At 43.6% G+C, this 115,343-nt stretch carries 84 protein-coding genes, 5 tRNA genes and 1 pseudogene (2 of these 90 running past the window's edge); 29 read left to right on the top strand and 61 right to left on the bottom strand.

What is annotated here, in order from left to right:
• On the top strand, positions 1–363 hold the 3' end of the coding sequence (locus METLIM_RS04975) for a methyl-accepting chemotaxis protein (RefSeq protein WP_245543588.1). 1,911 nt of this gene lie to the left of the window's left edge; the window shows 363 of its 2,274 coding nt (coding positions 1,912–2,274); its start codon lies beyond the left edge, outside the window; its stop codon occupies positions 361–363.
• Between the two features lie 216 nt (positions 364–579).
• A complete protein-coding gene (gene recQ / locus METLIM_RS04970) occupies positions 580–2,742 on the top strand; it encodes a DNA helicase RecQ (protein WP_004076831.1) in 2,163 nt (720 codons plus the stop codon).
• A 90-nt stretch (positions 2,743–2,832) separates the two neighbouring features.
• On the opposite strand, the gene cofH is transcribed toward recQ, so the two are convergent.
• From cofH to METLIM_RS04945, 5 genes are all read right to left on the bottom strand, one after another.
• Positions 2,833–3,924: a 5-amino-6-(D-ribitylamino)uracil--L-tyrosine 4-hydroxyphenyl transferase CofH gene (cofH, locus tag METLIM_RS04965; protein ID WP_004076830.1), complete on the bottom strand. Its 1,092-nt coding sequence runs from the start codon at positions 3,922–3,924 to the stop codon at positions 2,833–2,835.
• Entirely contained in the window at positions 3,921–4,622 is a 702-nt protein-coding gene (locus tag METLIM_RS04960) for a S24/S26 family peptidase (protein WP_004076829.1), read from the bottom strand. Before METLIM_RS04960 ends, cofH begins: the two co-directional genes overlap by 4 nt.
• Positions 4,623–4,845: 223 nt before the next feature.
• A tRNA-Gln gene (locus METLIM_RS04955) sits at positions 4,846–4,918 on the bottom strand.
• 184 nt (positions 4,919–5,102) lie between these two features.
• Entirely contained in the window at positions 5,103–5,648 is a 546-nt protein-coding gene (locus METLIM_RS04950; protein WP_157202229.1) for a DUF7504 family protein, read from the bottom strand.
• A 14-nt stretch (positions 5,649–5,662) separates the two neighbouring features.
• Entirely contained in the window at positions 5,663–6,718 is a 1,056-nt protein-coding gene (locus tag METLIM_RS04945; RefSeq protein ID WP_004076827.1) for a PAS domain-containing protein, read from the bottom strand.
• A 460-nt stretch (positions 6,719–7,178) separates the two neighbouring features.
• Here METLIM_RS04945 and METLIM_RS04940 point away from each other — a divergent pair, with 460 nt between their 5' ends.
• Complete coding sequence (locus METLIM_RS04940) at positions 7,179–8,582, top strand: HEAT repeat domain-containing protein (RefSeq protein WP_004076826.1); 1,404 nt, start codon at positions 7,179–7,181, stop codon at positions 8,580–8,582.
• Here the strand turns inward: METLIM_RS04940 and METLIM_RS04935 are convergent.
• From METLIM_RS04935 to ppsA, 6 genes and pseudogenes are all read right to left on the bottom strand, one after another.
• The gene (locus tag METLIM_RS04935) at positions 8,575–9,762 is read right to left on the bottom strand and encodes an MFS transporter (protein ID WP_004076825.1); all 1,188 of its coding nucleotides are present in this window, start codon (positions 9,760–9,762) and stop codon (positions 8,575–8,577) included. The genes METLIM_RS04940 and METLIM_RS04935 overlap by 8 nt on opposite strands.
• A 5-nt stretch (positions 9,763–9,767) precedes the next feature.
• Positions 9,768–10,373, bottom strand: coding sequence for an METTL5 family protein (locus METLIM_RS04930; RefSeq protein WP_004076824.1), 606 nt, complete (start codon positions 10,371–10,373; stop codon positions 9,768–9,770).
• 125 nt (positions 10,374–10,498) lie between these two features.
• Positions 10,499–11,455: a diphthamide biosynthesis enzyme Dph2 gene (gene dph2, locus METLIM_RS17130; protein WP_342633013.1), complete on the bottom strand. Its 957-nt coding sequence runs from the start codon at positions 11,453–11,455 to the stop codon at positions 10,499–10,501.
• Positions 11,456–11,464: 9 nt separating this feature from the next.
• A pseudogene (gene hpt, locus METLIM_RS17325) lies at positions 11,465–11,980 on the bottom strand (hypoxanthine/guanine phosphoribosyltransferase); the annotation flags it as partial.
• Complete coding sequence (gene mfnA, locus METLIM_RS04915) at positions 11,973–13,070, bottom strand: tyrosine decarboxylase MfnA (RefSeq protein ID WP_004076822.1); 1,098 nt, start codon at positions 13,068–13,070, stop codon at positions 11,973–11,975. The pseudogene hpt and the gene mfnA, both read right to left, overlap by 8 nt.
• Before the next feature lie 13 nt (positions 13,071–13,083).
• Positions 13,084–15,351 carry a phosphoenolpyruvate synthase gene (gene ppsA, locus METLIM_RS04910; protein ID WP_004076821.1) on the bottom strand — a complete coding sequence of 756 codons (2,268 nt, stop codon included), beginning with the start codon at positions 15,349–15,351 and terminating at the stop codon, positions 13,084–13,086.
• Between the two features lie 311 nt (positions 15,352–15,662).
• Here ppsA and serA point away from each other — a divergent pair, with 311 nt between their 5' ends.
• Both serA and METLIM_RS04900 read left to right on the top strand, forming a co-directional pair.
• Positions 15,663–17,249 carry a phosphoglycerate dehydrogenase gene (gene serA / locus METLIM_RS04905; RefSeq protein ID WP_004076820.1) on the top strand — a complete coding sequence of 529 codons (1,587 nt, stop codon included), beginning with the start codon at positions 15,663–15,665 and terminating at the stop codon, positions 17,247–17,249.
• A gap of 530 nt (positions 17,250–17,779) precedes the next feature.
• On the top strand, positions 17,780–18,400 hold the full coding sequence (locus tag METLIM_RS04900) for a hypothetical protein (RefSeq protein ID WP_004076819.1): 621 nt from the start codon (positions 17,780–17,782) through the stop codon (positions 18,398–18,400).
• A 93-nt stretch (positions 18,401–18,493) separates the two neighbouring features.
• Here the strand turns inward: METLIM_RS04900 and METLIM_RS04895 are convergent, their stop codons facing one another.
• The gene (locus METLIM_RS04895) at positions 18,494–19,444 is read right to left on the bottom strand and encodes a mechanosensitive ion channel family protein (RefSeq protein WP_004076818.1); all 951 of its coding nucleotides are present in this window, start codon (positions 19,442–19,444) and stop codon (positions 18,494–18,496) included.
• Between the two features lie 207 nt (positions 19,445–19,651).
• Between METLIM_RS04895 and METLIM_RS04890 the strand changes: the two genes are divergently transcribed.
• The 3 genes from METLIM_RS04890 to METLIM_RS04880 are packed head-to-tail and all read left to right on the top strand — an operon-like array spanning position 19,652 to position 22,869.
• Positions 19,652–20,935: a COG1361 S-layer family protein gene (locus METLIM_RS04890; RefSeq protein WP_004076817.1), complete on the top strand. Its 1,284-nt coding sequence runs from the start codon at positions 19,652–19,654 to the stop codon at positions 20,933–20,935.
• A gap of 19 nt (positions 20,936–20,954) precedes the next feature.
• Entirely contained in the window at positions 20,955–21,659 is a 705-nt protein-coding gene (locus METLIM_RS04885; RefSeq protein ID WP_004076816.1) for an ABC transporter ATP-binding protein, read from the top strand.
• Positions 21,649–22,869: an ABC transporter permease gene (locus METLIM_RS04880; RefSeq protein WP_004076815.1), complete on the top strand. Its 1,221-nt coding sequence runs from the start codon at positions 21,649–21,651 to the stop codon at positions 22,867–22,869. Before METLIM_RS04885 ends, METLIM_RS04880 begins: the two co-directional genes overlap by 11 nt.
• Before the next feature lie 44 nt (positions 22,870–22,913).
• Here the strand turns inward: METLIM_RS04880 and METLIM_RS04875 are convergent, their stop codons facing one another.
• Both METLIM_RS04875 and METLIM_RS04870 read right to left on the bottom strand, forming a co-directional pair.
• Positions 22,914–23,105, bottom strand: coding sequence for a helix-turn-helix transcriptional regulator (locus METLIM_RS04875; RefSeq protein WP_004076814.1), 192 nt, complete (start codon positions 23,103–23,105; stop codon positions 22,914–22,916).
• Positions 23,095–23,526, bottom strand: a complete 432-nt coding sequence (locus METLIM_RS04870) for a DUF2178 domain-containing protein (protein WP_004076813.1) — start codon at positions 23,524–23,526, stop codon at positions 23,095–23,097. Before METLIM_RS04870 ends, METLIM_RS04875 begins: the two co-directional genes overlap by 11 nt.
• Before the next feature lie 124 nt (positions 23,527–23,650).
• On the opposite strand from METLIM_RS04870, the gene METLIM_RS04865 reads away from it, so the two are divergent.
• Both METLIM_RS04865 and METLIM_RS04850 read left to right on the top strand, forming a co-directional pair.
• Positions 23,651–24,235, top strand: coding sequence for a DUF2179 domain-containing protein (locus METLIM_RS04865; protein ID WP_004076812.1), 585 nt, complete (start codon positions 23,651–23,653; stop codon positions 24,233–24,235).
• Positions 24,236–25,313: 1,078 nt separating this feature from the next.
• Positions 25,314–25,649, top strand: a complete 336-nt coding sequence (locus tag METLIM_RS04850; RefSeq protein WP_004076811.1) for a hypothetical protein — start codon at positions 25,314–25,316, stop codon at positions 25,647–25,649.
• A 192-nt stretch (positions 25,650–25,841) separates the two neighbouring features.
• Here METLIM_RS04850 and METLIM_RS04845 read toward each other — a convergent pair.
• The 3 genes from METLIM_RS04845 to METLIM_RS04835 form a co-directional block, all read right to left on the bottom strand.
• Positions 25,842–25,927 (bottom strand) — tRNA-Ser (locus METLIM_RS04845).
• A gap of 241 nt (positions 25,928–26,168) precedes the next feature.
• Complete coding sequence (locus tag METLIM_RS04840; RefSeq protein ID WP_004076810.1) at positions 26,169–27,110, bottom strand: RNA-guided pseudouridylation complex pseudouridine synthase subunit Cbf5; 942 nt, start codon at positions 27,108–27,110, stop codon at positions 26,169–26,171.
• A gap of 1 nt (position 27,111) precedes the next feature.
• Positions 27,112–27,801 (bottom strand): uroporphyrinogen-III synthase, encoded by a 690-nt coding sequence (locus METLIM_RS04835; RefSeq protein ID WP_004076809.1) that lies wholly within the window; start codon positions 27,799–27,801, stop codon positions 27,112–27,114.
• Positions 27,802–27,952: 151 nt separating this feature from the next.
• Between METLIM_RS04835 and METLIM_RS04830 the strand changes: the two genes are divergently transcribed.
• Complete coding sequence (locus METLIM_RS04830; RefSeq protein ID WP_004076808.1) at positions 27,953–29,158, top strand: tripartite tricarboxylate transporter permease; 1,206 nt, start codon at positions 27,953–27,955, stop codon at positions 29,156–29,158.
• A 121-nt stretch (positions 29,159–29,279) separates the two neighbouring features.
• Here METLIM_RS04830 and METLIM_RS04825 read toward each other — a convergent pair whose 3' ends face one another.
• Positions 29,280–30,197: a calcium/sodium antiporter gene (locus METLIM_RS04825; RefSeq protein WP_004076807.1), complete on the bottom strand. Its 918-nt coding sequence runs from the start codon at positions 30,195–30,197 to the stop codon at positions 29,280–29,282.
• Positions 30,198–30,474: 277 nt separating this feature from the next.
• Here METLIM_RS04825 and METLIM_RS04820 point away from each other — a divergent pair, with 277 nt between their 5' ends.
• The 3 genes from METLIM_RS04820 (at position 30,475) to METLIM_RS04810 (ending at position 32,860) form a co-directional block, all read left to right on the top strand.
• The gene (locus METLIM_RS04820; RefSeq protein WP_004076806.1) at positions 30,475–31,380 is read left to right on the top strand and encodes an NOP5/NOP56 family protein; all 906 of its coding nucleotides are present in this window, start codon (positions 30,475–30,477) and stop codon (positions 31,378–31,380) included.
• On the top strand, positions 31,377–31,991 hold the full coding sequence (locus METLIM_RS04815) for a fibrillarin-like rRNA/tRNA 2'-O-methyltransferase (RefSeq protein WP_004076805.1): 615 nt from the start codon (positions 31,377–31,379) through the stop codon (positions 31,989–31,991). The genes METLIM_RS04820 and METLIM_RS04815 overlap by 4 nt, the downstream gene beginning before the upstream one ends.
• Before the next feature lie 140 nt (positions 31,992–32,131).
• Positions 32,132–32,860, top strand: coding sequence for a DUF1614 domain-containing protein (locus tag METLIM_RS04810; RefSeq protein WP_245543586.1), 729 nt, complete (start codon positions 32,132–32,134; stop codon positions 32,858–32,860).
• Positions 32,861–32,947: 87 nt separating this feature from the next.
• On the opposite strand, the gene METLIM_RS04805 is transcribed toward METLIM_RS04810, so the two are convergent.
• The 3 genes from METLIM_RS04805 to METLIM_RS04795 all read right to left on the bottom strand — a co-directional run bounded on the left by METLIM_RS04805 (position 32,948) and on the right by METLIM_RS04795 (position 33,959).
• Entirely contained in the window at positions 32,948–33,235 is a 288-nt protein-coding gene (locus tag METLIM_RS04805; RefSeq protein WP_004076803.1) for a hypothetical protein, read from the bottom strand.
• Positions 33,236–33,237: 2 nt separating this feature from the next.
• Positions 33,238–33,669, bottom strand: a complete 432-nt coding sequence (locus METLIM_RS04800; protein ID WP_004076802.1) for a hypothetical protein — start codon at positions 33,667–33,669, stop codon at positions 33,238–33,240.
• Positions 33,670–33,886: 217 nt separating this feature from the next.
• Positions 33,887–33,959 (bottom strand) — tRNA-Gln (locus METLIM_RS04795).
• 782 nt (positions 33,960–34,741) lie between these two features.
• On the opposite strand from METLIM_RS04795, the gene METLIM_RS04785 reads away from it, so the two are divergent.
• Positions 34,742–37,273 carry an MEMAR_RS02690 family S-layer glycoprotein gene (locus METLIM_RS04785; protein WP_004076801.1) on the top strand — a complete coding sequence of 844 codons (2,532 nt, stop codon included), beginning with the start codon at positions 34,742–34,744 and terminating at the stop codon, positions 37,271–37,273.
• Positions 37,274–37,663: 390 nt separating this feature from the next.
• Here METLIM_RS04785 and METLIM_RS04780 read toward each other — a convergent pair whose 3' ends face one another.
• Both METLIM_RS04780 and METLIM_RS04775 read right to left on the bottom strand, forming a co-directional pair.
• Positions 37,664–38,038: a HepT-like ribonuclease domain-containing protein gene (locus METLIM_RS04780; protein WP_004076800.1), complete on the bottom strand. Its 375-nt coding sequence runs from the start codon at positions 38,036–38,038 to the stop codon at positions 37,664–37,666.
• Positions 38,032–38,346, bottom strand: coding sequence for a nucleotidyltransferase family protein (locus METLIM_RS04775; protein ID WP_245543585.1), 315 nt, complete (start codon positions 38,344–38,346; stop codon positions 38,032–38,034). Before METLIM_RS04775 ends, METLIM_RS04780 begins: the two co-directional genes overlap by 7 nt.
• A 145-nt stretch (positions 38,347–38,491) precedes the next feature.
• Between METLIM_RS04775 and METLIM_RS04770 the strand changes: the two genes are divergently transcribed.
• Both METLIM_RS04770 and METLIM_RS04765 read left to right on the top strand, forming a co-directional pair.
• Complete coding sequence (locus METLIM_RS04770; RefSeq protein ID WP_004076798.1) at positions 38,492–39,898, top strand: collagen binding domain-containing protein; 1,407 nt, start codon at positions 38,492–38,494, stop codon at positions 39,896–39,898.
• A 238-nt stretch (positions 39,899–40,136) separates the two neighbouring features.
• Complete coding sequence (locus tag METLIM_RS04765) at positions 40,137–43,184, top strand: VWA domain-containing protein (RefSeq protein WP_004076797.1); 3,048 nt, start codon at positions 40,137–40,139, stop codon at positions 43,182–43,184.
• Positions 43,185–43,204: 20 nt separating this feature from the next.
• Here the strand turns inward: METLIM_RS04765 and METLIM_RS04760 are convergent.
• The 4 genes from METLIM_RS04760 to METLIM_RS04745 form a co-directional block, all read right to left on the bottom strand.
• A tRNA-Arg gene (locus METLIM_RS04760) sits at positions 43,205–43,276 on the bottom strand.
• Between the two features lie 234 nt (positions 43,277–43,510).
• On the bottom strand, positions 43,511–43,945 hold the full coding sequence (locus METLIM_RS04755; RefSeq protein WP_004076796.1) for a hypothetical protein: 435 nt from the start codon (positions 43,943–43,945) through the stop codon (positions 43,511–43,513).
• Positions 43,945–45,246 (bottom strand): phenylacetate--CoA ligase family protein, encoded by a 1,302-nt coding sequence (locus METLIM_RS04750; protein WP_004076795.1) that lies wholly within the window; start codon positions 45,244–45,246, stop codon positions 43,945–43,947. Before METLIM_RS04750 ends, METLIM_RS04755 begins: the two co-directional genes overlap by 1 nt.
• On the bottom strand, positions 45,243–46,535 hold the full coding sequence (locus tag METLIM_RS04745; protein ID WP_004076794.1) for a phenylacetate--CoA ligase family protein: 1,293 nt from the start codon (positions 46,533–46,535) through the stop codon (positions 45,243–45,245). Before METLIM_RS04745 ends, METLIM_RS04750 begins: the two co-directional genes overlap by 4 nt.
• Before the next feature lie 185 nt (positions 46,536–46,720).
• On the opposite strand from METLIM_RS04745, the gene METLIM_RS04740 reads away from it, so the two are divergent.
• A complete protein-coding gene (locus METLIM_RS04740) occupies positions 46,721–47,521 on the top strand; it encodes an ABC transporter substrate-binding protein (RefSeq protein ID WP_004076793.1) in 801 nt (266 codons plus the stop codon).
• Positions 47,522–47,702: 181 nt separating this feature from the next.
• Here METLIM_RS04740 and METLIM_RS04735 read toward each other — a convergent pair whose 3' ends face one another.
• From METLIM_RS04735 to METLIM_RS04705, 6 genes are all read right to left on the bottom strand, one after another.
• The gene (locus tag METLIM_RS04735) at positions 47,703–48,065 is read right to left on the bottom strand and encodes a response regulator (RefSeq protein ID WP_004076792.1); all 363 of its coding nucleotides are present in this window, start codon (positions 48,063–48,065) and stop codon (positions 47,703–47,705) included.
• 51 nt (positions 48,066–48,116) lie between these two features.
• Positions 48,117–49,784 (bottom strand): CHASE4 domain-containing protein, encoded by a 1,668-nt coding sequence (locus METLIM_RS04730; RefSeq protein ID WP_004076791.1) that lies wholly within the window; start codon positions 49,782–49,784, stop codon positions 48,117–48,119.
• Positions 49,785–49,970: 186 nt separating this feature from the next.
• A complete protein-coding gene (locus METLIM_RS04720) occupies positions 49,971–50,639 on the bottom strand; it encodes an amino acid ABC transporter permease (protein WP_004076790.1) in 669 nt (222 codons plus the stop codon).
• An 11-nt stretch (positions 50,640–50,650) separates the two neighbouring features.
• On the bottom strand, positions 50,651–51,400 hold the full coding sequence (locus tag METLIM_RS04715) for an amino acid ABC transporter ATP-binding protein (RefSeq protein WP_004076789.1): 750 nt from the start codon (positions 51,398–51,400) through the stop codon (positions 50,651–50,653).
• Between the two features lie 3 nt (positions 51,401–51,403).
• Positions 51,404–52,087, bottom strand: coding sequence for an amino acid ABC transporter permease (locus METLIM_RS04710; protein WP_004076788.1), 684 nt, complete (start codon positions 52,085–52,087; stop codon positions 51,404–51,406).
• 148 nt (positions 52,088–52,235) lie between these two features.
• Positions 52,236–53,039, bottom strand: coding sequence for an ABC transporter substrate-binding protein (locus tag METLIM_RS04705; protein WP_004076787.1), 804 nt, complete (start codon positions 53,037–53,039; stop codon positions 52,236–52,238).
• Positions 53,040–53,299: 260 nt separating this feature from the next.
• Between METLIM_RS04705 and cas1 the strand changes: the two genes are divergently transcribed.
• Positions 53,300–54,235 carry a CRISPR-associated endonuclease Cas1 gene (gene cas1 / locus METLIM_RS04700; RefSeq protein WP_004076786.1) on the top strand — a complete coding sequence of 312 codons (936 nt, stop codon included), beginning with the start codon at positions 53,300–53,302 and terminating at the stop codon, positions 54,233–54,235.
• A 44-nt stretch (positions 54,236–54,279) separates the two neighbouring features.
• Here cas1 and METLIM_RS04695 read toward each other — a convergent pair whose 3' ends face one another.
• Complete coding sequence (locus METLIM_RS04695; protein WP_004076785.1) at positions 54,280–54,606, bottom strand: acylphosphatase; 327 nt, start codon at positions 54,604–54,606, stop codon at positions 54,280–54,282.
• Positions 54,607–54,790: 184 nt separating this feature from the next.
• Here METLIM_RS04695 and METLIM_RS15430 point away from each other — a divergent pair, with 184 nt between their 5' ends.
• On the top strand, positions 54,791–55,303 hold the full coding sequence (locus METLIM_RS15430) for a HEAT repeat domain-containing protein (protein ID WP_004076784.1): 513 nt from the start codon (positions 54,791–54,793) through the stop codon (positions 55,301–55,303).
• A gap of 53 nt (positions 55,304–55,356) precedes the next feature.
• Here METLIM_RS15430 and METLIM_RS04685 read toward each other — a convergent pair whose 3' ends face one another.
• Positions 55,357–56,061 carry a thymidylate synthase gene (locus METLIM_RS04685; RefSeq protein WP_004076783.1) on the bottom strand — a complete coding sequence of 235 codons (705 nt, stop codon included), beginning with the start codon at positions 56,059–56,061 and terminating at the stop codon, positions 55,357–55,359.
• A 155-nt stretch (positions 56,062–56,216) separates the two neighbouring features.
• Here METLIM_RS04685 and METLIM_RS04680 point away from each other — a divergent pair, with 155 nt between their 5' ends.
• Entirely contained in the window at positions 56,217–60,110 is a 3,894-nt protein-coding gene (locus METLIM_RS04680) for a DNA-directed DNA polymerase II large subunit (protein ID WP_048146215.1), read from the top strand.
• 40 nt (positions 60,111–60,150) lie between these two features.
• On the opposite strand, the gene METLIM_RS04675 is transcribed toward METLIM_RS04680, so the two are convergent.
• Complete coding sequence (locus tag METLIM_RS04675; protein ID WP_004076781.1) at positions 60,151–61,140, bottom strand: YbgA family protein; 990 nt, start codon at positions 61,138–61,140, stop codon at positions 60,151–60,153.
• Positions 61,141–61,542: 402 nt separating this feature from the next.
• Between METLIM_RS04675 and METLIM_RS04670 the strand changes: the two genes are divergently transcribed.
• Positions 61,543–70,320 carry a GH36-type glycosyl hydrolase domain-containing protein gene (locus METLIM_RS04670; RefSeq protein WP_004076780.1) on the top strand — a complete coding sequence of 2,926 codons (8,778 nt, stop codon included), beginning with the start codon at positions 61,543–61,545 and terminating at the stop codon, positions 70,318–70,320.
• Positions 70,321–70,540: 220 nt separating this feature from the next.
• Positions 70,541–70,623, top strand: a tRNA-Leu gene (locus tag METLIM_RS04665).
• A gap of 141 nt (positions 70,624–70,764) precedes the next feature.
• Here METLIM_RS04665 and METLIM_RS04660 read toward each other — a convergent pair.
• From METLIM_RS04660 to METLIM_RS04655, 3 genes are read right to left on the bottom strand one after another with little or no spacing between them, the layout of a single operon-like run.
• The gene (locus tag METLIM_RS04660; protein ID WP_004076779.1) at positions 70,765–71,931 is read right to left on the bottom strand and encodes an XRE family transcriptional regulator; all 1,167 of its coding nucleotides are present in this window, start codon (positions 71,929–71,931) and stop codon (positions 70,765–70,767) included.
• A gap of 41 nt (positions 71,932–71,972) precedes the next feature.
• The gene (locus tag METLIM_RS17520) at positions 71,973–72,098 is read right to left on the bottom strand and encodes a hypothetical protein (RefSeq protein WP_004076778.1); all 126 of its coding nucleotides are present in this window, start codon (positions 72,096–72,098) and stop codon (positions 71,973–71,975) included.
• Positions 72,095–72,640, bottom strand: a complete 546-nt coding sequence (locus METLIM_RS04655; protein ID WP_004076777.1) for a nucleotidyltransferase domain-containing protein — start codon at positions 72,638–72,640, stop codon at positions 72,095–72,097. Before METLIM_RS04655 ends, METLIM_RS17520 begins: the two co-directional genes overlap by 4 nt.
• A 638-nt stretch (positions 72,641–73,278) precedes the next feature.
• On the opposite strand from METLIM_RS04655, the gene METLIM_RS04650 reads away from it, so the two are divergent.
• The gene (locus tag METLIM_RS04650) at positions 73,279–84,264 is read left to right on the top strand and encodes a PEGA domain-containing protein (protein WP_048145600.1); all 10,986 of its coding nucleotides are present in this window, start codon (positions 73,279–73,281) and stop codon (positions 84,262–84,264) included.
• 336 nt (positions 84,265–84,600) lie between these two features.
• On the opposite strand, the gene METLIM_RS04645 is transcribed toward METLIM_RS04650, so the two are convergent.
• The 3 genes from METLIM_RS04645 to METLIM_RS04635 form a co-directional block, all read right to left on the bottom strand.
• Positions 84,601–87,342 (bottom strand): cation-translocating P-type ATPase, encoded by a 2,742-nt coding sequence (locus METLIM_RS04645; protein ID WP_004076775.1) that lies wholly within the window; start codon positions 87,340–87,342, stop codon positions 84,601–84,603.
• Positions 87,343–87,615: 273 nt separating this feature from the next.
• Entirely contained in the window at positions 87,616–88,203 is a 588-nt protein-coding gene (locus tag METLIM_RS04640; protein WP_083824930.1) for a VTT domain-containing protein, read from the bottom strand.
• Between the two features lie 35 nt (positions 88,204–88,238).
• Positions 88,239–88,736 carry a flavodoxin domain-containing protein gene (locus METLIM_RS04635; protein ID WP_004076773.1) on the bottom strand — a complete coding sequence of 166 codons (498 nt, stop codon included), beginning with the start codon at positions 88,734–88,736 and terminating at the stop codon, positions 88,239–88,241.
• A gap of 155 nt (positions 88,737–88,891) precedes the next feature.
• Between METLIM_RS04635 and METLIM_RS04630 the strand changes: the two genes are divergently transcribed.
• On the top strand, positions 88,892–89,785 hold the full coding sequence (locus METLIM_RS04630; RefSeq protein ID WP_004076772.1) for an HdeD family acid-resistance protein: 894 nt from the start codon (positions 88,892–88,894) through the stop codon (positions 89,783–89,785).
• Positions 89,786–89,822: 37 nt separating this feature from the next.
• Here the strand turns inward: METLIM_RS04630 and METLIM_RS04625 are convergent, their stop codons facing one another.
• From METLIM_RS04625 to METLIM_RS04610, 4 genes are all read right to left on the bottom strand, one after another.
• Positions 89,823–91,022 carry a P-loop NTPase family protein gene (locus METLIM_RS04625; protein ID WP_004076771.1) on the bottom strand — a complete coding sequence of 400 codons (1,200 nt, stop codon included), beginning with the start codon at positions 91,020–91,022 and terminating at the stop codon, positions 89,823–89,825.
• A 110-nt stretch (positions 91,023–91,132) separates the two neighbouring features.
• Positions 91,133–91,810 (bottom strand): ABC transporter ATP-binding protein, encoded by a 678-nt coding sequence (locus METLIM_RS04620; protein ID WP_048146213.1) that lies wholly within the window; start codon positions 91,808–91,810, stop codon positions 91,133–91,135.
• A gap of 7 nt (positions 91,811–91,817) precedes the next feature.
• Complete coding sequence (locus METLIM_RS04615; RefSeq protein WP_004076769.1) at positions 91,818–93,020, bottom strand: ABC transporter permease; 1,203 nt, start codon at positions 93,018–93,020, stop codon at positions 91,818–91,820.
• Positions 93,021–93,031: 11 nt separating this feature from the next.
• Entirely contained in the window at positions 93,032–94,264 is a 1,233-nt protein-coding gene (locus METLIM_RS04610; protein ID WP_004076768.1) for a COG1361 S-layer family protein, read from the bottom strand.
• 352 nt (positions 94,265–94,616) lie between these two features.
• Here METLIM_RS04610 and METLIM_RS04600 point away from each other — a divergent pair, with 352 nt between their 5' ends.
• Positions 94,617–95,273: a hypothetical protein gene (locus tag METLIM_RS04600; RefSeq protein WP_004076767.1), complete on the top strand. Its 657-nt coding sequence runs from the start codon at positions 94,617–94,619 to the stop codon at positions 95,271–95,273.
• On the opposite strand, the gene METLIM_RS15425 is transcribed toward METLIM_RS04600, so the two are convergent.
• Positions 95,264–95,845 (bottom strand): archaellin/type IV pilin N-terminal domain-containing protein, encoded by a 582-nt coding sequence (locus tag METLIM_RS15425; RefSeq protein WP_004076766.1) that lies wholly within the window; start codon positions 95,843–95,845, stop codon positions 95,264–95,266. The genes METLIM_RS04600 and METLIM_RS15425 overlap by 10 nt on opposite strands.
• A gap of 229 nt (positions 95,846–96,074) precedes the next feature.
• Here METLIM_RS15425 and METLIM_RS04590 point away from each other — a divergent pair, with 229 nt between their 5' ends.
• Positions 96,075–97,271: a cation:proton antiporter gene (locus METLIM_RS04590; protein ID WP_004076765.1), complete on the top strand. Its 1,197-nt coding sequence runs from the start codon at positions 96,075–96,077 to the stop codon at positions 97,269–97,271.
• 16 nt (positions 97,272–97,287) lie between these two features.
• Here METLIM_RS04590 and METLIM_RS15420 read toward each other — a convergent pair whose 3' ends face one another.
• Positions 97,288–98,793, bottom strand: a complete 1,506-nt coding sequence (locus METLIM_RS15420) for a GAF domain-containing sensor histidine kinase (RefSeq protein WP_217178002.1) — start codon at positions 98,791–98,793, stop codon at positions 97,288–97,290.
• Positions 98,794–98,889: 96 nt separating this feature from the next.
• Here METLIM_RS15420 and METLIM_RS04580 point away from each other — a divergent pair, with 96 nt between their 5' ends.
• Positions 98,890–99,375, top strand: a complete 486-nt coding sequence (locus METLIM_RS04580; protein WP_004076763.1) for a DUF2124 domain-containing protein — start codon at positions 98,890–98,892, stop codon at positions 99,373–99,375.
• A 25-nt stretch (positions 99,376–99,400) separates the two neighbouring features.
• On the opposite strand, the gene METLIM_RS15415 is transcribed toward METLIM_RS04580, so the two are convergent.
• The 11 genes from METLIM_RS15415 to METLIM_RS15410 all read right to left on the bottom strand — a co-directional run bounded on the left by METLIM_RS15415 (position 99,401) and on the right by METLIM_RS15410 (position 113,408).
• A complete protein-coding gene (locus tag METLIM_RS15415; protein ID WP_004076762.1) occupies positions 99,401–100,510 on the bottom strand; it encodes a PAS domain-containing sensor histidine kinase in 1,110 nt (369 codons plus the stop codon).
• 1 nt (position 100,511) lies between these two features.
• Positions 100,512–101,111 (bottom strand): chemotaxis protein CheC, encoded by a 600-nt coding sequence (locus METLIM_RS04570; protein ID WP_004076761.1) that lies wholly within the window; start codon positions 101,109–101,111, stop codon positions 100,512–100,514.
• 10 nt (positions 101,112–101,121) lie between these two features.
• Positions 101,122–101,478: a response regulator gene (locus METLIM_RS04565; protein WP_004076760.1), complete on the bottom strand. Its 357-nt coding sequence runs from the start codon at positions 101,476–101,478 to the stop codon at positions 101,122–101,124.
• 293 nt (positions 101,479–101,771) lie between these two features.
• A complete protein-coding gene (gene frhB / locus METLIM_RS04560; protein WP_004076759.1) occupies positions 101,772–102,635 on the bottom strand; it encodes a coenzyme F420 hydrogenase subunit beta in 864 nt (287 codons plus the stop codon).
• 1 nt (position 102,636) lies between these two features.
• Positions 102,637–103,635 (bottom strand): coenzyme F420 hydrogenase subunit gamma, encoded by a 999-nt coding sequence (gene frhG, locus METLIM_RS17515; RefSeq protein ID WP_083824929.1) that lies wholly within the window; start codon positions 103,633–103,635, stop codon positions 102,637–102,639.
• Entirely contained in the window at positions 103,568–104,134 is a 567-nt protein-coding gene (gene frhD, locus METLIM_RS04550) for a coenzyme F420-reducing hydrogenase, FrhD protein (RefSeq protein WP_245543623.1), read from the bottom strand. The genes frhG and frhD overlap by 68 nt, the downstream gene beginning before the upstream one ends.
• Before the next feature lie 5 nt (positions 104,135–104,139).
• The gene (gene frhA / locus METLIM_RS04545; protein WP_004076756.1) at positions 104,140–105,510 is read right to left on the bottom strand and encodes a coenzyme F420 hydrogenase subunit alpha; all 1,371 of its coding nucleotides are present in this window, start codon (positions 105,508–105,510) and stop codon (positions 104,140–104,142) included.
• A 263-nt stretch (positions 105,511–105,773) separates the two neighbouring features.
• Positions 105,774–106,715 carry a GTP cyclohydrolase MptA gene (gene mptA / locus METLIM_RS04540; protein ID WP_004076755.1) on the bottom strand — a complete coding sequence of 314 codons (942 nt, stop codon included), beginning with the start codon at positions 106,713–106,715 and terminating at the stop codon, positions 105,774–105,776.
• Between the two features lie 917 nt (positions 106,716–107,632).
• Positions 107,633–109,705 (bottom strand): phosphoribosylformylglycinamidine synthase subunit PurL, encoded by a 2,073-nt coding sequence (gene purL / locus METLIM_RS04535; protein ID WP_004076754.1) that lies wholly within the window; start codon positions 109,703–109,705, stop codon positions 107,633–107,635.
• A gap of 238 nt (positions 109,706–109,943) precedes the next feature.
• Complete coding sequence (locus METLIM_RS04530) at positions 109,944–110,315, bottom strand: response regulator (protein ID WP_004076753.1); 372 nt, start codon at positions 110,313–110,315, stop codon at positions 109,944–109,946.
• Between the two features lie 153 nt (positions 110,316–110,468).
• Positions 110,469–113,408 (bottom strand): PAS domain-containing sensor histidine kinase, encoded by a 2,940-nt coding sequence (locus METLIM_RS15410; RefSeq protein ID WP_004076752.1) that lies wholly within the window; start codon positions 113,406–113,408, stop codon positions 110,469–110,471.
• A gap of 196 nt (positions 113,409–113,604) precedes the next feature.
• Here METLIM_RS15410 and METLIM_RS04520 point away from each other — a divergent pair, with 196 nt between their 5' ends.
• Positions 113,605–114,216, top strand: coding sequence for a translation initiation factor IF-2 subunit beta (locus METLIM_RS04520; RefSeq protein WP_048146207.1), 612 nt, complete (start codon positions 113,605–113,607; stop codon positions 114,214–114,216).
• Between the two features lie 142 nt (positions 114,217–114,358).
• Here METLIM_RS04520 and METLIM_RS04515 read toward each other — a convergent pair whose 3' ends face one another.
• Together METLIM_RS04515 and METLIM_RS04510 are read right to left on the bottom strand one after the other, a co-directional pair.
• Positions 114,359–114,628 carry a DNA-directed RNA polymerase subunit L gene (locus METLIM_RS04515; RefSeq protein WP_004076750.1) on the bottom strand — a complete coding sequence of 90 codons (270 nt, stop codon included), beginning with the start codon at positions 114,626–114,628 and terminating at the stop codon, positions 114,359–114,361.
• Positions 114,629–114,692: 64 nt separating this feature from the next.
• Positions 114,693–115,343: the 3' portion of an MBL fold metallo-hydrolase gene (locus tag METLIM_RS04510; protein ID WP_004076749.1), read on the bottom strand. The gene runs 69 nt beyond the window's last position; only the last 651 of its 720 coding nucleotides appear in the window; its start codon lies beyond the right edge, outside the window; the stop codon is at positions 114,693–114,695.

The following is a 115,343-nucleotide window of genomic DNA, read 5'->3' as shown; positions in this document are numbered from 1 at the left end:
AAGACTGCTGAAGGCATAAAACAGGCAAATAATGAGGTGGTCTCAAGCGTTAAAAGTGTTGATGCCACAATTCAGGCCCTTAATCAGATTGTAACAGGGGCAAAAGAGGTTACTGAAGATATGGGTGATATTGCCCGTGCGATTGAGAACCAGGCAAATATTGCCAACAATGTTGTCCATGCAACTGATGTCGGTACTGAGAAGACCAGGGAAAATCTGCGTGAGGTTGAGGAACTTGCGGCACTTGCCGAGGAGGCCAGCGCCTCTGTCGAGGAGATTGGAAGCGCCATACATGAAGTAAATGAGATGTCCGGCATTCTGAAGAAAGATATGGATAAGTTCAGGATTTCCGGCAGGAGATGATCATCCGGAATAACATTTTGCCGGGGATATTCCGGCAGTATACTAATATTTATCAATATATTTTTTATTTGTCTGCTGTAAATGTCTTCTGATGAGTGACTTTTTTAAATATACTTAAGATATGAACCTTAATTTTTCCGGAGATTTAACTATATACAGGTAATAGAGTTTTATGTCTGAACACGGGAGTGTGGAAGTATAAACAGAAAATCCCGGATGGGTTATCTTCTGAAGAAGCATTTCGGCTATGATTTCCTCTATCCCTACCAGGAAGAGATAATTGATGCTGTACTGTCCGGCAGGGATGTACTTGGCGTAGTCGCAACCGGAGGGGGCAAGTCGATCTGCTATCAGCTTCCTGCACTGCTCTCAGACGGTATGGCGGTTGTCATCTCTCCTTTGATCTCACTTATGAAGGATCAGACCGATTCTCTTCGTGAGATGGGTATTTACGCCGAGTCATTCAACAGCAGCCTTGATATCCGGGATTATGGAAGGATTTCAGCAGATGCCGGGCGGGGTGATATTGACCTGCTGTATGTTTCGCCTGAGAAGATGGCCTCGCAGTCATTCAGAAAACTTCTTAAAAGCGCGAAGATCTCACTTTTTGCTGTAGATGAAGCGCACTGCATCTCCCAGTGGGGTCATGAGTTCAGACCGGAATACCGGCAGCTCGGTCTGATCAAAAGGGAATTTCCCGGTGTGCCGGTTATTGCACTCACAGCAACTGCAAATCCGGCTGTGAGAGATGATATACTCCGCCAGCTTAAGCTGAAAGATCCTTTTGTGCAGATAGGCAGTTTCAGGAGGAGCAACCTGAATTATGAGGTCAGGGAGAAGGAAGATACTCTGGGGCAGATTCTCTCGTATATCAGAGGGAAAAAAGGTGAGAGTGGAATTATATACTGCTCCAGCAGGAATTCTGTTGAGATACTGACAAAAAAGCTGAATTCATATGGTATCTATTCACTTCCGTATCATGCAGGTCTTTCAAAAGATGAGAGGGCGAAAACGCAGGAGAAGTTCATCAAAGGCGAGGTTTTTCTCGTTGTTGCCACTGTAGCCTTTGGGATGGGAATTAACAAACCTGATGTCAGATATGTACTACATTATGACCTTCCTCCAAACCTTGAGCGATATTACCAGGAGACCGGACGTGCCGGAAGGGACGGTAAATCTTCAGACTGCATACTCTTCTACAGCCGTGGGGACCGGATAAAGGCAGAGTATTTCATCGGCAGGATGCAGAGTGCAAAGCAGAAGAGGATTGCAAGGGAAAAACTCGATGAAATGACTGAGTTCTGTGAGTCCGACAGATGCCGTGTCTCATATATGCTGAAGTACTTCGGCGAGGCAGTGACGGAGAGGTGCGGGCGCTGTGACAACTGTATAAACCCTCCTGAATATATTGACGGGAGGGAGGTTGCAACCCTCATTCTTGACTGTGTCATGGAGGCAGGAACTCCATATGGTTCAGGCCATATCTCCGATATAATCCGTGGCTCAAAGTCGAAGAAAGTTAAGGAGAGAGGCCATGACAGCCTGAAGGCATTTGGGAGCGGAAAGAAGTTTTCGAGGCAGGAGATCTCCTCTTATATCAACCAGATGGTCAGCTCCGGAATTCTGTGCAGGACAGGGACAAAATATCCCGTAATCTCTTCCGGTGAGCGGGTGAATGATTTCCTCTCCGGGGATCTCTCTGTCAGGTTAAAAGTAACCGGCAGGAAAGGGCAGGGCAGAAAGAAATCTGCTGTTTCACCATCGGGGGATGAAGAGACCCCTGTTCTGTCCGGAGATGATAAGATCCTGCTGGATAAGCTGAAATCTCTCAGGAAGAAGATGTCGCAGGAGAGAGGAATAATGGCTTATCAAATATTTTCAAATTCTGCCCTTATGGAAATGGTACGGAATAAGCCTGCTGATTTCTCCGGTCTTAAAGAGATTAAGGGGATTGGCGATGTTAAAGCCCAAAATTACGGCGGCCAGTTTCTTGATCTGATCAGTTCATCTGTCTTTGGAGTTTTGGAGGACAAAGGCCGTGATGTTTCGTCTGTTCCCGGAAAAAGTAATTTCCCGTTAAAATCCGCTGAAGTGACACTTGAATATTTCAGGGGCGGCTATACCCTGTCAGAGATTGCAGATGATAGAGGTCTGACAGTAGATATCGTATCACTTCATATTGCAGAGATGATAGAGTCCGGAGAGGTGATTGATCTTGGGGACATTCTGCCTTATGATAAGGCAGAGAAAATTTCAGAAATAATTCTTCTCAGCCCGGAAAGCGACATCAGGAATATTGCGGGAAGTTATGATCTCTGTGCCACTGCCGGTGAGGTACGTATGGTCAGGGCAGAATTAAGAAGGCTTGGCAAAATCTGAATTCGGATGTCCATCTTTTTGTCCGGTGCACTTAAGGTCATCAGAGTTTTTTCTGGTGTGATAACCGGAAAAATGTTTTTTGTTATTATCTTAGACCAGGTTGTATTTTGTATCTCTCTGCCTGAGAATCCGGCCTGCATCCTCTGCAATTCTTTTCATCTCGGCAGGGTCAAGGTAATCGGAGTCTTCCCCTCCGGCTTCAACTGATACCGAGTCCATAAACATTGTGCCGCCGAAGTCGTTTCCGCCTGCCATCAGGGCAAGTTGTGTGAATTTATTGCCTAATTTGCCCCAGGCCACCTGTATATTGTCAAAGTTGTCAAGAAACAGCCTGGATACTGCAAACATCAGGATGTCCTCCCTTCCGGTTGCTCCGGCGGGTGCAAGGCCTCTCTCGTAGATTTTTGTATTTTTATAGAGGAACGGAAGGGTTACCAGTTCTGTAAATCCGGCAGTTTCATCCTGTATGTCCCGCAGTATTCCAAGGTGGGCCGCCCTGTCCGGTTCATTTTCAACTGTGCCGTACATTATGGTGGCTGTCGATTTCATTCCCATATTGTGGGCTTCCTTAATGATTCTGACCCATTCTGATGTGGAGAGTTTAAGCGGGCAGATTATCTTTCTGACATCATCCACAAGCATCTCTGCGGCAGTGCCCTGTAATGTGCCGATACCTGCATCCCGGAATATTTCAAGGACTTCTTCTGTCGATATATTACTTTTTTCTGCACAGTGGATTATCTCATCCGGACTCATGGCATGTATATCCACATCCGGAATGACATGGTGTATTGTCCTGATAATCTCTGCACATCTTTCAGCATCAAAATCCGGATGAACACCTGACAGGAGGCAGACCTCGGTGACTTCTCTCTCTTTTGCCAGCATTGAGCCTTTTATTATATCTTCTGTGTTGAAGATGAAGGCTTCTTCTGAGTTTTTGGGCTTTCCAAATCCACAGAACCCGCAGAGGTTTTTGCATATGTTTGTTATATGGATATTCTGGTTTCTGACATATGTTACAGTGTCCCCTACCTTTCTCTCACGCAGTATATCTGCTGCCGATACAATCTCCCATACATCCCTGCCCTTTGCCTTAAACAGAGACTCAGCCTCATCGACTGTCAGGCGGTGTCCCTGCAGTGTATCCTCAAGAAGTTCTTTTAAGTTATTCTGTCTCATTTTTTATCTCTCCCGTCTGACCTTATGTACAGTTCATGTACAACCATTATCAGGATTAATATTATGGCAAATTCTACGATATGCAGGGGGGCGTATCCTATAAGAGGTACTGAAAAGAGTGCTTTTCCAACAACCCATTCCTTCTTAACCGGCATAATCTGCCCTATCCCGGATATGCCGCTCAACTGGTCTGCAATCTGGTTATTGTCCCCTTTTGTGATGTACCCGCTGCTTGTGTTTCCCTCATACCATTCAACGGCCCTGTGAATTATCGGGTGTACTGAATCGTCGCCGTTTGGTTTGTAGATGATGACATCGCCATAGACATTTCTGCTCTGGAGATCGGGCATGCTGTTAAATTTCCCGTAGCCTGTTGCAAGTCCGTCTTCCCAGGTCTGAAGTTCACCAAACCTGTTCTCCTCGACAACGAAGATAAGATCCCCGACATTCATATTCGGAACCATGCTCTCAGACTCAACTGCAACCACTGCCGGCCATGTGCCTGAGAATATATAAAGCCCGGCTGCTATAACACCAACTACAACAATTACCCAGAGAATATCCTTTATTGTGCCTCTGACAGGATCTTCACTTTTAAAAAATGCTTCCAGACTTCTACGCAGATTATTGCCTTTTTCTTTTTGGATGTCTGTATTATTTTTCTGCTTATTCTTTCGGGTTTTTCCCATATTCTTCATGAAGTTTTTATTCCGGTGATTAATAGAGTTATGCCTCTGTTTTATTCCGGTTAAGAAAATCCGGTTTACATCGTTATTGTGATTGCAACCTGACCGGGTGACATCTGTCTCTCTTTTGGCAGGAAGCAGGATGTAAGTTACTGATATATCCGCCTGATTTAAGATTTGGGATTTCTGACTGTTGAATTTTGAATATTATAAATTTCCGGATGATAAAGAGATATACTCCCGGGCGGATTCGAACCGCCGTTACCGGCTCCAAAGGCCGGTATGATTGACCACTACACCACGGGAGTTCATAGTGTAAAAGTAAAGAAAATTTCCTGAAAATATTGGTTCTGTTAATATTTAAATGTGGTTTGGTCAGGAGATTCTTCAACGGATTTTTACTCCCTGTGAATTAGTGCCGTGTTTTCAGAGGTTAAATCCGGAAATTCCGGATTTAAATGTGAAATTCTGTAATTTCCCAATATCCCATAATCATCCGATATCAACGATCTCATCCACAAGGGAACCTACCTGTGAATACAGCATTGGATCAAGACCTCCTTTTACTGCAAGAATCGCTCCTGACTCTTCAAGTGTCCTCAGTTTCGTTGTAATGAAATGCATGAACTTTACCACTTTGTCAGACGGAAGATAGATGAGCATAGTGCTCAGTGAATCAAACAGAATGAAAATTTTATCTCCGCTGAATTTTTTCATTACATCAGAAAAAGCCATTGAGAGTCCTGTGAGGTCCTGCGGACTTCTGATCATTATATGATTTCCGTCAGACTTTACAGAACTTCCACCTCCAAAAGAGGTTACCTGGTCTATGAAAAATACCTCATCCGGATTTATACCATTTTTTACATAAAGTTTCTCTAAAACCTTTGAAGGAAAATTATTTGTGACAACTATCACTCTGTAACCTTTACCGATGCAGTTGTGAATTATATCAGTGTTGGTGGCCCGCCCTTTCTCCGGTTCGGAAAAATAAAGGACTATGCTCTCTTCATCAGTTACAATCTCTGTTGAATTCATGAGGTATTGCACCATTAATTCTTCTCTTCAAGGAAGAATACGCGGTATTCATCCGGAATTCCTGAATTATTCTCAACCATCTTTCTGTTCAGTTCATAGAGGTTTTTCAGGATCTGTTCTGCATTTCTGATCTGGATCTTTATCATCTCATTTGTATCATCGCCACTGATCTCACCGTTATCATAAAGAACTGATATCTCCCTTAGATTACTGTTGATAATCTCAACGGGTTTTTTCATCCGGATGAATGATTCGGTCATATATGCCAGAAGTTCTCTCTCGGCAAGCCTTTGAGGGCCGATATTATGCCCTATATATGATACCCCGTAAAATACATCTCTTTCATCATATATCGGGGAAAAGCTTAGTTCAATCTCGGTTTCTGAACCGTCTTTCTGGATCATCTTCCATTCCCTTCCTGAAATCCGTATTTTTTCAGCAAGTTCCGTTCTGATCTCATCAGGTTCATTTTTATGCTCTTCCTTCAGAAGTTTAACGAACGGTTCTCCCGTTATCTCATCTTCAGTAAATCCAAATATCCTCTCTGCCCCGTTGTTCCAGCTTTCTATTATGCCGTCTGGATCCGTTCCTATTACAGCCTCATCTGTATTCTCTATAATGGCTCCGAGCTGGGCGCGTTTTGCATGAGTCTTAATCAGGTCATCTATGTCGGTAATAATATGAACAGCACCTATAACATCGTCCCTGGAATTTTTTATTGGATCAACAGATACTCTGTACCAGCGTGTGCCAATCTGAAGTTTATAGCTCTCCCTCTCTCCTGATTTCATTGACTTCCTGAAAGGGCATCCTTCAATGAATGTCGCCGTTTTATGGACAATCTGATAACATCTGCTGCCCTTTATCTCCGGAAATTTAACCTCTAACAGTTCTTCTGAAGCTTTATTCATACTCAGTATGAGGCCGGTGCTGTCAAGGATAAAGATCGGGTCAGCTATTGCGTCATATATCTTCTCCCACATATGTCCGGTTTTTCTCTCCTCCTCTTCGGCCCACATTTTAAGCCCTTTTTCATCGGTTGTAAACTCACTCTTTTTATTTTTATTCATTGAAATTCCCCTTTTAATTTATTATTTGCAAATTTAAAGCATAAAATGGCGGGAAATATGAATATTTATATTCATAAATTCCCGGTCTTGTTATTTATCCTGTAATACTCTCTCCGGTAGTATTCTGCCTGATTCTAAATGTTTTATGCATCGCTTAAATAATTATCTTCTTCCTTTTTTATCTCCGAAAATTACAAAAGAAGGTTATAATAATATCAAATGACAATTTTAAAAAATAATATTTGAATTTCAGTCATATTTACATCATGCAGATTAAAAATTTCTGTTCTGATCTCTGACCTTAAATATCCCCGGAAGACCTGCGTATATTCAGTGTTCCGGCTGATTGATATAAATATGTCTGATTCAGATTATGTGGTAAAGTTCAGGTAAACTGATCAGAGTAATCTCTCTTCTCTGTGATTACTGTGGTTTTTCCGGGAAAAAATCGGAGAATAATATGAATAAAAAGAATTATTACAGGAAATTCACGGCAGGGAGGCATTCTGATTTCATTAAAGTATATGTGCTGGTTCTTTATTTTATTGTCATTGCAATCCTGGGGTTCTATTCATTTTCATCCTCCAGAATTGATGAGAGTGCCTACATAATTGCCAGAATGACACCGCACCTCATTTACATTCCTCTTGTTCTAACTGCATTATGGTACCCGCAAAACAGGATGATTCATGTTGTAATACTGCTGGTTGTTTTCATCTCAATTATCTTTTCATTCATATTCTACGGACTCAGCATTGATGCGATGTTTGTGGTATTCACTTCGGTGATATATCTCTGGGTCTTCTTTGCCATCCTTAAAATTCCGGGCTATACGGGTGATGCGGAGGTGAAAGACTCCATAGCAAAACTCCCGTCTTTATCGGTTCCCTCTCTGGAAGGAGGCATTATGGCATCAGGCTCAGCTGAGAGTAACGAATTGCTCAGAGAGGAAAAGTCTCTTTCCGCCGCAGGGCCTGGTGTAAAGAAAAGTTTTTCTGCATCTGCCGGTTCTGCGGGTTCCCCGGCAGGGATGGCTGAAGGGTTTAAATCACCCTGCACAGGTCCCAAAATACCTGCACAGACTATTCCCCCTGAACAGATTATGCCGCTTATTGAATCTTTCCGGATAAATGAACGTGATATACTGGTAAATACTGAATCTGCGATACTTGCAATAGGAAAATCTGCCGAGGAGTTTCTGGTAAAGGCGCTTGAGAGTAATGACTCTATTCCGGTAAGGGAGAACTCGGCAAAGATGCTTGGGATAATCGGTTCTCCAGACAATATCTGTGCCCTTATTGACTCCTTAAATGACAGATCACGGCGTGTGCATAACTCTGCCGTTCAGGCTCTCGCGAGGATTGGAGAACCGGCAGTAGCGCCTCTCATTGATTCTTTGGTTGACGGCCGCTGGAAGATAAGAGCCGGCTGTGTCACTTCGCTGCGTATTATAGGTGTCAGCGAATCACTGAAATATATAATCCCGCTTCTTGGGGATGAGAACCATTATGTCCGCCGGGAATCTGCCAAGACAGTCGGGCGGCTCGGAGACGGACGATATACAGAATGTCTTCTTCCTCTCTTAAATGATCCTGTAAGGGGAGTCAGGCTTGCAGCCGCAGGTGCTCTCGGTAAAACTTCCGGCAATGACATTGTAGAGGCGTTATCTGAGAGATTTTTTAAAGAGGATGACCCTCAGGTTAAGGAGAGGATTGTTGAGTCACTGGGGCTTATAGGGACAGAGGCTGCAATGGCTGAAATTCAGAAGGCAGTCGATAAATCCACTTATGAACTTAGGAAAAAGCTTATTGAGGCTGCCGGAGAGGAATATCTTCAGTATAAAAGAATATTTGATATTAATTAACTGTACTCTCAGTCAGTTTATCTTTTTTTAGCAGTTTCCAGGGATATGGCAGGAGAGCAAAGAGTATCAGTGCAATAATTATCGGGACTATCAGGAATGTAAATGCGGTCTGTGCGGATGTAAGATCTGCGATATATCCGGTGACTGCAACTCCTGCACCTCCTGCACCTACTGCAAAACCAAGCATCAGTCCCGATACAGTTCCTGTGCCTCCGGGTGCCAGTTCATGCGACATTGCAACAGTAACAGAGAATGTGGACCAGAGGAAATATCCGAACGCAAACATTGCAATGATTGATATTATACCCTCAGTTGCCAGGAAGAGGAAGAACGGCGGGATTGCAGTTATCATTCCAAACATAATATACTCTTTTCTGCCGTATTTATCTGACATCGTGGCACCGATAATCTGGCCCGCAACTCCGGCGATGAGCATGAGCGAGGTCAGCAGGTTTGCGGTTATCAGGTCAAAACCCCGTGTGGTAAGAAATGTCGGGATAAATGCCACTGACGAGAAGATGACCCATGACCTGAATGCAGATGCCGCCACCAGCATGGATATAGGGCCTGCAGGGATTTTTTTCTTCCCGGAATTATCATCAGTTTTTGCATAACTCTTCTCAAGCTCAGATACGGGCGGCAGGAGTTTTTTAAGTACAACGGCAATTGCAAGGGCAGGTATTATCAGAAATACCAGTGCATCCGTTCCCCCGAATGCCACCAGAATTCCGGCGAGCACAGGCCCTATTGCAAAGCCAAGATTTCCGTCGACAACAAAGAGTGATGTCAGCCGTCCCCGGTCAGGCCCGTCTGCAATCCTGCTCACAAGTCCAAGTGCGCTTGGGTGAAAGAAAGCATGGCCGAGCGCACCTCCGACTGCAAACAGGAGCATCATCTCATAGCTGTGCATCAGCCCTATAAAGGACATGAAAAATGCACAGAAGAGTACTGATATCGGAATCGGGACTCTGATGTTCTTTTTATCATACAGCCATCCGATAACTGGCTGGGTGAATGATGAAGAGAGGTTATAGACTGTAACCAGAATTCCGGCAAGGAAGTATGAATATCCCTCCTGAATGATCAGAAGCGGCAGTATTGCCGGGAGAACAGGAGAGTAAATATCGTTAATACAGTGTGCTGCGGAAAGTCCGAGCACTGTCCTGACTCTTTTCTCCATAATAATCAGCCGTTAATCCTCTTTATCCTGAGAATTTCAACGCGGATCTCAACGCAGTCTTTTTTGTGGTGGGCGAATGTCCTCTTCATCGGGAATTCGCATCTGATCTTCTCGTCCACAACAGCCTTTCCCTTAAGGTACGACTCAACAAATCCGGATGAACCTTCATTGAATATTCCGTAGGTTATCTCTGCACATTCAACCGCTTTATCGATAAAGGGACGGTCAGCATGCTTATTCTGTGCGCCAAAGGGGGGGTTCATAATCACGGTGTCGATATCTTCGCAATTGATCTCCTGTATGTCGGCCTCAATGAAGCTGACATCCAGTGAGAGCTTTTCAGCATTCTCTGCTGCAATGGCAAGTGCACTGCCGTCAGTATCAACTCCTGTAACTTCTGAAGCATCAAGAAGTGCCGCACCGCAGGAGAGAACACCTGTTCCGCACCCTAAGTCCAGAATATTCATATTCTCAATGTCTCCTTTCATATAGGCATGATAGAGCATTCTGGCAGCGACTTCTGCCGGCGTTGAGTACTGCTCAAGGGATACATCGGGATTTTCAAAATCCTTCAGTCCCTGAAGAATCATTTCAAGTTTTCTTAGTTTCAATTGCTGTACCTGCCTTTTTACGGTTATTGATAGCCTTATCTCAGTTTTTAGGAGGGAAATTTATATTCTCCGCTATTTGCGGGTATATATGATGTCCTTATTATCTCTTTTATTATCCGTAATTTCTACCGGACAATCTCATCTATCTCATAATCTTCCCATTCCCTTACACCCAGGAGAATCTCATACTCCTCAGGTGAGAGAAGCGGTGCCGGGAAGCGTACATTATCGTCATATGCAAGACGCGGGCATGCTGTATTGACATATGCACCGTAACCCAGATTGAGAAGTGCATCGGGCGTAATCTCTTTTATATATACAATATCTGCTCTTTTTGAGAGTGACCAGAGCCTCTCTGCAAGGTCTTCTCTTCTCTGTCCTGATTTTGTACTGACAATAATGGCAATATTATCTGCACTTCGTGCCTTCTCTATCTTTGCGAACCGGACTCTCAGCATCTTTGACTCGTCAATAACCTGAATCTCACCTGTTACAGGATCGAATGCCGTCACCTTAATCCCGGTTGCGAGTTTAACACCGATTGCATGAAACACCCCTGTGCCTATGTACAGTATCTCATCAGCACCTGTATTCTTTGCGGCACTGTATGTGCAGCCGAGGACCTGCCCTCTGTACGGCGTTCTCTCAGATGCCTCTCCTGTTGTGCATGAGTACCCTTCAGATCTGAAAAATTCTATGATCTCATCTATCTGAGGGGCGTGCTGAACTGTTGTTACAACAGAGATATTTCCGGATGAGATATGCGGCAGCACTTTATTCAGTGAACCGGTATCAATCTCCTGAAAATAGGGTTCATAAATCACCCTGTCATACTCCCCTACAGGTGCATGACCGAAATGAACCAGAATATCGGCCTGTCCGAGTATCTCAAGGTCAAGATCACAGGCCCCCCAGCACGGGTTTCCGGAGATAATAACTCTGTAACCCTCTTTCTTTAACTGCTCTGAAAAAAGAGATGCCTTTCTCTTAAGGCCTTCGGGGAACTGGAGTGCAACTGTCTCTGCACCTGATCTTTTAATCTTCTCCAGAAGATCAGAACTGAGTGTCAGTGACACACACACACCGTCTCCGGTCACTTCAATTTCGACGAGGTATTTGTACGGCCTTCCGATGTCGCATTCACCTCTTTTTATTACTACGAGAACATCGGCAACCTCAGCACCCTTCCTGGAAATGCCCTCAAGGATAGCCTTCATTGTCCCTCCGGTTGAGAAGACATCGTCTATTACAACTACCTTCTCGCCTTTCTCTATTCCGTTCAGGTAAAGTTCTCCCTTTGAATATCCGGTTGTCTGGTGAAGTGCAATTTCACCTTCAAGCTGATACTCTCTCTTCCTGATAATTGTCAGCGGAATATCGGTCATCAGGGAGAGTGCAACTCCTATATGAATGCCCATAGCTTCGGCGACCACAATCTTTGTAACTCCCTCCAGATTGAGTTTTTTTATCATCAGAACAGCAACTTCCCTTAAGAGTGCCGGTTCAACGATGGGCACTCCGTCGCTTACCGGATGTATAAAATAATTATATTCGCCCCTTTTAACAATCGGGCATTTTTCCAGTGATTCTGTCAGCTTATTAAACATTTATCTCACTAACATCCTTTAAAAATTCGTCAATAATATCTTCTGTAATATGGGGCATGCAGACTGTTCTCATATGTCCTTCTCTTGTCCTTGAGACTATCCAGCCTTTGGGACTGTTTTCGCATTTAAATGAGGCTACGTTCACGTCCGGCTGCACGGCCACTTCATAGCCGAGATCTGCCATCCCGTCTATCAGTCTTCTGTTGTTGTTCATGCACTTCCCGACTATCTCTTCAAAACCGCTTCTTCCAAGATATCTAAGTACAGCAAGTGCGCCTGCCACAGGTCCTCCGGGCCTTGTGCCAAGGAGGGTGCACTCCTTCTGCACAGTCAGGTAGGGTGTCTCAACCTCGGTGGATTTGAAATAAGACGGATCCCTTGCAATAAGGCATCCGCAGGGAATTGTTGACATTCCCATCTTATGCGGGTCCACCGATATGCTTGATACCCCGTCCAGTTCAAAGTCGAATTTTGGTGCATTTTTCAGGAAGGGCAGGACAAAACCGCCGAATGCGGCATCAATGTGGAGAAATATCTCCCGGTCAGAACATATATCCGAGAGGTGCTCTATCGGATCAACGACCCCGTATTCAGTTGAACCGGCGATGCCTGTGATACATACTGTGTTTTTGTCAATATAGTCCTCAAGCACTGACGTATCTATCTTCTGGTTACCATCGCATGGAACTGTTCTGAGTTCATATGAGAGGATATCGCACGCCTTCTCAAATGAGAAGTGGACAGATTCAGGAACAACGACATTCGGCATCTTCCTCCGGGCCTGCTTGCCCGCAATCCGCAGAGCCTGAATATTTGACTCAGTGCCGCCTGATGTTGCATAGCCGCAGGCATCCGGTATGTGCATAAGTTCACCGATCTCTCTGACCAGCAGGCTCTCCAGTTCGGCAGTGCCTGCAAAAAGACCTGGGTCTCCGAGATTTGATTCAATAAACATATTGTGTGCACGCACCGCAACCGGGTGCGGGATAGTGCACATTGAAGACAGAACTTTATCGTATTTTCTGTCTTTATCTCTTGCAAAAGATAGAAAAGAGAAGATTTCTTCTTCTGGGCAACCTTTTTTTTGCATGGCGAAAACAGATTTATTTTCTTGATGCATCAAGTATTATCTTTGCTTCCGTTCTTGCGGCAGTTTCGCGAATCTTCTGTACTGCATCAATATTTGCTGAAACGCTTGTAATTCCGGTTTCAACAAGCCATTTTACCATGTCAGGATCTGATCCTGCCTGTCCGCAGATTGAGCATTCAACCCCGCCTCTGCGGCAGCGGTCAATTGCGTATTTGATTATTTTAAGGACGGCCGGATGTTTTGGCATGTACATATCCGCAACATTCTGGTTGTTCCTGTCTATTGCAAGTGTGTACTGGATTAAGTCGTTTGTTCCGAATGATGCGAAGTCGATTCCGGCATCGATGAAGTCATCAATTAAGATGGCACTGCTTGGAATTTCCACCATAATTCCCAGTGTCTTATTATCAACATCGACGCCTAAGTCATACATCATATCCTTTGCCTGTAGGAATTCGTCAGGGTGACCGACAAGCGGGAACATTATTCCGAGGTTGTCATAACCTTCATCCCACAGCCTCTTAAATGCCTCAACCTGCAGGCGGAACTGGTCAAATGACTGGAGATCACGGCGAATTCCACGCCATCCAAGCATTGGGTTGTGCTCTTCAGGTTCGTCCTCGCCGCCCTTCATATTCCTGAACTCATCGGTCGGTGCATCAAGGGTCCTCACCCAGACAGGTTTGCCGTTGAACTCGTCCATTACAGTCTTTATTCCGGTGTAGAGTTCATCAACAAACTCATCCTCTTTATCATTCCTGATAAACCAGTTTGGCGTCTTGCCAAGGCCGAGGATTAAGTGTTCTATTCTGAGCAGTCCGACACCGTCAGCACCTGTTGCTGATGCACGCTTTGCGGCTTCAGGAAGGGAGACATTCACTTTTATGCTCGTTGCGGTGATTATAGGTGCTGCTGCAAATGCTGCCTGAATTGCCGGCTGGCCTGCATCACTGGCTTTGGCAACCGCACCTTCATAGACTATTCCTTTCTCACCGTCAACGGTGACAGTCTGCCCTGCGGCCAGTACCTTTGTTGCTTTCTTTGTGCCCACTGTTGCAGGTGTTCCAAGTTCCCTGCTGACAATTGCAGCGTGGCAGGTCATACCCCCCTCATCGGTGATGATTGCAGATGCCCTTCTCATTGCCGGGACCATGTCGGGATTGGTCATCTTTGCAACCATTATGTCCCCTTCATTTACCTTGCCGAGGTCCTTTATGGAGCTTACAATGACCACTTTTCCGGTTGCGATACCCGGTGACGCGCCCTGTCCTTCAAGGAGTATTTTGCCTTCGTTCTCCATTTTAGCTTCCTCTTTATCGGATCCTTTTTTGATTGTGGTGATTGGACGTGACTGGAGGATGTAAATCTCTTCTCCTACTATGCCCCATTCAATATCCTGTGGGTTTTCGTAGTGCTCTTCTGCAATCTTTGCAAATTTTGCCAGTTTTTTGATTTCATTATCGTTGAGTACAGGAATATCCTGGCGTTCCTTATCAACTTCTACCTCTTTTGTGCCTTTTTCACCGTCAGGAAGAATTTCAACTATCTTATTTGCGATATATCTGTCAACAACTCTTCCTGTACTCTGGTCAAATACGTAGTTGTCAGGTGATACTGTTCCTGAGACTACGGCCTCTCCAAGTCCCCATGACCCTTCAATTATTGTTGTAGTCTCTCCTGTAACCGGGTGGGATGAGAACATTACACCGGCTTTTTCTGAGAATACAAGTATCTGTACAACCACGGCAATGTCAACGCTCCGGTCGTCAAAACCCTGTTTGGCCCTGTAATATATTGCCCTTGCACCAAAGAGTGAGGCCCAGCATTTGTGTATGGACTCCAGAAGGTCATTGTCCCCCTTTATATTGAGGTACGTCTCCTGCTGTCCGGCAAAGCTCGCATCCGGAAGATCTTCTGCTGTTGCACTTGACCTTACTGCAACGATCTCATTGTTGCCCATCTTTTTGTATGCGGCAATGATCTCTCTGCCAAGTGCCTCTGGCATTTCGGTCTCCATTATGATGTTCATCACATCATTTGCGGTCTTTTCCAGGAGTTCAGCGTCATCTACGTCAAGCCCTTCAAGTCTTGAGTAGAGTTTCTCTTCAACTCCGGCTCCTACAAGATATCTTCTGAAGGCCTGAGCTGTGACAACAAACGCGGGTGGTACGGGCAGTCCCACGGCTGTCATCTCTCCAAGCGATGCTCCCTTGCCACCGACAGAGGGGATATCTTCTTTTTTTATCTCTGCTAGCCACAGAATGTCCGGCATTTTATTCATGTTATAACACCACCTAATCAGGTTGTATATTATATATTGTCAGAGCCTAAATTTACCTTTGCCAATCCTTTCCGGAAAATGGGTTTATGATATGCTGCATGAACTCCTGAAAATGTTGAAAAATGCTATATCTTTCATATGAAGATGAGTATTATCTGTGGTCCAGCTTCATGAATAAAGGCCTGCTCTGAAGTTTATGTCCGGCGGATCTGTAACAGATCATAATGTAAGTGACGTACTGACGGAATATTTATTGATTTTTCGGAAAATATGAAGATAAGATAGGCCAAATTAATAACGGGGACTTTGAAGTGAACTATAAAGTGCTTGTCAGCGATCCGCTGGCTGAGGAAGGAATAGAGATTCTTCGCGGTTTTTGCGAAGTTGATGTCAGAACAGGACTGAGCGAGGACCAGTTAATAAAAATAATAGGTGAATATGATGGCCTTCTCGTCAGAAGCGGTACACAGGTCACCGAATCTGTCATTAATGCTGCTGATAAACTCAGGTTTGTAGGGCGCGCCGGTGCCGGCGTTGACAATATCGATCTTGATGCGGCAACCAGGAAGGGAATTATTGTTGCAAATGCACCTGCGGGCAATACTCTCGCGGCATGTGAGCACACTCTTGCAATGATGGCATCACTTGCAAGAAACATTCCCCAGGCAACTGCATCGGTCAGGAAGGGCGAATGGAAGCGCTCTGCATTTATGGGCGTTGAGCTTAACGACAAGGTTCTTGGGATTGTAGGATTTGGAAGGATCGGCCAGGAACTTGCAAAGCGTGCCTTAGCTCTTGAGATGAAAGTTGTGGCATATGATCCTTATATCAACCGTGAGAGGGCAAAGGAACTCGGTGTTGAGGTAATGACACTTGATGAACTCTTTCCGGTTGCAGACTTTATCACAGTCCACACGCCGCTCATAAAGGAGACGAAGCACTTAATCAACAGCACAACCATTGCAACGATGAAAGACGGTGTCAGGATCATCAACTGTGCACGCGGTGGTATAATCAATGAGTCTGATCTTTATGATGCAATTGTTCAGGGAAAGGTTGCAGGTGCAGCACTTGATGTATATGAAGAGGAGCCTCCGGTAGCTTCAGGAATTATTTCTCTTGATCAGGTGATCTCCACTCCGCACCTCGGCGCATCTACAGTTGAGGCTCAGCTCAATGTTGCAGTTTCGGTTGCGAAGCAGTGTATTGAGGTATTAAAGGGCGGTTCAGCGAAATTTGTTGTCAATGCACCTATGATCCCTCCGGATCAGATTGAGAGAATTGAACCCTATGCAAATCTTGCCCGGAAGATGGGAAAGCTTCTGATTCAGCTTGTTGAAGGCAGAATTGAATCTGTTGAGGTTGAGTACGGTGGCAAAACGGCAGAATTCGGGCAGAATACTAAGTATATCACAAGGCTTGCCCTTAAGGGAATGCTTGATCCTATTCTCCAGACTCCTGTAAATATTGTCAATGCCGAGCTTGCAGCAAAAGAGAGGGGCATCCGTGTCTCTGAGACCATTACTGAAGAGTCATTCGGTTTTACCAATGTCATCACAATAAGGGTTAAGACTGATAAGATGGAAGAATCTGTATCCGGAAATGTCTCGTCCCCTGGAAAACCAAGAATTGTCAAGATTGGTGAGTACATGACAGATATGACTCCGACAGGCCATGTTGTCATCTCAAGGCATCATGATGTCCCCGGGGTTATCGGAAAGTTTGCAACGATTATCGGCCGGAAGAATGTGAATATTGCCGGTATGCAGGTAGGAAGGAACCGTCCTGGTGATGAGGCAATTATGGTCCTGAATGTGGACTCAGAAGTGCCACAGGATGCCATGGATGAGATAGTGCAGATTGACGGCGTATTTACTGCAAAATATGCTAAAATCTAAAATCTCCGGATTATATTCCGGATCTGATTAATTCCGAACGACAGTTAATCTTAAATTCAATCTAATTTTTTTCATAAAATTCTTTTTAAATGGGTTTTCTGAAGAATTTCAGTTTTTTCGGACAGGCCCTTCTCTGTATTGTAATACTTTATGTTTGTCTTTGGTGATTCCTGCTGATGTAATCTCTGTTATCTTTTATTTCCTATTTTTTTTGATTTTAATCTCTTTATGGTCTTTTATTTATCTTCTCCTGCTATTTCCTGCCGGATTTTTGGTGGCCATTGTGTGCCTTTAAATTTACTCATAAACTGTATATGAGTTTATGGTGGCCGCTGTTGTGGCTTTCAGTATGTAATTATCCCATATCGTGGGTCTGTGCGGAAGTGTATGCTCTGTCCGGTTTATCCAGTGTTCCGAATGTAACTCTCACATACCGGGAGCATGTCCGGACTGTATCTCGTACCTCTTTTCCTGTATCTGTCAGTTCTGATGGCAGAGGGTTTATTTTGCACCCGGATAAATGAGAATATATGAGAATATTCTCCTTTGTATCAGTTCTGGCTGCTCTGCCTGCATTTTTTCTGATGCTGTATGAGAAAATTTACAGCGCTGAGGATGCCGGAGAGGCACAGAAGAGTGTCAGAAATCCGCTGATTAAGGCCTGGGATTCATTTGAGAGATTTATGAACAGTTTTTATGTCGTTGTCGGTTCATCGGTTCTGGGTCTGATTATTGATCCTCCTGACGCTGAGAAGAAAGCAGATGTAATCTTTGATGAGTTCAGGAACAACTACTCTGAGTTTCTTAAGGATTTTAAAGCCCTTCTTGATGAGATTAACCGTCACCGCGAGGGCCTCAGACAGAGTCTTGACGGGGAATGGACAAATATTGACTACCTTAGAGGTGCTTTTGAAGAGAAAAGACCGGACTGGGACAGCATAGCCGCCAGAGGGACTTTTGTATATGAAAATCCGGTCACTTCAAATGAGAGAAGATACAGCAACAGGATGCTGTCGGGCATGAAAAGTTTCCTTGAAGATGAGGTTAAGATCTCCGATGCCGGAGTCTTTGACATGATATATCACTTTGGGAGGGCAAGAATTCCGGCTGAACTGAGTGACATTCTCTTCGGCGATGAATACGGGGAATGACAATCTAACCAAAAAAATTCTGTATTCCCTCATTTCGGATGAATATTATCAGAGATATTGTCGGTGATAATATCTCTGGAAAGTATAATTGATTTAATTCTCTGATATTATCTCAATTTTATGCTCTCCGGTGATCGAGAGGCTTTCGCCTGCTATTTTTACATTGGGATTCTCTCTGACTATCCTCAGAATATCTCTTGATATTAAGTTTCTCGTAAGTGTAAGTGATCTTACCCCGCAGATATATCTGATCTCAAATTCTATCCAGTTATCGGTGAGACTGATCATGACTGAAGTTTCTGTCGGTTTTTCCGGAAGGTAATACTTCCTGCCTATATTCCAGAATTCTTCATTTGCCTTCTTAGATATTGCCTCTGTTTCTTTGTTTGCAGCTTTTAGTAACAGTTTTTCTGCGAGTGAAATGTCACTGTCATATGTAATCGGTACGATTATGCTGTCCCATACATAGTTGTGGTCCCTGGTGAAGTTTAAAATTGTATTGGACAGAATTAATCCGTTTGGTACAGTCACAATTTTTCCTGATATTCTGTCGAATTTTCCAGGTCCGGAAATTTCCATCATTGTTGTATTCATTATTCCTATGTCTATAACATCGCCTGTAATTCCGTTTATCTCAATTCTGTCACCAACTCTGAAACTGCTGAGTATAATTATTGATATTCCTCCTACAAAGTCTTTGAATATGTCCTGAAGGGCGATTGCAATCCCTGCAACTATAATTCCATATGACAAAAGAAGAGATTCTGTATTTTCAACCCATATTCTGAAGATTATAGTGAGCAATAACAGGGCTGCAATGATGGATATGGCTTTTTTCAGGTTGTAATATGATCTGGTGTCTTTTATTCTCTTCTCAAGAATATATTCGTTGAGAATTTTCACAGCTGTAAGAACCGATGCCAGGGAAAATGCTGAGTAGAATGCATTCTGGATATTTTTGTCAGAATATACATATATTTCTGCAATCAGAAGAAGTATTGCAGAGATATAGATTATTATGATTACTAATGTGTTTTTCCTCATAATCTTTTACCACCCCTCTCTGAATTTATGTTATGGGTTCTTTGATTTTAATTGTATTTCCGGGCATGGACAAAACTTCTGAGTTTTTCTCTAATTCTCCTATAAATCTCTCTCAATATCTTCGTTTAACTTCTGGCATAGGTATCATTTTTATAACATAATGTTAAATCTTTTTTACATGTTTCCTGTAAGGAATTTGTGATAAATATGAATAGTCAAAGAATATTTTCAGGAATTTTAATATTCCTTATTGCAGTGTCTTTCTGCGGGATTGTGTCGGCAGATGATTCCGGAAGCAGTGCCTACACCTATGTTGCAGTAACTGACGTGGATATATCACCGGAAGTTTTTGTAAAAGGTGATACCGGAATAATTACAGTTACTGTAAAAAATACAGGCACAGAATCGGTCTCTATAAACCGTGCCGAACTATATTCCAGCGATATATCGGTGGTAAACGATGATGCCTATGACACCGTAACCCCTATTGGTGCAGGCAATGAGATGAAGTTCTCATTCACTGTGGATGCCGATGCTCCGGACGGGATTTACTACCCGAGATTTTATCTTGATTATACAGGTTCAAACAGTTTTTCCTATAATATCCCTGTAAAAATTGAGAGCACAGGACTGTCTATATCTGTAATTGATTCACCTGATTCATGGCAGAATGGTAATGAGGATCAGATAATCCTTCTCATTGGCAATCCAAGGGAGAATGCAGTAAAAGGAGTTGAGCTCTCTCCTTCAGGAGAGGGAGTCACATCTGGCCAGACAAGTTATTTTATCGGAAATCTTGATCCAGATGAGTCACGTGAGATAAAATTTGATATTACGCCGGCGGATGCTGAATATATTAAATTTGATGCTTTATGGAGAAACGGCATAAATAAGCATATCTCCTCAGTTTCTATTCCTGTATTCTATGGTGATGACAAAACAGGTGCAGAACCGATCTTAAACAATGTGAAGACCACAACATCGGGAAGCTACTCTACTGTCAGTGGTGACATCACCAATGCCGGACTTGAGGATGCAATGTCAATAGTTGTTACAGTTGGTTCTCCGGCAGTTCCTGTTGATCCGTATAAGATGTATGTGATAGGTTCCCTTGAACCTGATGACTTCTCAAGTTTTGATCTCACTTATACGCTGCAGAGTGGTAAAAATACAGGTGAAATGCCTGTAATAATCACATACAAAGACCTGAACGGGAATGGCTATGAGAAGGAGTATTCCGTTTCATCAGGTTCGGGGTCTGCTGTATCTTCAGATTCTTCATCACCGGATTCCTTTGAAGGTGGTTCAAACGCTCCACGAGGCGGAGGTGGCATGATGGGCGGTATGGGCGGAGGCTTTTCAAAGATTCCAATCCTTGAGATCGTTGTCATCATCATTGCCGGCCTTGGACTTGTAGTTGTGTGGAAGAAAGGGTACATAAAAAAAGGATCTGAAGCAGTGAAGGCAAAACTTGGTAAGGGGAAGAAGTGATTTTCGGAGGTGGCAGCAGATGACTCCGGAACCTGTAATCAGCCTTAAGAATGTGACAAAAGTGTATGTTCTTCCGTCTGATGAAGTGGTGGCTCTTGATGATGTTTCGCTTGATATCCAAAAAGGTGAGTTTGTTGCAATAATGGGGCCTTCGGGTTCAGGGAAGTCAACGCTTATGAACCAGATCGGGTGCCTTGATCTCCCTACATCAGGGGCTCTCTATATTGACGGCAGAAATGTCCGTGATCTGAATGATGATGAGCTGACTGAACTGAGAAGGGACAAGATCGGGTATATCTTCCAGAAGTTCAACTTAATTCCGCTCCTCGATCTCAGGGAGAATGTGGAGTATCCCCTCATCCTGAAGCATAAAAAAAAGGACGAGTCCGGGTATCCTGAGAAACTTCTTAAAATGGTAGGTCTTGAGGATAAGAGATTTAAGCATAAACCGGCTGAAATTTCCGGTGGTCAGCAGCAGAGGGTTGCGGTGGCAAGGGCACTTGTAAACGATCCGGCTATTCTTTTATGTGATGAGCCCACCGGAAATCTGGATTCAAAGACCAGTGCACAGATTATGGATATGCTGACAGTTCTCAACCGAGAGGGCAGAACCATCGTGATGGTCACTCATGAGGATGATATTGCCGAATATGCGCAAAGGAAAATTGTGATCTCGGACGGACGCATTCTGAGTGATAACGGGAGGTACCTGAATGATAATTAAGGATATATTCTTTGAGCTGTCCCTCAGGAATATCAGGCTTAATTTTCTCCGTTCACTACTTGCAGCAATTGGTATTGTGATCGGTGTCGTTGCAATCACGTCAATCGGAATAATGGGCGCCAATATGACTCTCTCTGTTACTGCACAGCTTTCTGAGAGCGGCAACATTATAATGATCTCTCCGGACAGTGGAGGGGGCAGCGGTGGTGATATGGGAAGACCCGGTGGAAACAGTGGCAGTTCTTTAGATGACGATGAATATATTGATGAAAAGCAACTCAGAACCATTGAGAAAATTACCGGGGCTGAAAATCTTGTTGTTGCTCTATATTCGGAGTCTGATACTATAAGTGCCGGCGGTAAGGATGGCCGGGCAACGATATACGGTCTTGATCCCTCAATAATTCCTGAACTTGTTGAGATTGCGGAAGGTACATATCCTGTAAGCATCAGCGGTGTTGTTGTAGGGCCTACACTCGCAGAGAGATATGATCTTAAAGTCGGAAGCAGGATTAAGGTCGGAGATGAGGATGAGGGGCAGAGCACGGTCAAAGTCAATGGTATTTTAGAAGAGAAAGGTATGTCCATGGATTTAAATTCAGATAATGCCATTCTTGCGGACGGGAAATGGTTCACCTCATTTTACGGCGGTGAAGGTGAGTATGACCAGGTGAACGTGATTGCCGCAGATATAGATGATATTGAAGAACTTGAAGAGGAGATTGACAGGCAGCTCAATTACCGTGAAGATGAGGTGAGGATTCAGGACTCCGGATCAATGCTTGAGAGAATAAGTGAGTCACTTGGGACAATTACCTCGTTTATGACTGCAATTGGTGCGATTTCCCTTCTTGTTGCAGCGGTTTCCATCTTCAATGTGATGATGATGTCAGTTACTGAAAGAATAAAGGAGATTGGTATTTTAAGGAGTATCGGTACAAAGAGAAGGGAGATAAGAAGGATGTTTCTCTATGAATCACTGCTTCTTGGAATCATCGGTTCAGTTATAGGTGCGGTATGCAGTTTTATTGGCGGATATGCTCTGACATTCGGGATGATTGGCACAACGGATTATTTCTTTATGCCTGAGAGTATGATTTATATCCCGGTCGGAGTTTTTATTGGTGTTATGGTCTGTGTCCTGTCGGGAATATATCCTGCATGGAGGGCATCTAATCTTGATCCCATTGAGGCATTAAGGGCGGAATGAAGAAATTTTTTGGGGTTAATTATGTTCCAACTGATGAAATAATTTTAATCATAGAAGAATACATCTTCTACATTTACATTAAATACTCTTGATATTTTGAAGGCAAGGCTTAATGAAGGGTCATATTTCCCTTTTTCTATTGCAAGTATTGTCTGTCTTGTAACTCCTACCTTTTCTGCAAGGTCTTGCTGTGTCATATCATTCATTGCACGGAAAACCTTGATATTATTCCTCATCGGAGTCGAATCCTCCGTATTTATCTGTGTAATATATTCTGAATGCTGCAAAGATCACAATTACGGAAAACAGTATCAGCATCTGGATGAACGGGAATCCAAGGAAATGTTTTATGAAGAAGTCTCCTCTGTTTACAATGAAAACAATTGATGATGCTGCGAAGGAGAAAAGCAGAACCCAGGTGATCTGGAGCGTTTTAATCGCGGACTTCTCATTAATTAAATGAAGCCTTTCATCTCCCGCCGGTAAATCCTCAGTTTTTCCTTTAAGCAGAAGTGCGATAATAATTCCGGCAGCGATTAATATTGCCAGAATTTCCCTTCCGGGCGGCTTTGGAGGATTGTTTATAGACCACCAGAGGAGACATAGCTCCAGGAATGCAATTCCTGCGACTATTATGAAATATGTGTTTCGTCTCATCTTTGTTACTATTAGATCTCAGTCAGATATTTTATAATTGTATGGCGTTTTTTTGTTTTTATGCTCTGTCCAAAAGTGATAAATGGTCATATGTTTTATCCTTAATATAGGAGGGAGTGTATTTTTGGTTACTATAGATCCGGAGATTTTAAGTTTTTTAATATTGCCGGCACTGATATTTTTTGCAAGGATTGCTGATGTTACATGCGGAACTCTCAGAATCATCTTCATATCCAGGGGTATGAAGTTACTCTCGGCTGTTCTTGGATTTTTTGAGATAAGTATATGGCTTCTTGCAATATCAGAAGTTTTCAGCCAGGGTCTCTCTCCTGCTGCATTTCTGGCTTATGCACTTGGTTTTGCAGCCGGAAATTATGTCGGAATTACTATAGAGGAGAAGATGGCCCTTGGAATATCTGTTGTCAGGGTTATTACGCAGTATAATGCAGAGGAGCTTATCTTCCAGTTAAAGGAGTCTGGATTCCGGACGACTTCTGTGGATGCAATGGGTCAGTTTGGGCCAGTCAGTATTATTTATTCGGTTGTTAAGAGGAAAGACATATCTGAGGCATTAAGGCAGGTGCATAAGTACAATCCAAATGCTTTTTACACAATTGAGGACATCAGGCATGCCGGGGGGGCAATGTTCTCCGCGGATGGGAGGATTCCTAAACGCGGACTTGCAAGGTACACAAGAAAGGCTAAGTGAATGACGGAATTATGGCTGATTTTTCAGGATATATTTCTGGTCTGCCATTTTTTTGGTTATCTCTCTGATTATGCCTGTGAATGACCTGATTATTCTGTTCCGGAACGGTGGCAGGACGGCGATATTCTGCATGGCATAACTGATAATTATTTATGAATGTTGCTTATGATACTTTTAAAGATGTACTGACTGTATTTTCACCCTTTATATTGTGAGTGCCCCGCATATGTTTTAATATATCTGTGGTGATAAAAATTCTGAGTTGTCCGGGGGGTGATAGCTGAAGAAGAGTGAATGGTTTTATTTGCAGTTAAACCCTGCGAATACGCAGAAATCAGCATTTAATCATTCAAATACTTACATATGTTGCAGGAGAAAGATTGTATGCTGGTTTTCATCTTTGAATCCGATGTTATTCAGAAGTCATTATTGATTTATTGGCTAAATAAAATGGCATATGGCTCATGCACCGGAAAAATGCCCTGAGGTTTGTAATCCTTTCGGCTCTGTTTCCGGAGTAAAATGATGTGAATACCAGATATGGGTTTAAGACCTAAGTGTCTTAATCTCTGAAATGAAGGTAAGATGTGTACCTTCATAAAAATGGTCCCAAATACAACCGAACAAACTAATTGATGTGCCAAAGATAATTCCCTTTCATCTGCCGGCAAAACAATGAAAGGGAGAAGCAGGCAAAATATATAATCTGGAAATTGAAATCCCCAATCCCAATCCCAGAGAACCATGTTTTCACCCGGAATCCTGTCAAACACCCAGGATTTCCGGGTGATAGCCCGGGATTGCACTCTCCTTTGCTGATCAAATTATTTATCCGGAAATATATCTGTTATTATGTATTTTGTTCTCTTTGTCAGTGGCTGAATGCAGTTTTTGCCGGCGCTTCTGATATTTTTAATCTGAGAGGATTTTTTTATTTTAATGAATTTTACAGGTTATTTTACTCTTTTGTCACCCTGTTTTTCTTACCATTAATTCAGACTGTAAAAACAGTTCTCCCGGCATAAATGTTTATTTATGAATGTAAATTATCAAATAATCCTTTTAGGGAGGTAAAAAAATGGCACCAAATATTGAGCAGAAAGATCAGCCAGGGCAGTACCGGGGCCAGTCAGCAGGTCATGACTGGGAGGAGAGATTTAAACAGCTGCAAAAGAATGAAGAGCAGCAGATAAGTCAGATCAAACAGCTTCAGCAGCTTGAGGAACAGAATCTGAACCAGATAAAAAATCTTGAACAGCAGGAGAAGCAACAGGTTCAGCAGATTCAGCAACTTCAAAAGCAGGTGGAAAAAGTTTCACAGCAGCAGCAGAACCATGAGAAAAACTGGAAACAGCAGGAGCAGGAGATAAAGAAACAGCAACAGATTCTGCAGAAGCTTCAGCAAAACCGGTGAATAAGCAGAAATGTGTGTTCCGGAAAATCTCTTACCATTTAATATAGTCTGATTAATTAATCTTTTTTTTCAGTGTGGTTTATTTGTCCACAGTTAATAATAATCACAGGTCCGGGTTTTCAATCAGAGATTTTAATTAATTAGGATATATTCATAAACATTATGTGCTTTAATTAAAGCGGGTTGTCTGAGCGCTGAGGGGGAGATTTGAACTCCCGAGGGGCGGATGCCCCACAGGCTTTCCAGGCCTGCGCCCTTCCAGACTAGACTACCTCAGCAGAAAAAGTGTAAAGAAATCATGCACACTTCCTGTGCCTTATTTTATAGGACTCCGGTTTTATTAATTCTATCCCTTTTGTCCGGAGAATTTTATATACTGCCGATCCGCAATAATAACTGTAAATACCTGCAATTATCAGTTTTCCGGATAAAAATGATTATTTTTCCTGAATTCCGCCTCCCTGATTTCAGTGGTGAAGGATTTCATATGATTTTTAGTTTGATGCAGTCAACATCCGTTTATGCCCTTTTATCAGCTTTTTTTTCTGCATCCTTTGGTTTCTTTGTCCACCCGCGTGGATATGTTCCGGGTTCCATGATTACGGCAACTGATCCTGCAACAATTCCCGTATCTCCGGGTTTATATTCCTCGGATGAAACTAAGGCTTTGGCAGTGCAGACAAGTTCCCCCTTATCTGTCATTACCGCAACTGTGCTTCCTCTTTTGTAGCTCTCTTTCTGAAGAACGCCTACCCCGGCAAGCGCGGCTCCTCTGCATATGGCGTCAACAGCGGAATCGCGGATGACAACCTTTGGCATTGTATCAACAAGTCTTTCTGCCGGCAGGATCATCTCAGAGAGCATAGCAGGTTCTCCCTCCTCTTCATAAACCGCGGCATCCTTTAAGTCATGAAGCCTTATGCAGTCCTTCTCTGTAAAAGGGCCTGATTTTGTTCTCCGGAGTTCCACCATCTGCCCACCTGTGCCAAGTGCGAACCCGATATGGATACATAATGACCTGATATATGTTCCTGCCTCACAGTCTACCCTCAGCAGAACAAGTCTGTCTTTTACATCAAGGACTTCAATGTCATACATCTCCCTGATTCTGAGCTGCCTTTTCACAGCGCTTTTTCTTGGCGGCCTCTGGTAGACCTTCCCCTTAAACTCCGATACAACTCTTTCGATTTCCTCTCTTTTTGCATCCCCGTGAAGCCTGAGCAGTGCGACATACTCTTTTCTGTGGTTTAACAGAACGGGGGCAAGTTTTACTGTCCGTCCGAGCATTATCACAAGCAAGCCTGAGACCATCGGGTCCAGAGTTCCTCCGTGGCCTGTCTTCTCACCGCCAAGTATCTCCTTTACCCACGCAGTAACCTGGTGGCTTGAAGGGCCCTGCGGTTTGTCTATGACAATAATCCCGCTCTTTATCTTTTTACTTATCTCTGCATCAGTAACCATTTCAGTCTCTCTTTAAATTATCAGTATATCTGTTCAGTTCCCTTAGTGTTCCTTTCAGTGACCCGTCGCCTGTAACATCCGGAATTATTCCTGCATCCTTCATTCTTTCTGCGGTAATATCGCCTATTGCAATTTTGATAATCTCTGTCTCTTTATCCCATACTGCAAGTGAGAATGAATTTGCGCTTGTGAAGAGTACTGCATCGGCATCTTCAAGTCTGAGTCTCTCGCCTGTGGCCTCTAGGGCATAGACCGGAATCTCATCGACAATTCCTCCGCCCTCCTCAACAGACCTGATGAGTTCCGGATTGGGTACATCTGCACGAGGTATTCCGATATTTTTACCTTTCAGCCACCCGCCAAGGTATGGTGCAAAATCCCTTGAATAAAAGGCGGGGAGTATCTCGGTTTTTATGCCGTATTTTTCAAGTGTTGCGGCAGTCTGCGGGCCTATTGCAACAACTCTTGCACTGATCCTGAGGCGTGGAGCGATTATAGCGGCCGGAAGTGCACTTGTAAAGAATATGCAGTCATAATTTCCGTTATTTGCCTTTTCAATAAATATATCCGCTGAATCATGGTATATTTCAGACTTCATCGGTGAGACTGTATTACAGGTGTGGCCGTATTCTTTGCAGGTTTCCCTGTCTCTCCCGGCTTTCTCCTTCAGTCTTGTGACTGCGATTCTCATTGTATCATGAATATATGATTGATACAGATAAAAACTATCTCAAAATCCGGATGCCGGGTTAATCTTTATTGCGGCAGGTTTTTGGGATAAAATCAGAATTCTTATTGCAGTGCCGGCAGAATATCAGGTTAGCGGATGTGACTGAAAGTTGTTGCCTGAATTATTCGCAGGTCTTTTTCTGGGCCTTATTATGGGAATCATCAGCGGACTGATTCCGGGAATTCATGCAAATACGATGGCAGGATTTCTTCTCTCTTTCCAGGCGGCAGTTCTTCTGATTTTAGGACCTGAGGCTATGGCGGTATCTCTCTTCTCTGCCCTGGTAACCCATACGTTTCTGGACATAATTCCCTCAACAGTATTTGGAATTCCTGACGCAGATACTGCAATAACTGTTCTTCCGGCGCACAATTTCGTACTTAAAGGAAGGGGCAGTGAGGCCGTGCGCCTCTCTGCGGTCGGCGGCCTTTATTCAGTCATATTCTCAATGCCGCTGATTATATTGTTCTTTACTCTTCTTCCGTTATTTCAGGATTATATAGACTGGTGGATTGGCATTTTACTGATCGCTGTTGCAGGTGTTCTGGCGCTCTCGTCCGAATCTCCGGAGTGGTTCACCGCCGTTTTTCTGACATCCGGAATTCTGGGTGTGTTTACATTTAATTATCCATATCCCGCAGCCGGAATTGCGGGGGCATCAGGGATACTTATGCCGCTTCTGACCGGTCTTTTTGGTATTTCTGTTCTGCTCTTCTCATCCGGAGGTGTGATGCCTGAGCAGGTTAATAATTCCGGGTTGGGCCGGGACAGTCCAATACTTAAATGCAGTCTTGCAGGTACTGTTGCCGGGGCTGTTGTCGGATGGCTTCCGGGCCTCTCGAATGCATCTGCCAATGCCGTTTTAGCCTCTTTTATAAATTATGATGAGGATGGCGGTGGTTTTATTGTGGCTACCGGTGCTGCAAATACAGCCAATGCTTTCTTAGGTCTTGCGGCTCTCTATGCCCTTTCAAGAACCAGAAACGGCATTATGGTTGCAATTTCCCTGATCGATCTCCCGCCCATGATGCTCCTTGCTGCATTCGGAGCACTTGCGGCTCTTGCAGCTTACCTGATTACATTCTTCCTTGCAGGACGTATGGGTATTTTTAAGGGTTTAAATGTCCGGAATGTTGGAATAACTGTAATTATATTCTGTGTTATTCTCAGTTTCATATTGACCGGTCCGTATGGCCTTTTCATCCTGGCACTTGCGACTGCTGTCGGAGTTGTACCTTCGATAATTAATGTCAGGAGGGTGTCATGTATGGGTGCAATTATGCTCCCCGTTATTTTGTGGTCGCTTGAACTGATGTGATTTTTTGCTGCGGAAGTATAGTCTGTCAAAGACAGAATGGGGTGAGATCCGGAAAACCTGATTTTTCAGGCATTTCCGTCTGGTTTAGGTGATGTGGAAAAATAATCTGTTATTTTGACAGTCACGCAAAGAGCATCCAGATATATCCGGAATATGAGATCAGCAGCAGTATTCCAAGCGCTCTGATAAACTTCTCAGATCTGATGAACAGAAGAAGTGCTGCAAACGAAAATCCTGCCATTATAAAAATGTCTGTCATTGAGGCGATCTCTATAGGCCGGATTAAAACACCTATTCCCATAACAAAGAGCAGATTGAATATGTTGCTGCCAAGTATGTTTCCGATTGATATGCCACCCTGGTTCTTCCATATCGCAACCGCAGATGTGGCAAATTCCGGCAGTGATGTGCCTATGGCGACCATTGATACACCAATGATATATGACGGTACTCCAAACATCTCTGCTATGGCTGTTGAACTGTTTACCACAAGTTGTGAACCGATTATGACACCCAGTACCCCGCCAATAAGATATACGAAATCCATTTTCCCGTGAGATTCTATCTTCTCGTCCTCGCCTGGTGAACTCTTCCAGAGGAATATCATTATAATTACAAATAATGCCAGGAATGCAATTCCGGCAGTAAATGTAAGGGTGCCTGTCGCAGCAAAGGCCAGGAAGAGCAGTGTTGCCGCAATCATCATTCCGGCTTCGTTTGAAAGGATCTGGCCCTTCTTTTTTTTGAGCAGAAATATTCCGGGTTTTATTGCTGCACAAAATGCAAGAATAAATCCTATATTTGCGATATTGCTCCCGACTATGTTGCCAAGTGCAATGCCCTGATTTTCACTCAGTATTGCATTTATGCTCACCACAAATTCCGGGAGTGATGTTCCGAATGCGATAACTGTAAGTCCTATTGTTGAAGGTGATACTCCATATCTTGATGCAAGTCCTCCTCCCCCTTCTACAAAATAATCTGCTCCTTTTACAAGGAAAATAAGTCCGGTGACAAATAGTGCTGCTTCTATGATCATTTTTTTGTGTTGTCCGTTAATTTTGGCAGGGTTGGTGCGTAAGAATTTCCTGATATTTCCCGGCGCACCAGTAATACTTTGAAATTTTGTTGCTTTGTGTTGTATGCCGGAATTTTATCCGGAATTGATCTTATTTTCTTCCTTTTTTGTTAAAAGGCCTGTCTTATTTTTTCTTTAATTAATGAGGATTATGTATATATATTCTGATTGCAGGAATGTTTACACTTGCGCATATTTACGCCATTTTTTATAAAATCCTGACTGATGATATTGCAGTATGCAGAGTTTCTGGTTTGGAGATAAGGATGAAGACGGGGTTTTTAGACCCTTTAAAGGTGATATTCAGGAATCCCTCGCCCGTATTAAGGAATTGTCCTCTTTAGGGTATGTTGTTTTGGCAGAACCCGACATTGCCATTGAAGCCGGGATGTTTAGTGATCGGCGGGAATATCTGTCTGCACTCAGAAAAATCTGTTTTGCCCATGCGGAAGAGAAGATAAAGGATTATTACAGTCAGGAAGATCTTGAACTTGTCCAGATGGTAAGGATGCTTGATGAGATGGACAATGTTATTAATCTGATGACTGAAAGGGCAACTGAATGGTACCTGGTCAGAAAACCTGGTTTTTCAAGGAAATACAAGAATATTCCGGCAAAGAAGATGCTTGGCCAGATGAAGAGGGAGAAGGGTACAGGTCTTGGTTATCTTGCCGGCCATATAGAAAAACTTGCAGATGAACGGACAAGGCTTATGAAGGCGATCTCTGCTATGGCAGGAAATCTTGCACCAAACTGCAGTGAACTTGTCGGTGGTCTTGTTGCTGCAAGACTTATATCCCGTGCCGGGAGTCTTAAGGAACTTTCAGCCCTGCCTTCATCTTCAATTCAGGTGATTGGTGCTGAGAGTGCCCTGTTTACACATATGCGGGCCAAAACCCCGCCGCCCAAGCATGGAATTATCTTTCAGCACAGGCGTGTCCATAATGCTCCGAGACCTGTCCGTGGGAAGGTTGCAAGGGTTTTAGCCGGGAAACTGGCTATAGCTGCTAAAATTGATTACTATACCGGCTCCTACAATGAAGAGTTTATATGTGGGGCGCAGGAGAGGATAGACCGGACACTTTACGGGGCCGATTACGAAAAAAAAGCAGGTGATAAAGATAAAAGAGGTGGTTCTGAATGATTCGCATTAATAATGTGCTTGTCTCCGAAGGCAAAGGTGGTGTTTACGGGGAGAAGATGATGGACGGTTACAGGGTGTGGGATCCTTATCGTAGTAAATTTGCTGCACTTGCTATGAAGAGGAAGGATATTGATCTTCCTCCTGAATCGGTAGTCCTCTATCTGGGTGCGGCGAACGGTACGACTGTTTCTCATGTTGCTGATTATGTGGATACGGTGTATGCTGTGGAATTTGCTCCACGGCCCATGCAGGATCTGATGGCTGTTTCGGAGCGGAGAAAGAATATTGTTCCGATCATGGGTGATGCCGGCCGGCCTTCTGAGTATGCTATGCTGACCGAACCTGCTGATATTCTCTATCAGGATGTAGCTCAGCCGGATCAGACAGGAATTGCAATAAAAAATCTGCCTTTATTAAAAGATGGCGGCATTCTGATCCTTATGCTGAAGACGAGAAGCGTTGATGTCACCAGATCTGCCAAAGAGGTCTTTGAGGCATCAATCCTTGAGCTGGAAGCTGGCGGTCTTGTTGTTGAGGACACGCTCTGGCTTGAACCTTATCATCATGACCACGCCTGTATTATCTGCCGGAAAAAGGAGATTTCCGGCTAATAATTGGCAGTAATTGTTTTATTTCTTTAATCAGAATCCGGCATTTATGTAGCTAAAGGTATATCCGGGTAACAAGAGGGTAATATTTCTGCAGGTGTTAATCCTTTTCAGGATGCCTGTCTTCATGAATGTTATATATCTTGAAATCCAATTTTTCATCAGGCATGCACAGGTATTTTTTCAATCCGTTTTCGATAATAATTCTGATATTTTTAATTCTTGCATTAATATTCCTGCTTCCTCTCATATTTCTCGGGATTATCGGCAGTGCCCTTTCAAGGCTTGGTTTTGGTCCTGCCGGAGTAATACTGATTCTTTTTGGTTCGATTATTGGAAGTTTCATCAATATTCCTGTTGCTAAAATAAAATCAAATCCAACGGCTTTTAAAGTTCCACATGGTCTTTTAATGAACAGATACTACAGGGTTTCGGATTTCTCAACCGAAACTGTGGTTGCCGTTAATTTTGGGGGTGCTGTAATTCCTGTATTAATCAGTATCATTCTGCTCTTCCGGATGATGAGCATGGGTTATGATTCCGGATTATATATTTCAGTTCTTGTTGCTGTTTTACTTGTAGCATTTGTCACAAACAGGTTTGCAGGTCCGGTTCAGGGTGTAGGGATTGTGACACCGTTTTTCGTACCTCCGCTATGTGCTCTTCTGTGCGGTATTGTCTTTGGATGGGGTGACTCCCTTGCCGCACCTGTCATTGCATATATCGGCGGCACTATGGGCACTCTTGCCGGCGCTGATCTGTTAAACCTGAAACGACTTGGGGAGATTGGTGCTCCGGTTGCGAGTATTGGTGGTGCCGGAACTTTTGACGGGGTTTTCCTTACCGGAATTATAGCAGCACTGCTGGCTTAGGGACAGTTGATTTAAAGTCTGACTGGATTTTAAAATAATTGATATTCAGAATAATGTTGAATTGATCTTTTAAAAATCGTTTTATTGTTATTGTATGAGGTCCATCTCTGCATATTTGTCAATTAGATCCTCTTTGGTAATATTACATTTTATAAATTCGATAAACTCTGATTTTGTGAGGGGCATCTGTTTTGCCATTTCTTTCTGGAGAAAATCGTTAATCTCCTGATTATTGTGACTCATATGCGTTGATATTGCCTGAAGTTCCCCTTTGTGACAGAATGTATATACTACATGTTTTTGTCTTCCGGAAATGGTGCAAACTCCTTTCTTTTTAAGCGAACTTTTTACTTTATCACATTTCAGAAGAGACATATTCACATCCAGACAGAATCTTTCAGTTTTTTACCAAATTTTTCTGCATCCTTACTCATTTTGGTTTCTGAATTATTATAGATGTCAAATAAATCTGAATATTCGTATTGTGCTTCTTTAATAGCTTCGTTTAAGTTATCACATAAGACCAGAAGTTTAAATTCAGTATTTGCAAGGTGTATTGTGCCATTATCTTCTATGTGCATACGCAGAGTGATGGGTTTTTTTAACTTTTTCAGGTCACCTTTTACTAAAACTGAATGAAGGAATATGATGCCGTGGCAATCTCCTTCCTCACCAATTTCTATGGTGTCAGGCATTGTTTTCAAAACATCATTATATGTGTCATTTCCTCTTTTAAGTGAACAAACACGATCCTTGATGTCCGGATGAATGGTTAATGTTACCCTTGAGTGTTGTTCTTCTGCCTGCATAATGCATTATATTGTAGGTTCGGGATTATAGTTTTTTGTTTGCTGTATGTATTGTGGGTGGCTGATAAAATATCCGTTAAAGATCATAAGATTTGTCACAAAATTATATTTTAAGAATATTGAGATGAATTGTAATTCAAGTTCCAAAAAAAAGTCATTCATGAACCTGTCAGTTCAAAGATAATGAATGAAACAGTGCAATGTTTCATAGGAGTTATAGTCCGGAGCAGATTCGAACTGCTGTCGCAAGATCCAGAGTCTCACATGATTGACCGCTACACTACCGGACTTCTAGTAGATTGTGCATTTACATATTGGTGCAGGTGATTTATTAATCTGACGAATCAGGCCGGATAATTTCCCTGATAATTGGAATTTTGATCCGGAATTATGATAAATGTGTAAATATTGGATGTATCTGCGCACAGTTTTCCGGTAAGGCGGGGCCGGTCGTGAATGTTGTAATAGGCTGGTGTAATTAAATGGTCAGAGTTTGTTTATCATTATTACTGTTGCTATTATTATTGTCGTCATCATCATTTTTTTTCTGATTTTTCAGCATTTTTTCATAGATTTAAAATTAATACTGCTCTTATTTTCTCTGTAATGTTTATCTTACTGCGGGTTTCCTGTAAATGACGAAAAAAGCGCATGCAAAAAATCGCTGAAATATGATTCTGATTGTTTATCCGGTTGATATTAAATTGATTTTATTTGTTTTTCAAGTTTCCGGGAGCTTTTTCCCCGTCTGATTTTACTGCCGTATTATCCGGCCGGATAACTATATTATCACAATGAGCGACCATAACAATGAATGCCCGTCGTTATGATTTCCTTTTCTTCTTCCTTTATAACCTTCAGTCCTTCAATCCGACCACAAAGGATATAATTAGTGTTCCACAAATATTGGTGTATATTCCGTCGTTCGGAGTATGGGGCAAGGTGAATCCTCATTCGGCAAAAGTCGAACTGATCAAGACAGCACCGCAAAGTGCCAATTGGTTTGTTTCGTTATGATTGCCGGACTGGGTTGACGGCCTGATCCTTACAAGTATGTTAAAGGAGGTTTAAATTGACAAGTAAAAAATTAGGAATAGCACTGGTTGCTCTGGTTGCTGTACTTCTCCTTGTTGCACCTGCAATGGCTGGTGATTATGGCAAGACCGTAATTAAAGGGAATACAACATTCATTGGAGAATCAGGGCTTAATATTAATAGTGTTTTTCTTGGAACTGAGAATACATTATCTTGGTATAGTTCAGGAAGCAAACCTGGAACAGATGCACCATCATCAGTTATAACTGTTTCTGATCCTACTAATTTCTATGTTTCCCCTGATGTTTTTACAGGAAAAACAGGGGCATGGTTTAATGGTACATCAACTGAAGCTGCATTCTACGTTCAGAAAGCATCATTGTCAGTTTCTTTATTCAGTATGAATTCGAGTAAAGAAATTACAAACAAGAAGGCAATTACCAATGATGATATTGCAATTCGTGTCAACAGCAATCTTGATGCCCTCTTTGCACGTGGTATCCGTACAGCAACAGGAATAGGTTCTGGAATTGATTTTTACGTTGAGACTCCGGATGGCGCGACACTTACAAAGCTTTTCGATAAATCTGGTGGTAGCTCCAATTTATCTGCAGTAAAACCAAACAATACTCTATACTGGCTTCCCGCAGGAACTCAGACTGGTGTTTGGCAACTCCTTCAGAAAGATTATAAGGCTGGTACATACAAGATTTATGCAGAGTGTAATGTTAATGGCATGAAGGACAACCTTGGAACAGTAACTGGTGTAACTAAGTCCGAGATTGGAACACTTACAATTGATAAAGATACTGTTACAATTACAGCAGACAAGGAAACCGTTGTCCGCAATAATGATTTCACAGTTACAGTTGAAGGTGCACCAAAAACAGATTATGTCATTTGGCTATCTGGAACTGACAGTTATACAAACATGTCTAAAAATAGTGGATATCCACCAATCTTTGTACCAAATCAGGATTCAGTTACACCTCTCTTAGAGGCACAGATTGAATTAATGGCCTATAAAACTGGTGCAAATGTAAGTGATGATGTTCCATATGCAACAGATTGTGTTACAAATGAATGGGCAGTAAAAGCTAAAACTGGTTCTGATGGAAAGATCACTGTAGGTCTCATGACCGATGGTGGTACCAAAGATGCAGTATATACTATTCGCACAGCAAAGGTAGTATCTCCTACTAAGCTCAGTGATCAGTTATATGATACTGTTAAGGTAAAAGTTGAAAAGGGAGCAGTAACTATTACAGCTTCTGGTGATGGTTCATATTATCTCGGAGAGGAAGTTACACTCTCAGGTACTAATACTGATACAAATGATGTCTATCTCTTTATTACTGGTCCAAATCTACCTAAAGATGGTGGTATTTTAACATCTCCACAGGACTATGTTAATTTCTCTAGAACAGATGGATATACTCATGAAACTGTAAAGACAGATGATACATGGGAATTTAAGTGGGATACTTCATCAGGTATGACTCTTGATGCTGGTACATATACAATTTATGTTACTTCATCAATGTATGATAAGTCAGGACTTTCAAATACAAAGTATGATACTGTTTCTGTTGTCATAAAGAAGCCATTTGTAACAGCAACAACATCTGCATCTACTGTAGCAAAAGGTGATAAACTCTATGTTCGTGGTACCGCAGAAGGTAATCCAACTCAGGGTGTTGCAATCTGGATCCTTGGAAAGAATTACTGGAATGGTATAACCAACAACAATCAGAAGGTTACAGAAACTGTAAATGATGATGGTTCATTTGAGTATGAACTTGGAAGTGGAGATACTGCAAATCTCGCAGCAGGTCAGTATTTCGTAGTAGTTCAGCACCCGATGTACAATGGTGTATTTGATGTGGATGCTTCTGCTACAGGATCTAATTCAGTTGAGGTAACTCAGCAGGCTAAGGGTACTACCTCTGCAACTAGCCAGTTTATAATCTGGGGAACAGGAAAGCTTCAGGGATCTGACGCCGCAGAGGCACTGATTAACTCTATTAACTCACCAGACATTGATGATACATACTACAAGCTGACCTTCCTCGTAGAAGAGCCATGGATCAGGATCAATTCAATCGGTGATCACTACGTTGGTGACCAGTTCACAATTTCTGGAACAACAAACCTCGCTGTTGGCGACGATCTTATTGTTGAAGTAACATCTTCATCATTCCAGCCAACACAGAAGACACAGAGCGGCGAGTTCTCCGGCGCATCTTCAACCGTTCAGGTTGCAGAGGGAACAACATACAATGAGTGGTCAATGGACGTTGACGCTTCAACCTTCAAGCCAGACGAGTACATCGTTAAAGCAGAAGCAATCGAAGCAGATTCAACCGCAACCACAACATTCAATGTTCTTAAGGGAACCACACCAACAACTGCACCAACAACTGCACCAACAACCGGTCCAACAACCGCACCATCAGTTGCACCTACAGAGCAGCCAACCCCGAAGCCAACAGCTTCACCAGGATTTGGCGCACTTATTGCACTGATTGGTCTTGGAGCAGTCGCAGCACTGGTTCTCAGAAAAGACTAAATTAAACAAATCATTTTTTTTATTTTTGCCATAGCTTCGCAGAATCGCTGTGGTCTTTTTACAAAACGCAGTTTTCCTTATCTGCAATATTCCATAGGGAGTATAGCTGTTTTTATCTGATAGGACTTACGCGAAACGATTAATTTGTTAGCCAGATATGGTGATCCATTGAATAAAATAATGATTTGAAGTTTCCAAACATTTAAGATAAGTTTTGTACTGCGTAACTCCTATCTGAATTTCAGAAAAGCTTTTGGATTATCGGGCATAAAACAGCTGAGAACTGTAAGGAAAGTTTCGTCATTGGCAGTGATAATTGAATCAGACTGTAAAATCTGCTACAAAGGTATTAAGTTCAGTTGGATACATGGTGATCCGTCTCCATGTTTTTCAACGATTATTTTCAGGTTTTGTGAAATTATGATTGTTGCAACTGTCAATTAACTGCCGTATTATTGGTATGAATGATGGTATTTCATCTGAGACAACATTCCAGACGATCTCCCAGTCAACACTGAAATAGGCATGTATCAGGCGGTTCCTCATTCCTGCCATATCTTTCCATGGTAATTTCGGATGTTTTTCTCTGTAATCCAAGGGAATATTCTTTGCTGCCTCACCAATTACTTCAATACTCCGGAGAAAAGATCTTTTCAGTACTTCGTCACCGACGAGATCGTCAAATGTTATTCCACTGCTGTATTCATGAAGAAAGAGCATTTCATCAAGAATATGACGTAAAAATATTTCCCTGGATTTCAGCACCAGACTACCTCATTTTCAATATATGGCCGGAGGTAAGGATCAATTCCTCCGGTTGTCACAAGATCGACCTTCCTTGCAAACAGGTTTTCAAGACAGGAGATGAGGTCCATAAAATTCCGGAAAGTTGCTTCTCCCTCTTTAAATTCAACTAAAATATCAATGTCGCTGGTTGCTTTCTCTTCCCCCCTTGCAACTGATCCAAATATACCTATATTTTTAACTCCAAAGCTTACTCTAAGGCTGTTTAATTTATTCTGCAACTGCCTGATTTCCATTATTTCATTCTTTTTCAGAATATTGGATGACAATTTTACCGTCTAAATTGTAGGATTCCGGCATATATATTAATTCGCATAATATGAAAATGAGTCTGCCAAAACGGATTAACAGGTTCTTCTTCTCCATCCGGAAACAACCCGCATATTTAAAAATATAGAGATAGAATAGTTTTTCATGAATCTCCGCCGGATAATTGCCCTGGCATTAATACTGACAACCCTCTGCTGCATAGTTCAGGCTACAACCCTGACAATAACTGCAAGGGATGAATTTGACCAGACGCCTGTTGAAGGTGCATCGGTTTACATAAACGGTGCATATATCGGAAGTACAAACAGTGACGGGCAGTACACATACTCTCATTCCTTTTCTGACTCACTCAGAGTTGGTGTTGAAAAAAGCGGGTATAAATATCTGAATGATCTCATCTCCGGCTCAAAGACATCCTTCTTTGCAGAGATGAAAAGAGAAAAGGGTATTCTCTCAATAAATGTCCTCGATGCTGACACCCTTGAAGCACTCTCAGGTGCGGTTGTGAAGATCTCCGGCACAGGAACGGATGACAGCGAGGCAACTGACTCATCCGGAGAAGCAGTGTTCGAAGTGCCTCTTCAGTCAGTTTATGTCATAGAGGTTCAGCTTCCACGATATGATACAATACAAAAGACCGTTGAGATGGATCAGAGCACAAAAAAGGTTGACTACCTCATTAAAAGAAATGACATCATTGTCTTTCAGGTAAAAGAAGCTGAAAACGGACTACCTCTTCCAGGCACATCTGTATATATTGAAGGGATACTCCAGGGAACAACCGGAAGTGACGGCAGGCTTACTGCATATATTGAACATGAGAGAACATATGACGTCAGAATACAGAAAGATGAATATCAGGTATTTGAAGAGAGCCACTTCTTTGGAAGTGCTGAAGTAATCTATCCTGTAACACTCTCAAAATCACTGTACCCTATAACCCTCTCAGTATATGACTCTGAGAAACGCCCCGTAGAATACGCTGAAATTTACATAGATGCAGATTACTTCGGCAAATCCGATACCTACGGAAGATCAGGCGTTACAAACCTTATCGCCGGAAAACACTCATTTGAGGTCAGAAAAACCGGCTATGAAAACTGGTATAACGAATACACAATAGACGGAACGGATGACAACATAATTGCAGTAATCGAATACGGCAAGTCGGATGTAACATTATTTGTTGAGGACAGAGATCATAAAGCAGTCCCGGGTGCGGTTGTGAAATCGGATAACAACACCATAGGTGTGACTGATTCATCCGGAAAGATAACCACACAGCTTCTGTCCGGTCAGGACTATACATTTGATGTAACCTGCAAAGGATATAAAGATGCAGCTGTTCTGAAGAACGTTCCCAAAGGCAGCACTGAGATGGAGATAGTCCTGACAATTGAAAAAGAGATGGATATAGTTTTCATAGGCGGAATAGCACTCCTGATAATAATTGTCTGTGCGGCGGTATTCTTTGGTCTGAAGAGATTTTCCGGGTTAAAAAAAGGCGGTTCAAAGGGAAGATCGGGTCGGAAGGGCGGCGGAACTCTCTGATCTCAATTTTCCGGCAAAAAAAAATACATTCCGGAATTCAGGGCTTATATATGCTCTGATTCCTCCGATAAATACGACTGGTCATTCTTCCTGTTATGATTTTGACAGAGTAGTGTGAAATATTATTTAATTATCTCCTTAATCTGTGTTGTTTTTTTCCCTCTGAATTATATCCAAAAGATATATAGTCTGAAATTACTTATTTTTATCAATCTTATAGCTCTGTGGCTGAAATGTTATGAAATTCATTCCGATATTAATTTTCCTGATCTCATTTTCTCTCCTGTGCGGTCTCTCAGCGGCACTTGAGGAATCTGAAGTAGATATTACATCTGACAGCCAGTGGATAACTGCCGGCGGAAACGGCGCTGAAATAACTGTTGAGATTACAAACCTGAGTGTTTCTGTATCTTCAGTAGAGTTTTACTGTACTCAGCCGGAAATTTATGGTGAGCCGGATATAACATCTGACACATCATCTCCCTACAAAACAACATTCAGCTCTGTCAGAAGCGGAGAACCAACTATTGTTGCGGAAGTCAACTATACCGTGGATGATTCTGAATATTTTCTGTCAAAAATAATAACTCTTTATGTCGATCATTCCGTTCCTGACAGAATATCATATTTAAATTATGATTATGAATCTGAAGTCGGAAGTGAAATCGATATTTCGGTGCGGATGACCGATGCCTATGAGAATATCATTGACAGCAGGAGGGAAGATGCTGAGGGAACTTTGGCGGAATATATAACATTTTCATCTTCCGGAGGTACCTCAGGATTCTGGAACGGTGTTGATTATTCAGAGGATACAATTACAGAAACGGTGAGTTCAGACGGCTTTGTAAATGTAATATTCCTTATCTCTACAACACCGGGGGAGAATCTCATCAATATTGAACCCCCTGAACCACTAAGTCAGAACCTTATAGTCATAAATGGAATTTCAACGGCTCCGCCTGCGGTAATTGAATCTGCTGTCAGCCCGCATGCGGCAGACCCTCCTTACGTCCCCGCAGACGGCGAGACTCCGTTTACAGTTACGTATTTTCTATATGATCTCCATGGCAATCCTTCCGGCAACAGAACTGTCACCATAAGCTCATCAGATCCAAACGAAGATGACTTTACTCTGAGATCCAATTCTGCCGGCAGGATTAGTGTGACATACGGCCCCAAGAGCCAGAAGGGGCTGTTTACACTGACCGCAACATCGACAGACAATTCAAGTGCATCAGTCAGCAATGATCTCCTGTTTGACAGCACAGAACCTGTAAATATGCTCCTGACTGCAAATCCGGAGACTATGCCGAGTGTGGATGTCCTTCCTGATTCAAATTCACTGATCCGTGCAAAGGTTATTGACGAGAGGGGAAATCCGGTGAAGAACGAAATAGTTTCATTCTCCCTTGAAGATAAGACATACCCTGCGTACCAGGCTGAGGGTCCTCAGCTGCTTCAGACAACTGCCGAATCTGATGAATACGGGCAGGCGATAGTTGAGTTTATACCCGGAGAATTTGAGACTGCCTGGTCATCTCCGGATTTTAACGAACTTGCGGAGGCGAACTGCACAGTCACAGCCCACTGGGGCAATGTAAGCCGGACAATAAAGGTCGAATGGAAGAATTATCCGTATATCAGTGTTACAACTCTTGCAGAACCTGAAACTGTGGCAGTGAATGGCACTGTCGATGTGAGCGTGAGCATATATGGTGACGGGTATGCACTGACTCCTGATCCAATAGATGTGATGGTATCTGTTGATCGTTCCGGCAGTATGTTAAAGGATTATCCGGACAGGATGGTCTCTGCTATGTCAGCTCTCAAAACATTCAGTTCAGAGATGTCTGAAGGGCGTGATCAGGTTGGAATTGCCTCATTTGGTGTTTCCGGTTCGTCCAATATCTATTACTATGGTTATGATTACTGGGCCGGCCGTGACGACAGAAGTTCAGATGACGGCTCATACATAAGTTTATATTATCCTGGCAATGGTAAATATTACAGCAGTTATGCAACTGTCGATCTCTCACTTACTACTGACCGCTCTTCTTTTGACTATGAAGTGGACAGAATTGTCCCTATGAGCGGCACTCCGATGAGGAAGGGTCTGTACCTTGCCATAAAAGAGCTTGTTGATAACGGGAGAGCAGATGCAGTAAAGGGTGTAATTCTTCTCTCTGATGGCGATTATAACTACTATGGTGATCCGCTTGCAAGGGGTTATGCCGGTTATTACTATTATTATGGGTATAAATACTATTATTCCGGTCCCACATATTACGGCACCCTGACTGAGAATTATTATCCGTTTTCAGATCTCACATCAGCAGAGCAGAACCTTACAGTCTATGCAAATAACAACAATATTACAATATATTCAATAGCTTTTGCCGATTCCATTTCAACAGATGGAAAAGAAGTTCTCGAAAAAATAGCGGAATGCACGGGAGGTAAATACTACTATGCACCCACAGGTAATGATCTGGGGGCAATATATACAAGCATTGCAGGTGAACTTAAGACCGAGGCCGGTGTCAACACAACAATGCAGCTTGTATTTGACAACATTGAACTCAATAATGTGACTGTACCTAATACAGCGGAAGATCCCGTTATTGACTATGTCTATCTGGACGGTGTCTCAACGACGATTGAATCATGGAATTCGACGGCAACAATAATTCCTCTCTATACTGAAGATCAGACCCTGGACTGGGCAGATGATCAGAATCTGGACTTCAATGTCGGAACAATAAAACTTGGTCAGCACTGGGAGACCAGTTTCAGGCTTAAAATAATGAAGAGCGGCAACCTGAATATATTCGGTTCCGGCTCAACGATAAGCTTCAATAACGGAACAGATTATCTCTCCCTCCCCGCTACATATGTTACAGCGGTGGCTGACCTCAATTCTACAGGAATCACCTCTACAGAACTTGACATAGAAGAACTTACGGTCACATCCGGTGATATTGTAACTGACAGATTTGATCTCGGATGGAAGGTAAATTATTCCGGAAGTGAACAGGTGAGTCATAAAATATATTACCTCCGTGAGGGTGACGGCATCTGGCTGCCGTATAAAACACTCAGTGGTTTATCCGGGCCGCTTGTTGATTACACCAGTAGTGAAACCATAAATGTGTATGGAATGCCATCCGGAAATTACCTCTTCAGGGTAATAGCGTCTGCAACTGACGCTGCTGATGACTCAGAAACTGTTTCAGTCGGAATAGGTGTGGCTTCCGGCAATGTTTCGTATATTAAAATAGAATAAAAAAATTATATTTTTTTTAGCGGACCCAGCGGGAATCGAACCCGCGTCTTTGGGTTCGAAGCCCAAAAGGATATCCTCTACCCTATGGATCCGGGAAAGTGCCATAAAGTTTCGTAAATAATCCGGATTACACCTGCAAACGGAATTACCTTAACTAATATGATCTGATATCTGTTATATTTTGGCTTTTTCCTCTTCTGAAACAATATTTTGGGAGTGAATTATCCGTAAATTTTTATCAATAAACCGATTGACGAAAAAAAAGTTGATTGCAGAATTTCCGGCCGCATAGTTTCAAAAAGCAGAAATATCATCCAAATCCCGGATCAGGTGAACATCTCTGATTTAAGAAGATTTGCACCGTTATCAAGAAGGCGCCGGACTGCCTCTTCAGCCTGATCGACACGAAGGATCAGAACTGCCGCTTCCTTTCCGGAATATGCGTATGAGTATTCAATATTGATCTCACTTTTTGCAAGGATGTCTGCAATCTCGTACAGCCCGCCGGGGACATCGTGCATACTTACCGCAATTACATCTGTAAATGAGACCATGAACCCGATATTTACAAGTTTCTCAAGTGCTGCTTTTGGCTTGTCAACCAAAACCCTCACAACACCAAAACCCTTTGCCTCGGCAATTGAGAAAGCAAAGATATTGATCTTCTCTTCCTCCATAGCCTTTGCAATCGCTGCAAGTCTTCCCGGTTTGTTCTCTGAAAATACGGAAATCTGTTTGATTATATAATCCTCAGTATTCATTACATTACCCTCCTGTCAGTTACTCTCTTTGCCTTTCCTTCAAATCTTGGCAGTGCCCCCGGTGCAACGAGTTCTACACCGGCGGCGACATTGAGCTGATTTTTCAGCAGATGCGATACCTTGTTTCGTATATCCATTATATCCGATACTTTATCCGAAAAAGAGTCCGGATTTAACTCAACCTGCACAAGCATAGTATCAAGGGCACCTTTCCGGTCAACAATAATCTGGAAATGTCCTGATACTTCCGGAATTCCGAGCAGTGCATGCTCTACCTGTGACGGGAAGACATTAATTCCCCGGATGATAAGCATATCGTCCACACGCCCCTGAATGCGTTCTATTCTTGGATGAGTCCTGCCGCACGGGCATACAGATTCATCAAGGGAAGTGATGTCACCAATCCTGAACCTTATCATCGGCAGTGCCTCCTTCTGAAGGATTGTCATAACAAGTTCCCCTTTCTCGCCCGGAGGAAGCTGCTCTCCGGTTTCAGGATCGATAATTTCAGTATAGGCAATATCTCCCCAGATATGAATCCCGTTCTGCTCTGCACATTCGGTGAACATCGGACCTGAAAGTTCAGATGTGCCGTAGATGTTGTATGCCGAAATTCCCATCTGCTCCTGAATTCTCTGCCTCATCGTCTCTGACCAGGGTTCTGCCCCGAGAACTGCGGTTTTAAGGTTGGTATCGTTCTTAATTGATATGCCCATTTTTTCGGCTGTTTCTCCAAGGTGAACCATATATGATGGCGTGCAGGCGATGGCTGTAACTGATAAATCCTGCATAAGTTCAATCTGTCTCTCTGTATTGCCGACACTTGTAGGGACAACCGTTGCACCGATCTTCTCCGCACCGTAATGCAGACCAAGACCACCTGTGAAGAGGCCATAACCGTACGATACCTGCATGATGTCGCCCCGGCCAAGACCTGCTGCGGTGAGCGCCCTTGCAAGTGAGGTTGTCCAGATGTCAAGGTCTTTTTGCGTATAACCGACAACCGTCGGCTTGCCGGTTGTACCTGAAGATACGTGGTACCGTACCAGCTCTTCCTGGGGTGCGGTAAAGATCCTGTTTGGGTAATTGTCTCTTAAGTCACTCTTGTACATAAACGGCAGTTTTGTAATGTCTGCAAGTGACCTTATGTCATCCGGATGGACCTTCTGCTCATCCATTCTCCGGTGATAGAACTCTGAAAAGCTGTAAAGCCGGTAAACAAGTGTCTTTAAATGTCTGTACTGAAGTTTCTTCAGATCTGCTGCCGGCATCTCCTCAATTCTTGGGTCCCATATTTTCATATCTTATCCCCTCTCTTATCAATGACTCTCTTTGCCTTTCCTTCAAAACGGGGCAGTGATTCCGGTTCGACAAGGTTCACGCTTGTCCTTATATTCAGTGTCTCCCTTAACTGATGAATTATTTTCTTCTGAATTTTTTCAAGGTCAGATAGTTCACCGCTGAAATATTCTCTCTTTATCTCGGTGTCAATGGTCATCTCATCAAGGTGATTAACCCTGTCAACATACACCATAAACTGATCCCCTACTTCCGGAAGTGACTTCAGTACATGCTCAATCTGTGACGGAAATATGTTAATTCCGCGTATTACAAGCATATCATCGCTTCTCCCGGTAATCCTTGCAATCCTGTCTCCTCTTTTGCAGGGGCATTCGTCATCAATGATATATGTGATGTCGCCCGTTCTGTATCTTATAAGCGGCATCGCCTCTTTTACAAGCGGAGTTACGACCAGTTCACCCTTCTCTCCGGGAGAGAGGCTCTCTCCGGTCTCAGGATCAATTATCTCAATTAAGTAAGAGTCATGCCAGAAATGAAGCCCGTCCTTTTCGGGACACTCAAATGCAGCGCCCGGGCCGTACATCTCACTCATGCCGTATGAATCATAGGCGGTGACGGCAAGCTTCTCCTCAAGGGTCTTTCTCATATTCTCAGACCACGGTTCAGCACCAAACATTCCGGTTTTAAAGCTCTCAAGCTTTGTCCCCATCTGTTCTGCAACCTCGGCGAGATGGAGCGCATAACCGGGAGTGCAGTGCATTGCGGTGACGCCAAAGTCATCGATCATCTCGATCTGGCGTTTTGTATTTCCCGTGCCGCTTGGAATTACTGTCATGCCGACTTTCTCTGCACCGTAGTGAAATCCAAGTCCGCCTGTAAAAAGACCATAATTCACTGCGTTCTGAAATGTATCCTCGTCAGTAAGGCCGACCATTGTCATATTTCTGGCAATAAGTTCAGACCAGTTTTCAAGGTCTTTTCTGGTATATCCGACTACAGTTGGTTTTCCGGTAGTGCCGGATGTGGTATGTATCCGGACAATCTCCTTTTTAGGGACAGCAAAAAATCCAAACGGATATCCGGACTGCAAATCCTTTTTTGTGGTAAAAGGAAGTTTTACAATATCTTCCTTCCTTCGAATGTCGTCTGCATAAATTCCTGCGTCATTAAGGAGTTTTTTGTAAAATGGAACTTTTTGTGCCTGTTTTACCGTCCACCTGAGGTGCCTTGCCTGGAGTCTGTCAAGGTCATCTCCGGTGAGCGTCTCCATCTCTTTGTTCCAGTACATATCTATAGTATGTTATGCTTTAGCATGGCATGAATATTTTGTTATTCCGTTAAAGGCGTTATCACAAACTCTTAACGTACAGGATTTTACACCTTTTTTAATCTGATGCAGCTGATCTATCTGCCGCGCCCGTTACTGCGAACAAATTCATAACCGATATATTCTTCTCTACCCTAAATTACATTATGGACAGAAAGTTTACTACTGTTTTTATGCTCGCGCTTGCTGTAATGGCAGTTGCCATTGCAGGTTGCACCGGTGCGGATGAGACAGTTCCTGTTGTAGAGAAAGTGACAATTATTGATGTCAAGTACATTGTCGGAATTGACGGCGAATATCCTCCGTACTCATACATTGACAAAGACGGAAACCCCACAGGTTTTGATGTTGAGTCAATTAAATGGATTGCTGATAAGAAAGGTTTCGATGTTGAGATTCAGCCAATGGCATGGGACGGTATTATTCCGGCACTTCAGGCAGGAAAGATTGACATGGTCTATTCAGGAATGACAATCACAGACGAGAGACTTGAGAAAGTAAACTTCTCAAAGCCATACTGGGTTGCAAATCAGGCAGTTGCTGTAAGGGCAGACTCTGAAATAACACTTGATGACTATAAAGCCGGAAAGGTTGTCTGCGGTGCACAGAGAGGTTCAACAGCAGCAGAGTGGATTGAAACAAACCTCATTAAGACAGAACTTATGCCTGAGGATAACCTCAAACTCTATGACAATTTCCCACTTGCAGTTTCAGATCTTGAAAACAAGAGAATTGATGCAGCAATGTACGATACTCCGGTAGTAAAGGACATTATCGCTGAAAAGGATGATGTTGTCATGCTCGGTACAATTCAGACAGATGAAGAGTACGGAATTGCTGTCCGGAAGGACGATGTAAGACTTCTTAACGCACTCAATGACGGTCTTGATATGCTTATGGCAGACCCATACTGGAAAGAACTTATTGAGAAGTATAAACTTGCCTGAGATATTCAGGTTTAATCATCTTTTTTTGTAAATTTCCGGTTTGAACAGTCAGTTTCTGTTTTTATAGCCGGAATTTCCTATGAAACAGTGCACTGTTTCATTCATCATCTGTTAACCAGCTGGTTCATGAGTGACTTTTTTGATACAGATTTACTCAGATTGCTTATATCCCGCACTATTACTAAATATATCCGGATATATGCCGGATCAGATCTTTGATCTCGAAGGGTTTTTTAAGAAATTCTGAGTTGCTGATCTCTTCAGTTCTCTTCACTGTAGCCGCTTCAGTGCTTGCCGAAGTGAATATTATCGGGATATCTATTCCGCTTTTCCTGATTTTCTCAGCAGCCTCAATGCCGTCACCTTCACCGGCAAGGCGTATGTCCATCAGGATTAAATCCGGTTTAAGAGCTATGGCTGTTTCATACGCCTCTTTAGATGAAATTACAGGGCCTATACCCTCATGACCCATAATTTCGGTTACGACCGTCCTTATAAATTCCCCAATCAGATCTTCGTCTTCAACAATCAGAATTCGTCTCATTTGAATCAGAGTTATGTGAACTATTCTTTATTCCCTTGGATTTTTATGTGATTATTGCTTCGGGTTATGGGAGTGTTCTTCATCCGTTCCGATCTTTTTAAGTGATATCAACCAGCATGTCCCTGTTTCGGACCGGATATTTTCCATCGTTCCGGATAACTGTTTTGTAATGATATTTTTGGCAAAATTGATCCCAAAACTGAACTCTTTGCCCTCTGGATTTCCGATTCCTGTTCCGTCATCCTTTACTTTTATTATAATCCCGGAATTGCTCTTTTTGATATCTATATCAATCCTGCCTCCTTTTTGATCAAAGGCATGTTCGGTTGAGTTCTTAATCAGTTCATACAGAGCAGTGCTTAGAGGAATTGCATATGAGAGATCGGTCTCGAATTCATCGCCGGTTATCTGAACGGATATCTTCTCTCGCTTCTCTTCGGACATGCCTTCCATGATAAGGTTTGCCAGATCGAAGAGATGACTCTTAAAGAGCAGAGTTTTTCTCTCCTCTTTTCTGTAGAGATCATCGTGGATCATTCCGAGATATTTGATCCTTCCGGTTGCATCATTAATTACTTCAAGTGCCTCAGGATCTTTTATTTTAAGTGACTTTATTCCGAGGAGGCTTATTATGTACTGAAGGTTGTTTTTAACTCTGTGGTGGAGTTCTGCAATAAGTTCTGATTTCTTCAGGAGTGTCCTGTTCAGTTCACGGTTCTTCTCCTCAAGATGCTGCACATTTCTCTGTATTGTTTCAAGCAGGATGTTTCCGGAGTCTGAGATTAATGATATTTCATCGTCATGCTCATCTTTAAGACGTGACTCATAATCTTTTGTGCTTGCTATTCTTTTCAGTTCATAAGAGACTGATTCAAGTCTTCTGGTAAATAATGATTCAAAAGTTATATTCAGGATTATAACGACTGCTGCACAGAGAATAAGTACATATCCTGAGAAGAATGTCACTGTACTAAGACCTAAAGCGAATAAATCCCTGCTGTCAGTAACTGTAAGCACTGCAACCGGCCTGTCGCTGATGTCAGATATCATTGATTTGACATAGATCTCCTCCTCATCTGGTCCATATGAAATGAGGCGTGAATTCATGCCGTTAATTTCAGGGTATTCCCTGTTCAGACCCGTAATTCCGGTTAATTCCAGTTCAATATTGATCTCATCTGAGATTTCACTGAGATATTCTCCGGATACCTCCTTTGTCATAACAAGTATTCCCTTTGGAGTTCCGTCCATATTGCTTGTCAGAACCGGATTTATAGATACAATGTGGAGGTTACCATCTGCCTCCATGAATCCGGCGATGCCCTCTGACGGATCAGGACCTTTTACTGAAATATGCTCTTTGATTGAATCTAAAAGCCCTTTTGGAATATTGGTGAATTCATCATCATCCAGATTATAATATTCTCCATAAAATAGTGTGCTGTTTAGGTCAAAATAGAGGATTGAATTGATTTTGAGGTTATAATATGTGGAGTCAACAAAATTCTCTCCGATGAATTCTGTGTTTTTATCATCCATAAAATAGTATGATGAATCCCAGAATGCCCAGTCTTTATTTATTCTGTCAACATCAGATATTTTGTAATAGATATAGTTCTCTGCTCTCTCTGAATTATCTATGGCCTCATGTTCTTCGATATTGAAGAGGCCGTTAAGCACTATTATGTAAGTTCCGGCAATAAGGCCCAGAATAAGCACAAGGGCTACAATAAGAGTGATCAGATTTATCTTGTTCTTAATTTTTATTACAATCCCTCTGTTCAGATATTTATCGGAATGGATTTAATATGCAGCCATTCAGCATCAATCTGTAGCTAATAATATGAATAATCTGTCCGTATATAGAGATTTATTTAATCACTGAAAAAATTAATGATTAATTTTTCAGCGCCCGCTGGTTCCGGGTATTGCATACTTCTTTTCAAGCATATTTGCACCGAATGTTGTTATAGTCACAAGCAGAAGATAGACTGCACCGACCATTATAAATGCCTCATTGTATGCGAAATATTTTGTAGCCACAAGTTTTCCTGCACCTGTAAGCTCTATTACTGTGAGCATATATGCAAGTGACGAATATTTTATCAGGTAGATGAATTCATTGGATAGTCCGGGAATTGCTCTTCTGAGTGCCTGTGGGAGTACAATATTTACAATTACCTGCCTTTCTGTCATGCCGAGCGCTCTTGCGGCAATCAACTGACCTTCCCGTATCGATTTCATCGAACCGCGGATATACTCTGAACTGTAAGCTGAATTGCACAGTATAAATCCGGTTATTGATGCCACAAAGGCAGTGAGTGTGATGCCGACTGAAGGCAGGCCGAAGTACAGAATAAACAGCAGAAGTAAAAGCGGGCACCCTTTGATGAATGTGACATAGGCCTTGCAGAAGATTACTGTATAACGCCCCCCGTATGTCCTCCCTACAGCAACTCCTATTCCTCCAAGGAGTCCGAAAGGTGCGGACAGCGCAATGAGCTGAAGCGTAATTACAAGTCCGCCGATCAGTGCCGGCATCAGAATTTCTGCAATAAATGTCATCTGGTCCATTTATACCTCCCTTAGTATCCGCTATTAAACTGCCCGATAAAACTCTTTGTCCTCTCGGATTTAGGATTGTTCATGATCTCTTCAGGTGTGCCCTCCTCAAGGATCTTTCCTTCTTCCATAAATATAATCCTGTTCGCAACCGATTGTGCAAATCCCATCTCGTGGGTTACGACAAGCATTGTCATCCCGTCTTTTGCCAGCTTCTTCATGACCTCCAAAACCTCCCTTGTGAGTTCAGGATCAAGTGCCGATGTCGGTTCATCAAAGAGTATTACATCAGGATCCATTGCAAGTGCACGTGCGATTGAGACCCGCTGCGCCTGACCTCCGGAAAGTTCCGCAGGATAATGATCTGCCCAGTCTTCCATTCCGACCTGGCGGAGTTCATTCATGGCTTTCTCTCTTGCCTCATCGGGTTTCATCCCGCGTACTTTGATTAAGGCGATCTCAACATTTCTGATTGCCGTTAAGTGGTCAAAGAGGTAAAAATTCTGAAAGACCATACCGATCTTCTGCCTGAAATTATTTATTCTCTTCCCGGAATTTGTGACCTCTTCACCATTAAGAAATACTCTCCCTTTTTCTGGTGGTGTAAGCTGGTTTATGCACCTTAATAAAGTACTCTTGCCTGTACCCGAAGATCCTATGAAGACGATCGTCTCACCTTTTTTTACATCGAGTGAGACGCCTTTTAATACTTCATTATTTCCGTATTTTTTATGAATATCTTCTATTCTAAGGATATAATCATTGTCTGACATAATTTATACTTCCCCGCTGTTTCCGCCAAAACCAGGTATCGCCAGCCTGTTCTCAAGTATGTAGAGTCCTTTCATACCTGCATAATTTAATAGGATGAATACTCCGGCGCAGGCAATGTAGATTGGCATTGTAAGGTATGTCTGTGAGACTATCTGTGAGGTTCTTGTGATTAATTCCATTACACCGATGGCATAGCAGACTGCTGAATCTGTGAGAATATTCGGATATTCATTTGACCATCCCGGAAGTGCAATTCGTACTGACTGAGGCAGAATTATTGATTTTATAGCTGTAAATCTGCTCATTCCAAGTGATCTTGCGGCTGTCATCTGCCCGTCGCTTATCGACTGAATAGCTCCTCTGAATATCTGCGACTGATATGCGGCCCCTCTGAGCCCAAGCACTGTTGCTCCGACGAAAAACGCCGGCATATCTCCAAGTCCAATTGCAGGGAAGAGACCGAAGTAAAACAGAAAGAGAAGAACAAGAACAGGAAGGCCCCTGAAGAACCATACATAAACGCCTATTGCGGCCCTGACCGGCCATTTTGAATATACCTGTCCGAGTGCCATCGGCAGACCAAGAAGAACACCTATTCCAAGTCCTGCGGCGACAAGGCCCATTGTGACAATTATTCCGGATAGGAGATACGGCAGCCAGTCTATTAGTATAGATATTGCATCCATGCCCGATTATTCCCGGTACCAAAACTGATAGCTATAATTCCGGTACAACATTATCTCTGTTTTTTACCTAATACTTATTTATTCTGCCGATTTCGGACAGATTTTTATTTAGTTATATTTTTAAAAAAGTTAAGTTTGATTTTTACGGTTAAAGGCCGTATTTTTCCTTAAGCTCAGTCCACTTCTGATCCTTGTGAAGTTTTGCAAGGCCGTTGTTGATTGTTTCGAGAAGTGCTACGTCGTCCTTTCTGATTGCGACTCCATACTCCTCTCCTGTGTCAATCTCGCCTGTTATGTGGATTGGCTTCTCTTCGATTGCTGCAATCATTGAAGGTCTGTCATAGATTGCTGCGTCAATTCTCTTGTTTTTAAGGTCCTCGATGACAAGCGGGAAGTTGTCATATGTCTTGAGATTTTCTGCCGGAATCAGGCCTTTATTTACGAGGTTCTCCTCAGCCCAGATCTGTCCTGTTGTTCCTCTCTGTGCACCTACAATAAGCTCTCCTGCCTTAAACTGATCAAGTGTGAATTCATTGTCATCATGCACTGCAACGGACTGGTTGATCTTCAGGTACGGAATCGAGAAGTTCACTTTCTCAAGTCTCTCGTCTGTGATTGTCATTCCTGAATAGACCATGTCAATCTTTCCTGCCTGAAGTGCCGGAATAATACCGTCCCATGCGATCGGCTTTATCTCTACTTCAAAGCCCATGTCATCAGCGATCCACTGAACTGATTCGACATCAAATCCGGTTGCGCCGCCGTCTTTATCAATTAATGAGTAAGGAGGATATTCTCCGTCAATACCAACTACATAGACCGTTTTTTCCTCTGCTGTCCCGGACTGTCCGGAATCTCCGGTTTCGGCAGGTGCATTACCGGTACATCCGGAGAATGCAACTGCTGACACAGCTAACAGAATAAGAAGTATTCCATAAACCTTTCTGTTCATAAGAAGATGATTGGTTAAATATTAATATATCTTTTATGACTTGAGTTTCTGACAGTTGATCCGGGATATGACAACTTTAAATGTTCTAATCTGAGTAAGGTGTCCGGCATGAGAGATTCACCCGTCTGCTCTAATCCTGCCTCTCATATACAGCCGGCAGTTTCTCTCTCCTCCTCAATTCTCCGGGCATAAACGATTAATTAATCTGTCTGCCGGAATAGACATAAGTAGATACGATTATTGTGTGGAATCTGTGAATTATGGAGAAAGTTACAATACCCTGGCACTCGGTTTTTGGATTTGGGGCACATATTAAAGCTTCGTCCACAACCCTTTCTATCCGGCAGAAGAGTGATCTCAGGGAAATCCCTCTTGAAAAGGTTGGTCATCTCCTCCTGGTGGGCGGGCATAATCTGCATACTTCCGCAGTATCCAATCTTCTGAAACAGAAATCCTCAATATCATTTTTTGATGCAGATGCATCTCCACTGGGTATTCTCAGCCCTTATGGTGATGAAAGCCGCGAAAATATGGAGAATTTTCAGAGGAAAACGCCTGTTTATCACGCAGCTTCTGAGATTGTCCGCTCTTCACTCAAATCAAGGATGAATCTCATTGATGAGGTTATGAGGGAAGCCGGGCGGGTTTTATTTTATGAAGGAGAACACGAACTATTCCTGAAATCACTTGAAGATGTTGACTATCTTGTAAAGATAGAAGAACTCCGCAGGCTTCACAGGCTTGTCTCAGATATGTATTATGAGGTCGTATCAAGGGGAATTAACCCGGTTCATGGCTTTAAGAGACGCACAAAAAGGCCCCATAATGATCCTGTGAATGCTATGCTCTCTATAGGTTATGCTATGCTTTTTGGTAATGTCAGTCTCTCTGTTGCAGGCTCTTATCTAAGCCCGGACCATGGTGTTCTCTCAGAGGGCACAGGTTCGCTCGTGAATGATATAATGGCTCCTTTAAAGTCAGGTATGGTGGATTCTGCTGTTTTCAGGGTTTCAAGGGAATATCTGAACCCGGATCATTATGAGCTCAGCACAAAAAGATGTCATTTAAAGGACGACCTGCTGGCAGTTCTCTCAGACTGCCTTCATAAATCAATAGACCAGAAGAGAATTGATTTTACAGTCTCTTCATATGTGGATCATCTGGTGAAAAAAACCCCTTTCAGAGTTTATTACTGAATTTCGGCAGTGAATTTATTTTTTTTATTTTGTTCAGAAAAGATTCATTTTTTCCGGATTATTGAAAAATCACAAAATGTTCTCAGTCCGGTTTCCCTGGATTCTATCTCACGTACATGCGCTCTTGGGCATTCATAGAGTGTAGATAATAATTTTTCTATGATTACACCCTCCCCTGTCACAATCAGGTATACTCTTCCGTCTTCGATATTCATAACTTCCCCGGTAAGTGACAGATGGGCTGCAATTTTTTTGACACATGCCCTGAAACCAACACCCTGTACTTTCCCGGAGATATATGCTTCAACTGTTAATGTTCTTTCATTTCTGGTTTCTGGCTCCTGAAAACCATACAATTCGGAGACCATCATATAGGGTATTCTCAGCAAAGAGTAATTAATTCTCCCATAATTTTCTGCACATCCTGGAGGTTAAGGTTTCGTTGAACCCGCTGGAAGCGCGATAACTAAAACGTGGTGTAGCTGACCTCATGCAGAATCTCATGCAGTGCATAAACTGTATATTTATTCTTGTTATATGACTAAATTCTCTGATATGGCTGATAAAAAAAATGTGGATGAGCTGATTAGGAGACTTCAATGCGGTACACTTGATGAGAAGAGAAGTGCAGTCTCTCTTCTGGCAGATATGGGTGAAGAATGCCTTCCTTTGGTTATTGATGCATTTCTGGAGACCGATAATAATGATTTCAGGTGGTATGCGGCAAATGTTTTAGCATCAGTTGGTGAACCTGCAATTCCTTTACTTGTAAAAATTCTGAACGATTATGAGGACGATAGTGTCCGGAAATATGCAGTATCTGCCCTTGGAACCATTGGCGAACCTGCTATAGAGGCACTGCTCTCATTTTTTGTTACAGGTGATGCGAAAATGAGGGGCTATGCTTCACTTGCCCTGATTAAAATCGGAGAGCCTGCTATCGAACCCCTCAGTGAGTTTATCGAATATTCAGATGATGTTGCTCACAGGTGCGCTCTTCTGACACTGCAGAGAATTGGCATAGACAGGCCCGAAGAAGTTGAATCTGTAATTGATACTTACAGATGATATTCTGATTGTACGTGTTGTTTTCCGGAATTTTTCCGGGAAGAAAGCATTTTTTATTTCATCTTTTCAGGGATGTCTTTCAAACCAAGACCTCTTATATATCTGCTGAGTTCTTCATAGTCGCGCTCATGGTATATGTGTGCAGAGACTGACGTATGGGAGTACCATCCCGTACCTGCGTCAAGCCTCTCTGCGATCATCTTCTGGAGGTTTACAAGGGCATACATATTTGCGCCGAGTGCTGAGAGCATGTCGTTTGAGCGGAACTCCACATGCATATTCAGATTATTGTCACGCAGAAGGCACTGTATTCTCTGGAGGCATGGCGGATTACCGGATTTGGTATCTTTCGGAGGGAACCATGTTATGCCGAGTGCACGGCGGGAATTTGGCTCTTCCTTCAGTTTTTGTACAATATATTCTATCTGGTCAATTCCCTTTTTATCTCCGTCTCCCAGGTAATTTTCCCCGTCTTTTACAGGGTGGTCGAAGAGGCGGTCATGGTATGTATAAGCAAATTCGCTCTCTGTTCCGTGCAGGAGATCATGGACATACTGCTTCATCGCGCCCTCTCCAAACATATTGTACGGGCTTATCATGTATTCCTCAAACGGATCTCTGACGTGAATATTGAGCGGTTCTGGCAGTTCTATCGTCTTTTCCCCGTCTTCGGTCAGAAGGCAGCAACCGTGTTTCAGTATTGTCTTTATCGCCTCTTCATGCCCTTTGCCTATAGAAAACGCCCTGATATTAAACATATTGATAAAATCTCCCTGTTGTGAACTGCATCATTTTGGTACAGTTCCGGATATCTATTTGATCTTTTTTCTGAAGATAATTATCTTCTCCGTCTTCCGGTGTTGTTGTGCCGGATGCACTAACATTAATGAAATGATCTGCCAATATTATGGTTATGCAGGCATCACCGGAGATGGAGAGTTATTTCAAATCACTTGAGGATGACCTCTATAAGGCCATCGAAATAGCAAAACAGGCAAGGAAGGTCGGAATTGATCCCGCGCTTGATGTTGAAATTCCGGTGGCGAGCGACCTTGCCGACAGGGTGGAGGCACTTTTGGGGTATCCGGGCGTTGCCAAAAGACTTAGGGAACTTGGGGAGGAGATGTCCAGGGAAGAGGTCTCCTTAAAGATAGGTGATGATTTTATTGCCAGAAGGTTTGGTGAGGAGACAAAGGAGGAGATCCTCGACCATGCCATACGTACATCAATGGCCCTTCTTACCGAAGGTGTTGTGGCCGCACCTACGGAAGGTATCGGTAAGATTGCCGTCGGGAAAAATGATGACGGGACCGAATATTTAAAGATCTATTATGCTGGGCCTATCCGTAGTGCGGGTGGAACAGCGCAGGCCCTCTCTGTTCTTGTCGGGGATTATGTCAGAAAAGGTCTTGGCATCGGCCGATATATCCCAAGGAATGAGGAGGTTGAGAGATATGTCGAGGAGATTAAGAAGTACAACTCTATCTCAAGCCTTCAGTATATGCCTTCAGATGATGAACTCAGGCATATCATCAGGAACTGCCCTGTCTGTATTGAGGGCGAACCTACCGAACGTGTTGAGGTCTCCGGATACAGGAATCTTGAGAGAATTGAGACCAATACTGTAAGGGGCGGTATGGGTCTTGTTGTGGCTGAAGGTCTTGCGCTGAAGGCCCCTAAAATCCAGAAAACTGTGCGCAAGGTAAAAATGGAGGGCTGGGAATGGCTTGATGATATCATATCCGGGTCATTCTCGTCAGCGCCCTCAGGCGGTGAGGAGGAGAAGGATGAAGAAGAAGAGGCTGACTCCTCAAAGAAGTGCAAAATCAAGCCGAAGGACAAGTACATCCGTGACCTTGTCGGCGGCAGGCCTGTATTTTCCTACCCACTAAGGCCAGGCGGCTTCAGGCTGAGATATGGCCGTTCAAGAAATACCGGGTTTGCTGCCGCAGGGTTTAACCCGTCAGGCCTGCATCTGCTCGGCAACTTTTTGGCGGTGGGCACACAGATGAAGGTTGAGCGTCCCGGCAAAGCCTGTGGTGTTGTTCCGGTTGATTCCATAGAAGGTCCGACTGTCAGGCTTTATTCCGGAGAGGTTCTGAGGGTTGATGACATACCAACAGCAATTAAACTTGAGAAAAGTGTTGAGAGAATTCTTGATGTCGGGGAAATTCTGGTCTCTTATGGCGAGTTTCTTGAGAATAACCATACTCTTATTCCGTCTGCATACTGTCATGAATGGTGGGTGCTTGAAGGTGGTAAAGAGCGCCCTGTTTCCGGCAGGCAGGCCATTGATATGGTACTTGAAGGGGCGTATCTTCACCCTGACTTTATGTATATATGGGATGATCTGACTGCGGCTGACATTCTTGAGCTTTCAGATATTGTATCCGGTTTTGGTAATATGTCCGGTGATACTCTCACCCTGCCCAACAATGCACGGACAAAGGAGCTGCTGGAGCTTTTGCTCCTGCCCCATAAAGTTCTCTCCGGAAATCTGGTCATTTCGGATGCAGCAGTTCTTACTGCATGCCTCGGGCTTGACGACAGCCTGAACAGAAAGGAATTTCCGGGTGGGGAATATCCTGAAGATCCTCTTGAGCTTGTCTCATATCTCTCCGGATTTAAGGTGAGGTCAAAAGCCGGGACACGGATAGGCGGCAGGATGGGAAGACCTGGCAAGTCAAAGGAGAGGAAGATGAATCCTGCGCCCAATGTGCTGTACCCTGTCGGAAATGAGGGCGGTTCGAGGAGATCTTTTCAGCAGGTTGCAAAATCAAAAGATAACCGTGACGGTGGTTTTATCACCGCCGAAGTAGGCCTGAGGAGATGCCCCTCCTGTGGTTTTCGGACGTATATTAATATCTGTGAGTGTGGCACACATACTGAGCCGGTTTATGTCTGCCCAAGATGCCGCCATGATGTCGTAAAGGGCGTATGTCCGGTATGCGGGGTTGAAGGTGTCTGTGCACAGACTATTACCATTAATGTAAAGAATGAGTATGACCGTGCATTAAAGGCGCTCGGTATGCGTGATTCCGAACTTAAACTTGTAAAGGGCGTAAAGGGCCTGATGTCAAAGGAGAGATGTGTTGAGGCACTGGAGAAGGGAATTTTAAGAGCCAGACAGGACCTTTATGTCTTTAAGGACGGCACACTTCGGTATGATATGATTGACCTTCCCCTCACCCAGATAATCCCGCGTGAGATCGGGGTCAGTTACCAGAGGCTTTTAGAACTTGGATATACCCATGATGTCTATGGTAAGCCCCTTGAATCTGACGAACAGATTCTTGAGCTTAAATGCCAGGATATTTTAGTATCTGAGCATTGTGGAGAGTGGCTCATCAAGGTCTCAAAGTTTGTTGATGAAATGCTCGAGAAAGTCTACGGTATGGAGCCGTATTATAATGCCTCCAGGAGAGATGATCTTGTAGGATCCCTGCTGATGGGCCTTGCACCTCATACCAGTGCAGGTGTGCTGGTGAGGCTTATTGGCTTTACAAAGGCACTTGTTGGCTATGGACATCCGTTCTTTCATGCTGCAAAGAGGAGGAACTGTTTTCAGGGTGATACTAAACTTACGGTCTATGATGGTCAGAGATGGGATACTCTTCCGATAAAGAAATTTGTCCTTGAAAATTTTGATGTAAGCTGCAAATCCGTTGACTGTGTGGGGACATATTATTCAGACCCTGTAAAGCCATACTGGGTTCGGGCTGTCGATGTGAACGGGAATGTCAGGATGAGGCAGGTCACCTCGGTTTCCGTTCATAAATCCCCGGACACTCTTCTTTATTTTGAGACTCAGCGCGGCAAAAATATTATGGTGACACCTGAGCATTCGATGCTTGTCTCTGATCTTAATTACCAGAGGAAGATTAAGGCGCTTGAGTTAAAGGAGGGCGATTATATTCCCGGTTTTGAAGGCGGGGCCATGATTCCGGATATGATTGTCAAAAGAGAGCCGGTTGTCAGTGCTGATGATTATGTTTACTGCCTGACAGTCTCTGAGGACCACACTGTCGAGGTGAACGGGATCTTTACCGGACAGTGTGACGGTGATGAGGACTGCGTGATGCTCCTTCTGGACGGGCTTATCAACTTTTCACGGTCTTTTCTGCCGGAAACAAGGGGCGGATCGATGGATGCCCCTCTTGTTCTGACCCGGAGAATAGACCCGGCTGAGGTTGACAAGGAGAGTCATAACGTAGATGCCTGTCCTTCTTATCCGCTTGAGCTGTATCTCGCCGGCCTTGATTATGTGCACCCTAAGGATCTTGAGAAGATTGTTGACCATGTTGAGCTTCGTATTGGTAAACCTGAACAGTACGAGGGGATTATGTTTACACATAACACAACTGATATCTCAGCCGGTCCTCTGATCTCTTCATATAATACACTTCATTCTATGGTTGATAAACTTGAGGCTGAACTTGAACTGGGCAGAATTATCCGTGCTGTGGATGAGGATGATGTTGCCGAGAGGGTTTTGAATACTCATTTTATCAGGGATATAATGGGAAATCTGAATTCATATTCCAGGCAGAAGGTCAGATGCACGAAATGCAATTCAAGTTACAGGAGGATGCCTCTTGCAGGGAAATGCACGAAGTGCGGCAATAAGCTCATCGCCACCGTTCATGAGGGTTCGGTTAAGAAATACCTCCATATGTCGCTTAAGATGTGTGAAGATTACAAAGTTTCTGCTTATACCCGGCAGAGAGTTGAGGTGCTGAATATGGCGGTTATCTCAACGTTTGGTGAGCCGCCTGAGAAGCAGCTTGGTCTTGCTGATTTTATGTGACTGCCGGGGGTTTGGTATATTTCCGGATGGCTACAGTCGGTTAGTCTGTTGAAAAATCCTTTCCCCTCTGCATGCTTTCCGGTCTGTAGAAGGTTAAATCGTCAGGATAAGGCCTGAAGAATGTCTGATCCATTAAATCTGATTTTTCATCCGCTAATGCCCATCCAAAAAGTATTTTTTTAATCGCCACTGCGGGCAGGAGATTTTTTCGGTAGGATTCAAGACTTTCCAGGAAGTATTCTCTCTCATTTTTATTCAGCCTGTCAGATGTCTGCCCGAACGCATGCATGAAAGCGTTTATCTCAGATTTGTAAGTTACAGGCCGTTTTGTTGCCAAAAGGAGATTTCTCCTGTAAAAACTGAATAGTTCTTCATCCGGTCTGTTACCTTCTGCGGCTATATTCCCGAGAATTTTTAGGTATTTCTGGCTGTATGAGAGAAGAAGTGTCTTGTTTTTGTGGTGGTAATTTCTCAGCTCTTTTATACTACCTTCTGATTCAGTTTTTCTGAGTTCTGCGAGGAGGAATATTCTCGTGAGGAAATGTTCCCTTATTCTCTCATTTTTAAGCCGGCCTTCGTCTTCAACCGGGTAATCTGGAAATCTGTCGATTATTGCACCGCCAAAAAATCCTGCCCTCCTGTCTATTTTGTTTGATTTATCCGGTCCGGGGTAGACATTTACATTTGAGATGCCGGATGACGGTGATCTGTTTTTCATTATGAATCCGTCTGTTTTGTCTGTTTTTGATAGGAATGATTCAGAAAATTCATTCATCTGTTCAGTAATGTCTCTTCCGGTTGAGGGCTGAATGAGCCGGTCTTCATTATTTATCCTGACTATCCTTATTACTGCTCTTGGAATTCCAAGGCCGATCTCAACTTCGGGACAGACCGGAATGAAATTTACATATTTCTTTAGTGCCTCAACCTCATCACTTTTGATCATGCTGCCGTCATATCTGACGTGGCCAAAACCAAGGCAGCGGCTCACAACGATCTCCGGTTTTTCAAATTCTGTCTTCATAGTCATTTTTAATCCCCTTTTATTCTTATTCTGAATTTTATTTGCCGGTAATATTTACAATGAGAAGTTTATTTCCTTTAATTTATCTCACTGTTTCATCCACTGTCTGTGGGGCCCTGATCATGAGTGACTTTATTATCAGAACAGCAGAGTATTGGTATGATCTGTATTAATTATTCTTTCAGTATGCGGCCCTGCAAAATATAATATATCTGCTGCACATAAAAGAAGGATAATTAATCTGTGAAAATTGTCAGATGTTTTCCAGGGGATAACAGATTCTGTATTTTGAATATGCGGATAATTGTTCTGATAAATTCTGATTTGGTATATTTATGGCGAGATATATGCTTTTATCAGGGAATCCGGTCTTTGTATTGGCCGGGTGAATATTATTGAGGTGTTTATTTGTGGGATAAATTTGCATTCCTGGGGAAGAATAAAGAGATGTCTGTCAGTCATTCTGATGCAGCTCCATTTCGTGAGGAACTGTACAGCCGGGACCATATGGTCAGGCATGCAGAGAGGATTGCCGGTATGTACAGGACAGGTGCCGGAAATGGTTTTGACTCTCTTCTTCCAAGGCTTGCCGATAACGAGAAGGTTCTCCTAAAGACTTACAATCTGCTGAATGCTGCCAATGAGGCCGGCCGCCGGATTGCTCCTGCCGGTGAGTGGCTTCTGGATAACTTCTACCTTATTGAAGAACAGATAAGAACTGCCCGCTGTCATCTCTCTGAGGAGTACAGCCGGGAATTCCCACGTCTTGAAAACGGACCTTTTGAAGGCTTTCCCCGTATTTATCACGTAGCTATAGAATTAATTGCCCACAGCGACGGCAGGGTTGATAACCAGACTCTCTCTCTTTTTATTGAATCATATCAGAGTATCAGCATTCTGCAGATTGGAGAACTCTGGGCTGTACCAATTATGCTCAGGCTTTCCCTGATTGAGAATCTGCGCAGAATTGCCGAGAGAATTTCAGCAGACAGGCTTGATTGTGACGCTGCTGATCAGTGGGTAGACCGGATGACTGAGGTTGCAAGGGATGATCCAAAGGGTCTGATACCGTTTATTGCAGATATGGCCCGTGCAGATCTTCCAATGACCAGTGCTTTTGTTGCGGAGATGGCGAGGCAGCTTCAGGGGCAGTCAGGCTCATTTGCATTCCCGCTCACCTGGATTGAACAGAGGCTTTCTGAGAAGAATCTGACAGTTGAGCAGATGGTCAATGCAGAGACTCAGTCCCAGGCTGTTGATCAGGTCTCCTTTGGCAACAGTATTAACAGCCTCCGTCTTCTGGATATGACAGACTGGCGTGAGTTCGTAGAAAAGGTCAGTCATGTTGAGCATGTACTCCGGAGTGATCCTGAGGACAGCTATGCAGAGATGGACTTTGAGACCCGTGACAGGTACAGGCATGTGGTTGAGGAGATAGCAAAAAAGGGGGGACTTATTGAGGTTGATGTTGCAGCAAAGGCCGTGGAACTTGCCGGCGATAACCGGAAAAATCAGAACGATGGAAAGGTAAGGGCATACCATGTCGGTTATTATCTGACAGATGAAGGCAGGGAGGCGCTTGAAGAGGCTCTCTCCTTTGTTCCTCCTATTTATGATCGTTTCAGAAGAAGGGTCTATTCATGTTCTCTGCCGCTTTATTTCTCCGGAATTTTTGTCATAACTCTGATTGCAGCTCTTTTTGGTTATGGCTATCTTCCTCCTTACGCATGGTACATCACTCTGCCGGTCCTTTTAATCCTTATCTTCCCTGTAAGTCAGGGCGCAGTGGCGCTGATAAACTGGTTATTTACTCTTTTCCTCACACCCGTCTTACTTCCGAAGATGGACTATTCATCCGGGGTTCCTGATGACCAGAGGACTATTGTTGTAATTCCGACTCTTCTTTCAAAACCCGGGGATGTTACATCGCTCCTTGATTCACTTGAGGTCCGGTATCTTGCAAACCGGGATGATAATCTGTACTTTGCCCTGCTTACTGATCTCAAAAATGCATCGGTTCAGGAACTGCCCGAAGACAAAGAACTTGTCAGTCTTCTTGCTGCCGGTATTGAAGACCTGAACTCTAAATACCATGATGATAAACCTTCAACCTTCTTTCTCATGCACAGGTCCAGGACCTGGAATGAATCTGAAGGGGTCTGGATGGGTTATGAGAGGAAGAGAGGCATCCTCTCTGCGTTCAATAATCTGATCTCCGGCAGAGGGACTAAAGACTTCTCATCTATTATTGGTGATCAGGAGATCCTGGGCAGTGTAAGGTATGTCCTTACCCTTGATACTGACACAGAACTTCCACGTGGCAGTGCAAAAAAACTTATCGGTACTATGGCACACCCGCTCAACCGTCCGGTAATAGATCCGGTTAACATGGTTACCCGGCAGGGATATGGTATTCTGCAGCCACGTGTTGCTCTCTCTCTGACAGAAGCTGGCATTTCCCGCTTTGCTTCACTATTCGGCGGTGAACCGGGAATTGATCCATATACCCGTGCAGTATCTGATGTGTACCAGGATGCCTTTAAGGAAGGGTCATTCATTGGAAAGGGAATATACGACCTGGAAGTATTCTCAAGAATATTTGAAGGGTGTTTTCCTGAAAATCTGATATTAAGTCATGATCTCCTGGAAGGATGCTATGCAAGAACCGGTTTTGTCAGTGATGTTCAGGTCTTTGAAGATTATCCAAACAGCTATCTGGCAGATATCAAACGCAGGCACAGATGGATCAGGGGCGACTGGCAGATAATGCCATGGCTTTTTCCCTATGTCCTTGACACTTCATGCAAAGTCCGGAAAAATCCTCTCTCTCTTCTCTCCCGCTGGAAGATATTCGATAACCTGAGGAGGAGCCTCGTAGCTCCGGCAGCATTATTATTTCTTATAATGTCATGGTTCAGCTTTGGTGATCCACTCTTCTGGACTGTCTTTATTGTGTCACTGTACCTGATTCCTTCGGTGCTTATATCCTGCTGGAGAGTTGTAAATAAGCCTGAGGATCTAACCTGGATGCTCCATCTCCATGCTATCCCGTCCATCATTCGCGGTCAGATAATTCCGCCTCTGATCAATCTGATATTCCTCCCTTATGAGGCTTATATCTCATTTGATGCCATGTTCAGGTCATGTTTCCGGATGGCCGGTTCACACCGCCATCTGCTGGAGTGGACAACCCACCAGGAGGCTGCACAGGCGAAAGCTTCAGGACTTGGAGGAATGTACAGAATTATGTGGGGCGGGCCTTTTATCGGGATCGGGCTGCTTACTCTTCAGATACAGAAGTACCTGGTCTCTTCTGTAGCTATTGCCTCTTTTGCCTGTGCGTGGATCCTCTCCCCGATTATTGCATCCTGGCTCAGCCAGCCACAGAGGATCCGCATTCCGGATCTTACGCCTGATCAGAACTTCTTTTTAAGGTCTGTTGCGCGGAAAACCTGGCGTTTCTTTGAGACATTTGTCACTGCCGAAGATCACTATCTCCCCCCTGATAATTACCAGGAGCAGCCTGTTTCAGCTGTTGCACACCGCACTTCTCCGACAGATATAGGCCTATTACTGCTTTCAAATCTCACTGCGTATGACTTTGGATATATCTCACTCAGAGGTCTCATTGAGCGTACCGGAAATACCATGAATACTATGGAACAGCTAAGCAGATTCCGCGGTCATTTTTACAACTGGTATGACACTATCACATTAAAGCCGCTCCTTCCAAGGTATATCTCCACTGTTGACAGCGGAAACCTTGTCAGCCATCTGATTGTACTGCGGCAGGGTCTGTGTGAACTTCCGGATTGCAGGATTCTTTCGGATAGATTTGGAGACGGTTTGTCTGATACACTATCTCTTCTCTCTGATGCCCTTGATACTGCCGGAAAAGAGGATGACAGTGGATCTTTAACATATGTCCGGTCAAAGATTGCAGAACTGAGGGATGGCGCAGCCCGGAAGCCTGGTATGACTGGTGAAATCCTGAAGCATCTCTCCTCTCTTGACGGGATTGCTTCTGAAATTGAGGATGCTCTGGGTAAGCATCCGGATGATGATGTCAGGTGGTGGGCCGGTGCAGTTAAAAGACAGACAGAGTGCCACAGAAAGGATTTAAATTATTTTGTATCCTGGCAGTCCACCGGCATTCCTCCTGACTCTGTATGGTCTGAAACTCCTGAGTATCTGGTTCCGTATGTCTCCCTGGTCTGCACCACTCTTGAAGGACTGGATAATCAGGTTCCTGCTCTCAAAGATATCGCTGATATCAGGCATTCCCTTTATGACAATATAGGGCCACTTCGTAAATGGCTCAATAATCCATCAGATTCAGATTCAGATTCGTTCTTTGGTCCGGGGCGTATGTGGCTGATTCTGACTCTTGAAGAGATGGAGAAGTCATGTGGGAGGGCAGAAAAATTACTTATGTCGATATCACACCTTTCAGACCTCTGTAAGGAATTTTCTGAGATTGAGTATGAATTCCTCTATGACAGTACCAGCAGTCTTCTTGCAATTGGATATAATGCGACTGATCTCAGGCGGGATGCCAGTTTCTATGATCTGCTTGCATCCGAGGCACGAATCACCAGTTTTATCGGTATTGCTTACGGGAAACTTCCACAGGAACACTGGTTCGCCTTAGGCCGCCTGCTCACAAATGTCGATGGCGGAAAGCCGACTCTCATCTCGTGGAGTGGTTCGATGTTTGAATATCTGATGCCGCTTCTTGTGATGCCTACGTATGAAAATACTCTTCTTGACCAGACATATCATGCAGTTGTTTCCAGGCAGATTGACTATTCAGTAAAACGTGGTGTACCCTGGGGGATTTCGGAATCCGGTTATAATATTACAGATACAAGTCTGAATTACCAGTACAGGGCGTTTGGCATTCCAGGGCTTGGGTTTAAACGCGGTCTTGCAGATGATCTTGTTATTGCTCCTTATGCTGCTGTGATGGGGCTTATGGTAAATCCTTTTCTGGCATGCAGGAATCTTGAGAGGATGAAGTCCTTAGGGTACTGCGGCGACTATGGTTTTTATGAAGCTGTAGATTTCACCCGGTCCCGTACGCCTCCGGGTCAGAAGTATTCAGTAATTCAGTCATTTATGTCACATCATCAGGGTATGGCTCTGCTCTCTCTTGCATATGTGATACTAAACCGCCCTATGCAGAGGAGGTTTATGTCAGATCTAACTCTTCAGTCGGCTGTTATGCTGCTCCAGGAGAAGATGCCGCGTAATACTCCGTTCTATCCGCATACCGGCGAGGTTGAGGGGGTTCATAAGGCAACTGAGCTGTCGGAGTCTGTGATGCGCACATTTCATACTTCTAATACTCCAAGACCTGAAGTGCATCTCCTCTCAAACGGAAGATATCATGTTATGGTAAACAACAGCGGGTCAGGTTACAGCAGGTGGAATGACCTTGCTGTGACCAGATGGCGGGAGGATCCTACTGCTGACTGTAGCGGGATATTCTGCTATATCAGGGACCTCGCGAGCGGTGAGTTCTGGTCGAACGGGTATCAGCCGACAAGAAAGAAACCTGATTCTTTCCAGACAACTTTTCAGCAGGCGCAGGCGGAGTTCCTGCGTAAAGAGTGGGACTTTTATACCCGGACTGAGGTAATCGTCTCTCCTGAAGATGATGTAGAACTCCGGAGAATATGGGTGACAAACAGGTCGTGGAAAACCCGTATTCTGGAGTTTACCAGTTATGCTGAGGTGGTTTTGGCACCTCAGGCCTCAGATGAAAGTCACCCGGCCTTTACAAACCTCTTTGTCCGGACTGAGCTTGTACGGGAGAGAAATGCAATCCTTGCAACCAGAAGGCCACGTTCTGATGGTGAGCGTCCACCCTGGATGTTCCATCTGATGACTGTCAATGGGAAGCAGGTAAGAAAGATCTCTTTTGAAACGGATCGCTTTAAATTCATCGGGCGTGGCAATTCACTTGCACAGCCGGTTGCGATGATCGATTCTTCAACTCTTTCCGATACTTCCGGGCCGGTTCTTGATCCGATTGTGGCTATAAGGTGCACAATTTCCATTGAACCTCAGGAGACTGCCTGTGTCAATATATTTACCGGGGTCAGTGAGAGCCGTGAGGGTGCTGCTGCTCTGATTGAGAAATATTATGACCAGAATATCACTGACAGGGTTCTTGAAATGGCCTGGACGCATGCACAGGTTATGCTCAGGCAGCTGGATGCGACTGAGCGCGATGCCCAGGTATATGGTTCTCTTGCTTCGTCGGTCATTTATTCAAATCCTGTCAGAAGGGCTTCCGGTAAGATACTTGTGAAGAATGAACTGGGTCAGTCCGGTCTGTGGAGATATGGGATATCGGGAGATGTCCCTGTTGTGCTGGTGAGGATAAAAAACAGGAAAAGAATCACTCTTATCCGGGATATGGTACAGGCGCATTCGTACTGGCGTATGAAAGGGCTGACGGTCGATCTGGTTATCTGTAATGAAGAGAAGTCGGGATATCGCCAGGAGCTTCAGGACGAGATTATAAACAGTATTCCACAGGGTCCGGACTCACAGTTGTTAAATAAGAAAGGCGGGATTTTTATCCTTAATCTTGAACTGATGTCAGATGAGGATTTTACGCTTGTGCGGACTGTTGCCCGCGCGGTTATTTCAGACAGAGCAGGTTCACTTGCAGAGCAGATGGAGCGTGCCGGCTGGTGTGAGGTTGAGGTTCCCCATCTGCTTACGACCAGGTTATTCTCTCATGAATTGTCTCTCCCCGCTAATACGGGGGAGGGACTTCTTTATTTCAACGGTCTTGGAGGCTTTTCTCCGGATGGCAGGGAGTACGTAATCATTACGGATAAATGGGATGTTACTCCTGCGCCATGGGTAAATATACTTGCGAATGAGAACTTTGGAACTGTTATCTCTGAGAATGGCAGTGCCTATACCTGGTGTGAGAATTCCCATGAGTTCAGGCTGACTCCATGGATGAATGATCCCGTTCAGGACCTCTCCGGTGAGGCTCTGTATATCAGGGATGAGGAGACCGGTAAATTCTGGTCCCCCGGAGCATGGCCTGTGCGGGGTGTAAACAGCTATGTGACCAGGCACGGGTTCGGATATTCGGTCTTTGAGTATTCTGAGCAGGGAATTAGCTCAGAACTTACTGTATATGTCTCAATTGATTCGCCTGTGAAGTATTTCTCTCTTAAGCTCAGGAACAGGTCCGGGCGCAGAAGATATCTTTCTGTCACCGGATATGCGGAATGGGTTCTCGGTGAGCTTAGGTCTAAATCACTGCCTTATGTTGTAACTGAAATTGATCAGATCTCAGGAGCGGTTTTTGCCAGGAATCCATATAACTGTGAATTTCCGGGCCGGGTGGCATTTCTTGACTCAAATATAATTCAAAGGACTCTGACCGGCGACCGGCATGAGTTTATCGGGCGGAATGGTTCGGCTGACAGACCGGCAGCGATGGAAAGGGTCAGACTCTCAAATAAGGTGGGTGCCGGCCTTGATCCCTGTGCTGCAATCCAGGTTCACTGTGAACTGACTGACGGTGAAGAGCGTGAGATTATATTCACTCTTGGTGTGGGGCAGGACCGCGATGATGCAAGAGCTCTTCTCCTGAAGAACCGCGGGGTGGAGCCTGCACATGCGGCACTCAGGGCAGTGAAAGATTACTGGAGCCGGACACTTGGTGCAGTTCAGGTTAAAACTCCTGATATGTCTGCGGATCTGCTTGCCAACGGATGGCTGGTGTATCAGATTATTGCTTCGCGTTTATGGGCACGTTCCGGATTTTATCAGTCCGGCGGGGCTTTTGGATTCAGGGATCAGCTTCAGGATGTGATGGCGCTTATCCATACGAGGCCTGACCTTATGAGGAGGCAGCTGCTGCTCTGTGCGGGGCATCAGTTTGTTGAAGGTGATGTTTTGCACTGGTGGCACCCTCCGTTAGACCGGGGTGTCAGAACGCACTGTTCTGATGATTATCTCTGGCTTCCTTTTGCAGCATGCCGGTATGTGCTGAGCACCCGTGATTTTGCAGTTCTGGATGAGAAGATTGGGTTTATCAAAGGAAGGGAGCTGCCTCCCGGGGAGGAATCCTACTATGATCTCCCGGAGAAATCGGAAATTACCGGGAGCCTTTATGAACACTGTGTCCGGGCTATCCGGCGTGGCATGAGGCTTGGGGAGCACGGTCTTCCTCTTATGGGAACGGGGGACTGGAATGACGGGATGAATCTTGTCGGTGCCGAAGGTAAAGGGGAGAGTGTCTGGCTTGGATTTTTCATATTTGATCTCCTGATGAGATTTAGTGAGGTCGCAGGTATCAGGGGTGACTTCTCTTTTGCAGAGTTCTGCCGCGTGAATGCTGAGAAGCTCAGGGTGAATATTGAGGGAGAGGGGTGGGACGGGGAATGGTACCGCCGTGCCTATTTTGATTCAGGTGAGCCGCTTGGTTCTGCTGTAAATAAGGAGTGTATGATAGATTCTATTGCCCAGAGCTGGGCGGTTCTTTCCGGAGCTGCTTCAGAAGAGCGGGCAGTCACTGCTATGCAGGCAGTTAAGGATCATCTCATCCTGCGTGAGGACCGCCTTCTGCCGCTTTTAGTTCCGCCTTTTGATAAGACTCTGAAAAATCCCGGATATATTAAAGGCTATGTTCCGGGTGTAAGGGAGAATGGCGGGCAGTATTCCCATGCTGCCATCTGGGTTGTGGCGGCCTTTGCGGTTCTGAAGGATAATGAGCAGGCCTGGGATCTGCTGCCGTTTATAAATCCGATCCGGCATAGCGAAACGGCTGAAGATGTCAGGAAGTACCGTGTTGAGCCGTATGCACTTTCTTCTGATATCTATGCTGCCGCTCCCCATACAGGACGGGGCGGCTGGACGTGGTATTCAGGTTCGGCGGGATATATGTACACGCTTATCCTCGAGTCTCTGCTTGGTGTCAGGCTTTCCGGTGACTGCCTGACGTTTGACCCCTGTGTTCCGGAGGAATGGGATTCATATCAGGTTGATTACCGGTATCTGTCTACGGTTTATCATATTGTTGTTAAGAATTCCGGGAAGGGAACTGGTGTCAGGTCTGTTGTTGCTGACGGGGCTGAGCAGCCGGATATGGTCATTCATATGGTGGATGACCAGAAAGAGCATCAGGTTGTGGTGGAGCTTGGAGACTGAGGGATGGAAACTGCGGGATGGAAACCGTGGGTGTATTGGGGTGTCAATGCCGGTTTAGTGTTGCTCAAATGTGGGGGAGGATATCACATTACATCTCTATTTTAACAATTTTTAACAATTTTTACAGTTGCCTGATTTTGGCTTTGGTGAACGGTTTACAGCAGGTGTCATCTAATTCATTATGAAATTATATTAGCTAATAATGCGTATGTATAATGGCGCGAGAGTTTCCGAGTGGCCAAAGGAGCCGGACTCAAGATCCGATCTCGCAGGAGTTCGCAGGTTCAAATCCTGCCTCTCGCATCAGGTTTTATTTTTTACGAATTATTAATCTCCATTGTGTTTCTATTATGTTCTCATCAGGATATTTTTAGCAGCTTTCAAAAGAATAATAGAAATTTTTGGACTGGATGAATACATTTGCATCTATTAAGTACATATGTCTCACCCGATATTCCTCTCTTCAGCAAGCCTGCTGATTTTAGAAGGGTTTATATTTAGCAGTCTCCCTGCATCACGGAGCAGAAGACTTTGTTCAAAAGTACTGCGTATTACTGCATCAGTAAATTTTCTTCCGTTCCGGACAGGAATTGTCCTGTAATAATTCCCTCCTCTTTTAGTTTCTGTTTTCTTTTCCTGCCACAGCTGTTTCTGATTGTTGTAATATTTAGAATACTCAAATCTTTCAATCAGGCCAAGATCAAATGCCCGGCGGGCAATAACAACAGTACTGACGCGGAAATATTCTGCAAGACGGAATGCATTATCCTCAAGAGAATCCGTGACTTTCCATTTTTCACTAAACTTATTTTCCGGGACAAGAACTTCAGCGGCTACTGTATTACACAATTTTTCAGTATTCTGCTTTTTATTGTTGATTTGGTTTTCAAGCGATATGTCCGAAATTCCGCTTTGGCCAATCCACAGGTGGGCCAGTTCATGTATTAATGTAAATGTCTGGGCAGCCTTTGCATCATTCCCATTTATGAAGATAACCGGAGCAATATCGTCACATATTGCAAAACCACGGAATTCATATACTTCAAGCGGGCGGTGGGTATTGTTGCAAACGATACCACTTCGCATGACAACAATCCCTGCATCTTCTGCTTTTTCTGTTAAATAGTTCAGAAACTGGTCCTCTCTTTTTGGTGTTTTTATTTCGGAAATTTCTGGTCCCAGTGTTTTGGTTATGTCAGAAGCAATTTGTTTTGGATCACTGTTTGTATCATATTTTCCGATGTATGGGAGAGGTTCAGCTCCCCTTTCAAGAAGATAATCTCTGTACCAGTCCTTTTTACGCTGAACATCCATTATAAGGTCATAAATATCTGCACCGAATTCTGTGGAAATATCACTTCCTACAGTGCGCAGATCAGGGATCGGCAGTTTTTGTTCAGGAGGTTGAGGCAAAAATAAATATCCGAACGGAATATACAATTTTTTGGCGATTTGTTGTGCCTGCCTGAAAGTAGGTCTTTCTTTTCCTTCTTCCCAGAGCAGGATTTTTTCCGGCTTAACTTTGGCACTTTTCGCCAGACTCTCGTAATCCAGATGTGCACGCTCACGTGCCCATCGCAGAACAACCGGACTTATTATTGCAACTGCCAAAAATATTCCTCCTGATATAATTATTATCTGTCAGTGTCGTTTTAGATATAAATTGTTCCTGCAGAATTTAAAAACCTTTCAGACCTCTCCAGGGATGAATCTACTCTTTCCATGGCCTTTGGATCTGTTTTAATGCTGCCTGATTCCAGGCATTTTTTCCAGTTCATAAATCTGCTCCTGTTAATAGTATATGATTATTCAGGACACTTGTTGCAAAATCATGGTTTTTAGCCTTCATGGTTTCCCATTTGTAGTAAGGAATTATTGTTGCCTGTAATTCCCGGTTAAAATTATTTTCAATTTGTAATATAATATTTGAATTTAGTTCTTTATTTTCTGAAAGAATCAGTATGTCAATATCACTTTTATCATCAAATGTTCCGGATGCAAAACTCCCGTATAATGCAATTGAAATAACATTCTCAGCTATATATGTAATTCCTGATTCAAATAACAGGAGTAATGAATATGTTTTCCTCATCTCCTTAACAAGTGCATGTTCATATTTCAGCTGAGGCTGATGAATGTTTCCGATCTTTTTTATTTCAGCCAGTTCATCTTCAACCAGCAGGTCGGTATATCGTTTGACACTTCCCGGAGAAAGGTTCAGTTCCCTTGCAATTTCGTTAATTCCCATCTTATTTTCGGGATTTTTCAGTAAAAATGCTATTATTTTGTTCCCGGCAAATTTACTGAATTCTTCAATCATATGATCACATGGTTAATCAGTTATTTATTCACTGAACATACTTTCCGGCTATATGGTATTTTCATGTTATATGGGCATTCATTGTATTGAATGATTGTTTAATATATTGAATGATCATGCAATGTATTGATTGTTTCTCTCAGATTTGAAATTGTGGTTCTTTATCACATTCAATTGATATTATTAATGTTAATATCTGGTTTTGAGAGTTCATCCTTGTCACTGTCTAATGAGAAAGTTTGTAAGATTAAGGAAATCAGAACAGTAAACAGAGTTGTTCACCGTGTTCTTATGTAAGAGAATATAACAAAAACAGATCCCTCAAAGAGTCTTAATTATTATGAGATATGAGGCACTGATGATTTAGAATCTCCTATGAAACAGTGCACTCTGTCATTCATTATCTGTCAGCTGGCATACTTTCATTGTTCCGGATACTGTTCTTGTTTCATTAATTACTTCATATATTACTTCATATGCCGGATACTGATACAAAAAATCATAAATATTTGCTATAATTGTGTGCGATAATTATTAAATATTTTAAGGTGGAAGTTCATTTCATGTTCCCTGGTGGGGGTGGGAATGGGGTAGATATTATGAAACCGGGTAAACTCTTCTTGATTTTGGGTATTTTAATGATTTTACTCTGCACTGCGAATGCGGCGGCAGAACCGATTCAAATTGGAAAGGCGTATATACAGACCGAACTTCCCGACAGCGGAGGGAGATGGCAGGGTGTTGACGGTCCGGTTACCTGGCAGATGGACCCGACACCGCTCTTTATGGATGAATCGTCTGTAGGAGACAGCATGCGGAACGGAAGCCTTGTGGAGAGGCTCCATTCATGGGCCGGTTTTATGATCTGGCCGAACAGCACTCTTACCTATTATATGCAGGAACCAAAGTCCGGGGTATTTGCACCATGGGAGAATTCATTTATTCAGGATAACATCTATGCTGATCCGCTAAGTCTGACCTTCACTGCAAGTGAATTTTCAAATAAAAATAATGACGGGAGGGTTACAGGTCCTGTATTCTCCATGTCGATTCCGGTAGCGGGCGTGGGAAAAAATACTACTTTTCCAGTTGAGAACTCGTCATACCATGTAGTACAGAACGGCTGGTGGTACTCAGGTCTGAGGGTATTCCCGGCAGATAATGTAGGAGCGACAGATCCTTCATGGGGCAATGATTTCCCCGACAATCTCATTGCAACACGGATGGGCGACTGGGATATCGATTTCCTGCTTCAGAATAAAAGCAGCAGTGATAACCTGGAATTTACGATGGCACAGGGATCGCCATTTTCATGGTTCACCTGGAATAATCCGGGAAGCGGGGAGATGATGGCATGCAAGTTCTACACAGGTGCCCCTTTTAACGCTGCACTTCATGGAACTGAAATGTCAGGCCGTGCATATGTCAATATAAGCGTGGTTGATACAGGTATTCCAGATCTCGGGTGTGTACTTGTCGGAACAAACCAGGATATACTCTCCCAGGATACGACACCTACATCCACAGTTACGAACTGGAACTATTTTGCCGTATTCTATAATAAAAGTGAAATGGATTTTGTCAATGATACCCAGGGGATATCCCTTATTCCGAAAACAGCCGGCTGCGAGAAATGCCACTTCGTTATTGCCGGACTTCCGGTTGTTTCATATCCTAAGGGAATAGTCAACCGGGATGAATTTACTCCCACAAAGGAAGAGGCACTCTCCGAGTCAGAGGACTGGGCGAAGGTAATTGCCCCTTATGCCTTCAACTATATCACAGATACAGAGATCTCTTATACGGTCGATCATGACGAAGGCCTGTTGCATACGACCTATCAACCTACTACTGAAAAGATGGGACCCACGGGTTCCGGTGTAGGAGATGAGACGGTTCTGTGCCTCCAGAGGCATCAGTATGAAAGCTTTGCTGACGGAAGGGATGAAGATGTTTTCGACGGCGATTTGGATTCCTTAACCCTCAGACCGTCATCGCCCGGAAATTGGGTGGACAAGATGCCTTCTGTGAATAACGGCCATTATCAGTACTGGTCAGCCAAAGGCAAACTCCTTCCAATTGCAGCGGACGGTTTCTCGACGACCTATGTATTCAACAACTTTATTCCTTTCATGCCGTTAGTTGATGAATACGCCTCCAACGGCGATCAGTTACTCTGGAATATAATCAACTGTGACGAGGACAGTTATACGAACAAGAATACCGGGGACTATCCTCCATATGGAACGGAACTTGACGGCGGCGAATCCAATGCAAATTATAATTATGGATTGATTTTACGCTATATGGCCGGTAAACTGGCCGTGGAAAAGCAGTTAAGCACGCTGGCAGAGGACGAATCGGCAGTCTTGGGGCAAAGCGTTTCGGATCTGGAACCTTATGGGATGCCTGCATGGTGGGAAGGAACAGAGTGGTATAACCAGACAAATACAACCCATCGGACGTATTACGCAAACCAGTCCTTTACTCATAATATAGAAGGTATTGAGAATTTCTTCGAGATGTTTACCCGGGAAACACCTTTCCGGACAAGTAAAGACACTTCTGGAGAAAAAGATCAGTATTCTCCATATTTCTTCTTATATAATGAAACTGCCGGCGCCGTGTTTATGTACCCGGCCCAGGGCCCCTATAAAGAGGGGCAAATTAACAACTTCCCGACGACCTATAAGGCCGAATCGCCATCTGATACGCCTATGGACGGTTTCGGAAACGCCATCAACTGGAATGACGATCAATATCTTTACGGGTATTTTATTACTTCAGCCGCAATGACAGCCTTCTTCGATCAGGATTGGGCGGGCGAGGATGAGTACGGAGCATTCATCGACCAGCTGGTCATGTCGATAGCATACGACGCGGACTGCGGTCAGTTCTATACAAATGCTGACATGAAGTATTCAAAGATGAACTTCTTTGACCAGTGGAACGGACAGTCATGGACAGAGGGTTTCCCACTGAACAGCAATAATGCCCCATTGTCGGAAGGGAAAGATGACAATTCTCTGGGAGAAACTATGCAGGCATGGTCCGGGATCATCATGTGGGGTACGGCTACAAACCGCCAGGACATCACAGATCTTGGAATCTATCTCTATACAACGAACCTTTACAACAAGGAATCCTACTGGGCCGATACAACAGGTTCTTTTGTCCCTGACGCCAGTACCGTCGGTACTAAAACAGCAGCCAAATGGTCGATAAACGGTGACTATCTCCCGCAGGTCACCGGTAACTCCACCCGCCCCGTAGATTATAATGTCGGGGATACGATGTGGGACACCGCTGTTAACTGGGGTAATCCGTATATTGACTGGCCTTCCGTTCCCGAGGGCTACCCGAATGCCACCTCTCAGGTTACAAAACTGTTTATGGCCCAGGCACAGTACGGATCGGAGTTCGGACTATCACCTGTTTCCGACATGTACAACTTCTGGTTCCCGATGGGAGGATACACGCTCAATTTTGCGAGAGATCTTGAATATACCAACCTGTGGTGCAGGGCCATGGACTACAACAATAATGGTGGTTATGATTATTCTGTGGATAATGCTTCCGGCGCCAGGAGGGCGACTGTTAACGAACAGCGTGCTATTGGAGGAGTCGCTACAGCGATTAAGGACTCGGAAATTTCATACTCTCCTTACAACTGGTTCATGAACGCCATTGAGGAATCCAGGAATGAAAGCGGCCCGATAGAATACAATCTTAACTGGTTCAATACTCTCAAAGACGACTATGTGGGAGACTCGCAGACTACGTCCGAGGCCCTGACATGGTTCTGGGCGATCGATAAATACGGCACACCGGATCCATCTGTATTCGGCTATTCCGCTGCGGCTGAAGCAGGTAGTTATTCCCAGCCGTTTACTGCGGCATTCGTAGATTCTTCGGGCCGCAGGACGTATGTAGCCTGGAATCCGCATGATGTCAGCCTGGATATAAACTGGTGGAAGGTCGGAGACACAGCTACAGGCTCAGGTCTTATTTCCGGAGGTCTTACCGTTCCGGCCCAGTGGTATGCGGTTGCCCGTGACCCCATTGCTGCAGGACTCTCCGTTAGTTCTTCGTCTGACAGGAACAATCTTTCCGAAATAGGAGAGACTGTCAACTTCACGATAGATCTCACAAACACAGGTACTGTTCCACTTTCCGGTGTCAATGTAACCTACTGCCTCAGAGATTTTGATTATAAATCATCCGATCCTGCTGCTTCGGTAAGCGGCAACTGTCTTATCTGGGATGTAGGGGATCTTGAAACAGGGGGAATCAGGACATTCAATGTCTCTGCCAGTGTAGTGTCTACAGGTGGCAATGTAGCGGTAAACACGCTTCTTGCACAGGGAACCGGAGACGGGCATTTGGTAAAAGAGTCCAATATAACTACAGTGGAACTTAATCTCCCGCATATCGGTTTGACAACCGACATATCATCCCTGAGAGTTTTTCCCGGCAGGAATGTTACAATCAATATGACTTTAGAGAATCTGTATCCGAATTCATCAGGTCAGGAGCTTGGACCTGGCCTCATGATAAATTACGCATTAAATTATAAGGATCTGAGTTGTGAATACGTAAACCCTTACACAAATATTACAGCTAATGGAACAATCCAATGGGTTTATACCGGACCTGCCGAGGATATTGGTCCTGGGGTATCAAAAAACTATAGTGTTGTTCTTCAGGTATCGGAGAGTTGTGAGAGGGGAACTGAGATTCCAATTACCATCACGGCCACAGGAATTGTAGTAGGGGGCCTGGGAGAAATTGAAAAGTCTGAAACAACATTTATCCTTACTGTCGGACTCCCCAAATACAGCGGCGGAAGCGGAACTGCAGATGATCCATACCAGATAAGCACAAGTTCCGATATTAACGAATTATCCGGAAGTCCGGATGATTGGGGTAAGAATTTCACTGTCATTAATAACATCTCCATTTTTGACGATACTCTGGTTAACCCGATCGGAAACATTACACATTTATTCACCGGAAATTTCAGCGGTCAGGGCTATACCATAAGCAACCTCACGCTGAATCTGGCCGGTTCCGATAATGTCGGTCTCTTCGGCGTCCTGGGCATTAATAGTAGTATAAATAACCTGAATGTGGCGGCAGGTGCCGGAGGGGTCCATGGAAGTACTTACGTTGGTATCCTCGCCGGACATAACATGGGCTATATTATTAACTGCTCCTCTTCCGGAAACGTCACTGCGGACGGTAATTTTGCCGGCGGTCTTGTGGGGATACAGGATGCCTTCGGTTCGATAATTAACAGCTCCTCTTCCGGGACTGTCACTGCTGACGGTAATTTTGCTGGCGGTCTCTTGGGACAGGATGCCGGTGCTCCGATAATTAACTGTTATTCCACTGGAGATGCCATTGCAGGGAACGGTGGTTTTGCCGGCGGCCTTGTGGGCCAGAGTACCAACAGTCCGATAAATAACAGTTATTCCACTGGAAGTGCCACTGCCGGTGCCGGTGGTTCTGCCGGTGGTCTAATGGGAGGGGATACCGATGGTTCGATAAATAACTGTTATTCCACCGGAGACGCCATTGCAGGGAGCGGTGGTTTTGCCGGTGGTCTTTTGGGCCAGGATACCGGCGGTTCGATAAATAACTGTTATTCCACCGGAGATTCCACTGCAGAGGGCGGTTTTGCCGGCGGTTTTGCAGGGCTGGAGAACCCTGGTGGTTCTATAAATAACTGTTATTCCACCGGAGACGCCACTGCCGAGGGCGGTAATTTTGCCGGTGGTCTTGTGGGACAGAATTTATGTTCGATTACAAACAGTTTTGCAGTTGGTAATGCCTCTTCCACCACTTACGGTGGTCTTGTCGGTAGTACCGGCAGCGGCAGCGTGATTACGAATTGCTATCGTAACTATAACAGTGGTGCTAATACAGAAGGAACCCTGATCTCCAATCTGACCAAATTTATGGACTATGGCTTCCTTACCGGAACAACTCCCGACAACGGTCTAAAATGGTCGCCGGATATAATCAGCGTCAGTGCGGATACCTCAAAGATCTGGAGAGTATTTGAAGCCAAAAACAGTTATCCGGTCTTCCAGGGAGATGTTGTTGAGTATGGTATCCTTAGTGTGAATTCCACTCCGGGTGGAGCAAAAATTTACCTGAACGGGGTGGATTCAGGTTATCTAACCAATAAGACCCTGGATAAGCTTCAGGTCGGTAGCTACAATGTTACTGTCACACTCTCCGGATATGAAAGCTCAAGCCAGGAGGAGGTGAAAGTAACCCAGAACAATATTACTGCCGTCGACTTCCTGCTTTCAAGAAATGCGGGTACTCTTCAGGTCAACTCCACTCCTGTGGGAGCTTCTATCTGGCTTGACGGTGTTGATACGGGTAATGTAACCAACAGCACCTTCGTAGATCTTCCTGTTGGCAGTCATATTGTTAACCTGACTTTGTCCGGTTATGAAAATTCAAGTCAGGTTGTTGATGTAACCGTTGACAATACCACTCTGGCTGACTTTACTCTTGTAAGAAATGCGGGCACGCTTCAGGTCAATTCTACTCCTTCTGGAGCCTCAATCTGGCTTGACGGTGTTGATACCGGTAATGTAACGAACAGCACATTCCCTGACCTCTCCGTTGGCAGTCATACTGTTAACCTGACTTTGTCCGGTTATGAGAATTCCAGTAAGGTTGTTGATGTAACCGTTGACAATACCACTCTGGCTGACTTTACTCTTGTAAGAAATGCGGGCACGCTTCAGGTCAACTCCACTCCTGTTGGAGCCTCAATCTGGCTTGACGGTGTCAATACGGGTAATGTAACGAACAGCACGTTCACTGATCTCTCCGTTGGCAGTCATACTGTTAACCTGACTTTGTCCGGTTATGAAAATTCAAGTCAGGTTGTTGATGTAACCGTTGACAATACAACTCTGGCTGACTTTACGCTTGTAAGAAAAGCCGGCACTCTCCAGGTTAATTCAACTCCTTCGGGAGCTTCGATTTCACTCAATGGTATTGATACTGGTAAAACTACAAATTGGACATTCGCTGATCAATCCGTTGGAAGCTATACAGTTAATGTTACTTTGTCCGGTTATGAAAATTCCAGTAAGGTTGTTGATGTAACCTTTGACAATACAACTCTGGCCGACTTTACTCTTGTAAGAAATGCGGGCACGCTTCAGGTCAACTCCACTCCTGTTGGAGCCTCAATCTGGCTTGACGGTGTTGATACCGGTAATGTAACGAACAGCACATTCTCTGACCTCTCCGTTGGCAGTCATATTGTTAACCTGACTTTGTCCGGTTACGAGAATTCCAGTAAGGTTGTTGATGTAACCTTTGACAATACAACTCTGGCCGACTTTACTCTTGTAAGAAATGCGGGCACGCTTCAGGTCAACTCCACTCCTGTTGGAGCCTCAATCTGGCTTGACGGTGTTGATACCGGTAATGTAACGAACAGCACATTCCCTGACCTCTCCGTTGGCAGTTATACTGTGAACCTGACTTTGTCCGGTTATGAGAATTCCAGTAAGGTTGTTGATGTAACCGTTGACAATACCACTCTGGCCGACTTTACGCTTGTAAGAAATGCGGGCACGCTTCAGGTCAATTCTACTCCTTCTGGAGCCTCAATCTGGCTTGACGGTGTTGATACGGGTAATGTAACCAACAGCACGTTCACTGACCTCTCCGTAGGTCTGCACACTGTGAACCTTACCTTGTCCGGTTACGAGAATTCAAGTCAGGTTGTTGATGTCACGCTTGACAATACTACTCTGGCTGACTTTACGCTTGTAAGAAATGCGGGCACGCTTCAGGTCAATTCTACTCCTTCTGGAGCCTCAATCTGGCTTGACGGTGTCGATACGGGTAATGTAACCAACAGCACGTTCACTGACCTCTCCGTTGGCAGTCATACTGTGAACCTGACTTTGTCCGGTTATGAGAATTCCAGTAAGGTTGTTGATGTAACCGTTGACAATACCACTCTGGCTGACTTTACTCTTGTAAGAAAAGCCGGCACTCTCCAGGTCAATTCAACTCCTTCCGGAGCTTCGATTTCACTCAATGGTATTGATACTGGTAAAACTACAAATTGGACATTCGCTGATCAATCCGTTGGAAGCTATACAGTTAATGTTACTTTGTCCGGTTATGTAAATTCCAGTAAGGTTGTTGATGTCACGCCTGACAATACCACTCTGGCCGACTTTACTCTTGTAAGAAATGCGGGCACGCTTCAGGTCAACTCCACTCCTGTTGGAGCTTCGATTTCACTCAATGGTATTGATACTGGTAAAACTACAAATTGGACATTCGCTGATCAATCCGTTGGAAGCTATACAGTTAATGTTACTTTGTCCGGTTATGAAAATTCAAGTCAGGTTGTTGATGTCACGCCTGACAATACCACTCTGGCTGACTTTACTCTTGTAAGAAATGCGGGCACGCTTCAGGTTAATTCCACTCCTTCCGGAGCTTCGATTTCACTCAATGGTATTGATACTGGTAAAACTACAAATTGGACATTCGCTGATCAATCCGTTGGAAGCTATACAGTTAATGTTACTTTGTCCGGTTATGAAAATTCCAGTAAGGTTGTTGATGTCACGCCTGACAATACCACTCTGGCCGACTTTACTCTTGTAAGAAATGCGGGCACGCTTCAGGTTAATTCCACTCCTGTGGGAGCTTCTATCTGGCTTGACGGTGTAAACACTCATAAACTTACAAACGACAGTTTGAGCTTAATCCCCGGTGAATATGAACTCATGCTAACCAAGTCGGGCTACCTTAATGTAACGGCAGATGTCACCGTCACACTTGGTAATGTGACTGAGGTTTCATTTGAGATGAAGCCTGTCCCTGCAACTGTTACGCTGACTGCACCCGACGGCAGGATCGCCGAAGGCAAAGTTGCAGAATTACCCGTCAGGGCCTCTGACCTTGTCGGTGTAACTGCTATAGATTTCGCATTATCATACGACCCAACAACGGTTACAGTTGAAAATGCGAGTGCTTCGGCGTTTATAAGCGGTTCGGTCTTCAGCAGCGATATAGACAACCTTAACGGTCTGCTTACAATAAATATCTCCGATACCAACGGTCTTTCGTACTCCGGAAGTGTGGAAATTGCCGAGGTTAATTTCAGAGCTGTCGACAATGTCTTCAATCCCAGGAATACTTCAGCCCTGAACTTCACATCGGCCGACGCAGATTCTCTGACCGGGAAATGCAGTATGGTACTGCATGACGGTGAAATCCATGTCGAGAAGGTTACCGAAATCGCTGCACCTGACGGAGTACTGCCTGTAGAGTCCGAAGGTACTTTTACAATAGCCGCTTCGGATCTATATGAAGTCAGAAATGTCTCATTTGTCCTTGAATTCAACAAATCTATAATGTTTGTCGCAGATGCCACTGTCAACAGCTCAGTACCGGGCTTAACCATAGTCAGCAAGACTATCAGGAATGAAAACGGCTGGCTCCGGATAGAAGCAGTCTCAAATGACGACCTTACCGGAATTGAATCACTCATCGATCTTGAAGTCTACTCCAGGGGGATACCCGGGTATGATGACATAGAATTTGTAAATGCCTTCTGGACAAGAGACAACAGAACATATCCATTTGAAATGATGGATGACGGCTCAGTCAACATAACCCCCGTAGAGGCGGCCCTTAACAGGGATCAGTCTCTAATCGTTGAAAACATGACCTATAATGACACTACAAACGAGGTCAGTATAAATGTTGCAGATAATCACAATGCCACAGTATCTGCCGACAACACAACAATTGTCGTTACTAATCCGGGAATAGTTATCTCTATCAGGACCACCGGTCTGGTGAACAGTTCCAACACATGGAACGGTACTGCCACAGGTGCCAGCATCGGCAACATCTCGAACTCCGTCGATCTTCAGGGTGATGTGGGTTCGGTCAGTACGGGTATCAGTGCCAATATCTCCGGCAGCCTTTCCGGCCTGACCAGTCCGTCAACTCAGCTCAATATCACCATAACACGTGGAGCTGTGAATGAAAGCCAGGGGCGTGCATTCCAGCTTGCAGTATTGAACCAGCTTGATGGCGAACTTGGAGAGGTCACTTACACGATGAGGATTGATAAATCCTCGTTCGGCGGAATAAACGTCAGCAATGCGTATATAACAATGACAGCCTCCGAGGCGTATGTCACCGATCTCTGCGGCGGCCCTGATTACTTCAGAATGCTTAGTTTATCGGAGGACGGCACTGTCATTGTCCTTGATACAACATACAGTCTGGAAGGCGGGATCTATACCTTCGTCGGATTTTCACCGGATGGTTTCTCCTCCAAGGTGCTGGTGAGCTTCTCACCGCTGGCTGCGCCGGTTGCGGAGTTCTCTGCGAATCCTGTTGCAGGAAAGGTTCCGCTTACCGTTCAGTTCACTGACCTGTCAATAAACAGTCCGGTTACATGGAACTGGTCATTCGGCGACGGTGTGACATCGACTTTGAAGAACCCCGCACACATATATGCATCGACAGGGATCTATGATGTCACTCTTACGGTCAACAACTCCAAAGGCTTAGATACAATAGTCAAAAACGATTATATCACGGTTTCAAACCCGATGACTGCCGATTTCGCAGCCAATGTTACGAGCGGAAATGTTCCTCTCCCGGTATCATTCACAAGTAAATGCTCCGGCAGTCCTGCTCCGACTGCGTGGAACTGGTCATTCGGTGACGGATCGACATCGACCGTTCAGAACCCTGTGCATACGTACAGTACGGCCGGAACATATTCTGTCTCGCTGACTGCGACAAACAGGTATGGTGATGCAGCTAAGACAAAAGCAAATTATATAGCAGCCACAAGTTCCGGCGGTGGGGGTTCCGGTGGCGGAGATAGTTCCAGCGGTGATGATAATGAGATCTGGCCGGTTTCAACTGCTGTGTCTACTCCCATACCCACAACAACTCCTACTGAAAGACCTTATACAGTTCCTGAAAATTTCATAAACCTTGGAGTTCTGGCCTTCGGAGATGAGGGTCTGACTGAAGAGCCCGTTAATATATGGGCAGGCAATATGTCGGCATATCTCAGTGTGGATGCAGGTTTCTCTGTCCGCAGTTCGGACGGCAATGTTCAGAGCGAGATCGGCATGTCTGCAATACCTGAAGAGGCTGCACCTTCTGTAACAGTAATTTCCGGTCTTGAAGATCCCGTGATGCTCTATGCATATGAACTCCTTCCGGACGGAACTACTTTTACACCCGCAGCAACCCTTACTTTCATCCTCTCTGAAGAGGAGTGGAGCATGTATGGCCAGAGTGTTGAAGTCGGCTGGTTTAATGAAGATACCGGAGAATGGGAGATTCTTAAGGGACAGAAAAACACCGATGATCGGACGATCACCATTCAGGTTACACACTTCAGTACATACGCACTGTTTGCAGAGGAAGAAACCGGAGCAGCAGTCGAGCCGACTACAGCCTCAGGAACAGGCGGTGCAGCAACTAAAGAACCGGTTTCATCGTCTGCCTGGCTTATAATTTTGATTATATGCATAATTATTGCAGTTATTGGAGTGTACATCTGGGAAAAGAGAAAGAATGATTGATATGTAGCTAATATTATTAATATATTATTTTTTGTTTTTTAGTATCTTCCTTACAGTCAGATTTATACGTAAGAATTTTTGTTTTAGTTCTCTCTTTCCTCTTACCGCTGTATTAATAATATCCAGGTATTCCGTTTTATCATTTTGAGTCTCTTTTAATCAGCCCAAATGTTAATTTAGTATGATTGTATAATTGACAATGTAAATTTATAGTCGTGAATGGGACTGATTCAAACTCAGAACTAAAATGTGTTTTTTCCGGATAATTACTCATCATACCTGCCTTTCCTGAACAAAAAAAACCATTCTTTTCTTTCAGACTGCCGGCATGGTTACTCAGCAGACATTTGGAATATCCTCCCCGCATCCTGCTTCATCTTCTCCCGGCTTTTTAGGGGTATTTTTTTCTCTTTTTGTCCGTATCCTCCATTTATAGAGCTCATGCAGGACAAAGAGCAGAATCGGGAAGGGTATGAGCAGTATCAGGAATGGCAGCGGGACGTATGCCGTGTTGAAGATGTACTGTACCGGCGGAACCGTGAGGATCATGACAATCCAGATGATCTCAATGATTATAGCAACAATCAGCAGTTTATTGGTGAAAAGCCCCCTGCTGAATGCTGAATTCTCCCATGATCTAAGCGTCCAGACATTCATAAGCTGGCAGGTGATTGCTCCAAGCAGTGTCATGGTCATCGCCTGATAATGCAGCGTACTGTTTGTGATGGAGAGATCTCCGTACTGCCACCCGGAAAGGAAGAGAAATCCGAGAAATGCCACCATTGCGGCAGTCCCTTCTATCGCTCCGAGGAAGAAATATCCCCGTTTGAAGACTTCGGCATCAAGTATCCGTTCATCTTTGCCAACCGGAGGCCTGTTCATGATGTCGTCCTCCGGTTTTTCACTGCCAAGCGCAAGTCCGGGGAGCATATCTGATCCGAGATCAATGGTGAGGATCTGGATAACAGATAGCGGCAGGGGAATTCTCAGGAAGAACTGGAGAATATAGGGAACGATCTCCGGAATGTTTGACGATAATATGTAGGTCACAAATTTCTTGATGTTGAAGTAAACCGTCCTTCCCTCTTCAATAGCTGCAACTATGGAGGCGAAGTTGTCATCCAGCAGGATCATATCTGATGCCTCCCTTGCTACTTCAGTACCCTTAATTCCCATTGATATTCCGATATCAGCTTTTCTAAGGGCAGGTGCGTCATTGACGCCGTCTCCGGTCATTGCAACCACCTCCCCGTTCGTCTGAAGGAGGGTTGCAATTCTTAGCTTCTGCTCTGATCGCATCCTGGCACAGAGGACGCAGTGCGATGTCAGTGTTTCCCGGAGTTCATCATCCGGCATCCGTCTGAGTTCATCACCTGTGAGCGTGATGTCCACATGCATACCTATCTTCTCTGCGATGGCCCTTGCTGTGTTCGGGTTGTCTCCGGTAAGCATCATAACCCTGATACCGGCTCTTCTGCATTTCTTTATCGCCTCATAAACCTCTTCCCTTGGAAGATCCATTATGGCGACAAGTCCGAGCATGGTAAGCTTTTCTTCCTTCTCACCCTCCCTGAATGCAACTGCCAGGACACGGTATGCCCTCTTCTCAAAACTTTCGGCTTTCTCTAAAAATTCCCTCTTTGAAGCTTCATCATATGGAACAGCTCTGCCCTCACTGTTCATGTAATGAGTGGAGAGTGGCAGAAGAATCTCAAAGGCCCCTTTGGAAAAGAGGTAATTTCTCCCTTCATGCACATATACGGACGACATCATCTTCCGGTCACTGGTGAAGGGGAATTCGCCGGTCTTTTCATAGTCATCAGTGGCCGGCATTTTTTTGTTCGCCGCAGCAACAATTGCGAGTTCAGTCGGATCTCCGAAGTTCTCCTCTCCGGAAAAACGGGCACGGCAGTTCAGCCGGCCGGCATTCAGGAATTGCTCCAGCCGTTCTTCTGATGTATCGTTTCCGCCTGAGTATTCAAAGTCTCCCTCCTGGGAATAGCCTTCACCGGTGACAGTTATCTCCTCTCCGCCGGTAAGGTAGATCTCCCTGACCGTCATCTCATTTCTGGTCAGTGTGCCGGTCTTGTCCGTGCAGATGACTGTAGCGCTCCCAAGCGTCTGTGCAGAGTCAAGATTTTTTATGAGGGCGTTTCTCTTTGCCATATTCTGGCTTGCAAGTGAGAGGGAGAGGGTTATTGTCGGAAGCATTCCTTCCGGCACATTTGCCACAACAAGGGCCAGGGCAAATATGGCAGCCATAAGGAGACCTTTTCCTGAGAGATATCCGAGAACCAGAAAAACTGCCCCCATAAAGAGAGCTGCATAGGTGAGAATTCTTGTAATCCGGATGATCTCCTTCTGCATCGGGGTCAGTCTCTTCCGGACATTGCCTGCAAGGGAGGCGATCTTTCCAAATTCTGTATTCTCTCCGGTTGTGGTCACCAATGCAATGGCATTTCCGCTTGTGACTGTTGTTCCGGCAAAAACGGCATTTTTTGCATCAAGGGGTGATTCAGCTTCAGTTGGTTCTGTATTTCTTCGTGCCGGGCGTGATTCCCCGTTTAGGGTTGCATTATTTACATAGAGTGAATTTTCACTGATGACAACCGCATCGGCGCCGATCCTGTCGCCTTCCTCCAGTATCAGGATGTCGCCCGGAACAAGTGATACTGCCTTAATCTTCTGGTTCTCTCCGTTTCGCCTGACCGTGATCGATGACGGTATCAGTTTTCTGAGGGCTTCTACTGTTTTGTCTGCCCTGTATTCCTGCCAGAAGGCGAAGGTTGCATTGACAACCACCGCCCCGAATATGGCAAACCCTAAAATATCATATCCCTCTCCGGGGGCATACCGGTTGGCAATAAGGGAGAGAACTGCTGCAACTTCCAGGAGTATTGCAAAGAACTGGACATACTGGACAAGGTATTCTCTGACGTAGTTTTTGCCCCGCCGTTTCTCTATTGCATTATACCCGTATTTTTTCTGACGTTTTATGACTTCAGCATCGCTCAGGCCGTCAGCTGATGACTCCATTGCAGCGAGTTGTTCGTCAGGAGAGAGGGCATAGATATTCATACTCGGTATAATATGGGGTTATATTATTTGGATAAATAACTTACTGGCAGATGAGTATAATGCCTATAATTCCGGTTTAAACCTGCGGAATTCCTGAAAATAGAAAAGTGCTCCCTTATTCTCCGGTATAGAGGTCTCTATTTACATTTCAGCCTTCAATTCCGTCTGTTTCAGATTAACTGTACTTATTTTCAGGTGTATTTCCCGTGAAAACAGAGTATTTTCACAAAATCAGATCATGACATATTATTTAAGAGGCGTTAATTCTGTCATTTAAAGCCCGAGAATATTCGTAACTGAAATTATGTAAAAGGCGTTGATGAAAGACTCACCGATTAAAACTCCGGCAAGGCACTTCTTAAGCCGGATATTTAGCGATGCACTGACATAAATTATCACATCGGTATGAGTAAACGGGCAGACACTCCATCCTGCAATGACCGGAATCTCCCTTTCCCTGAAGAGGTTTCTGACCCATAAAATCTCTGCCGGAAATTTGCTCTCAAAATAATCCCCAAGCTGAAGATACCCGGAATAACGGTAAACAAGTATTGCAGATAACAAAGTTCCGGAGATATTTACAAAAAATACATGATATGGGTTGAATACCAGAATCCCTGCGATTAAAACCGGAGTTGACGGCAGAAGTGTAAGGCCCCGGAGTGATAATACAATAAAGTAAACCAGAAGGGCCGTGAAGTAATATTTCTCTGCAAATGGTCCAAATTTTAAAAAGTTAAAATATTCCGGGTTTAGACAGTAAACCGAGAGTATAATAATGACAGCAGTTACCCATATAGCAAGAACTATTTTTTGTTCAGTTCTGAAGTCCACATTCATCAGAGACTCCTGATTTATCATCTCCTGCAGGATATTTATCTGATTTCAGGAACTTTTCACAGATATTCTGCAAGGGAAAGTGTCCAATCTCTGATCTTTCTCCAGTTCCTGAAGTCGCCTTCCGGTGCTTTTACTGCTTTAACTATAATTTTATGCGGTAAAGACAGTTCCCTGTAAGTCATCTTTCCGGCAAAAAATCCTTCTAAAACTGGTTTTATCTCTCTTAAGGCCTCTTCTGAGGCCTCTTTTAGTTTATCCCTGTTCTCAGGCGTATCGTCCTTCACTGAAATTCCGGCTGAGAATACTGCAACTTTCTTCTCCTTAAGCACAGCAAGATTTCTCTTTACCATATTGGTGACCTCCGGGAGCCATTTTCCGGCATAGACCGGACTTCCAATGACTATTATGTTATAGCCTGATACGTCATTTACGTCCTTTGCCGCATATACATCTGCTGACAATCCCGTTTTTTTAAGTTCATCACCCATAAACTCAGCTATCTCGTATGTAGAGCCGTATTTTGTAGCACAGGCAATGAGTATTCTGCCACTCATAAAATCTTCTATCTGATTTATATATGGATAAATGTTGGGTTGGAAATATTCTCCGGATGAAAAATTATTTGCCCGATAACCGGCAGGTTATCTGAAAATTTTATCGACTCTGTTATTAATGTAAAGACCGATAAAATATCAGGGAGTGTGAATACTTGACAAAGCTGGATGATTTTCTTCAGCCTCTCAGCCAGGGCGTCTGGGAAGTTGAAGTTCCAAAGGAAGAGGTCACCGAACCACTTGGAGATGAGTGGCTGAAATCGGACATTAATGTGCCTTCACCTGATACAGTTGCAAGTTACCGGAAGGGAAGGTATCACGTCCATGAGACGGAAAATGAATGGCGGGTACATCTTGACAGGTATGACCCTAAAAAAAATCCCCTTCTGCATTTAATCGACGATGCACCCCTTCTTCTGATGATAAGCGACACTTTTATTACATTAATCTCGGACATCAGACGTAAGGAGTTTAAGGATACTAAAAAGGTTCTTGAGGAGCAGAAGAGGGAATGGCACCTGTTAGTCCTTGGCGGAATTTTTCTGGTTATGTTTGGTTTTCATATCATCTTTCATCCGTTTGATACATTTCTTGGAATTTTCAGCTTCATAATTCCGGCTTTAATATCAGTTCTTGGACTGGTTATGATCTTTGAACCTTTCAGAAACAGGAAACCGGAAATATTCACCTGGACAGATGTCTTCAGGGGTTTTGGTGTCTTCTTTGCCGGAATTGTGGCATTTGATCTCCCTCTTCAGTTGTGGGTTACATTTCTGATGGCAGTTTTGGGTTTATGGATGCTTGCAAGCGCTCTTATGCTTCTTATGCGTGTGAAAAAAGGCAGGAGTGCCGTTCCTGAAGGTTTCATAAGCCGGATGATAATTGCTCTGATCTCGCTCCCTCTTTCGGTTTATATGTTCATTGAACCGGTTACAATAATAGGAATTTTGCTTATTACTCTCGGCTTTATAACGTCCCTTATCGGCCTTCTGCTCTTCGTAAACGGAATCAGGCTCTGGAGGGTTATGAAGAGACAGATAAATTTATAATTTTTTTTGCTTTTGCTTTGATATTCAAAAAGGGAGCTTAAAGTCCCTTCCTCCGGTTCAGAATCAGAACTGACAGTAACGCCCCGGTTATTCCTGCGATTACTGTAAATCCCGGAGCGGCTGTTGATTCAGTCCTCTCCTCTTTTTCCCTGGCATAGATCAGTGCCTGATCAAAGGACGGGAATATCGATCTGCCCCATATCATCCGGCTGCCGTCAATCTTAATGCCACTTACTGAATCGTCAGCCCGGATTACTGATGAGTTCCCTGCAACAGGATCGATAAGAATTATTGCAGATTCTGACTCACTTTTAATAAGACCGAATCCCACTCTCTTTCCGTCTGTGAAAGGTGAAGTTATTGTAGCCTTTTTCTCGTCTTTTGTAAGTGAATCTGTGAATTCTCCGGTTAATGGACTTATCAGACTTGACTTTCCGGTGGAAATTTCATAGATCCAGGGTTCATCATAACTCCCCTTATCAGTACCTTCGAAGACTATTTTAGATTTAATATATATCACATAATCTCCTGCCATGTCAAAGTACTGAACACCCGAATTTGAAATATTGCTGTGCTCAGTAACAAATACGGTTATGTTCTCCTTTGACTCAGGGTTATATATGCATAAATCTCCCTTAAGATCCTGATATGCAATATTTCCGCTCTCAAATATAACTCCTGCAGAGTCTATTGATTTTATCTCCGGAATTGGGGTGCTTTCCTCCGTCCGGATGTCATAGATATTTGCAATGTCATAGTATGAATTTTCGTCATCTTCAGACCAGAATATTCTGTCACCGCTTATTTTTGGCCATTTTGCGGTTGGTGAGAGATTAAGGGCTTTTGTTGTGTTATTTTCAAGATTTGCAAGAAAGACTGTATTTGGTTTTGTCAGTGATTCATTCGTATCAAAAATAGATCCATCTTCCTCAAACCATACTGCGTAGTTTCCTGAGATGCCGTATCCTGTAACTGTCATATTCAGGGAAGGAGTTCCGATAATTCTTACTTTCTCTTCCTCTGTGCTGTAAAGGCAGATCCTGTTTAATTTGAGATTCATACCTTCCGATTTCAGAAATATTATATTGTTTCCGGAGATGTCCCCTCCTGTAAAACTTCCGTTTTCAACAGGAATTACAGTGTTTTCCCATACCATCTCCGCCGATGCAGGAATTATTATAATCAGAACTGCAATCAGTATTGCAGCATATCTGAATCCGGTCAGTACTTTATTCATTGGAAATTAATTGTTTTTACCGTTAAAATAGTATATGGGTGATGATTACCGCTACTTCCCCGATCGCAGATATCCGTTCTTCTGTACGGGACTGAACTGGCATTCAGAATTCATAGGTACTTATCCTCGGCAATCTCTCCGTCATGCAGTCTGATTATACGCTCAAAATATTCTGCATGCCACTCCTCATGTGAGACCATCAGGATAGTCTGCCCTGATTCTTCACTCACCTTTCTGAATAGATCAAGGACGTTTCTGGAATTGACACTGTCAAGGTTTGCGCACGGTTCATCGGCAAACATAATCTCCGGACTGTTTATGAGTGCCCTCGCGATTGCCACCCTCTGCTGCTCACCGCCTGAAAGTTCAGACGGGAGATGATCTGCCCTTCCTGATATACCGACTATTTCAAGCATCTCAATGGCGTGCTTCTCTGCTGCCTCCCTGTCCTCACCTCTGGCAAGGGACGGCAGATATACATTCTCCACTGCATTCAGTTCTGATACAAGGGCGTAGTCCTGAAAGACATAACCGAATCTTCTGAGCCGGAATTCTGTCTTTTCATGGTCTGAAAGGCCTGAGATGTCAGTATCTCCAATCTTCAGACTGCCTGCTGTAGGATCATCCAGAAGGCCGGCCAGATGAAGAAGGGTTGATTTCCCGCTTCCGCTAAAACCTGTTATCCCGACAAACTCACCCTTTCCAACTGAAAAATCAACACCCCTGAGTGCATTGACATCGACAGCGCCCATCTTATAGGTTTTTGTAAGCCCCTGCGCTTCTATCAGCATTTGCTCACCTCATTGCCTCCAGGATATTCTCTCCGGCAATTCTTCTGGCCGGGATGTAGCCCGCTACACATGATACTGCCGTGAGCATGACAGCATTCTCAATCAGAACGGCTGTCTCAACATAAGGGGTCACGTTTCCGTCCGGGAACTCCATCGGGTGCGCTGTGAAATATGCAATTATGCCTTCAATGCCGATAAGTCCAAGAATAATTCCTATGATTGAGATCAGCAGCACCTGAATGACGTATGAGTTTACAATTATGTTTTTGTGAATCCCGATGGCCTTTAAAATGGCAATCTGCTTTTTGTTGTTTATCGCTTTAATCATCATAACAATAAATATCACAACAATGGCTATTATGAGGCTTACCAGCAGGGATATATTGTTTATAATACTGAACGTCTCAAGCGACTCCTCAATAATTCCGGTCATTGACTCTTCCCATGTCTGAATTTTATCTGGTACATTAAAGGAGAGCATATTGTACTTTACCTCATCAGGAGAGTAGCCGTTCATTGATTTCACCAGAATTTCAGAAGCTTCGGTGTTTTCATATCCAAGCACCGAATTCATCTCATCCCACGTAATAAACGCTGATAAATCGACCGTCCAGGACTTCGTCTGAAATATCCCCTTTATCCTGTAATCCTTTATAACGCCGTTTGCATACGCAACTTCGATGGTGTCTCCCACCCTGGCCCCGCCAAGCGAGTCAAAAAAGTCCTTCCTCTCGTCCTCGTTTCCGGCAACCTGAAAGCCGATTATTATCTCGTCCAGGTCCCCGCTTCCGAGATAATTTCCTGAGACAATTGTTTCACTAACCTTTGTAACTTCAGTCTCATCCCTTGGCTTTATTGCGGTTACCGGTATGCTTATGGATTTGTCCTCATTTGACAGCGTTGCTCCCAGAGAGTAGTGCCGGGCTGCACGCCTCACACCCGGAATTTTGTTGATCTTATCTGCAGTTTCATCCGATGAGCTTATAACTCTTTTATTATCATCCGGTTTTACAATCACATCAGACGTTTCATAGTCAATAGTCTGCTCATAAAAGAGATTGACAGAACCTGAGATTATTGAGGAGAGGAGTATCATATTCATAAATACCATTGCAATTATCAGGACATTCAGTAAAAATCCGGCCCTGCCGCCTCTCTTAATTGCCCTTACAGCAAGAAATGCCGACACTTTAAGGTCATTCAGCATCCGGGTTCCCCTCACTTTTTTCTGGCATAATGACGGTAAAAGACAAACCCGGCTACTGCAAGAACTGTCAGAATTACAACAATAGCTATCCAGCCGTCATTTTTCCTGACATTCAGGCTGAGCGTGTAGGTCTCACTGTATGCTCCGGTATCATCCTCGTACTCAACAGTCAGGTTATACAGATAATCTCCGGATTTTCCTGCGATGTATGTGAATACGGCGGGTGCATCATTGTTTGGTTTAATCTTTCCTACAAATGCACCCTTCGTTCCTTCAAATGGGAGGTCCAGGCCTGCATATGTGGATTTTGCCTCTCCTGTGCCTGTATTTTCTATTCTTATCAGGACTTCAAATTCATCCCCTTCAGATACAAGAACAGGATCGGTCTTCATTGAGGCGATTGAAAGTCCGGCCTTCCCGCGAAAGTCAATTCCGGTTGTCCCGGTAATCGTCACATAATTTCCGTCCGGATCACTGTAGGAGATCCTCACCGGGAGGTCATATATCCCTGTATCTGCATTTTTGTCAGTCTGAAGGGGGACTGAGAAGGCATAACTTTCACCTTCCTTCATATCGCCTGCGTAAAATACAGACTTTCCGGAAGCAGCTACAGATGGGTTATCCGGTTCAATCCTTAAAGTCAGGTCCCCGGCAGTGCTCTTTCCTGTATTCGTAATCGAAAAGTCAACCGTGAAATTATCCCCCGGAACAGCATATCCCTGATTTGTTCTCTCAAGGGAGATGACCGGTTTTTTCATGGCAGATACGGGCATATTGACATTAACAGGTACAGGATATCTCAGGTTTTCAGCATTCAAAACTCCGATTATAAGGACAGGGAAATATATCCCTTTTACAGCCGGAGCTTCTATCAGAAATGTAAGTTTAATCTCCTGTCCGGGGCCTATGTCGCCTGAAAACTGTGAATTGCCGCCAAGAACCTTTATCTCTTTTTTTCCGTCAAGATAGACGCTTTTAATTGTCGGATATATCTCCGTGCTTACTGTGGTTCCGTCAGTAACTGCCGTTTTTCCGGTAGTCTCGGTTATTGTCGCGGTTGTTGCTGTATTTTTGATTGTAAAAGTTACAAGTCCCTTCTCACCGGGCATCAGCACTGCCGGTGATACATCAGTACCGGTCACAATTACTGATGGCTGATCAGCAGCTGCCTGGGTAATTAACAATAGTGTAATGAATATTATCAGAAAGGTTATATGAATTTTAATTCTGCCCGGATGTTTCATCTTTTCATCTCTCCTGAAAGTCAATATTGTCAGAATGGGATTTATAATGAGCGGCAGATATTGGGAATCTCTGCCATTCAGTTTCTCTCATTTCCGGCAATAAATGCGTTCACACCTCCGTCTCATAATATGTCTGTTGATGAAGAATTCTTTATTATTAGTATAAGCTGCCCGGGATGGGTGGAATTTTAAATTTTATGCCATTCCTTATCTGATGTATCCTTCCGGAACTGCCGGTGCGGGAATTATTATTTCGCATTTGGTTCTTCTGATGATGTTGTATTTGTCTTCACTCTGAAGACAGAATGGTATATCATCAATATACATTAAATAATAAGAGGAGTTTTTCCGCATGACTATATCAATAAATCCGGCATATGCCTTAGTTATAATCTTTGTAATTTACACAGTTCTGATGTTTTCAGCACTGATTACTGTCAGAATGAGAAACTCAAAGAATTATCGTGAAAGGGATGATATCAGGCATGAAAAGAGGTTTAAGGCAAAATTTTTCAGAAGCTTAACTGAAGGGTTTCAGCTTGAGTCCATCAATAGCTCAGATGACATATTAAATATCTATGAGGCAATATCAAACCTCAGTCAGGAGGACATCAATTACCGCTATGGACTCAGCCGGTATCTCCGTGAATATCTGATTGCGCTGATATCAAAAGATGAAAAAATTATCCCCAAATCAACAACCGATGAGGAGATTCAGGGATGGAAGAGGATTCTTGACCGGATAATTTCTGAAAATGATATTAAGATGCCTTTTTCAGATCTCCCTCCGCTTGAGAGAAATATTTCAAATGACATACTTGTCTTCCTTGATAGGGATGATAAAGAGCATGTAAAGGATAAATTAAAGGAATTGTCACGTCTTATCCGGTCAAGAGACGGTGAACTGAGCAGGGCATGCCGGAGAACTGAAAGCTCCCTGCAGCTTACTCTGGTAAGCCTGTTTATCTCTTTAATTTTTGGAATAATAGCCATCTATGCTTATTTTTGAATAATATTTATCTTTTTTATCGAGTCCGGCCCTTCGGATGATATCGAGAAGGGTGCACCGCCTTCCGGAATGATTGATATCCTGAACCCCTCTTTTGGGCCTGTCTCGTATTCCGGACTGAGAAGAATTTCAATTGTTACTTTGTCAGTGCCTGACAGTATCTCCATGCCGCTCTCTTTTTCAGCCCTGACAATCGCCCAGTGGTTAATTTCCGGCCCTGAAGGGTTGTACAGAGGGTCTGAAGGGAGGATATTCAGAACTGTCTCATAATTAGTAAAAGTTATCTTAAAGTTATTGAGGTCTTTATCATAATCTGACCTGTATGGTGAACCTATGGTTAGCCTGAACCTGTTTATCTTATTGCTGGTATCATTAGCAAGGCCATAGACTGCACCTTCGGTTATAACCGGATGTCCGGTTGTATCAACTGAGTCGTATATTACCTTCTGCGACTTCTGTATGGTAAAAAAACCTGTATTGAGAGTTACAAATGAAAATGCAGCTGCCACTACCACAAATGCTATGAGAATCAGGACGGCCTCAAGCCCGGAGAATGCATCATTATTTTTCATTTGGATCAGGCAGTGAATTATGATACAGCATTTTTAATAATTATTGGCCTTATGCCAATAGTATTGTTCCTGAATATTCTCTTTGGTCTGTGAATAAATCATATTATTCTTCTTAATCTGCTTTTATGGGTTCACATTGATCTTATCCGCAGTAAGTCAGTAAAATGGAAATATATAAGTCTTTTAACTGTCAGTTCTCCAATAAACTGATATATTCTGCGGTTCTAATATGCATAGAATGAGTGCTATACCTAATCTTGAACTACAGATGACTCTGCTGCTCTTCTTTGCACTTGCCGGATACCTTCTGGCATCAAAGATAAACCAGTCTGCTGTTGTAGGTGAGATTCTTCTTGGACTTATTGTCGGACCGTCTGTTTTAGGGCTTATCACATATACCGAATTTGTTCAGGCTATTGCAGGTCTTGGTGCTGTTATTCTTATGTTTGTGATAGGCTTTGAGTTTGAGTTAAAAGACCTTACAAATATCAGGTACGGGATAATCGGGCTGATCGGTATTATTGTACCATGGCTTGGCGGTTATTTCGTCTCCCTTGCCTTTGGTTACGATCCGGGAAGTGCCCTTTTTATCGGAACTGCACTTACTGCAACGTCCATTGCGATAACTGCAAATGTCTTAAAGGAGATGTGCCTGCTTGATACAGATGTTGCAAAAGCAATAATCGGAACGGCAGTAATTGATGACATCCTCAGTCTGCTTGCGCTTTCAGTAACAGCAGATGTCGCATCCGGAAATTTTACCCCTGAGGGTTTTATATTCATTATTGTAAAGCAGGTTGGTTTTTTGATCCTTATTGCACTGGTTGGAATCCTGTTCATATCAAAGCTTATCCGGAAGATGGATGATACTCCGATTGCGAAAAAATACCCGGAATTTGTCTTTATCTTTGCAGTGATGACAGCATTTCTCTTTGCCGCACTTTCGGAGTTCATCGGTATATCTGCAATAATCGGTGCATTCATCGCCGGAGTTTCATTTAACGGGATTAATCTTGAACACAGTCGTGATCTCGCGGAAGGGGCTGAATATCTCTACATCATATTTGCATCGGTATTCTTTGTTTCCCTTGGGATACTTGTTGACCTGAAAGCGCTGACAGTTCCTGTAATGATATTCATTTCAGTAATTACAGTTATTGCAATACTGACTAAAGTCATCGGCTGTGGCATTCCTGCAAAACTCCTCGGTTATTCCGGAAGGGATTCTCTGGCAATAGGTTTTGGTATGTCTCCGAGAGGTGAGGTTGCAATGATTGTTGCACTGCTTGGGCTTAACCTCTCACTCATAGGGCAGGAGGTCTATGCCTCAATAGTTGTTATGAGCCTTCTGACAACAATTGTAACTCCTATTGTATTCAGGAACTGGCTCTTTAAAAAGGAGGTTGCTGAATGCATGTTAAAATGAAATTACTCTGTAATATTTATTCGTGAAATATTATTTTAAAACATACACCTTTTTTGTAATCCCCTGTGACACGGTCAGTTACATATATCTCTGCACCATATCTCTCAAGGATCATCTTCACAATTGACAGCCCAAGACCTTTTCCGGAAGACTGAATTTTTCCTTTGTAATATCTCCTGAATATATTTGGTTTCTGGTCATCCGGTATTCCTCTGCCGTTATCACAGACATTAACGACAACTCTCTCGTCCTCCTCTTTTACAGATACTGTTATTGTGGTCTCTTTTCCACCGTGCTTCAGGCTGTTTCCAAAGAGGTTTAAGAAAACCTCCGGCAAAAGCTCATCAGCCGTAACGCTGAGCCCGCAGTTATCATATCTGATGTCAGCATCGTGATAATTCCGGATGACCTCTTTTAGTGTTCTGTCAAGTGATATCTTCTTAGGTTTCAGATTATCTTCCCTGAAACGCCGGATTACAGAGACATTTCTTATTATATCGCTGCTCTGTACAACTCCCGATAGTGCCTTTTTTACATAATTCCCGGATTTTTCATCCGAAATATCTTCAAGAATTTCAAGATAACCCTGTGATATGAGATTTGCATTGTTTATATCATGGGTCATAATATCGAGGTACAGGTTTGCCTCCTCATTGGCATATATTAGTTCTCTCTGAAGTTTTGCAAGCCTGAAAAATCCTCCGATCTCCTTTCCTACCGCTTCAAGAGTCTCTTTTTCAAGTTCTGAAAACCTGTGGAGGTTGCTTGTGGCAATGCTTAATATTGCGATGGTCCTGTCATCTGCCGTAACCGGAATTATAGCCATTGAGAAGACCCCACTCTCATCCTCCTCATGCGGCACACCAAGATACTGTTCAATGTAAATGGCTTTATTATCTCTGAACACTCCAAAGTAGTTTGATTCTTCTGATTTAAGGTCAATTTCAGAGTCAAAGAAGAGATCATAAAGGCCATAATAGACATCCATCGATGCCGAGCCCATATCACTGTCAGGAAAATATATAGCTCCGGCATCGAAGTTCATCAGTTCAACCGTCATTTTAAGAGCAATGGGCAGGAGGTCCTTCTGGTTGTCAGCAGAAGATGTTGCACATATTATCCTGTTAATTGTATGCAGTATTTTATTGAGTTTCATCACATCTGCAACACAGTCTGCCGGTTTTACTTCAGGTTCGTATTTGAGAATGAATCCTTCTGTACTCTTATTTCCAAATTTTCTGACGGAGAAGGTGAAATTGTTGCCGTTCAGGATTATTTCTGCTTTTTTTATTTCATTTCCGGCATTAAGTTTAAGCTGTTCATTGATTTCCGGAATATATTCTTTGGAACTCTCAGAACTAAAACTACTCCTCTCTTCTGGTAATTCCTGGATATATGAGAGTATTCTGTCAAATTTTTTGCTTAAATATATAATGTTTAAACCGCTGTCACATATTATACAGGGAACATCAAGTATCTCCTCAAGAAATTCCGGGTCATGACAGTCGAAATATTTCTGCATTGAATTATCTGTTTTGTTTTTTATATTCATAATGTTTGAGGTGGTCAGGTTCCCGCCGCGGAATAATTTTATAATCACCCGCTAAAACTGAATACTATGGAAAAAGTTTCAACACTTAAGGGTGTTCCCGGAATGTTAAGGCCGTTTAAGGAATACATTTCTAATATGGATCTTAAAGAGGGATCGCAGATTGTTTATTATGGATGTCCCGGTACATGTACTCCATTTGTGGAGCTTCTCTCTTATGGTATAAGGTCAATGCCTGTACAGAATATTTTTGTGCCGTTATTAGAGGAGAGTTCAGCCAAATCTATGATAAATGTCCCGGAGGTTGGTATGCAGATTTCAGGCAGTGCTGACAGGATAGACCCGGCACTTATTGTGATTATGGGTGGACTTTCAATGGATAACGTCCCTGTTTCTGCTGCTGATATGAAAACGGTCCTCTCAAAATATAATTGTAAGGTTATGGGGATCTGCTTTATGGGTATGTTTGAAAAAGCAGGATGGCTTGATGAGATTAATTTTGATCAGATTATTGATGCTGCCATTGATCCTGTTGATATCTACAGAAAAGAATAATTCTTTTTTTTAGTAATTTTGTTATTCAGGCCTTATTGAGTCTGAATGTAAACGCTATTCCACTATCTCCTTCACCTATATCTGAGTCTGTAACTGAAATGTCACTGCCATATCTCTGGACAAGGTTTTTTACGATGTAAAGGCCAAGTCCTTTACCTTCAGGTCCTGTGTCTTTAATTCTGCTGAATCTGTCAAAAATTTCATCCCTCTTATTTCCTGGTATTCCCGGCCCGTCATCCTCAATTTTTATATCTATGCATTCTCCGGAATCTCCTGCAATGATTTTAATCTTTACAAAATCATCGCCATATTTTATGCTGTTTCCAATGATATTTAAGAAAACATCGGGCAGGAGTTCATCTGCCATAACTCTGTACCCGCTCCCCGTATATTCAATGGCTGAACCTTTGAAATGTCCTATTGCATCTTTTATAGCTTTATCCAGGGATACCGGAATCAACTCTGAATTATTCTCTCTTATTTTTCTGATTCCTGAAACGGACTCAATAATTCCTGCACTTCGCTTTGCAGCAAGTGAAATCCTGCTTGCAAAATCTTCTGTTGATTTATCTCCGGATTCCTCAAGCAGTCCGGAATATCCAAGAATAATTGTATTGAGATTGTTTATGTCATGAAGGAGAATGTCAAGATAGAGGTTTGCCTCCTCATTTGCTCTTAAAACTTCTTTTTCTGCCTCTATTCTTTCATTCAGGGCATTGATTGCTTTATCCTTCATTCTCCTGTATGCCTCGACTTCTTTTCTGAGTTCTGTTACATCCTCAACAATTATCAGTGCACCTGAGGTTTTGTCCTCTCCGGTGTAAGGCATCAGTGTAAATGTCTGCGTTCTCTTCTTTCCGTCAGGAAGATATGAGGGAATGAGAGGTTCGTGAAGCTGAGAAGAAAATATGTCCGGCGGACCGCCGTTTAAGACAGATTTTATCCTTTCAAGGTACAGGGCATCCTTTAGGTGTGGGTAGCACTCCAGTATTGATCTCCCGATTATCTCTGAATTTGTATTTCCCGACCATTTTTCGAGTATCTTATTCCGGTAAACTACAACGAAATTATGGTCTATGAGGCATATTCCTATAGGGAAATTCTCTGTTATCCTGAATGATCCATAAGGCGGCATTTTAGATACTGTTGATTTTTTCCAGAAGTGTGTTCATGGACCCTGTCTCAAGGACCATTACTATGGTTCCTTCAACATTTAGATCTGCAACTCTGAATTTTGTCATTGCAAGTATTATCCCGTCTTCTTCGACAATTTTTGATTCTGATACCAGATTAACTATTGATTCTTCGTTGTAAGCCGGAATTTCATAATTCAGCGGGCTTTTTATTATATTTCCGACAGACCCCATGACGCCGTTGATTATAATATTGCCCACTTCCTTAAGTGTCTCTATCCTGATAGCGTCCAGTTCAGGTGTTCCGGCTTCTTCTCCCGTTATTGCCATAACCAGGTTTGCAGCACTGTCAGGGGGGAAGAGGACTGCTGTAGTTCCTGAAAATTCGCCTTTAAATTCAAGTTTTACTGTTGCAAGGTTGTCTTCATCTCCGGTATTTTTCCGCTCCCTGAATTCTTTTGGAGATATTATCTCAACATCAGGAACTGTAAGCGTGATATGTGACTTTGTAATTTTATTCAGCATGCCCGCAGCACGGCCTATTCCGATATTTAATATCTCACGTACAGCATCAATGTCTCTTTCTGAATATTTAACTGACATATTAATAAAATCACCCGGTCAGTCCTTTTATCAGAAGAAGGAGTTCTTCCTTTTCAACAGGTTTATTCAGGAAACCTGCGGCACCAAGTTCCATACATCTTTTTTTTGTTGTATTCTGGATGTCTGAAGTCAGAACAATTACAGGAATATTGTATCCGGATTTATTGAATTCTTCAAGGAAATGAAAACCGTCCATTTCAGGCATAAGCAGATCCAGAAGAATAAGATCAGGTTTTTCTGACTTTAAAATATCGAGAGCTTCAAGTCCGTTTTTTGCTTCGCTATATTCATAACCCGATTCAGAGAGTATTTCAGTAATTATATTTCTCTGAAATACTGAATCATCTGTGACCAGAATTTTAACCATATTTTTCCTTCCTGAAACAACTTATTGATTTTAATGTTCAATAAATTTCTCTCATGAAACAGCAAAACTTTTTATTTATCTCCTATGAAACAATACACTGTTTCATTCATCATCTGTGAACCCGCAGGCTCATGGGTGACTTTTTAGTATTCAGTCGGCAGGGTGTCTGTCGTATGAGTCACATTTCTGTTCTGCCATAATTCCGGATAATTACACTGTCCGTATTCTGTGAATATTGCATGATAATTGCAGTGCCGGCAGAATATACCTTAAATCTGAAAAAAAGAAAAAAATTAGATGTATGGGTTGCGCAGGCCTTTGTTTACACCAAAGGTTGCACGTGCTTCGACAGATTTCTTGTTCTTGTCGATCTTGTCGGTTGCAAGTTTTGTTACAAGGTCAAGGCCTGGCTTTACAGATGCGATGTCCTTTGTCTCGAAGTATCCGGCGTCAATTGCTTTTGACCAGACATTTTCTCCGTTCTTTGTGCGGACAAAGACTGTGCTCCATCCGTCCGGACTTCCTACTGATCCGGTTGAGACATCTGCAAGGTTTGCAACGTAGTCAAGACATACGTGGCATCCTGGCTGTTCGTATTTGTGTGTAGCCTTGAGTGGTATCTGTGAAATTGCACCGCGCTCTGTATATACAGAGAACTTGCCCTTTCCGATATCCATCTTGTCTGCGGACTCCATCTTTACATTGCAGTGGTCCTCGACGATTGCCTCAAGACCCTGGTACGGGAAGTTCTCCATGCAGAAGATTCCGATTGCAAGAGCAATCTTGTCAGGAACTTTGCGCATAGCCATTGGGTAAAGCTGTGCCTTTCTGAGTGCCTGCATCTGGCATGGTGTTCCTACAATACCTACTTTGTCAAGACCGTATGAACGTGTTGCTTCCTTGATGAGCATCATGTTCGGGCTGATTGTATAACGGGTGCCGCGTGCTGCAAGAAGCTCTGCCCTTGTTGTTGCTACAACAGGTTCCGGCTTCCATGGCTCGTCGCCTGGTCCGGCAACGATTGCCCCGTCAATAATGCCTTCTTCAAGTGCGTATGCAAAGAGCTGGGTTACGATACCGCCGTCCTGCGAGCGCTTGAGAATTTCTGCATCTGCTGCACGGGCTGAGATCACTGATTTATAGTTTCCGAGCACCATTTCACTCACCTCCCTTGCCCATTGCACCATCAATTGCTTCCATTATGCCCTCAAACTGGTTGATGACATCGAAGTTGAAGAAACTGCGTGGGCACTGTGCATAGCATGCTCCGCATTTGATACACATATCGCGGTCGATGGCAGGTCTGCCGTATTCCATTGTGATTGCACGTACTGGGCAGCTTGCTGCACATGTACCGCATCCCATACAGAGGCCCTGGTTTATGACATCATACATGAGGTCACATCCGCATGCCTCTGTACCACGCTTTGCAAGGTCCATGAGTGGCTTTAAGTATGCTGCTGCAAGCTCTTTCTGCTCGTCAGTTCCCTGAAGAAGCAGGTATGCCATTACACATACATTTCTGATTGACTCTGCACCCGGAGGGCATGATGGTATGACTACATCGACATCAATAAGGTCCCCGATTGGGACATATGACTCGTGCTGCGGCTGGTTCCACTGACCGCCACGGCAGAATCTTGTGATGTTTCCGTATGCTGCACATCCTCCAAGAGCAACAACAACTTTTGCCCTCTCTCTTGTTTCTTTGATCTCTCTAACTGAAGTCTCGTCCTGAAGACATACTGAACCTTCTACAAGTGCAACATCCATTTCAGGGATGTGCCTGACATCTGCTAATGTCAGACAGTAGACGAGGTCTGCATAATCATCAAGAATCTTGAAGAGGCCTTCATAATTGTCTGCAAGTGACACGAGACATCCGGTACATCCGGACATGTGTACGTGCCCAACTGTTATTTTATTTGCCACAGGCTTTTCCTCCTTTTTATCTCCATCCAGCGTTTGGTGAATCTCCACATCTTTGGGTTTTTCTGCAGGTTTTTCGGCAGGTGCTTTCACTACCGGTTCAGGAGCAGGTTCTTCCACTGTTTTTGGAATCTCCTCTTCCTTTTTTATAACCGGAACTTCAGGCTTCCTGACCTCTTCCTCCTCTTTCCCTGTGAAGATCTCTTTGAGACGTGATAGTAGTCCCATAATCCACTCCTACTTCAGCTAATGCAAGCTGCACTGCTTTGGGAATGGCCTCCCTGACAGATTCAGTGACCCAGAATTCGGCATCTTCTGCCTCATTTTCAATCTGGGAAATGTCAATGCTTTCCGGCTGGCACCCAAAGATTACTATTTCTGTTCTCTCTGCTAACACCTGAAGTGGTTCTTTAAGGCCCCAGGAATGTGGGTCAGTGTAAGCTCCGGGAGCGAGCAGATCCGGAGTAACTCTTGTGATTTCACCTGGTTTTCCGCCAAAGTCCATGATGTCGAGTATAACCATCTTTTTAACGGTTATATCGGCCTGAGCCATGAGGGTAAACAGGTAATGCGGACCTGCAAGGCCTGCATCAAGAGTCTTTAGATTTTCCGGAAGATTCAGTTTTTTCAGTTCGGAGATGACTGCCGGGCCAAAACCGTCATCGGTCTGTAGCGTGTTACCGCATCCGACAATCATATATTCTGCGTACCAGTCCTGCATCAACATCAGACTCACTGAATAAGCTTCTGGGCGACTACCTTCTTCTCTTCATCGACCACCATCATATGTGTAGCACAGGACACACATGGGTCGTAGGCGCGAACAATAACTTCTGCAAGCTGCCATGGTGCACCTTCAAGTGCACGGCTGCATACCGGGAAGTTCCATGTCGTAGGCACGAGCAGTGAATACCACTGTACACGTCCGTCCTTTACCTTTGCAAGGTGGACATCTGTACCGCGTGGTGCTTCATTTGCTGCCCATCCGAGTGAACCGTCACCCTGTGGGATCTCGTCTGCAATGACTGATCCTGATGTGTCTATTGCATCTATTGCCTCGATCATGCTGTAGAGACAGTCAGGATATTCCATCTGGCGTGCAATCTGAAGACCCATTGCACCTTTCTTGTCGTAATTGCGGAATTTCGCGAGACGTGCACGCGGACCTACCTCAATTGGCTGACCGTCATACATAGGAACCGCAGTGCAGGCTTCCATCTGTGGCCATGCCTTGTTTCCGGCAGGTGTGGTTGCGTGGTTTGGGTAGTTTGGATCGTCAAGTGTGATCTCCTGTTCTCCCATGTACCAGTCCCACGGCCGAACTTCTGTCCAGCGCTCAGGGAACCACATCGGCTCAGCATCAAGGTTTGAGCTTGCGTAGAGTGGATCTACAGCCATGTATCCCTGGTCGTGGAATCCGAACTTGTCATTCTTTTCGACTTCATATCCGGATGCAACAGATGCTGTCTGGCGGTTCTCCCAGTCCTTAAAGACTGTGATCATGAACTCCATATGTTCGCGTGCAAGTTCTGATCCCTCTTTTGCGAGGTCAAAAAGTTTTGATTTTGCACGTGGTGTGATGTTCTTGTACATACCACCGATACGCGGGTTGCTTGGGCGAATTGGCTCTCCGCCGACAATCTCTCCGACTGTCTGTCCAATCTCACGCAGCCTCTGGATACGGAGTGCTACACTTCGGACAGGTTCTTCTGATGTGAACGGATTGATGTGTGTATCCGTACCAGGAAGGTACATGTCCGGGAGTGACAGTATGTTGTGCAGTGCGTGGCTTGAGAGCCTGTTTGCGCACTGAAGGATTATACGCAGAAGGTAAGCGTCATCAGGAATTTCACATCCGATTGAACCTTCCATTGCTTCGATTCCGGCGAGGGTATGCGCTATCGGACAGATACCGCAGACACGTGAAGAAATCTTCGGTGCCTGATGCATTGACTTTCCAATGGCGAGTTTTTCAATACCCCTCACTGGTGTAAGGCTGAGCCAGTCACCACGCTCGATTATGCCCTCATCGTTGACTTTGAGAACGAGCTTGGTGTGCCCCTCATGCCTTGTGGTTGGGGAAACCTCTACAACTTTCGACAAATTTATCGCCTCATTATTTTATTTTTTGTTCGGTTAGCTATACTTGTGTAAATACACTATGTTATTTTGCAACACACGTACCTTGAAATCAGTACGCTAATTTCTAATTTCAGTTTTATCGTTAAAAATACCTTTCGTTGTTAATCGGGCAGGTATTATTTTTAAAAAGAAAAGTATTATTTTTTGTAATTTCATTGTGCATTTGTCTTATGCGCATGTGTCGTTTAGAACTGATCTATATGATGAGAAATAATTGCTGGCAATTATAAGTAATTTTCATTCATTTCAGCACGGAGTTCTGCAATTGTTGCTTTCCTCTCCGCATAGGCATCGTGCTGGTGAATACTCTCCTCATTTGTCTGCCTAATCGTAACAAGCGAATCTCCGGGTAGGAATTCAAATTCCAAAAGGACTCTCTTGGCCATCTCACGTACACAGTCTTCAACAAATCTTGCGTTTTTGTGCGCTGAAAAGACAACATGACTTTCGTCACCGCGTTTGAGAAGTTCATATATCTTTGCACTCATTGAATTTTTAAGGACATTGATGATATTTTCGAGATTTACGTGCTGATCATCGTCTGTTTCAATGCAGAGGAATCCCTGTCCACGCTGATTGTGTGTGGCCATCGGAACTTCATTTAAGAATGCCTCAATCTTATCCTCTTCTATACCTAAATCGCGGAGTTTATTGTGTGCAATCTCCTTCATTATGTTCTGGGCACAGGGACATGCGGTTATTCCTGTTACCTGAGCGCCTATGCTTTTTCTGACAATTGGATTTGAGTTATTTCTTTTTGCAACCGCTCTTGCGACAACGTTTACAACTTCGTCACATTCAGTCTTTGAAACCGGAGTTTCACGTCTGATCATGAATGTACTCTTCATCCTGACTTCCGTTCTGTCAGCGTATTCATGGTGGTCGAGGAGTTTTCTTGCCACTGAATTGCATACTTCCTCAATACCGTCAACCTCTCCCTCTGTTGCCTGCTGAAGAACCTCATCTATTACTTCGAAGTTTCTTGACATGTTGGCGCCTTTAAGGCTGCTTGGAAGGTCAACATAAACATCAAAGTTCGAGATAAAAATTACAGGGCGCTTCCCCGGTCTTGCAACTTCAATGAGTTTTTTTACGTTTCTGACACCTACCCTTGTTAAGTTGATGCGAACATCCGGAAGGGTGGACTGTGTATCTGGTAGATCCATCTGATTTAACCTCTGTCCTAACCTCTCAGGGTCTTTTGCGGGATATATTCATAAATTCCGCATTTTCTCCCGGTTGGTTTCTATAGTAAATAGTCTCTTTAAGTTTTTTGTGGTGATATTATAATATTTATGAAGTTGGCCGGTAACTTCTCTGTTTACATTTGTAATATTTTAGTATTTATGATTATAAGTTAGTTTAATTGACCTGTTATTATTCCCTGATGTGTTATTGTCTGAAATCTCTCTATTTCATATTGCAGTCTTTGTATGTCATTCTTTTTTGATGTGCATTATTCGGGTACAGTCTGTTTTACGACTATTTTTCTCCAGGTTTAAAATCAGAATTGTATTCTCTGTTCCTCACAGGGACGCATGAATATCTTTATGTCTGTCATTATTCCGAATGCTGTGGGCGGCTTTGGCATATTTCCGGTCTGCAAAAAAGTCTTTATTTTATATTCTGTTCACTGGCAGCGTTACTGCTGGTGGATCAGTTTTCGTGACCATTCCGGCTAATAGTGGATCAGATTATCATGACCATTTACAGGTAATTTGCCTATAATACAGAAATTTTTTCCAGAGGTGGCAGTGGGAGGTATATTGTCATCCTCATAAACCTTCATTATTAAACAGCAATCTCATCACTGCCTGTACTGTCATCTCTGATATTTTAGGATAACACTTAATGAGAGTCCTGTAAAATTGTTCAGATTATAGTTATATTTAAGGCACCGGCAGTTCTTTTTTGCAGGAGGAATTACTGAAGTGCTGATAATATTATCTCTGGAGGAAAAACTGTTTTTTAATCCTGTGGTATTTATGTTTTATTATTGTCTGAAATAAAGTTTTTGGGTTTAACCCCCGCATCCTGCAAAGGTTAATTATTTATGCATTTTTATCTATTTTTCTACGTTCACTTAGAATTTCATCAGGGAGGTTATGGATGAAAGTGCGGTTTCAATCTCATCTTTGCTGACTGAAATTACACTGTCATCTGTTCTGATGATAAGTCCCTCTTCACAGACTTTTCCGATTTCATGCAGTTTTATGCCTGTGCATTCCGGAGTTTTGTCATATGCGATCAGGAATCTGCCTGATGATTCTGAGAAGAGCTGTACGGCCGCGTCTCCACTTATGGTTATATCAGCACCCGGACATATCTCGATGATTGATGCCGGTATTCCGCCTTTTGAGATGTCTGATGCTGAATATATTGCTCCGGTATTAATCATATTCCTGATCTCTTCAAGTATTTTTACGTCCGGAACTTCAGGTCCTTTTCCGCCGCATCCTGTTATGTAGTCAAGGATACTGCCTCCCGTTTCGTCCCTGAACTCTCCGGCCACTGCAAGCGTCATTCCGGGAGATGCCATTGTGAACTTTCTGACTTCTCCCCTTCCTGCCATCCCTATACATGGTGTCGGCGGGATGCTTGTGCCGAACTCGTCAGATTCATTGTAAAGGGATACATTTCCGCCTACTACAGGTATTCCAAGCGTTCTGCACAAATCTCCCATACCCCTTACTGATTCGCTGATCTGCCAGAAGATCTCCTCATGTACAGGGCTTGCGAAGTTGAGGCAGTTTACAACGCAGAGCGGCTCAGCACCGAGGCAGGCAAGGTTTGCTGCATTCTCATATACAGTCTCTGCCGTCCCTTCATATGGCTTTAAGCGGATTCTCTCCGGTGAACACCCGCATGAGAGGAACAGGCCTTTTCCGTCATATCTCAGGCATGCCGCACCTCCGGCTGTGGAGACTGTTCTTAACTGGACATCGTGGTCATACTGGCTGTATGCCCAGCTTTTGTCAGCGATGTCCGGGTGTGCCAGAACTTTCAGGACCAGTTCTTTTATATCGGATTCCGGTTTACTGTAGCTTTTTTCAATGTCGTAAGGTTTAGCCGGCCATTTTTCGTCCGGAGTTCCGCCTACCAGGAGATCTACGGGCAGGTCACAGACTACCTTGCCGTGGAATGTTACAATATACCTGTTCTCTTTTGTGACTTCCCCGATATCGCTCCATTTCAGATCATACTTCTCAATAATGGCGGTAAGTTCATCGACATCGTCAGGAGATACTTCCATCAACATTCTCTCCTGTGATTCCGCGAGCATGATTTCAACTTCGTTCATGCCACCCTCGCGCAGATGTACGCGGTCAGCAGCGATCCTTGCGCCGAATGTGCTTGACATCTCAGAGGATGCACCGGCAAGTCCGGCTGCGCCTAAATCTCTGCATGAGAGGATCTTTCCGGTCTTCTCCATCTCAAGAGTGGCATCTATCAGGAGCTTTTCTGTATATGGGTCGCCAACCTGTACGGCCGGCCTGTCCTCTGCCTCAGATTCTTCTGAGAGATCCCTTGATGCAAATGATGCACCGCCGAGTCCGTCCCTGCCTGTTGATGCACCGTAGAGTATAAGCCGGTTTTTAGGCCCTTTAACTCTCGCGGTCAGGAAATTGTCAGGGGATACCTCTCCTACACAGACGACGTTTACAAGCGGGTTTCCGCCATAATCCCTGTTGAATGTAAGCTCGCCTCTGACAACCGGAACTCCGATGCAGTTCCCGTAATCGCCGACTCCCTGGACGACATGCTCGAAGAGATATCTGTTCTTCTCTTCTGAAAGGTCACCGAAGTAGAGGGGGTCCATAAGTGCGATGGGCGTTGCACCCATTGAGATTATATCCCTTACAATTCCGCCGACACCTGTTGCGGCACCGTCATATGGATCAACATAACTTGGGTGGTTATGTGACTCCATGCCGATTGCAATGGCTTTGCCTTCGGAAAATCTGACGATTGCTGCATCATCGCCAGGCCCCAATATGACATTTTCGCCCTCTGTCGGGAGGGTTTTAAGCAATGGCTTTGTGGACCTGTATGAACAGTGTTCACTCCAGAGGTTTTCAAAACATGCGTTTTCAAGGGCAGAAAGCGGCCTCTTCAGGCAGCCTTCAATATATTCAATATCCCGCGGAGATAGCATAACTGAGTAAATATCTGTATCTACAAAATGATAATATCTGCTGATAATGTCCGGAGTGTAAGGGAAAAAAAGGTCTGATTTTTATCTTTTTTCCGGACTTTGATTCCTGCTGAAAAAGGCAGGGTAGTTCATTTATTTGGAGAAGAACCATTTATTTTATATCGGGTGCCCGGTTCAGTGATTATTATTTCTCACTAAATAATGCTTATTTTTAGTTTTATTGGCTTAATATTTGGTTTTACCTGTTAAGGGCAATTTCAATGCCCATTCTCAGTTCAAAATCTTCAAAAGGTTTTGCTATATATCCGGACGGCTTTGTCGCAAGTGCCCTCTCAATTATATCATCTTCCATATGTGAACTGAGGTAGATAAACGGAATTTCTGCATTTGCTGATTTTATCTCTTCGATTGCTTCAATACCATCAATATCACCTTCAAGGGTTATATCTACAATTATCAGGTCAGGAATAAATTCTGCTGCAACTGTGATGCCATCTTCTCCTGATTTTACAAATCTGCAGTTTGTATAGCCCATATCTTTTAAGCGCCACATTATCAGTTCTGAAATGATTGGGTCGTCTTCAATGATTAGAAGTTTTTTATCTGACATTTATATCCTCTTATTCTTTTTTGTTTATTGATTCTATATCTTTAAATGATGTTTTTTCTGATCTCTTTAGTAACCGGTTCTATCTGTAATTTCTATAATGGTGCTTTAATTATGTTTGTGATGACCCCTTCTTTTTTATTTCTGCATCCTCAGTTATTCATGATATCTGATGCTCTCACGCGGAATCCTTATCTCAAACCTTGCACCTTCTCCTTCTTTTCCTGTCTCTGTAATTTTCATGCCTGTTATATCGAGTATCTCTTTTACAAGGAATAATCCAAGCCCGGTATTGGTTCCAAACCCATGCTCAAATATCTTTTTCTTGAACTTTTCAGGGACGCCTATGCCATTGTCACTGAATATAAGCGTGCCGCCGTCTGAATTTTTCTCAAATGTGACATCTATTTTAGTGACATTTTCTCCATGCCTTATGGCATTGTCCATAAGATTGAAGAATATCTTTTCAAGCATCGGATCGGCGTAGATATCAAAATTATCCAGGTATACGCTGACCTTAACGTTCCTTAACTGTGCCCTGGCGCGGGCTGAATTAACTACAGAAAGAACATTCTGCCATATTGGTGATTTAACTCCGATATTCTGGTAATCCCTTGTAAATGTGATCTGGTCCTGGATGTTGTCTGCCGCCTGGCGTATCAGTTTTACATAATGCTTCAGTTCGGGATTTCCTTCTGGTGTTTTTTTGTCAAGGAGGTCGGTAAAACCTTTTACGCCGGCAAGGTGATTGAGGATGTCATGCCTGGTTATGCTGGACAGGAGGTTTAATTTCTTGTTTGATTCAAATAGTGCATTCTGGTAATTTCTAATCTCAGTTATGTCGATCATTATTCCAACAATTCTTGTCGGGATTTCCTGTTCATCCCATTCTGCAACCTTGCCTAGTACATTTATCCATTTGTGGCTTCCGTCCCTGCATTTCATCTTATATTCAGATTCAAAATGGCGGCTTTCCCTGGAATACTTTTTCTGGTCAACATCAGTTATGTCTGAAAAGAAGGCCATTATATCTGAGAAGAACTTAAGCTGCAGTACTTCGCGCCAGGACTCGTTATTTTCATTCTGCTCTGACAGGGAGCATCTGAATAATTCCTGATAGTTACCTGCAAAGAACATCTCGTCCTTCTCCATATTCCAGTCCCAGACACATATCCCGGCACCTTCTATTGCAAGATTGAGCCTCTGTTCACTCTTCCTTAGTTCTTTTTCTGCTTTTTTAATCCCGCTTATGTCTATTGCAGCACCTCTGACACCTTTGCATTCTCCCTGTGCACCGATGGGGCTTAGGTATATGAGGAGTGGCAGACTTTTATTGACTGATGTTACTCCAGTGTATTCCCTCCCTTCATCAGATACGTTTGATGCTTTTTCCGGCAGTATTGCTAAAAATTCCGACATTAATTTTTCTTTTTCACTGGCACATACCAAATCTGTGATATTGAGTTCATAGTCCGGTTTATCAGCATTTATCGCGAAGGTCCTGAAACCCATCTTATTCAGAAATGTTATCTTCCCTTCCCTGTCAGTCTCAAATATGGTCTGGGGCAGAAGATCAGTCAGGTTCCTGAACCTTTTCTCGCTCTCGGTAAGTGCCCTTTCGCTCTTTTTACGTTCGGTTATATCTCTGATTATCGTTTGAATTTTTTCCTCTGCCGGATCAATCATTTTTGAGCTCATCTCAACATTTAAAATATTGTTGTCGGCCGAAAGTATGGTTGACTCAAATAGTACGCTTTTTCCGGATTTTATCTCATTAATTATTCTGTTTATCCTTTCTTTTTCAGATTTCGGGAAAAAATCAAGTATATTTCTGGACCTGAGTTCATCATTTCCGGTCTTTAATAGCCTGTGTGCACTCTCATTGCCCTCGAATATTTTGCCTGAAATATTGTGTGTAATTATAGCGTCAATTGAGTTTTCAAAGAGTGTTTTAAAATTCTTCTCACTGTGTCTGAGCGCTTTTTCAATATGTTTCCTCTGGCTCAGGTCAAGTGCAACACCTCTGAGTCCCTGGATTTCATTATTTATGATTATATAGCTGAAATGAACAAGTATTGGAACTTCCCTTTTGTCAGGTTTGATGGCTCTGTATTCGACTGAACCAATTATTCTTCCGTTCATGAACCATTCAAAATTATTCTGTGCCCTCTGTGAATCTTCAGGTACAATTACATCCCATAACTTCGTTCCCGATGTCAGTTCTTCAGGTGATCTTTCGAAGATATTCATGGAGTACCGTGTGGCATAGGTGAAATTTCCCTCCCTGTCAAGTTCAAAAATTACCTCCGGAAGCTGACTGGTAAGTTCCCTGAGTCTTGTCTCACTTTTCAGCAACGCTTCTTCGGCTTTAACGCTGTCAGTTATATTGTGCAACAGGATCTGGCATGTTCCGGTTTTTTTGTCAATCTCCTTTCCGTAGATTTCGACCCATATTTCCTGATTATTATCCCCTGTAAATTTTAATTTTGATGATTCCATCTCCGCTTTTGTGTTGTTTTCCTTTATCTGTTCAGGACTTTCCGGGTTAATTCCTATATCTGAAATATTTTCTCCAAGTATTTTTTCCTTTTTTATGTCGAGAATTTTTGTTGCTGTCTCATTGATGAAGAGAATTTCACCATCTCCTGAGCAGATAATTGTTCCGTCCGGAGAATTTTCAAATAAATTCTCGTAAAATTTCCTGCTTTCCTCAATCTCCTTCTCTTTCTCCTTAATCTCCTGAATTACTATTGAAAGCAGCAGCCCTGTTGTGATATATGCAAGAAATACAAGCGCTGATGATAATATATCTCTCATCCCGTCTGAAATGGTGGCCATTGAGACCAGAAGATAGCAAAATCCTGTTGCTACCGAGAGTGTAAACCCTTTTTCCGGTATAAATACGGAGAAGAATATTACGGGGAATATGAATATATGGGCAAGATAAAACTGAAGAGGACCCGCATATATGTAGAGGTTTATCTCTGAAGTCAGAATTAAAAATGATAATACTCCTGATAAAAGAAGGATGGATTTATCTTTGGATATTGTGGGTGGCTTATCTGCCTGTGCGCTTCTCTTTTTAACTGAAGACATTTGTGTATTACATCCGTATTTTTTTGTTTCCCAGCTGCACTGGATCTGTATTTATTGATAATTTGCAGTCTGCTTATTAAATCCTGATTCTTAAAATAAATAATAATTTTTAGCACTGTATATTTCACGGGATTTTTTCACTTTATCTTTCCTTAAAAACAGGTATTAATTACAGATGCACCCGAATATATATTACATGACTGATTCGTATGAGGCACTTTTAAAGAAGGCATACAGCAATATCACGGAAACCTCCGGTGATGAAGGCCGTTTCACTGTCCCTGCGGCCAGGGTGTATATTGAGGGCAAAACCACAATTCTGGAGAATTTTTCGGAAATTGCATCAACTCTGAGGCGCGAGCAGGAACATCTTATGAAATATCTGCTTGGTGAGATAGGTACTGCCGGAAAGATCGAAGGTTCAAGGGCGATATTTAACGGTAAGTTTGACCAGAGCCAGATAGCAGGGCTGATATCAAAATACACTGAGGATTATGTTATCTGCTCTGAGTGTGGCAAACCTGATACGCGCCTTGTAAAGGACGGCCGCATTCTTATGCTTCGCTGTGATGCCTGCGGAGGGCACAGGCCTGTAAGAAAGAGAAAATCAAAAGCGTTTGACCCTGCAAACAATGTCGAGGAAGGCAAAGAGATGGACGTTGAAATCCAGTTCCTTTCCAAGAGGGGAGACGGCGTTGTAAAGATTGGCAAATATACCATGTATGTCAGCAAAGCAAAACCAGGACAGAAAGTAAGGGTTAAAATTACAAGGGTTGCAGGCTCTATTGCCTTTACAGAAAGAGTCTGATATTTTTTCTTAAATATCTGAAATACTTTTTTAAAATATCTCTTTAATGTTTCAGTTTCCGCATGGGAAAAAATATTTTTGTCCGGAAGAAGCTGCCGGAAATATTTATGCTTTAAAGTAACTGTTACTAATCTGCCTTTATTCAGGCTTTCATTATCTCTGATTTGAGATAATCGCAGTTTTCACTGATCTTTCCTGCGGCTTTTAAGACCGCCCCTACAGGGTCCCCGCCTTCTTTTACAGTTACTGTCAGAATCGGGTCAGTAAACTTAAATCTGCTTGAATAGTTTGCTACATCAACCTGCGGATCTTTTAATATTTCATCAGAGAGTGCATTCATGAAGGTGTGTCCTTCTCCCACAAAGAGAATCCGGACAAGATCTTCTTTAAGCTCTAAAATTTTGATCTCCATAGACAGCCATATATTTGGTTTTTATCTGAGTATATATCTTTGGTCTTGGCCTGTTATGAATTGTTTAATATATGTATATTTCACCGTCTTTTGCGACATTTTTCCAGGATGACGGGATCCTGTGGCTTAAATGGATAAACCTGTGCTCTTTTGCCCCAAGTTCTGCTGCAAGTTCGGCGGCATCATCATAATTCATATGCTTCCCTATGTGGATGCCGGGGGGCATGAGAGCGTCAAGAAAGAGCATGTCACAGTCTCTGAAAAGCTCTTTTGTTCTCTTTGGGATGTTTTTTGCCGTGTCTGCAGTATAGCCGATCTTTTTCCCGTTTACTTCCATTAGTATGCCGCAGGTGTAAACCGGAGGATGGTATACTTCCCCGAATGTGTATGTTACTCCGAATAACTCAAACGGCTCATAAGGCTGTACGTAATTCTTATCTATCTTTAAAAAATGGAAAAAATCGGATACATCGCTCAGTATCCCTTCCGGGCCGTATGCGGGCGGGAAGTCCTGGACCCTGTAGAACTCGTTATAGCCGGCTATGTGGTCGTAGTGGGCATGTGTCCAGAGGACTGCATCAATATGTGGTGATCCTGATTTTAAGAGCTGGTATCTTAAATCAGGTGATGTATCTATGAGCACATTTTTTCCTTCCGAACTGATAAGCATGGATGTCCTGAGTCTCTCAGTACCTGTTTTAACGGCCTTAAGGCA

This window comes from Methanoplanus limicola DSM 2279, assembly GCF_000243255.1.
In the GTDB taxonomy this organism is placed as follows: Archaea; Halobacteriota; Methanomicrobia; order Methanomicrobiales; family Methanomicrobiaceae; genus Methanoplanus; species Methanoplanus limicola.
Note: the sequence above shows the minus strand (reverse complement) of the source record. Positions and strands in the feature narration are given on the sequence as shown.

Excerpts from the sequence above, each read along its gene's own strand:
- recQ (WP_004076831.1), top strand. The coding sequence starts at position 580 with ATGGGTTATCTTCTGAAGAAGCATTTCGGCTATGATTTCCTCTATCCC.
- cofH (WP_004076830.1), bottom strand. The coding sequence starts at position 3,924 with ATGAGACAGAATAACTTAAAAGAACTTCTTGAGGATACACTGCAGGGA.
- METLIM_RS04960 (WP_004076829.1), bottom strand. The coding sequence starts at position 4,622 with ATGAAGAATATGGGAAAAACCCGAAAGAATAAGCAGAAAAATAATACA.
- METLIM_RS04950 (WP_157202229.1), bottom strand. The coding sequence starts at position 5,648 with ATGAATTCAACAGAGATTGTAACTGATGAAGAGAGCATAGTCCTTTAT.
- METLIM_RS04945 (WP_004076827.1), bottom strand. The coding sequence starts at position 6,718 with ATGAATAAAAATAAAAAGAGTGAGTTTACAACCGATGAAAAAGGGCTT.
- METLIM_RS04940 (WP_004076826.1), top strand. The coding sequence starts at position 7,179 with ATGAATAAAAAGAATTATTACAGGAAATTCACGGCAGGGAGGCATTCT.
- METLIM_RS04935 (WP_004076825.1), bottom strand. The coding sequence starts at position 9,762 with ATGGAGAAAAGAGTCAGGACAGTGCTCGGACTTTCCGCAGCACACTGT.
- mfnA (WP_004076822.1), bottom strand. The coding sequence starts at position 13,070 with ATGCAAAAAAAAGGTTGCCCAGAAGAAGAAATCTTCTCTTTTCTATCT.
- ppsA (WP_004076821.1), bottom strand. The coding sequence starts at position 15,351 with ATGAATAAAATGCCGGACATTCTGTGGCTAGCAGAGATAAAAAAAGAA.
- METLIM_RS04900 (WP_004076819.1), top strand. The coding sequence starts at position 17,780 with ATGAGAATATTCTCCTTTGTATCAGTTCTGGCTGCTCTGCCTGCATTT.
- METLIM_RS04895 (WP_004076818.1), bottom strand. The coding sequence starts at position 19,444 with ATGAGGAAAAACACATTAGTAATCATAATAATCTATATCTCTGCAATA.
- METLIM_RS04890 (WP_004076817.1), top strand. The coding sequence starts at position 19,652 with ATGAATAGTCAAAGAATATTTTCAGGAATTTTAATATTCCTTATTGCA.
- METLIM_RS04885 (WP_004076816.1), top strand. The coding sequence starts at position 20,955 with ATGACTCCGGAACCTGTAATCAGCCTTAAGAATGTGACAAAAGTGTAT.
- METLIM_RS04880 (WP_004076815.1), top strand. The coding sequence starts at position 21,649 with ATGATAATTAAGGATATATTCTTTGAGCTGTCCCTCAGGAATATCAGG.
- METLIM_RS04875 (WP_004076814.1), bottom strand. The coding sequence starts at position 23,105 with ATGAGGAATAATATCAAGGTTTTCCGTGCAATGAATGATATGACACAG.
- METLIM_RS04870 (WP_004076813.1), bottom strand. The coding sequence starts at position 23,526 with ATGAGACGAAACACATATTTCATAATAGTCGCAGGAATTGCATTCCTG.
- METLIM_RS04850 (WP_004076811.1), top strand. The coding sequence starts at position 25,314 with ATGGCACCAAATATTGAGCAGAAAGATCAGCCAGGGCAGTACCGGGGC.
- METLIM_RS04840 (WP_004076810.1), bottom strand. The coding sequence starts at position 27,110 with ATGGTTACTGATGCAGAGATAAGTAAAAAGATAAAGAGCGGGATTATT.
- METLIM_RS04835 (WP_004076809.1), bottom strand. The coding sequence starts at position 27,801 with ATGAGAATCGCAGTCACAAGACTGAAGGAGAAAGCCGGGAGAGACAGG.
- METLIM_RS04825 (WP_004076807.1), bottom strand. The coding sequence starts at position 30,197 with ATGATCATAGAAGCAGCACTATTTGTCACCGGACTTATTTTCCTTGTA.
- METLIM_RS04820 (WP_004076806.1), top strand. The coding sequence starts at position 30,475 with ATGCAGAGTTTCTGGTTTGGAGATAAGGATGAAGACGGGGTTTTTAGA.
- METLIM_RS04815 (WP_004076805.1), top strand. The coding sequence starts at position 31,377 with ATGATTCGCATTAATAATGTGCTTGTCTCCGAAGGCAAAGGTGGTGTT.
- METLIM_RS04805 (WP_004076803.1), bottom strand. The coding sequence starts at position 33,235 with ATGTCTCTTCTGAAATGTGATAAAGTAAAAAGTTCGCTTAAAAAGAAA.
- METLIM_RS04800 (WP_004076802.1), bottom strand. The coding sequence starts at position 33,669 with ATGCAGGCAGAAGAACAACACTCAAGGGTAACATTAACCATTCATCCG.
- METLIM_RS04770 (WP_004076798.1), top strand. The coding sequence starts at position 38,492 with ATGAATCTCCGCCGGATAATTGCCCTGGCATTAATACTGACAACCCTC.
- METLIM_RS04765 (WP_004076797.1), top strand. The coding sequence starts at position 40,137 with ATGAAATTCATTCCGATATTAATTTTCCTGATCTCATTTTCTCTCCTG.
- METLIM_RS04755 (WP_004076796.1), bottom strand. The coding sequence starts at position 43,945 with ATGAATACTGAGGATTATATAATCAAACAGATTTCCGTATTTTCAGAG.
- METLIM_RS04750 (WP_004076795.1), bottom strand. The coding sequence starts at position 45,246 with ATGAAAATATGGGACCCAAGAATTGAGGAGATGCCGGCAGCAGATCTG.
- METLIM_RS04745 (WP_004076794.1), bottom strand. The coding sequence starts at position 46,535 with ATGTACTGGAACAAAGAGATGGAGACGCTCACCGGAGATGACCTTGAC.
- METLIM_RS04740 (WP_004076793.1), top strand. The coding sequence starts at position 46,721 with ATGGACAGAAAGTTTACTACTGTTTTTATGCTCGCGCTTGCTGTAATG.
- METLIM_RS04735 (WP_004076792.1), bottom strand. The coding sequence starts at position 48,065 with ATGAGACGAATTCTGATTGTTGAAGACGAAGATCTGATTGGGGAATTT.
- METLIM_RS04720 (WP_004076790.1), bottom strand. The coding sequence starts at position 50,639 with ATGGACCAGATGACATTTATTGCAGAAATTCTGATGCCGGCACTGATC.
- METLIM_RS04715 (WP_004076789.1), bottom strand. The coding sequence starts at position 51,400 with ATGTCAGACAATGATTATATCCTTAGAATAGAAGATATTCATAAAAAA.
- METLIM_RS04710 (WP_004076788.1), bottom strand. The coding sequence starts at position 52,087 with ATGGATGCAATATCTATACTAATAGACTGGCTGCCGTATCTCCTATCC.
- METLIM_RS04705 (WP_004076787.1), bottom strand. The coding sequence starts at position 53,039 with ATGAACAGAAAGGTTTATGGAATACTTCTTATTCTGTTAGCTGTGTCA.
- cas1 (WP_004076786.1), top strand. The coding sequence starts at position 53,300 with ATGGAGAAAGTTACAATACCCTGGCACTCGGTTTTTGGATTTGGGGCA.
- METLIM_RS04695 (WP_004076785.1), bottom strand. The coding sequence starts at position 54,606 with ATGATGGTCTCCGAATTGTATGGTTTTCAGGAGCCAGAAACCAGAAAT.
- METLIM_RS15430 (WP_004076784.1), top strand. The coding sequence starts at position 54,791 with ATGGCTGATAAAAAAAATGTGGATGAGCTGATTAGGAGACTTCAATGC.
- METLIM_RS04685 (WP_004076783.1), bottom strand. The coding sequence starts at position 56,061 with ATGTTTAATATCAGGGCGTTTTCTATAGGCAAAGGGCATGAAGAGGCG.
- METLIM_RS04680 (WP_048146215.1), top strand. The coding sequence starts at position 56,217 with ATGCAGGCATCACCGGAGATGGAGAGTTATTTCAAATCACTTGAGGAT.
- METLIM_RS04675 (WP_004076781.1), bottom strand. The coding sequence starts at position 61,140 with ATGACTATGAAGACAGAATTTGAAAAACCGGAGATCGTTGTGAGCCGC.
- METLIM_RS17520 (WP_004076778.1), bottom strand. The coding sequence starts at position 72,098 with ATGAACTGGAAAAAATGCCTGGAATCAGGCAGCATTAAAACAGATCCA.
- METLIM_RS04655 (WP_004076777.1), bottom strand. The coding sequence starts at position 72,640 with ATGATTGAAGAATTCAGTAAATTTGCCGGGAACAAAATAATAGCATTT.
- METLIM_RS04650 (WP_048145600.1), top strand. The coding sequence starts at position 73,279 with ATGATTTTACTCTGCACTGCGAATGCGGCGGCAGAACCGATTCAAATT.
- METLIM_RS04645 (WP_004076775.1), bottom strand. The coding sequence starts at position 87,342 with ATGAATATCTATGCCCTCTCTCCTGACGAACAACTCGCTGCAATGGAG.
- METLIM_RS04640 (WP_083824930.1), bottom strand. The coding sequence starts at position 88,203 with ATGATAAATCAGGAGTCTCTGATGAATGTGGACTTCAGAACTGAACAA.
- METLIM_RS04635 (WP_004076773.1), bottom strand. The coding sequence starts at position 88,736 with ATGAGTGGCAGAATACTCATTGCCTGTGCTACAAAATACGGCTCTACA.
- METLIM_RS04625 (WP_004076771.1), bottom strand. The coding sequence starts at position 91,022 with ATGAATAAAGTACTGACCGGATTCAGATATGCTGCAATACTGATTGCA.
- METLIM_RS04615 (WP_004076769.1), bottom strand. The coding sequence starts at position 93,020 with ATGCTGAATGACCTTAAAGTGTCGGCATTTCTTGCTGTAAGGGCAATT.
- METLIM_RS04610 (WP_004076768.1), bottom strand. The coding sequence starts at position 94,264 with ATGAAACATCCGGGCAGAATTAAAATTCATATAACCTTTCTGATAATA.
- METLIM_RS04600 (WP_004076767.1), top strand. The coding sequence starts at position 94,617 with ATGACTATATCAATAAATCCGGCATATGCCTTAGTTATAATCTTTGTA.
- METLIM_RS15425 (WP_004076766.1), bottom strand. The coding sequence starts at position 95,845 with ATGAAAAATAATGATGCATTCTCCGGGCTTGAGGCCGTCCTGATTCTC.
- METLIM_RS04590 (WP_004076765.1), top strand. The coding sequence starts at position 96,075 with ATGCATAGAATGAGTGCTATACCTAATCTTGAACTACAGATGACTCTG.
- METLIM_RS15420 (WP_217178002.1), bottom strand. The coding sequence starts at position 98,793 with ATGCAGAAATATTTCGACTGTCATGACCCGGAATTTCTTGAGGAGATA.
- METLIM_RS04580 (WP_004076763.1), top strand. The coding sequence starts at position 98,890 with ATGGAAAAAGTTTCAACACTTAAGGGTGTTCCCGGAATGTTAAGGCCG.
- METLIM_RS15415 (WP_004076762.1), bottom strand. The coding sequence starts at position 100,510 with ATGCCGCCTTATGGATCATTCAGGATAACAGAGAATTTCCCTATAGGA.
- METLIM_RS04570 (WP_004076761.1), bottom strand. The coding sequence starts at position 101,111 with ATGTCAGTTAAATATTCAGAAAGAGACATTGATGCTGTACGTGAGATA.
- METLIM_RS04565 (WP_004076760.1), bottom strand. The coding sequence starts at position 101,478 with ATGGTTAAAATTCTGGTCACAGATGATTCAGTATTTCAGAGAAATATA.
- frhB (WP_004076759.1), bottom strand. The coding sequence starts at position 102,635 with ATGGTGCTCGGAAACTATAAATCAGTGATCTCAGCCCGTGCAGCAGAT.
- frhG (WP_083824929.1), bottom strand. The coding sequence starts at position 103,635 with ATGGGACTACTATCACGTCTCAAAGAGATCTTCACAGGGAAAGAGGAG.
- frhD (WP_245543623.1), bottom strand. The coding sequence starts at position 104,134 with ATGTTGATGCAGGACTGGTACGCAGAATATATGATTGTCGGATGCGGT.
- mptA (WP_004076755.1), bottom strand. The coding sequence starts at position 106,715 with ATGGATCTACCAGATACACAGTCCACCCTTCCGGATGTTCGCATCAAC.
- purL (WP_004076754.1), bottom strand. The coding sequence starts at position 109,705 with ATGCTATCTCCGCGGGATATTGAATATATTGAAGGCTGCCTGAAGAGG.
- METLIM_RS04530 (WP_004076753.1), bottom strand. The coding sequence starts at position 110,315 with ATGTCAGATAAAAAACTTCTAATCATTGAAGACGACCCAATCATTTCA.
- METLIM_RS15410 (WP_004076752.1), bottom strand. The coding sequence starts at position 113,408 with ATGTCTTCAGTTAAAAAGAGAAGCGCACAGGCAGATAAGCCACCCACA.
- METLIM_RS04520 (WP_048146207.1), top strand. The coding sequence starts at position 113,605 with ATGACTGATTCGTATGAGGCACTTTTAAAGAAGGCATACAGCAATATC.
- METLIM_RS04515 (WP_004076750.1), bottom strand. The coding sequence starts at position 114,628 with ATGGAGATCAAAATTTTAGAGCTTAAAGAAGATCTTGTCCGGATTCTC.